We start from the raw sequence: 115,343 nt of genomic DNA, 5'->3' as shown, positions 1-115,343 counted from the left end.
CCGCCCGCGCGCGGCTGCGCGACGCGATCGAATCCCTCTCCGACGGCTTCGCCCTGTTCGATGCCGAGGACCGGCTGGTGATGTGCAACACCGCTTTCCTTGCGATCTGGCCCGAATTCCACGATCTGGTCGAGCAACGCCCGAGCTTCGCCGATCTGGTCGATGTGCTCGCGGGCAACGGCAGCGCGGTCGGATCGCTGGTCGCGCCCGAACGCTGGAAGCAGGAACGCCTCGCCCGGCACCGCAACGCCGGGGCCCATGTCCAGCTCCTGTCGGACGGACGCTGGCTCCAGATCAACGAGCTGCGCACCAGCGAGGGTGGCACGGTCAGCATCTACACCGACATCACCAGCGTGAAGGCGGAGGACGCCCGCCAGCGCGCGCGCGAACTGGCCGAACGCAACCTCGCGCTCCAATCGACGCTCGACACCCTCTCGGAAGGCGCGTGCCTGTTCGGCCCCAACGGGCAGCTACAGGCGTGGAACGACGAGCTCGCCAACATGCTGCACCTCAACCGCGACGTGATGGCGGTGATCGGCACCCACGGGCAGTTCGTGCAGCACTGCATTTCGCGCTGCCGGCTGGACCGGCCGCAGGCAGTGGAATGGCGCGAGGGCCGGGGCCCGCGGATTTCCACCGACTGCATGCTCGGCAGCCGTAATTTCGTGATCCGTTCGGTCACGCTCGCGAGCGGCGGCATGGCCTTCGCCTTCGACGACGTGACCGACCGCATCCGGTTCCAGAAGAGCATGACCGAGGTCGCCGAGACGCTGGAACGGGCCGTCAAGCAGCGCACCGCCGAACTGGTCGAGGTCAACCGTCAGCTCGCCGAGGCCAAGGACGAGGCGGAGCTGGCGAACCTGTCCAAGACCCGCTTCCTCGCGGCGGCCAGCCACGACCTGCTGCAACCGCTCAACGCCGCGCGCCTGTTCGTCTCGGCGCTGCACGAGAAGCGGCTGGCGGCGAGCACGCGCGGGCTGGTCGGGCAGGCCTCGATCGCGCTCGATTCGGTCGAGGACCTGCTCGAGAGCCTGTTCGAGATATCGCGGCTCGATGCAGGCGCGATCCAGCCAGAGATCCGCACCATCTCGCTCGACCGGATGCTGTCGGCGCTGCGGATCGAGTTCGCCCCGCTCGCGCGTTCGCGCGGGCTGGCGTTCAGCGTCGCCGAAACGGGGCTCCATGTCTCGAGCGACGTGCAGATGCTGCGCCGGGTGCTGCAGAACCTCGTATCGAACGCGATCCGCTACACCGCCGCGGGCAGCGTCACCGTGAGCGCGCAGCGCGAGGGCGACCGGGTGACGGTGGCGGTGACCGACACCGGCCCCGGCATCGCTGCCGGCGAACAGCGCGTGGTGTTCGAGGAATTCCGCCGGCTCGAGGCGACGCGCAAGATCCCCGGCCACGGGCTCGGCCTCGCGATCGTGAGGCGCAGCTGCGCCAAGCTGGGCCACGGGGTCGCGCTCGATTCCGCGCCGGGGCGCGGCTCGACCTTCTCGGTGACGCTGCCGGCCGCCGATGCCGATGTGGCCGCAGCGGCCACGGTCGCGGCACGCGGGGCCAAGACGGCCCCGGCGAGCGGCGCGATCCTCGTGATCGACAACGACGAGGCGATCCTTGCCGGGATGCGCGCGCTGCTGGAGAACTGGGGGCACCGGGCGATCACCGCGGTCGGCCCCGACCGGCCCGAGGTGCGCGCCGCGGCCGAAGCCGGGCTGTCGCTGATGCTGGCCGACTATCACCTCGAGGACGGGCTTACCGGCGATATCGCGGTGGCGCGGGTGCGGGCGATGCACAAGGGCGATCTGCCCGCCGCGATCGTCACCGCCGACCGCAGCGAGGAAGTCCGCGCGAGCCTTGCGGCGCAGGGCCTGCCGGTGCTCGGAAAGCCGATCAAGCCCGCCCAGCTGCGCGCCCTGCTGCGCCAGCTCGCGGTCCCGGCCTAGGGCCCTAGCCCTCGAAATTCACCCGGTTGGCGAGGATCACCGCCTGGGTGCGGCTGAAGACGTTGAGCTTGCACAGGATCGCCGAGACGTGCGCCTTGACGGTCGTCATCGAGATGTCGAGTTCGTGGGCGATCTGCTTGTTGAGCCGACCTGCCACGAGCCGCCCGAGCACCACGCGCTGCTGGGGGGTGAGGCTGTCGATCAGCTTGCGGATCTTCTCCTCCTCCTCGTCCGCCAGTGGGTCGCTCTGCAGTTCGCCGGGGGCGTAGATCTCGCCCATCAGCACCTGGCCGATCGCATCGAGGATGGTCGCCCGGTCGAGTGTCTTGGGCAGGAACCCCGCCGCGCCTGCCGCCAGCGCATCGCGCACCGTGACGCGGTCGTAGGAGCCCGACACCATCACCACCGGCAGGCTCGGGAAGTCGGCGCGCAACTGTTCCAGCGCGGAGAAGCGCTGTGCATCGGGAATGTTGAGATCGAGCAGCACCATGTCGGGGTCGGGCATCGCCTCGAGCGCCGCCAGCGCCTCGGCGAAGCTGCCGGCCTCGGCGATGGCGCAGTCGGGGAAACTCGACAGCAGGATGGCGCTGAGGCCGTCGCGGATCAGCCCGTGATCATCGACGATCAGAACGCGTTCGAGGGGCGGCGCTTCGGTCATGGGATATCTCTATCGCCTGAACCCGGCGGGGCAAGAGGATGCAACAGAGGGGGGCGCGAGCCTCGGCCCCCGCCCCCGTCTGCGCTTGCCCTCACTTGGGCAGCTTGAACACCCAGAGCGAACCGCCCTGGCTGATTTCCTTGAAGGTCTTGGCGACCTCGCCGCCCCACAGAGGCACCGCGCCGCCCCAGCCGGACATGACCGCGACATACTGCTCGCCGTCCTGTTCCCAGGTGACGGGCGACCCGACCACGCCCGAACCGGTCTGGAACTTCCACAGCTCCTTGCCGGTCTTGGCGTCGAAGGCCTTGAGGTAGCCCTCAGGCGTTCCGGTAAAGACCAGGTTGCCGCGGGTCGTCAGGACGCCGCCCCACAGCGGAGCCTTGTTCTTGTATTCCCACATGACCTTGCCGGTCTTGGGATCGATGGCGCGCAGCGCGCCGATGTGATCCTCGGCAATCGGCTTGATGGTGAAGCCCGCGCCCAGATAGGCCGCGCCCTTCTTGTAGGCGATCGGCTCGTTCCAGATGTCCATGCCCCAGTCGTTCGAGGGGACGTAGAACATCTCGGTGTCGGGCGAATAGGCCATCGGCATCCAGTTCTTGCCGCCAAGGAACGAGGGCGCGGCGAACACCGACTTGCCCTTTTCCGCCGTGCCCGGCGCGCCGGGGCGGTTGTCGTCGTTGTAGACGGGACGGCCCGTTTTGAGGTCGATCTTGCTCGCCCAGGTCGGCTGCATGACAAAGGGCGTGGCGTTCATCAGCTTCCCGTTGGTGCGGTCGAGCACGTAGAAGAAGCCGTTGCGGTCGGCCTTGGCGCCGAGCTTCATCTTCTTGCCCTTGAACTCGCCGTCGAAGGGGATGAACTCGTTCACGCCGTCGAAGTCCCAGCCGTCGTGCGGAGTGGTCTGGTAGTGCCACTTGATCACCCCGGTATCGGGATCGATTGCGAGGGTCGAGGCGGTGTAGAGGTTGTCGCCCGGGCGCAGGTGGCTGTTCCACGGGGCCGGGTTGCCGGTGCCGAAGAAGACGAGGTTGGTGTCGGGGTCATAGGTCCCGCCAAGCCAGGTCGCCCCGCCGCCGGTCTTCCACAGATCGCCTTCCCAGGTGGCGTTGGTCTTGCCGGTGATGCCGTTGTCCTTGCCGTTGAGCGTGCCCATGTGGCCCTCGATCACGGGCCGGGTCCAGACGATCTCGCCGGTGTCGACATTGCGCGCCTGCACCTCGCCGACCGCGCCGAACTCGCCGCCGGAATTGCCGGTGATGACGAGGTTCTTCACGATGATCGGAGCGGCGGTGGCGGAATAGCCAGCCTTGTAGTCGGCGGTCATCTTGTTCCAGATCACCTTGCCGGTCTTGCGGTTGAGCGCGACGAGCCGCGCATCGAGCGTGGCGAAGATCACCTTGTCGCCGTGGATCGCCGCACCGCGGTTGACGACGTCGCAGCAGGGCATGATGCCGTCAGGCAGGCGATGGTTGTATTCCCACAGCTTCTCGCCGGTGCGCGCATCGAAGGCGAAGAGGCGCGAATAGGAGCCGGTAACGTAGATCACCCCGTCATAGACGATCGGTTGCGATTCCTGCCCGCGCTGCTTTTCCCCGCCGAGCGAGGCGGCGAAGGCCGGGACCATCTTCGCGACGTTTTCGGTGTTGATCTGCTCGAGCGGGCTGAAACGCTGCTGCTGCGGCCCCATGCCGTAGGTCAGAACGTCGCCGGTCGTCGCAGCGTCGTTCATCAGCTGATCCATCGTCGGCCCGTCTTCGGCCAGAGCCGGTGCGGTGATCGCAAGGCCTGCAAGCGCGACGCCCGCGGCCAGGATATTGGTCAAGCCCTTCATCATTCCCTCCTTATCTCTTCTCTTTGTCCCCGACCGGCCGCGAAGGGCCCGAGCGGGTCACACCCCCATCAGGAAATCCAAGCCTAGCCCCCGTGCCAGCGGCAACAATTGAACCTTGGAACTAGGCGGGCGGCCTAGCCGATGGCCTTCGTCGCGGCGGCCGCCTGCCAGGTGACGCCGGCCTTGGCGAAGAGCGCCTTCATCCGGCCATCGGCGGTCATGCGCGCGACGATGTCCTCGACCGCGAAGCCCAGCGTGCGGCTGTCCTCGCGCACCGCCATGCCGATGTCCCACCCGTCCGAGGGCAGCATCGGCAGCGGGGTCTTGCGAAGCTTCGCCCCGCTGCCGGCGCTGTCTGCCATCGCGGCCTCGATCTGGGCGCGGGTGGCGACGGCCATCTCGACCTCGCCTTCATGCACCGCGAGGGCTGCGGCATGGCCGGTGGGATAGTGCTGGACATCGCCGCGCAGGATCCCGCCGAAACCGCCGACGAGGTAGAAATCGGGGATCGAATCCAGCTCCGCACCGACCTTGCTGCCGACGAACCGCTGCGGCGGCTGGTCGCAATCGCGGGTCTGGGCCGAGCACAGTGCACTGAATTCCTCGCGGTAATAGGGCGCGACGAAGACCACCTGGTCCTCCTTCGCCGCCAGCTGCATGTCGAAGGGCACGTGCAGCATGAGGTCGCAGCGGCGGAAGCCGAGCAGCCCGCCGCGCCAGATCACGTTGCGCAGGTCGTCCGAGAGTTCCTCGTCGGCGGTGAACAGCGCGATCTCGGGCTTCACGCCGAGCTGCTCGGCGATCGCGAGCGCGAGATCGACGTCGATCCCGGCCGGCTGCCCGCCACCCCGGTCCCACGACCACGGGCGGTTGTCGGCATAGAGCCCGACACGCAGGATGCCGAGCTCCCGCACCTTGGCGAGGGGCGCCGCCCCGAGCGGTCCCGACAGTGCCATTGCGCAGCCTGCGCCGACCATGCCGGCGAGGAATCCCCTGCGGGTATCGGCCACCTTACTCTTCCGTGTACTTCGTTTCGAGGAAGGCGCGGATCGCCCAGCCCGCCTTCTGGCCGAGCACCTCGCCGAAGGGCGGCATGTAGACCTTGCCGTCATGGCTCGACCCGTTGCGGAAGCGCTCCATATACCACTGGTCGCCGCTCTCGCCGAGTTCGAGATAACGCAGGTCGGGTGCGATCCCGCCCGAGATCGCTTCGAGCCCGTGGCAGCGCGCGCAGTTCTGGTTGTAGGCGGACGTGCCGATCTCGATCGCCCGGGCGTTGCCGCTGTAGGGATTCTTCTCGAGCCAGGCCTCGCCGATGTCGGGCAGGTCGGATGTGTCGACGGCCTGCGGCGTGACATCGCCATGGGCCATGATCTGGGGCCCGGCCGCCATCGCCAGAGAGGCGATCGCCGCACCGAGCAGGATGCGTCCGGCGTAGTTTTTCATCTCACAAACCCCTTTGTGCCTCAGGTGCCGCGCGGTTCGCGCAGCGACATTCTCCCGTGCCATCAGATTACGCCCAAGTGCCCGAATCCCCATTGCACTTTGGTACAATCGCGGGGCGAAAGGGGGTCTGTAGGATGCCTGCCATGATATTCCGTCGCTTGCCCCTTTGTCTGGCTGCCGCCGCTCTGGCCGTACCCGCCGCCGCGCAGACGGCCTATGTCAGCAACGAACGCGGAAGCACCGTCAGTGTTATCGACATCGCCAGCGGAACGGTGAAAGCCACCTTCGACGTCGGCCAGCGCCCGCGCGGGATCCTGCTGAGCCGCGACGGCAAGTACCTCTACATCTGCGCCAGCCTCGACAACGCGGTCGAGATCCGCGACGCCGCAACCGGCGCGCTGGTCGCGGTGATGCCGGCGGGCAACGATCCCGAACAGTTCTTCCTCTCCCCCGACGGCACCACGCTGTTCGTTTCGAACGAGGACGATGCGGCCGCCACCGCCATCGACCTCGCCGCCCGCAAGGTCGCCTGGCAGGTCGAGGTCGGCGAGGAGCCCGAAGGCATCGCGGTCAGCCCCGACGGCAAGTGGCTGCTCGTCGCCTCCGAGGAGGAGAACACCGTCAGCTGGATCGACCTCGCCACCCGCGAGACTGTCGCCGAAATCGAAACCGAAGCCCGTCCGCGCCACATCGAGTTCACGCCCGATGGCCGCCATGTCTGGATCGCCGCCGAGATCGGGCAGACGGTCCATGTGATCGACGTGGCGACGCGCGAGATTGTGGAGACGATCCCCTTCGCGCCGCCCGGGGCCATGCCCTACAAGGTGCTGCCCTGCGGCATCCGCTTCACACCGGACGGCAAGACCGCCGTGATCGCGCTCGGCCGGGCGGACTCCATCGCGCTGGTCGATGTCGAGACCCGCAAGGTGCGCGGCTACGTCAACACCGGCGGACGCCCGTGGCACCTGGCCATCACCGCCGACGGCACACGCGCCGTGGTCGCCAACGGCACCAGCGACGATGTCGCGGTGGTCGAACTCGCCACTGGCCAGTTGGTCTCCCGCATCCCGGCGGGCGAAGGGCCGTGGGGGGTCGTGCTGGCGGAATAGGAAACGAACAGAGGGACAATGGCCGCGACAGACGGCCGGAACGGAGGGGAAGTGCGAAGGGTTGCAGCATTTCTGCTGACGGGGGCGGCGTGCGTCGTTCCTGCGGTGACACAGGCCGAGGACGCGGCGTCGGCAGATGCTCCGGACGCGCCGATCATCGTGACCGCGCCGGGCGGAGACATCGATCTCGACGATGCGCTCGCGCTCGAACGGCGCGACATCGCCATCGCGGGCACCCCGGACCTGCTCGCCGCGCTCCAGCGCAATTTCGCCGGCGTCAGCGCGCAGGACGCGCAGAACAATCCGTGGCAGCCCAACCTCGTCTATCGCGGCTATGTCGCCTCGCCGCTGGTCGGGCAGGCGCAGGGCCTTGCCGCCTATGTCGACGGGGCGCGCTTCAACCAGCCTTTCGGTGATACGGTCAACTTCGAGCTGATCCCCGATGCCGCGATCCGCTCCGTCACCCTGCGCGATGCGAGCCCGGTCTATGGGCTCAACACTCTGGGCGGCGCGCTGGTGATCGAGACTGCAACCGGTCAGAGTGTGCAGGGCGTCGATGCGGCGGCGGCCATCGGCTCATACGGCGAGCGCGATCTCAGCCTCTCGGCCGGCGATGCGATCGGCGGCTTCAGCTGGTTCGGCGCGGTGCAGTACCGCGAGGAAGACGGATGGCGCGATTTCAGCCCCTCAGACCTCGTCAACGGCTTCGTCGACCTGGGCTATGACGGCGCGCGCGCCGGGCTGCACGTCAAGGCCATCGGGGCCGATACCGACCTCACCGGCAACGGCGTCGCGCCGGTCGAGCTGCTTGAGGCCCGCCGCCAGTCAGTCTTCACCTGGCCCGACAACCAGCGCAACTCCTACGGCCGGATCAGCCTCCACCCGTGGCTGGCTATCAGCGATTCCGTCCGCTTCGAGGCGACGCTCTACCGCCAGCGCCGCAAGGCATCGCTCCTGAACGGTGATGCCGCCGACATCGAGGAATGCGAGGACGATCCGGCGCTGGAGGGCCTGCTGTGCCTCGAAAGCGTCGGCGATGACGGCGACGAGGAGCAGGCGCTGCTGACCGACGGCGCGGGCAATGTGATCGGCGACGTCCTCGACGGCGGGGATTACGGCGTCTTCAACCGCGGCACCATCCGCTCGCGCTCGGAAGGCTTCCTCGCGCAGATTATCACCGAGCAGGACATCGGCGCGCGTACCAACCGGCTGGTGCTGGGCGTGAGCTACGATTCGAGCGAGAACGACTTCGCCGCCTCGACCGAACTCGGCGCCCTGACCGAGGATCGCAGCGTCGAGGGACTCGGCGTGTTCATCGACCAGGCCGACAACGCCATCGCCCCGGTAGAGCTGAAAACCCGATCGCGCTTCTGGGGCCTCTTCGCCAGCGACACCCTGCCATTGGGCGAGACGCTGACCGCGGAGATCGGACTGCGCTGGAACCATGCGCGAATCGTGCTCGAGGACCAGATCGGCACGGCGCTGAACGGCGACCATTCCTTCAGCCGCCTCAATCCGGGGATCGAGCTCGACTGGGCGGTGACGCCCGAGGTGAGCCTGCGTGCGGGCTATGCCGAGAGCAACCGCGTGCCGACCGAGGCGGAACTGTCCTGCGCCGACGAGGACGCGCCGTGCAGCCTCACCAATTTCTTCATCGCCGACCCGCCGTTGGAACAGGTGGTCGCCAAGACGTTCGAGCTCGGCGCATCGGGCAGCCACCGGGCGGGCGGATGGGAGATCGACTGGCTCGCCTCGGCCTACCGCGCGACCAACGTCAACGACATCCAGTTCATCGCCTCCAGCACCCGCGGGCGCGGCTTCTTCGAGAATATCGGGCGCACCCGGCGCCAGGGTTTCGAGGCGAGCCTCGGCGTGCGGCGCGGCGGTTTCCGGATCGGGGCGAGCTACGCCTTCATCGACGCGACCTTCCGCCTGCCGGTCACGCTCAGCAGCCCCGCCAACCCCGAGGCGAACGACGAGGGCGAAATCTTCGTCGAAGCGGGCGACCGGTTGACCGGCATCCCCCGCCACAGCGCCACCCTGACCGCCGACTACGAGGGCCGGATCGGCACACGCAGCTTCGCGATCGGCGGCGACATGGTCGCGCGCTCGGGCCTGCTGCTGTTCGGCGACGAGGCGAACCAGAACCCCGAGGTGCCGGGCTACGTCGTCTTCAACCTGCGGGGCCGGATCGAGGTCGTGAAGGGCGCCTCGCTGTTCGGAGAGGTGCGCAACGTCTTCGACCGCGACTTCGCGACCTTCGGCACCTTCAGCGAGGTGGACGAGGTCGATCTCGCCGAAGCACCGGACGCCTCCGACCCGCGCGCCTTCGGCCCGGGCGCACCGCGCCGCTTCACCGTGGGGATCGCCCTCGCCTTCTGACTTCGTCCGAAGGTGCAATGTCGGGAGGGCGGGGAAACTGTCATTGTCACGCCCAACGAACGACATTTTCGAGGGAGGATCAACATGACACTGCGCAAGCTCTCCGCCGGCGGCTCGCTGGCCCTGGCCCTGGCTCTCGCGGCATGTTCCGGCGGCGAGCCCGCCGCCGACGAACCCGCAGCGACCGAAACTCCGGCTGCGGACACTGCCCCCGCAGCCGACGCGCCCGTCGCCGATGCGACCGCCGAGGCCACTCCGGCTCCGGAAGCCAGCCCCGCCGTCGAGCCCGAGAAGGCTGCCGCCGCCGCGCCTGCGGCTCCCGCAAAGCCCGCCGCAGCGCCTGCCGCCGAGGTGGTCAAGGTCGCCGCCACCGTCGCCCCGCCCGCAAGCTTCGGGCGCTGCGCCGTGTGCCACACCGCCGACAAGGGCGGCGAGGACAAGCTCGGCCCCAATCTCTACGGGGTCTTCGGCAAGCCTGCCGCCAAGGGCAGCTTCGCCTTCTCCGACCAGCTCAAGGGCGCGGGCCTCGTGCTCGACGAGCCGACCCTCCACAAGTGGCTGGAGAACCCCAAGGCGCTGGTGCCGGGCAACCGCATGAGCTTCCCCGGGATCAAGGACGCGGCCAAGCGTCAGGAAATCATCAACTACCTCAAGCAGCAGAGCTGAGGATCGCGGTCGGCGCGGGGCAGGACGGGATCGCCTGCACCGGCGCCCCCAGGGATCAAGCCGTGCGGTAGATGCTCGGCTGGATATCGGTGAAGTTGGCGATGTCGGCCATCACCGCCGCCGTCGCGGGCGAGGCGAGCGCGGTATCGATTGCCGCGCTGTCGGCAAACCGCAGCACCACCATCGCAGCCGCCGGCTGCGCCGCGTCCGCGGGCCAGAGAATCTCCGCCCCCGTCAGCCCGAGGCCGCCCCAGCTTTCCTCGACCAGCGGGATATGGGTTTCGCGGTAATAGGCGGCATCGAAGCGCGCCCCTTCGGCTTGCGGGTAGCTCACCACCAGATTGGCCATATTCTCAGTCTCCTCCTGTTGTTGTCGTCATGAAGCGGGGACCGCGACCGGGGTCGCGGCAATGAGCGGGCGGCCCGCGGCGTGCCAGCCGTCGGTGCCCTCGGCGAGCCAATGGACATTGGCAACGCCGCGCAGGGCGAGGCGGCGCGCGGCGTTCCAGCTCATCCAGCAATCGGTGCGGCAGAACAGGATCACCGGCCTGTCCGGCGCGGTCCGCCGCGCTTCGCGCACCGCCGCCTCGAGCGCCTGCCACAGCACCGGATCGACGGGGGTGCGGCCGGTCTCGGGGAACCACAGGGCGCCGGGAATGGTCAGGTGCCCGGTGCTGAGCGTCCAGACCCCGGTGGCCGGATCGCGCACCCCGCCTTCGACCGGCATGACGTCAAGAAACAGCGCGTCCCGCCCGGGTGCGAGCGCCAGCGCCTCGGCAAGACCGATCGCGGCAGCAGGGGCGGGATCGGCCTTGACCGGCGCACGGTAGCGGGCGGCGCGGTAGCCTTGCGCATCGAACAGCGCAGGCTCGGCGCTGCGGGGCTGTGGCTGCGGCTCGCGGGCCTGAACGCCCGCCACCAGCGCCAGCGCCGCCATGCCTGCCACGATCCCTGTCCTGCGCATCCCCGTCCCCTCTTGGTCCAAGGTACAATATGCCCCGTGTGCGCGAGCGGAATACATTGTCCAATGGTATGATGCGCACACTCCTCTCGTTCGCGATGCTGGCGGCTCCAGTCGCCGCGCAGTCCCAGACGCCGCCGGCCGACCCGCTAGGCTCGCCGATGTGGGAATACCATGCGGGCAAGCTGTTCGCCGGTGCACCCGTGGTGTTCGATCCGCGGGTGGAGGTCGCGCTGCCCGTCCTGACCGAGAACCAGCACGTCATGCCCGTCACCGTCGATGCCCGCGCGCTGGGCGAGGTGGTGCGGATCGTGATCTTCGCCGACCTCAACCCGATTCCCGTCGCGGTCGAATACACGCCGCTCGCCGCGCAGGCCTTCATCGCCACCCGCATCAAGCTCGACCAGCGCACCCCTGTGCGCGCCGCGGTGCTGACCGCCGACGGGGTGTGGCACGTGGCCGGAGACTGGGTCGATGCCGCGGGCGGCGGCTGCTCGGCCCCGCCGTTGAGCCGCGTGCGCGGGGGCTGGGCCGATCACCTCGGCGAGCTGCGCGGGGCCGCGTGGAGCGCACCCGGCGCGACCCGCCTGCGCCTCTCGTTCCGGCATCCGATGGACACCGGCCTGGTCGAGAACATCCCGGCCTACAACATCGACCAGCTGACGGTGTCCGACGCCGAAGGCCGTGCCCTCGCCCGGATGACCGTGCACGGATCGGTCAGCGAGGACCCCTCCTTCACCCTGCTGCTCGCCCCCGGGCTGGCGGGCGACCTCGCGGTGGCGGCGCGCGACACGGGCGGCTTCGAGTTTGCCGGCACGCTCGCAGCGGGAAGCGGCGCGAGGGTCGCGGCGGCGGCCACGCGATGATCGAGCGGCGGGGGCTGCTGCTCGGCGCGCTCGCCCTCCCGCTGGCGGCGGCGCCCTTCGCCGCGCGCGCCGAGCTCTTCGCCGGAACCTATGCGCCAGAGGCGACCCCCATCGGCGATGGGATCTGGATGGTGCGCGGCGCAGACGAGGCGCTCGGCTTCGCCAATGGCGGAGCGATCGCCAACAGCGTCATCATGGCGAGCGATGCCGGCGCGATCATCGTCGACAGCGGGCCCTCGCTCGCGTTCGGCGCGGCGCTCGGGGCGCTGGCGCGGCGGCTGACGGGGCAGGAGGCCAGGCGGGTCTACATCACCCACCTCCACCCCGACCACAGCTTCGGCAACGGCGCCTTCCCCGAGGCCGAGATACACGCCCTGCCCGGCACCCGGGCCGAGCTCGAACGCGACGGCAGCGGTTTTTCGGACGCGATGTACCGGATGCTCCACGGCTGGATGGCCGGCACCGAGGTGATTCTGCCCGCCGCCGCGGCTGCCGAGGGCGCGGTGGTCTTCGGCGGCCGCAGCCTGAGGCTGCTCGCCCTCTCGGGGCACAGCGAGGCCGATCTGGCGATCCTCGACGAAACATCGGGAACGCTGATCGCGGGCGACCTCGTGTTCCATGACCGGGCGCCCGCGACCCCCCACGCCGCCTTCGCCCCGTGGCAGGCGGCACTCGCGCGGCTCGCGGCCACCCCGCATCGCCAATGCGTCCCCGGGCACGGCCCGCTGTGCCAAACCGGCGCCGCGATCGCCCAGACCCGCGACTGGCTGGCCTGGCTCGAGACCGCGCTGCGCGAGGCGGTGGCGGGCGGGCTCGACATGGCCGAGGCCGCGAACCAGCCGATCCCGGCGCGTTTCGCTGGGATGGCCGCGGCGCGCTACGAACTGACCCGCTCGGTCTCGCATTTCTACCCGAGGCTCGAGGCCGAACTCTTCCCCCGCATCGACGGCTGATCCTGCCGGCCGGCCGCCGCGGCCCGCCACCCCCGCCATCTCAGACCAAAGTCGGACGACCAAAGTCCAATTTCGGCGCGGACCGCTCCGGCGCAGCATCGCGTGGGCCGCAAGGGACGGCACGAGAACAGAGAACAAGGGGGAAGGACATGAGATCCAGATTTCTGCTGCACGCAGCTGTGGCCGCATTGGCGATGGGGGCCGCTGCGGCGCCCGCCCATGCGCAATCGACCGCCACCCAGCAGCTGCTCCAGCGCCTGCACGAAAAGGGCATCCTCACCGACGAGGAATATGCGGCGCTGATGGCCGAGACCAATGCGGCCCCGGCTGCCGCCCCCGCCACCTCTCCGCAGGTGGCAGCGCAAGACACCGCCGCCGGCGCGCTCGACATGAGCCGCGTGGTGCGCATGACCGACAAGGGCATCGGCCTCGAAGTCGGCCCGGCGACGATCAAGTTCTCGGGCTCGATCAACGCCTATTACGTCAACGACAACCCCGACACCGTAGGGCGGACCACCGCGGTCGCCGGCGGAATCGCCTCGGTCGGGGCGGACAGCTCGAACGCGGTGCGCAACGGCCTGCTTCCCGGCTATCTGCTGATCGACGTGACGACCAAGCAGGCCGGGCTCGACATCGGGGCCCATTTCGGGATGTACCCGGGCATCAATTCGGCCGTCTGGGGCCCGCTCGGCGCCAATAGCGGCGGCCAGCCGACCGCGCTCGCGACCGCCGGGATCGACTTCCGCCAGGTCTATCTCACCATCGGCGGCGGCTTCGGCACGGTGAAGATGGGGCGCGACATCGGGCTGTTCGGCTCCGAGGCGATCCTCAACGACATCACCCTGCTTGCCGCGGGCCCTCCGGGCGGCAATGTCGCGCCGGGCAACACCACCCTGGGGCGCATCGGATCGGGCTACATCTACACCGATTTCCAGCCGCAGATCACCTACACCACGCCCAACCTCGGCGGATTCCAGGCCTCGGTCGGGGTGTTCCAGCCGCTGCAGTCGCTCACCGCCCCGGCGCAGACCAACACCGCGCCCGGCTTCCAGGGCAAGGTCACCTTCGACAAGTCCTTCGACAAGGTCGGACTGCGCCTGTGGGCATCCGGGGTCACGCAAAAGCACCAGACCATCGGCGCGGGCGCGGGCGGGCTGGTGTCTTATACCGGGCGCGGCATGGATCTGGGCGGCAAGGTCTCGGTCGGGCCCTTCGCGGCGGTCGCCAACTGGTACACCGCCAAGGGCCTCGGGACGACGGTGCTCAACCTGCTCGACACCGACGCGCGGGGCAATCCGCGGGGCAGCGACGGGTTCTATGTCCAGGGCCTCGCAACCTTCGGCAAGGTCTCGCTGGGCGCGAGCTACGGCGAGAGCAATCTCGACCGCACCGCCTTCGAGATCGCGGCGGGCAACACGCTGGTGCGCAAGAATTCGAGCTATGTCGGCCAGGTCCGCTACGGCCTGACCGACTGGGTCACGCTGATCGGCGAATACACCCGGACGAACAGCAAGGCGCATGGCGGCAACGAAGCGGAAAGCAGCAGCATTGCTGCGGGCGCGATCCTTTTCTTCTGATCGCGGGCCGGTTATCCGGGGGCATGAGGCCGGTGTCCGGGATGGCGATCACGCCGCCCGGGCGCCGGCCTTGCCCGACTTTGGCCGACCTTGAGGAGAACGCGCCGTGGATGCGATGACCTTTGCCCATTCAGCCGACCGGGCCGATCGCTACAACCGCACGGCGCGTGCGCTGCACTGGATCATCGCGGCGCTGGTGATCGGCAACATCGCGGGCGGGCTGCTGCACGATGCGCTCGAGGACGTCGTCAACCTGATGCCGCTGCACAAGGCGGCCGGGATGACGGTGCTCGCCCTGACGCTGGTGCGGATCGGCTGGCGCCTCACCTGGACGGCAACGCCGCACCCTGCAGCGATGAGCGGACTCGAAGTGCTCGCCGCCAAGTCGACGCATCTCCTGTTCTACGCCCTGATGCTCGCCATGCCGCTGACGGGCTGGATCATGGCCTCGGCGGGCAAGTATCCCCTGACGTGGTTCGGCCTGTTCGACCTGCCCAAGCTCCCCGTGACCCGCGAGGACCCGCTCTACGCCATCGGGCACGAGGGCCACGAACTGCTCGGCTGGCTGTTCCTCGCGCTCGCCGTGCTGCACATCGCTGCGGCGCTGCGTCACCATCTCCTGCTCAAGGATAATGTCCTGCGGCGCATGCTGTGATGATGCGCGCGCCGATCTTCGCGAAACATGAAAGCTGCCTGATGAAAACGATGCTGCGTCTCACCGCCTGCGGGCTCGCCCTCCTTTCGGCCCTGCCCCTGTCCGCGCAGGACGGCGAGGAGCCGCAGGACGAGGCGGGCGAGGAGCGCCGCGAGATCATCGTCACCGGGCGCGGGCTCGACCCGGCGCTCTCGACCGGCATCTACGCCACCACCACCCTCGAGCGCGAGGCGATCGTCGCGGCGCCCTCGGGCCGGATCGAGGATGTCTTGCGCAATGTCGCCGGTTTCCAGCAGTTCCGCCGCTCCGACAGCCGTTCGTCTAACCCCAGCGCGCAAGGGGTGACGCTGCGCGCGCTCGGCGGCAATGCCACCAGCCGCGCGCTGGTGCTGCTCGACGGGGTGCCGCTTGCCGATCCCTTCTTCGGCTACATCCCGCTGTCCGCGATTGCGCCCGAGACGCTCGGCACGATCCGGGTGACGCGCGGCGGCGGATCGGGCCCCTTCGGCGCGGGCGCGCTCGCGGGGACGATCGACATTGAAAGCGCCGAGCCTGGGGCGACGCAGGGGTTCCTCGGCAGCGCGGCGATCAACGACCGGGCGGAAACCGAGGCCACCGGGGTGCTCACCCAGCGCCTCGGCCGCGGCTTCGCCATCGCGAGCGGGCGGTGGGACCGGGGCCAAGGCTTCTTCACCACGCCTGAAGACCAGCGCGTGCCCGCCACCGCGCGCGCCGCCTTCGACAGCTGGAACGCCGCCCTTCGCGCGGTCGCCCCGCTCACCGACACCGTCGAGGTTCAGGCCCGCGTCGCCGCCTTCCGCGACAATCGCACGCTGCGCTTCGAGGGCGCGGATTCCTTCAGCAATGGCGAGGAGGCCTCGATCCGCTTCGTCGGGCGGGGCGACTGGCAGTTCGATGCGCTGGCCTATGTGCAGGCGCGCGACTTCGGCAACGTCGTGATCTCTTCGACCCGGTTCACGCCGACGCTGGACCAGCGCCGCACGCCCTCGACCGGCATCGGCGGCAAGTTCGAGTTGCGCCCGCCGCTGCTTGAGGGGCACGACATCCGCTTCGGGGTCGATTACCGCCGCGCCGACGGGGAACTGCAGGAGGAGGCGCTGAACGCCGTCACCGGGCGCATCACCGAGCGCCGCCGCGCAGGCGGGGCGACCGGGAACCTCGGCATTTTCCTCGAGGACGACTGGCAGATCGGCCCGCTGACCCTCAACGGCGGCCTGCGCGCCGACCGCACCTCCATCACCGGCGGCTTCTACCGCGCGGTCACCCCCACGGGCGCTCTGGTGAGCGAGATCGTCGCCCCCGACCGTTCGGACTGGGCGGTGAACTGGCGCGCGGGCGCGCTGCTCTATCTCACCCGCCGCCTCGACATCCGCGCCGCGGCCTATACGGGGCTGCGGCTGCCGACCCTCAACGAACTCTACCGCCCCTTCGTAGTCTTCCCCGTGACCACCGAGGCCAATGCGAACCTCGTCAACGAGAGGCTGGAAGGCTTCGAGATCGGCTTCGACTGGCAGCCGGTCAACGAAGTGGTGATCGCGGTAACGGCCTTCGACAACGAGGTCGAGAACGCCATCGCCAACGTCACAGTCGGGCCGAACCTGCGCCGCCGGGCGAACCTGCCCGCCATCGAGGCGCGCGGGATCGAGGCGAGCGTGGCGGCGAAGTTCGGGACCGTCAGCCTCGACGGTGCGCTCGCATGGACCGACGCCGAAGTGCGCGGGCGCGGTACTTCCGCCGATCTCGACGGCAACCGCCCGTCGCAGACCCCGGAATTCGCGGCAACCCTGACGCTTGGCTGGGAACCGGCCGCCGGCTGGCGGCTCGCTGGCACGCTGCGGCACGTCTCGACCCAGTTCGAGGACGACCGCGAGACCGATCGCCTCGCACCCGCGACGACGCTCGATGCCTTTCTGGCGGCACCGCTCGGGGGCGGGGTGTCACTCGTCGCGCGCGCGGAGAACCTGACCGACGAGGCGATCATCACCCGCAACCAAGGCGGTTCGATCGATCTGGGCGTGCCGCGCACCTTCTGGCTTGGCGTGCGCTACGGGTTCTGACGCGGGCGCGGAAGGCGCGGGGTCAGGGGACGCCGAGCGCGGCCGCCTGTTCGCGCAGCTGCGCCGCCGCGCCGGGGTTCGCCTTCACCGCCGCATCGAGCGCAGCCTTCGCCTTGGCGGGTTCGCCAAGCGTCATGCGGCTGCGCATCAGCATGACCCAGCCATCGAGATTTTTCGGCTCCTTCTGAAGCCGCGCCTCGAGCTGGGCGACCATGCCCTCGGCCATCTGACGCTGTTCGGAAGGCTTCATGGCGCTCGCCGCCGCGACGTCAGCCGCGCTCGGGCCGCGCAGGCTGGAGGATGCTGCCTCCCCCGCCACGCTGCCCGATCCCGGCGCGACCAGCGCGGGCTTGCGTTCGCCCTGCGCCTTGGCGATGCGCGGGGCGACTTCGATGCCGTTCATCTGCCCGACCTGCTCGATGGTGCGCACTAGATCGGCCTCCCACGGGGCGCCCTGCGGGCTGTCGGCGAGCAGATCGAGCCACGCGGCGATGGCGCCCTCGTGATCCTTGTCGATGTCCTTCTTGGCCGCCATGAAATAGCGCGCGCGCGGGTCCTGCGGGTCGAAGGACAGCGCCTTCTCGAAAGCCGCGAGAGCCTCGGGCGGGAGCGGGTCGCGCTTGCTCGCCATAACCAGCGTCTCGCCGAGTGCCGACCACAGCACCGCCTCCTCCGGCGCGATAGCGAGCGCGCGGCGGTAGGCCACGGCGGCGGCATCGAACTCGCCCTTCTGGAAGTGCGCGAAGGCGAGGTCGCTCCACGGCCCGGCATCGTTCGTCGAAGCCTCGGCGGCGGCCTGCAGCTGTTCGATCGAGGGCTCACCGTCAGCAGCAGCCTCGGGCGCACTGCTGCCGCCCCCGCCCTCGTAGACATTGTAACCAATCGAGCCTGCCGCCAGCAGCATTGCGCCGCCGAGCAGCAGCCAGCCCGCCTTCGATGATCCGCCCCCGGGCGTCTGATCCCCTGATGCCATGCCGCGAGCGCTAGCACCGCAGGCAAACCGGGGCAATTCGCTCTGGCATCGGGTCGCGTTTTGGGTATGGTGATGCCTCAGGGGAGCGATCTATCCGAAGGGGGGAGGATAGGTGAGCGGGATGTTCAAGGTCGCGATCATCGGTTCGGGCCCGGCGGGCCTGAGCGCGGCTGCCCGCGCGGCCGCACTCGGCCTCGATCACGTCCTGCTCGAGAAGACCGACCACCTCTCCGACACGATCTACAAGTACCAGAAGGGCAAGCACGTCATGGCGACGCCCAGCAACCTGGTGCTGCGCTCCGACATCGATTTCGAGGCGGGCAAACGCGAGACGATCCTCGGCGTCTGGGACGAGCAGATCGCCGGTCACAAGGTCAACGTCAAATACCACGCCGAGGCCAAGGCGATCCGGGGCACCGGCGATGCGATCCCGGGCTCCGTGCAGCAGATCGTCACCCGTGCGCGGGACGGGTCGAAGACCGTGCGCGAGCTCCAGCGCCACGCCCCGCCCTATGCCATCGAGCTGACGAGCGGCGAGACGGTGATGGCGGAGAACGTCATCCTCGCCATCGGCACCCAGGGTAATCCGAACCTCATGCGATGCCCCGGCGCGGACCTGCCGCACGTCCAGTACCAGCTCGATGACCCCACCGAATATGTCGACGAGCATATCGTGATCGTCGGCACGGGCGACGCGGGGATCGAGAACGCGCGCGGCCTTGCCGAGGACCCGGCGCAGAGGAACACCGTCTCGATCCTCAACCGCGGCACCGAATTCCCGACCGCCAAGGCGGCCAACGTCAGCGCGCTGATGGCCGATCACGAGGCGGGCAAGCTGACGGTGCGCACCGAGAGCGAGACCAAGGCGATCGAGCCCGGCTGGATCACGCTCGCCACCCGCGACGGCGAGATCCGCATCCCCTGCGACCGGATCATCGCCCGCATCGGCTCCGCTCCACCCCGCGCCTTCGTCGAGGAATGCGGGATCGAGTTCACCAGCGAGGACCGCGGCGCCTTCCCGCGCCTGTCGCCGGTGTTCGAATCGACCGCGCCCGGCATCTTCGTGATCGGCGCGCTGGCGGGCTATCCGCTGATCAAGCACTGCATGAACCAGGGCCACGACGTCATCGAGTTCATCAATGGCAACACCGACCTGAAGCCTGCGGACGAACCGATCATCGCTGCCAAGTTCGCGGGCCTCCCCGGCAACCGCCCCACCGAGGAATGGCTCGAGTTCCTGCGGGCAAACGTCTCGATCCTCAACGGCATGAACCCGCTCCAGATGCGCGAGTTCATGCTCGACAGCGAGGCCAAGTTCTACGGTCCCGGCGAGGTGATCTTCGAGCGCAACGCGCCGGGCTCCTCGCTGTTCGGGATCGCCAGTGGGTCGGTGGCGGTGGAGGTGAACCCCGCCGATCCCTCGATCACCATCCCGATCGAGTCGGGTTCGATCTTCGGCGAGGTCGGCCTCATCTCGGGCCGCCGCCGCGGCGCCACTATCCGGGCGGCCGAGGACACCATCGTCGTCGAGATCTCCCGCCTCGCCGCGCTGAAACTGCAATCGCAGGTGCCCAGCGCCAAGGCGGCGATCCAGCGCATCTCGATCGAACGCCAGCTGCTCCAGATGTTCGGATCGGGCCTGACCCGCGAGGATGTCGCTCCGCTGGTCGAGGCCGCGCGGGTCGAGGAGAAGCGCGCGGGCGAGGTGGTCGTCACCGAGGGCGCGGACGACAAGGACATCTTCATCATCCGACGCGGCTCGATGATCGTCGAGAAGGAAATCGGCGGCAAGCCGGTGTTCCTCTCCTACCTCCCCGCCGGCAGCTATTTCGGGGAGATGGCGGTGATCGACGGCTCGGCGCGCACCGCCACCGTCAAGGCGGCGATCAAGTCCGAGGTGATCCGCCTGCCGGGCGAGGGTTTCCTCGCGTTGATGGACAAGCGGCCAGCACTGCGCGATCGCGCCTTGAAGGACATGGCGGGCCGCCGCGCCACCAATGAATTCATCGAAAGCCGCAAGGACGAGTTCTCCGGCGCGGTCGATCTCTATTCGCAGACCGCGCAGTTCCTCGTCGACAACGGCATCGGCGAGGCGACCGACGTGCTGCTGATCGACGAGAAGCTGTGCATCGGCTGCGACAATTGCGAGAAGGCCTGCGCCGACAGCCATGACGGGCTGTCGCGCCTCGACCGCGAGGCGGGGCGGACCTACGCCCACCTCCACGTGCCGACCTCGTGCCGCCACTGCGAGCACCCGCACTGCATGGCCGATTGTCCGCCCAACGCGATCAAGCGCGGGCCGGACGGCGAGGTCTTCATCGACGAGACCTGCATCGGCTGCGGCAATTGCCAGAGGAACTGCCCCTACGGCGTGATCCGGATGGACGCGAAGCCGCCGAAAAAGCCGAGCCTCCTCGAATGGATGCTGTTCGGCAAGGGCCCGGGCCCCGGCGAAGCCCCCTATTCCTGGCGCAAGAAGGCCGCCGAGAAGGAGGGCACCGCGAAGGCCAAGCTCGCGATCAAGTGCGACATGTGCTCCGGCATCGACGGCGGCCCCGCCTGCGTGCGCGCCTGCCCGACCGGCGCGGCGATCCGCGTTGCCCCCGACAAGTTCCTGACCTTCACCAAGCTCGCCGAGGACGCCGAGTGATGGCGACGCGCGCGAAGACGGCGACCGGCGGCACGGGGCGGTTCTCGCAGGACGAGAAGCGCCGCGATTCCGATCACGTCAGCTTTCTCAGGCACAAGGGCTTCCGCTGGCTGTGGATCGCGCTGGCGCTGAGCGGGGCGAGCATCGCCGGCTACCTGATGATCGACCAGCAGCCGCGCCCCAATGGCGGCTCGTGGTACGGCTACACCCTCGGCACCATCGGGCTGGGGCTGATCCTGTGGCTTTCGCTCCTCGGCGTGAGGAAGCGCCGCATCAACCCGGGCGCCTGGAGCCTCAAGGCATGGACATCCGCCCATGTCTATCTCGGCCTGTCGCTGATCGTCGTCGCCACGCTCCACACCGGATTCCAGATCGGATGGAACGTCCACACCCTCGCCTACGTGCTGATGCTGCTGGTGATCGCGACCGGCATCTACGGCGTGGTGGTCTATGCCACGCTCCCCGCCAGCCTCTCGGCCAACCGCAAGGAGATGACGCGCGCGCAGATGCTCGAGGCGCTGACCGCGATCGACCGCCAACTCGAAAGCGCCGCCCAGCCGCTGGCGAGGGCCGAGGCCGATCTGGTGATCGACGCGCTTGGCCAGGACGTCTTCTACGGAGGTGCGCTGGCGCGGCTCACGGGGAGCTATCCCGGCTGCGCAACGGCCCGCGCCATCAGGGGCATGGGGACCGGATCGGAGGCGGAGGCCCGCGTCGTCGCCCTGCTCGAGAAGCGCCGCGAGCAGCTCGCCCAGATCCGCGGCGCCCTGCGCATCCGCGCTTTGCTCGAGGTCTGGCTCTTCGTCCACATCCCGCTCACCATCGCCCTGATCGCCGCGCTCGCCGCGCATGTGATCAGTGTGTTCTACTACTGGTGAGGGGCGGACGATGGCTTTCCTGATCCGCACCATCGACTTCACCGCCGCCGGCCGCGAGATCGTGCGCGACCGGACGCTCGCGCAGGACAGCCTCACTGTCGGCCGCGCAGCGGAGAACGACATCCACCTGCCCGATCTCGCGGTCGAGCAGCATCACCTGCGGATCGACACCGCGGCGGACGGCACGCTCGCGGTGAGCGCGCTCGGCACGCTCGGCTTCGGGCTCGACGGACGCAGCGTCACCGATGGCACGGTCGATCCGCGCACCGGCGGCGAGATCGCGCTCGGCGCGGCGCGGCTGGCGGTCGCGCGCGAGGGCGACGGCTCGGTCAGCGTCACCATCAGGCAGGTCGCCGCCGAGGAAGGCAGGAGCGACGCCCTGCGCGGTTTCACCCTCGCCAGCGTGCTCCCCGGCAAGCGGGCGATGAGCTGGGTCTTCGCTTCGGCGATCCTCGTCCTGCTGCTGATGGTCCCCGTGGCGAGTCACCTGCTGCGCGCACCCGCCAAGCCCGATCCGACGGGGCGGACGCCGGGCACAGTGCTGCTCGACAGCGCCTGGTCGAGCGGCGAGCTTTCGCTCAAGCACCACACGCTCGCCGACAATTGCGAGAGCTGCCACGTCGCCGCCTTCGAGAGCGTGCAGGACGAAACCTGCGTCTCGTGCCACAAGGATATCGGCGATCACGCGCCGATGCCGCGCCTCGCCAAGGGGATGGCGCCGCTCTCCGATGGCGATGCGCTGCAATGGAAGATTGCGGAGGGCTTCGGCAAGGAAGGCCCGCTCGGCTGCGTGTCCTGCCACTCGGAACACGAGGGCCCGGTGCGCGCGCCCGCCGGCTCCGAGGCCTTCTGCGGCGATTGCCACAAGGATCTGGGCACGCGCCTCACCGACACCGACCTCGCCAACGCCCACGATTTCGGCAAGGACCACCCGCAGCTGCGCCCGGTCTATTTCGCCAGCTTTGGCGCGGCAAAGCCGGTGCGTGCGGCCCCGGGGACGAAGCCGGTCGAACGCTCGGGCCTCGTCTTCCCGCACGATGTCCACATGAACCCGCGCGGCGGCGCGGCGCGCATGGCGGTGAGCCTCGGGCAATACGGCAAGCCGCTCGAGTGCAGCGACTGCCACACGCTCACCGCCGACCGGATGTCGTTCACCGAGGTGAAGATGGAGGACGCCTGCGAGGGGTGCCACAGCCTCGTCTCCGGACGCACCGCGGCGGGCGGCTTCAGCAAGCTGCGCCACGGCGACGTGAAGGATCTGGCCGAGGATCTCGCGCGGATCTCGTCCGGCCCGCGCTCACGGCTTGCGCCGGCCCGCGCGCGTCCGGGGCAGCAGGGCAGCGCCTCGCCCTACCGCGCCGATTTCGGCCGGCCGGTGCGCGCCTATATCGGCCTGTCGAACGCGCTTTCCGTCGGCGGAGTGTGCACCGAGTGCCACCTGCCCACCACCGGCCCGAACGGTCAGGCCGATCTCATGCCGGTCAACCTGCCCGACCGCTTCCTCACCGGCAGCTTCTTCAACCACGAGGCGCACAAGAAGCAGGAATGCACCGATTGCCACGCCGCCGACACCTCGCGGACGGCGAGCGACCTGCTGATGCCCGATCTCAAGAGCTGCCGCGAATGCCACCTCGGCGCCGCTGCAGTGAAGACGAAGAAAATCGTCCCCTCCGACTGCGCGATGTGCCACGCCTATCACCTGCCCGCCGGGCAATGGTCTCCCAAGGGCCCCGCGCCGCATTACAAGCCGATCCCGCCGCCGCCACCCGGCAAGACGAAGGTTGCGGCGCTGGTCGGGGAGGCTAGGAAATAGGGATGGGGGACAAAGCCGCACCACCGCGCGCCGTGCTGATCGCACAGATGACCGACATCCATGTCGGCTTCGCCCCCGACGAAAAGCCCGAGGAGCTGAACCTCACCCGCTTCCGCGCGACCCTCGCGCGGCTAATCGAGGGTCCGAACCGCCCCGACATGCTGGTCCTGTCCGGCGACATCACCGATCACGGCGATGCCGAGAGCTTCGCCAAGACCGCCGAGCTGCTGGAAGCCTGCCCTTTCCCGATCGTGCCGATGGTCGGCAACCACGACAGCCGCGAAGGCCTGCTCGGCGCATTCCCGCAGGTGGTCCCGGCCGAAGGCGGCTTCCTGCATTACGTGGTCGAAGCGCCGCTGGGACTCAGGATCATCTGCCTCGACACGCTCGAGGATGGCCGCCACGGCGGCGCCTTCTGCGAGGGGCGCGCGCAATGGCTGGCGGCGCGGCTTGCCGAGGGGCCCGAGACGCCGACCCTGATCTTCATGCACCACCCGCCGGTGGTCGCCGGGATCGACTGGATGGACCCTGCGCCGGACGAGGGCTGGATCACGCGCCTTCGCGCGGTGCTCGAGGGCCAGTCACAGGTGCTGGCGATCCACTGCGGGCACCTGCACCGCCAGATCACCACGCGCTTTGCCGGCATCCCGCTGGGGGTGACACCCTCGGTCGCGCCGCTGGTGGCGATGGACCTCAACCCCATCGACCAGAATGTGCCCGACAACCGCGAGCTCATCACCACCGAGCCGCCGACCTACGCGCTCCACCGCTGGGACGGGCAGAGCCTCGTTTCGCATTTCGAGCGGGTCGGCGACTGGCAGGTGCTGGCCCGCTTCCATGCCGGCCTGCAACCGATGATCGAGGGCATGTTCGCAGAGCGGGAGTAAGTTCGCCTGCCTCGTCATTGCGAGCGAAGCGAAGCAATCCATGGAATCCCGTTACAACACGGTGCGACGGGGCCGTGGATTGCCGCGTCGCCTTCGGCTCCTCGCAAGGACGAAGCGAGGCCCTACCGTGCGCTCGCCCGTCGCGCTCCCACCGGGGCCACACCGACCCAGCGCTTCATGTCGACCTCGTCGGAAACCTTCCACGGCACGCCGCTGCGGGTCATGAACAGGCGCTCCATCTCGGGCCTCGTGAAGGGCCGCGAGCCGAGGCGGCCGAACACCGCCATCTGCCCGCCGGTCTCGTCCACCGCGCGGTCGCGGTCCAGGCCCTTGCTGAGGGCGATCGCGGGGGTCGGGGTCTTCGCCCATGCGATCAGCTCGGGCACGGGCGCAGGGCTGAAGCCGTAGAAATTGCGCTGGCTGTCGGGGCTGGTGAGTTGCAGCACCTTCATCCCGTTCCGCCCGTCGGCGACATAGGCGAACAGCGAGGCGTTGGTGGTGGCGACGATGACGTCTTCGGCATCGGTGAGAGCCCCGCCCAGCGAGACCTTCTGGTGCACACGGGGGGCCCGCGGGTTCTTGACGTCGAGGATGACGAGCCCCTCGGCCTTGGCGGCGACATAGGCGTAGGTGCGCGCAACATAGAGCCGGCGCGCATCGGCGAGCGGCACCGTGGCCTCGGGCACCGCAACCGGATTGCGCAGGGACGTGACATCGAACAGCTTCACCCCCTCGGCATCGGTGACCCACAGATAGCGGAACTGCACTGCACTCGCCCGAGCATCGCGAAGCTCGCGCACCGCCGCGATTTTGGGCGTATCGGGGTCGGACAGGTCGACAACTACCAACCCCTTGTCGGCGGTGATGTAGGCGACCTCGCCCGCCAGCACGATATGCCGCGCGCCCTTGAGCACCCCGCCCGGGTTCCACGCGGTCGAACCATCGGCGTAGGTCTTGCGACGCAGCTGGTTGTTGCGGAATTCGCCGTCGGCGAGCGTGTTCACGTTGACGAGGATCAGACCCTCCACCGCATCGGTGACAGCGGCGTAGTTGTAGATCGGCAGGAAGGCCTGCTCCTGGTTCATTTCCCGCATCTTTTCGGTGTTGCGGGTCGGCGCGATCGGCTGGTTGGTGGCGAGCGCCATGCAGGTGGCGTTGGTGGTCTTCACGTTCGTGTCATGTCCCAAGGCGGAGAACGGCCCCTTGAGGATGCGTTCCGAGGTGCCCTTGTTGGCGATGCTGGCAACGTCATATGCGGTGAAGCCGCCCTTGCCGGCAGCGACGAACATGTATTCGCCGCGCAGCTGGAGGCAGCCGACCCGGTCGCTGGTGCCTTCGTGGACGTTGACGAATTCCTCGAGCGGGTGGGTCTCGCCCGACAACTTCTTGTCGAAGGTCTTGCCCCGCACCCAGTTCTTCAGCTCGCGCCCGTTCTGCTCGACGTGGAGCCCCCAGTAATCGGGATAGGCATAGCGGTGGAGGTAGGAACCGATCACCGCCTGCGGCTCGTCATATTCGGTCACGCGGGTCGCCTGGAAGCCGCCTTCCAGGCCGGTCCATGCGTTGAGGCCGACGAAGTTGACGTAGTTGGTGCCCAGCAGAAGGAGCTGCGCCATGATGGCGTTGTTGTCGTCCTTGGCGCTGAGGTGGCAGTCGGTACAGGTCTTGGTCTCGGTCAGGCGCACGGTGTGCGGGAAGTGCGGCGCGAAAGCCTGTGACGAGAACCCGATGGCCGAAATCGGGGGCTGCTGCACGTAGATGCGCTCGCGGTTGATGTTGGTCGAGGACAGCACCAGCGCGGAGGACGAGCGCACCGGCGCGACCTGGTTGCCCTTGGTGGTCTGATGCTTGCCGAGCTGGAACATCTCGTCGCGCGCGACCTGTGGGTTGTAGGTGGCGAAGTTCCGCGTCTCGCCGCCCTCGTAGCGGTGGATCTTGGTCTTCCAGTTGGCCTCGATGGGAAGGTGGCAGCCGCCGCAGGAGGTCGTCCACGAGAGGTGGCAGGTGAAGCACGCCATCTCCGGATCGCGGTGCGCGCGGTCGTTTTCGGCAATGCCGATGCCGAATTCGAAGTTGCCCGTTTCGGCCCCGTAGCGGCTGACAAGCTTCGCCCGCGCGGCCTTGGCGTTGAAGGTTGGCGTCGCCGGATCGACCGTGTCCTTGACGAGGCTCATCTCCCATTCGAGGTTCGGGTCGACGATCGAGCGTTGGACCAGCTTGCGGCGGCCGTCCGCGCCCTCCAGCCACTCGAAGCGGCGCTTGCCGTCGGGGTTGCGCAGCAGGGCGAGGTTGTGGCCCTCGGGCGGGGCGGCGGGACCGCTGGTGCGCAGGGTCGGGTAGGCGTCGGGCGTGCCGTGGCAGTCCTTGCAGGTAATCTCGATCGCGTTGGCGACCTCGCCATAGATGAGGCCGTTGCCGTGGCTGTCCTGCTCGAAGTGGCAATCGGCGCACTGCATCCCCTTTTCGGCGTGGATGTCCATCATGTGGACCGCCTTGCCCGGGTTGACCCCAGCGGGGACGAACTTGCCCTCGCCGTTCTTGCGCCACTTCTCCGGATCGTCGGGATCGACGATCTTGCCCTCGGCATCGAGCAGGTTGCCCTCCCGGTCGCGCTTGAAGATCGCGCGGAAGTTCCAGCCGTGGCCGTGGTAGTCGGCGAACTGGGTGTCCCTGAGCTTGGGGTTGAGGTCGTAGACGTTGCGCAGGAAATCCACGTCGGCCCACCTGCCGCGCGGCGCCGCGCCCTCGGGGTTGCGGTCGGTGACGGCACGCACCTCCTCGGCGGTCGGATACTTCTGCTTCTCCGGCCACATGTGGGGCGCGTCGCTTTCGTAGTCCCACATGGTGTAGCCGAGGAAGGAGTTCAGGAAGATGTTCGGCTGGTGCATGTGGCAGTTCATGCACTGGCTGGTCGGGATGGCGCGGGTGAAGACGTGCTGGAGCGGGTGACCGCTCTCCTTCTTCCGCCCGCCCACGGTGAGGCTGTCGTCGGCGCGCTTGCCGGCCTCCTTGCCCGCACCGTGCCCGTGGCCGTCATCGGCCTCGTGATGGCCCGGTTCCTTGACCGCACCGTGCCCGCCCTTCTTCTTTTCGCCATAGCCCGCGGCATGTTCGATCTTGGCGGCGATGGTGGGATCGATCGTTATCGACTGCCCGTCGCGCCCGTATTGCGCATAGGTCAGCGAGTGGCGCGGCTCGCGGTCGTTGGCATAGACCACGTGGCAGGACGCGCAGCCCGAATGGCGGTAGTCGCCCGGCTGGTCGTTGGTGCCCATGAACCAGGTGAAGGGATCGTTGAGGCGGGTCTTGTGGATGTTGAGCGCCGGGATCGCCACACGCAGGCCCGTGCCGGGGCCGCGGTTCGACTGCTTGAGATCGGGCCGCCCGGGCTCCTCGAGGCGCTGGATCGAGCCCGAGGGGTTGGGCAGGCCGATTTCCGGGAACTGCGAGTTGATCGTGCGTCCGCCGCGCTCGAACACGCGGAACACGTCGCCCGGCGGGATCACGTGCCAAGTGGGCAGCGGATACATCTCCGCGAGCACCCCGCGCGCGACCTGATCCTCCGAGAGCTTGCCGCCCGGCCCCGCGCCCGGAGTGACGATCTTCGCAGCGTCGCCCTCGCGCGTGTAGGCTTCGCCGAGGAGGTAGTTCTTGAAGGGCAGGATGCCGTTGTTGTAGCTCGCCCCGCCCCACAGCATCGCGCCCGTCGCCATGATCGAGCGTTCCGCCGCCTCGATCGCCTGGATGTGGCACGCTCCGCAGGCCTCGCGTGCCACGCGGTAGTCGCTGGGATTGATGAACTTCACGAACTCGGGGCTTTCCTGGTTCAGCAGCGCATAGGACCGCTGGGGGTTGGCCGAGGACGGGAAGTGCCAGGACTTGGGATACTTGGGCAGCACGTGCGCCTTGTCGCGCGCGGCGACATAGTCGGGATGATCGTGCGGAAGCTCGGAATTGCCGCGCACCGCCGTGTCGCCGCCGTGGCAATCGGTGCAACCCAGCCGCACCGCCGGGCTCACATGCATCGTCGGCGCGTCGGTCTTGATATGGCAGGTGAGGCAACCTTCCGACTTGGCCTCCATCTCCGCCACCGATTGCCGCTGGGGCGCTGGCGGGGCGATGACGCGGCTGTAGTCGCGCTTGACCGGCTTCTCCTTGTCGGCGGCCATCGGGACACCGGCGAACAGGCCGATGGCAAGCACCAGCGCCGCTGCCAGCAGCGCGACATGGCGGGTGAAGGTTCGGCCGATCGTAAGCATCAGTAGGTCAGCACCACGTTGGCAAGCACCGAGACGAATTCCTGTCCGCCGCCGCGCGCGGTGAACAGGTCCTTGAAGCCGTCGCCCGCCAGCAGCGTGGCGGCGGAAAGGCGGAAGACGATGTTCTGGTTGGCCTTGGGCCGCCAGATCGCCGCAGCCGAAAGGTCGAAGCCGATCTCCTTCGGGATCGAGCCCTCGTTGCGCAGCACCTGCAAGGTCGAGGTGTCCTCGAACCACAGGTGGTTGGCGTTGGCGGAAAGGCGGAACTGCGGCGTCAGGTCGAAATCCGCGCCGACCCCCGCGAGGATCAGGCCGGGATTGTTGAAATTGCTCTGCCCCTGCTCCTTCGAGGAACGCAGCGAATTGAGCAGGCCGTTGCGCCCGTTGACCGAGATCGCGCGCCCGCCGCCCGCGAAGGGGATGGTCTGGCGGATCCAGTAGGATGTGTCGGCCCCTGCGAAGACCGGGTTCTCGAAGATCGCGTCGAACCCGCCCTCGGTGTCGTCATAGGGATCGCTGTCCCCGCTGGCATAGGCGGCCGAGAGGCGGAAGCGCATCCAGTTGCGGTCGTAGCTGGCTTCGAGCGCCGCGAACTGCGCGTTGATGTCGGCCGGACGGTCGGTGAAGAACGAGTTCCGGTCCTCGCCCAGCGCCCAGTAGAAACTGCCCGTGAGGTTCACCCGGCCCACGCGGCCGTCCATGTTGTAGCCGAGGTAGACGACATCGTATTCGCGGCCCCTGAGCGTGCCGAGCAGCGCAGGGCGCACCGGGAAGCCGTTGGTGTCGATCTGGATGTCATCGGCCTCGCGGTTCATGTTGTAGACCACGGTGAACTGGCTGGTCAGCGCCGGGATCAGGAAGTCCTGGCGATAGGCATTGGCAACGAAGACGAAATCGTCGCGCGGGGACCGCAGGATCGCGTTGAGGCCCGAGTTGGTGTCCTTCTCCAGCCGCCAGAAGGCGCCGAGATTGAATTGGAAGCGGTTGTTGTCGCGCGATCCGAACAGGCGCACGCCAAGCTGCTGATCGTTGAACAGGAAGCCGCGGAAATCCGACTGGAAAGGCTGGATCCCGGCGCGGATCGAAATGAAGTCGAAACGGTCGTTGTCGAACTGGCTGAAGTGGTAATCGACGAAGGCTTCCTGCACCCCGAGGAACTGGTCGAGCCGGTGCGAGGGGCGCGAAGGCTCGACGAACAGCACCCGCCGCTCGGGCACGTCGACGTAGTTGACGTTGTAGGCCAGCGTGACGCGGTATTCGATCGTCGGCGGCTTGAAGGTGGTCGAACCTTTCAGCAGCGCGAAACCGGCGATGAAGGTCTGGCTGAAGACCTGGCTGAAATCGTTCCCGAACACGTCGTTGCGGTCCGGATCCTCGGTGGTCTGGACACCCACGGGGATCGGGAAGGTGCGCGGTTCGTAGACAGAATCTGAAATCAGGTTGGCGACGAAGAACCAGTCGTCCCCCTTGATCGGCAGCCACGGCACCTTGGCGCGGTTGATCGGCCGGTCGCCCTTGTAGGTGTTCTGGTTGTAGGGATCGAACAGGTTCTCGCGCACGAGGCCGAGGCTTTCGATCAGCCGCCAGCGGTCGGGAATGGGAAGCTGGTCCTTGGGGAAGGCCTCGGGCGGCGGCGCGCGCACCGCGCCTTCGTTGGTCTGCTCGATCCGCTCGGGCAGGGGCGCGGTGTAGCCGGGGCGCTGGCGGCCCTCGATGATCTGCGGATCGACCGGCGGCGCCTCCTGCTCCCAGTCGCGCGGTGCCTCCTCCCCCGGGGGCGCGGGCGGCGGCTGCATCTCCTCGGGCGGCGGCGCCTGCAGGAGGACCAGCAGGGGCAGCAACGCGCCCACCTAGAGCCCCTCGCACACGTTCTGCGCGGCCGTGTCGAGGAACGGCGCGAAGGGGCAATTGACGTAGCGCAGCCGCACCTGGCGGCTGCCGACCTGCACCACGATCCGGTCGGACCGGATCGCGGGCGGCGCATTGCCGATCCCGCCTCCGACCCGCGCGCCGGCATTGTGGAGGCCGAGGAAGCTGATCATGTCGTCCTGGTCGATCCCGTCGCCCGACACGCCGATCCCGCCGACCAGCACATTGCCGCGATAGACCGGCACGGAGCCGGGGAAGATCTGGATGCCGTTGGCGAGCCGCGTCGTCCCGGCCGTGACCTGCGGCAGCCCGGTGCAGGCGCGCGGGGTGTCCTGCGCGGCCGCGCCCGTCACGAAGGCGAGGTGCTGCGCGAGATTGCCCACCACCAGCGCCGATTGCAGCCCGGTCGAGAAGGGGCTGAACTGCTGGATCGGGCGCGACAGCGGTCCATTGGGCTGGCCGACCTCGCCGTCGGGAAAATAGGGCCGCGACAGGTTGCCGCCCGCACGGTCGGAAAAGGCGAAGGCGCCGGTGAGCGCATTGGCATCGCCGAGGAAGCTGCGCGTGCGGGCGACGAACTGCGGCACCTCTCCGCCCGCCGCGAGCAGCTCTGCGGCGGCGAAGCGGCCGGAGAAGAAATTGGCGGTGCGCGCCTTCTGCAACGACACGTCGATCCCGAAGATCGGCGCATCGGGCGAGCGCACGATGCCGAGCACCGCGCCGCGGGTGTCGACGAGGCTGATCGTCACTTGCGCACGGCTATCGAGCGGCTGGCGGATCTGCGCCCGCGCGCGGCTCATGACGGTGAAGGCTTCCTCGAGGATCGCGCGGGCCTCGGCGGCGGTCAGCGGCGCGGCCAGGTCGCCCGCGTCGGTGCCCCCGCGCAACGGGTAGCGGTTCGCCCCCGCCCCGTTCGACAGGACGAAGGCATCGCGGTTGGCGAACTCGGCAGCCGTCGAGGCGCGCACGCCCGAGGCCTCGGTCCCGTAGGTCGCGCCCGCGAGCAGGCCGGCGCCGCTGTAATAGCCCGCGACCGGCACCAGCACACCCGCCGTCGCGGCGAAGCTTGCGCCCGCGACATTGCCGATCTGGGGATATTCGATGTCGGTGTAGCGCAGGCTCGTACCGTCGGCGGTGATGCGGTCGGCACGGATCCCGACCGGCGCCTCGAAGCCGACCGTGCCGGCGAGCGCGATCGCCTCGTCGAGATCGTTGTCGCGATCGAGCACGTTGGGGTCGAAGCCGTAGGTGCCGTCGGCGATCACCCCGATGCCGCCCACGACCACGCCGTTCTGGTAGAGCGGGAAGCCGCCCGGGTCTGCGGCAAGGCCCAGCGGCGAACGCTTCGGCCCGATCAGCCCATCGGAGGCGCGGGCGGCGAGGTCGGAGCAGGGCAGCTGGCTGAACTGCACCCCGAACAGCGGACCGCTTTCCAGCCCCGCTGTGGTCGGCGCGGGCGGGAAATGCTCCTGCACGATGAAGCTCGCGGTGCGGCTCGAGAAGGCGTTGCCGCCGCTCGAGAGATAGGCGCCGGTGATCGCCTTGGCGATCGCGGCACCCGCGCTGGGGATCGTGAGGCCCTGGGCGTCCTGGTTGCTGCCATCGCGGGCCGAGGGGATGCGCGCGGTCGGCGCGGCGCCCGGCATGGCGAAGACGGCAAGGACGTTGCCCACCCGGTCGGTCACGGCGATGGTCGCCGCAGCGCCGCGCGCGCGGGCTTCTGCGGCGGCCTGGGCGATGATCGTGCCGACTTCCGCGCCCGAGAGGCTCTCGGCGGCGGGGACAGCGAAGACCTGCCCGCTTGGCGGAGGCGTCGGGGTCGGCGTCGGTCCGGGCGCACCGGTCGCGCCGCCGCTGGTCGACGACCCGCCGCCCCCGCAGGAGGCGAGCACCAGCGCCCCGGCGCCCAGCAGCGATATGCCCCCCCGCCAGCGCATCGTCAGGAGAGCCTGCCGATCGCGCCGGCGGCCGCCTTCAGCGCGGCGCGGAAATCGGCCGGGCGATAGGCTTCGGGCGCCTCGACCGCCTTGTAGGCGCGGGCGATGTCGCCGCGGATGCCGGCCGCCGCGCCCTGCGTCACCCGCCCCTCGCGCACGAGGGAATTGAGCAGCGTGTCGACCGCCATCACCGCCTGCACCGAACCGGCATAGTCGGTGAAGCGCGGCGCGGTGGCCTCGCCCGCGATGATCGCGATCACCCGGAAAGCGTCGGCATCGGCATAGGAACGGGCCGACAACGAATCGGCCAAGACCCCCGCACGGACCGACAATGCCTGTGCAGCGGCGCGGGCCTCCGCGGGGCCCTGCCCCATTGCCCGGTGGAAGTTGCGCGCGGCGGCCTCGAACGCCCCCGCCTCGCCCGGCACCAGCGCGCCGGCCACGGCCTGGAGCATGATGATGTTCTCGTCGTTGAACGGCGGGTTGCCGAAGGGGATGGGCCGCGCGGGGTTGGTCTCGAAGGTGAGCTTCCTCTGCGGGCCATCGGTGATGGTGCGGTGGCAGGAGTGGCAGTCGTAGAAATAGAACTGCGGGAAGGCGCCCTCGAAGGCGAATTTCGGCTGGGCGAAGAGCTGGCCCGCGCGCCGCACCGCCTCGGCCTGCCCCACCGCCCAGAAGCGCGGCCCGCTGGGCGCGGACTTGCGGCGGGTGTAGTCGGCATCGACGGTGTGGTGCTGCTGGAGGGCGCTGAACAGGTCGAGCTCGAAGGACACGCGCGGGTGGCCGGCGGCCATCATCGCATGGGTGACGAACTGGCCCGGTTTGCTCGACCCGTAATGGCAATCGAGGCACACGCCCGCCCGTGCCTTGGGGTTATCGAGCGGCGTCAGGCCCGCAGCGATGTTCGAGGCATGGGTCGCCGGCAAGGCATAGTGCTCCGCCAGCCAGGTGCCGCCCGAGGGCCCGTGGCAGCTTTCGCAGCCCACCCCGTCGGTCAGCGTGAACTTCGCCCCGCGCTGGCCCGCGGGCGCATAGGTCGAATGGCAGCCGAGGCAGGCGGGTGCGCTCTGCGCATTGCCGAGGCCGAGGCTCGCGGCGATCTGCTGGCCGCGCCGCCCGCCGAGGACCGCATAGGCGCGGCTGTGCGCGCCGGAGGGCGAGGAAGGCTCCTGCCAGGTCGCGATCTCGTCCTGCCGGACGACCGCGCCATTGCCCTCGGCCCGGCCGTGACAGGTCGAGCCCGCGCAGCTTGCAACGCCTTCAAAGGTGCCGTTCCCGATCGCGCCGGACGCAGGATAGAGCGCCGCGAGCGCCAGCACCGCCGCAGCCCGCAAGGCGGCGCGCCTTGCCGGCACGCCCGCGACACACATCGCCCAAAATCGCCTCATCCCATCCCCCCCGAGATGTCCGCAGACCGAACGGCTTCGACTGTCGGCCAACCTAGCATTGCGCCCCCGCGCCGTGCTTGTAGCCCTGCGTCACGAATAGCCGTCCGTTCGCCGATTCCCCCGTCAGGCCGACCCCTGCCTCTTGTCACAAGCTTGGCGTTGCGATGCAAGGGCAAAGACCAGGCCCGCGCTCACCCGCCGGCGTCCTGCGCCGAAGCCTCGAGGCTCGATGCGAGCGCCTCGAGCTGCACCGTGCACCCCTTGGCGATCAGCGCCTCGGCAAGCGCGTCGGGCGCTTCGTAATCTTCCGCCAGCAGCACGAAGTTGACATGTGCGGTGGTCGAGCCGTCGGGGGCGGTGATCATGTAATGGCCCTGCTCGGTGACCGGCAGGCGCGCCGGATCGAGCGCGGCGACCGTCACGGTGTCGTCGAAGGTGACCTCGGCCTGCGCCGTTCCGGCGTGGTCGGCGATGGCATAGGTGCTCGTCCCTTCCGTCCCGGGACGCCACAGGCGCACGGTCGCAAGGTCGTAGAGGCAGATCGTGCCCGAGCGCGTCACATCGACATACCACAGGCTCGGATTGGTCGGGTTCTCCTCCGCCTCGCCCCGCACCGCCCCGGTCCGCACGCGGGTGGCGGCGCGCTTGCGGGTGAGCGAGGCGAAGCGGTCTGCCGCGACCTTGGGGCGGTCGCCGACGCGGAAGGTGCCCGCCCCCCGGATCACGCGTGTCCCGTCGGCGGTGAGCACGGTCACCACGTCGCCGGCCTTGAGCGTGATCGAGGCATCGTCATCGAGCTTGGTGCCGACCGGATAGCGGGTTGCAGAGGGGCCGGTGGATTTCACCACGACGCCTGCCATCGCCGCCAGCGGCAGGGCCAGCGCCGCACCCGCCAGCGCGAGTGCGCCGATCCGGGCCTTCAGTCTATCCGAGAACATAGGTTCCTCCTTCGTCCAATGCTGCCATGCGCCGGACAAGATTGCCCAGCGCCGTATCGTCGGGGTGGCGCGCCGCCACCGCCTCGGCGAGGCGCAGGGCGGCGGCGGGATCGCTCGCGGCCAGCGCGCTCGCTTCGCTGAGGCGGGCGCGATCCTTGTCCGGAAACTCCGGCGCGGGCTCGAACAGGTCGACCGGGCGTGCCCGGCCGCGCAGGACCACGCGGCCCATCTCCCGCCACCAGCCCAGCCCCGAGGCCTCGGCGAATTCGCGGCTCGCCATGACGGCCGAATCCAGCGCCTTGTTGGCCGCCTCGAGCCGTGCGGCGGTGTTCATCGAGTCGCCGAGCGCAGTATACTGGATGCGGGTCGCCCCGCCGAAATTGCCGATCACCGCCTCGCCGTAGTGAAGGCCCACGCGGGTCTTTCCGATCGGCGGGAGCGCCGGGTCCTGTGCGGCGACCTCGGCGCGGAAGGCCTCGCCCGCCTGCCACATGGCATAGCCCGCGCGCGCCGCCCGCTCGCCATCGTCGGGGCGGCTGATCGGCGCGCCCCAGAAGGCCACCACCGCATCGCCCACGAACTTGTCGATCACGCCCCCGTGGTCGAGCACGACCTGGCTGAGCAGGTCGAGATAGCGGTTGAGCAGCTTCGCCACCATCTCCGGCGCGATCGCATGGCTCATCTTGGTGAAGCCCTCGAGGTCGCTGAACAGCACGAAGATCGCGCGCTTCTCGCCGCCGAGCGAGAGGAGTTCGGGCCTGTCGATGATCGCCTGGGCGATGTCGCGCGGGATGTACTTGCCGAGCGCGCCGGTCGCGAAGTTGCGCTGCACCGCGCCCGATGCGCGCGCGGCGGCGGTAACGGCGGTGAAGGCCATGATCCAGCCCACCAGCCAGCCGAAGGCCGGCAGCCCGTGGGTGTCGACATTGCGGAACTGGAGCGCGATCGGAACCCCGATGAAGACGACCAGCAGCAGCGCCAGCAGCGGGGCGAGCCGCCGCGCGGGCCATTCGAGCAGCGCCGTCAGCGCCGCCGACAGCACCACCAGCACCGCCATCGCCCACAGCACCCAGGGCGGGATCGGCGCGAGCATCCGGTTGTCGAGCATCTGGGCGATGATCTCGGCATGGACCGCGATCCCTGCGGGCACTTCGCCGTTGATCGAGGTGAAGGTCGTCTCGACCCGGTCGTAATCGACGATGTCGCCGCCAATCAGGACGTATTTGCCCCTGATCTGCTCGGCGAGGAAGGGCAGCACTTCCGGGTCGGGATCGGCGAGGAGATCGATCTGGAGCGAGGCGAACAGCGGCTCGTCGACAAACTGCGCCCGGCGGTAGTCGATCGCGCCATGGTAACCCTCGAAGGCCGGCACGGCCTCGCCCGCATCGGCGAGCATCGCCCGGCCCAGCAGCGGCGGCAGCCCGGGCACGATGGTCGGCCACACCCGGGTCGCGCCGAAGGTGTTGTCGAGCCGGATGCTCGCGGGCCGCGCGCGGCTGCCCCCGAGCCGGGCCTGGAAAGCCTCGAGATATTGCTGCTGCTCGTAGACGATATCGTCGCGGTTGGTGACGAGGTTGGCATAGGCCACCGCGACCGGGGTCTGCATCCCGCGCAGTGTGGCGACGAGATCCTCGTCCTCGTCCTGCGGCTGGTCGAACAGGATGTCGATCCCGATCGCCTTGGCGCCCATCGCGTCGAGATTGCGCAGGGTGCGCGCCAGCATCCCGCGATCGAGCGGCGATCGCTTGCGGGCGTTGATCAGGGTCTGATCGGTGTAGACCACCAGCACGATGCGCGGGTCCTGCGGGGCGAGATCGGCAGCGTAGTAGGCACGCAGGTCATAGAAGGCGCGCTCGGCCTCGCTGGTCAGCGGGGTCGGCTCGCCGCCGGGCAGGACCCAGCTGAAGCGGGCGATGAACAGCGCCGCGGCGAGCACCACCAGCGTGGCGAGCAGCTGCACCCCGCCCGCCTCGCGCACGTTGCGCCAGCCGCGCGCGATCCAGCCGAGCCTGACGGCGGACCCGGTGTCCTCGCTCGCCATGCCGCGACCGCCTGCCCGCGCTCAGCGCGCGAGGCGCGCCGCGCCGTCGCCGACGACGGCGAAGGCCGACCAGTAGAAGGGATGGGAGGTCTCGGCATCGTCCATCAGCGACACCTGCGAGGCCTTGAGCGCCTCGGCGGTGGCGCGGCCATCCTCGGCGAACAGCCCGGAGACGAGCCGCCCGGTCGCGTCGAAATCGTCGGGCACCGGCCAGTGGCTCGCCAGCACGGTGCGCCCGCCCGCGCCCACGAAGGCGCGCACCAGCCCGTCGAGCGCGAATTCGCCGCCGCTCGTCACCCCCGCCTCGCGGGTCGCGCCGACGGTGGCGCTGCCGGCGGTGTCGCAGGCCGAGAGGATGACGAGGTCGGCATCGATCCTGAGGCCGAAGATCTCGGCGAAGCTGAGCAGGCCGTCCGATCCCCCCTCCTCGCCGGCATCGGCGCCGAAGCTGGTCAGCAGCGCCGGGCGCGGCGGACATTCAGGCTGCGGCGCGGTGACGAGGCCGTGGGTGGCGAAGTGCAGGATCCGGTATTCGGCGAGGTCGTCGAGGGTGCGGATCGCGCTGTCGGTGAAGGCCGCGCCGGTCAGCACCTGCGCGCCCGCCCCGAAGCGGGAGGCCGCCTCGCGCAATTCGTCGGCCTTGATCGGGTTGGCCCAGATCGCGGGCGACCAGGTGCACTTGTCACCGCCCTCGAGCGCCGCCCGGGTGCGCGCGGCGCCGGGGGTCGCCTCTCCGATGGGCGCGTTCTCGCCGAGCCCGAGATAGGCGCGCTTGCCGTCCGAGGGGCGGCTGCGGCGCACGTCGCGGAAGGCCGCGGCGGCGACCGAGGTGCTCACCTGCGTGCCGCGCCCCAGCCATTTCGTGCCGCGGAAGTCGTATTCGTCGGCGTTCTTCTGCTTCATGCGCGCCTGATAGGCGGCAACGCTGGCATCGTCGGTGACGAGCAGGTTGACCGGCAGCTTCAGCAGCGCCCCGTCGGGCTCGAACACGAGATGGCGGACCTGCGGCAGTTCCTCGGCGACGGGGCCGAACAGGCGGACATAGAGTTCGCGGGCGCGCACGATGTCGAAGGGATAGGTCAGCACCTGCCCGCCCTCGACCACGGCGATGCTCTCGCGGATCCCGGTCACCAGCGCATCGAGCTGCTTAGGGGTCGCATCGACCCGCCACGCCCGCGCGGCATCGCGGGTGGCGTAGAGGACATAGGCATCGGTATCGAGCGTCACGAGCTTGGCATAGGCCTCGCCCTCGCCGAGGATCGCCTGGAGCTCGCCCAGCGTGATCGCGCTGTCGGTGACCGCGCGGTAACGGGGATAGGCGGCGAGGCGGCCGAGCACCTCGGCCTGCTGCTCCTGCAACTGCGCCAGCCGCGCGCGGCGTTCGGCAATCTGGGCGGCAAGGCGGGTGGCGGCATCGGGCTGGTTCTCGGTCTCGATCAGCGACACCCTGAGCTGCTCGATCCCGCGGCCGAGGTTGGTGGCGGTGCGGAACAGCTGCGCCGCTTCGTCCGAGCCTTCCGAAAGCTCGCGCGCGAGGGCGGCCTGGGTCTGGGCAAGACCGGGGCGCTGGAGCAGCTGGCTGGCGGCGAAGAGATCGGCGGCGGCGGCGCTGTCGGCAGCGGCCCCGTCGGTGAGCAGCGCGAAATAGGGCGTCATCACGCCCCTCAGCGAAGGCAGCGCGCGCCCTTCGGCCTCGGCGATGATCGCGCGGTAGATCCCCAGCGCATCATCGCGCCGGCCGCTGCGGGCATAGAGCCCGGCGAGCTGCGCGCGGGCGCTGCCGAGCGCGGGCGAGCCGGGGTAGATGGTCTCGAGCAGGCCGATCGCCGAAAGGTGGAGGCTCTCGGCCTCGGTGGTGTTGCCTGCGGCCTCGGCCACCTCGGCCAGTTCGCCGAGGATCTGCGCCCGCAGCCAGGCGACCGACACCACCCGTCCGCCGCGCACCGCGCCGAGGGTCGCCTCGGCCTCGCGCAGCAGCGCCTCGGCCTCGCCCGCGCGCCCGACCAGGCGCAGCGTGGCGGCCTTGAGATAGGCGTGCTGGCCGTCCAGCAGCCGTGCCCGTTCGAGCGGAGTGAGGGTGGTGCTGAAGGCACCGGTGATGCGCTCGTTCTCGCTGGCGAGCTGGTTGGCGAGCGGACGGCCGAGGCGCAGCTGGCGCAGGTCCTCGGCGTCGGTGAAGCTGGCGGTGACGGGTGCCTCGAGGATCGCGAGCGCGGCCTCGGGCCTGCGCTGGTTGAGCGCATCCATCGCCTCGTAATTGCGCAGCAGGCGGGCGAGCACGGGGCTTGCCGCGCTGTCGGCGCGGACAGCGGCGAACAGGCGGCGCGCCTCGGCGAAGTTGCCGAGATTGGATTGCTGGAGCGCGGAATTGAGCCGCGCCTCGGCCGCATCCGTCCCGGCCAAGGCCGCCGAGGACACCGCGAAGAACTCCGCGGCCTCGGCGAAGTTGCCGGCATTGCTGCGGCGATAGGCCTCGACCAGAGCCTGATCGGCCGCGATCGCCTCGGCCTGCTGGCGGGCGAAGGCGAGATCGTCGGTCGCGCTTGTCAGCGGGATCTCGACCGTGCCGGGCATGACCTTGTCGTTGGCGAGCGAGGCGAGCCCGAGTTCGAGCGCCTTGGCATAGGCGCCGAGCCCGCTTGCGGCATAGGTGCGCCCGCCGCGGGTGCCGATCAAGAGGTCGCTGCGGATGATGCTGCCCTCACGCGCGCAGGCGAGCCGCTGCATCCCCGACAGGCCCGGCACCTCGGCCCCGCCCTCGCCGCCCGGCTTGCAGGTCGCATCGGTGCCGGCAAAGCGCCGGGGGCCGGTCTCGCCGCCATCGCGGGGCTTGACCACCCACAGCGTGCCGACCGGCAGCGCGGCATCGCGGCAGATGATCGAATAGCGCCGGTCGAACAGCCCGGCGCCGGGCTCCGGCGCGAGGATCTGGGCCTCGCACAGCCCGTTGGAGCCGATCGGGAAGGTGTCGCGCAGCGCAAGGCTGGTCTCCTTCTGCGGGCGCGCCGCTCCGGGGACTGCGGCCAGCGCCCCGGCAAGCCCGATCGCGGCCGCGGCGGCCAGTGTCTTGCGGATCATCGTTGGCTTCCCGCTCATGTCACCTCTCCCCGCCGTCCGGGCGCGGCCCGCCGACGCCCACATAGAGCGAGGCATCTCCCCCGCTGGACACCGGATCGTCGAGCAGCGGGTCTTCCGAGATCAGCGGCGCATCGGGCTGTTCGGGGAAGTCCATGCCGAAGCGTTCCTCCTCTTCCGCCTCGCTCGCGGTCACCGGGTCGGAGCCGGCGGCGAGGGAATCGATCACGGTCGGGTTCACGAGTTCCGGCGGGGTCGGGGGCGGGTTGATGGTCAGCTCGCCCGGCGCGAAGGTGATCGCGTAGTTCGCCCCGCCCGTGAGCGTGCCCTGCCGGATCACGTAGCGGCCAAGCAGTTCGCCCGGATCGCGCGCGAGAGCCCCGGTCAGCTGGTCGCCGTTGACGAGGCCGTCCCCGCCGATGGTGAAGGTCAGCGCCGGATCGGGACGGCTGAACAGCTTGGACTGGTTCGCCGCGGTGATCGTCAGCGGACGCGGCGTGATGGTCAGCTGTCCGGCGACGAAGGTCAGGACGTAGTTGGCACTCGCTGCCAGCGTTCCCTGGGTGATCGGGACGATGCCAACGCCCGTGGTCGGTCCGGCCGTCGTCACCAGAGCGCCCACCAGCTGATCGCCGTTGACGAGCCCGGCCCCGCCGACGGTGAAGGTCAGCGCCGGATTGGCGTTGCCGTAGACGCGCGACAGGTTGTTCGCCGTCACGGTGATCGGGCGCGGGGTGATGGTCAGCACCCCGGGTGCGAAGCTGAACTGGTAGCCCTGCTCGCTCAGCAGCGTTCCCAGCGCGGCGGTGATCGCGAAGGTTCCGACATTCGAGCTCGCCGTGGCCGACGTGCCAAGCTGCGGCGCGCCCGAGATGTTCGCGATCCCGTCGCCGGGCATGAACCCGGCGAAGCTCGCCGTGAACGCCGGGTTGGCATTGCCATAGACCCGCGCGGCGTTGTTGGCGGTGACGGTCAGCACCGGCGCGAAGCGGAAGGCGGCGAAGTTGCCCCCCGGGTTGAGCGCATCGTAGGCTGTCGCCGTCGCGACGTTGTAGCGCCGGGCATAATTGGCGAAGCTGCCGATCTGCGATCCGGTCGGCGTAGCCGCGAAGATGCCGTAGTGCCCCCCGCCGGTCAGCACGAGCCCTGCATCGCCGGCGAGATTGACGACCTCGCCGCCGAGCGAGGCGAGGTCGATCGCCCTGCCCGTGCCCGAGGCGGTGAGCACGCCTCCCGCCAGCACGCGGATGTCGCTGCCGGGGCTCGTGCCCTGGTTGCGCACGTCGATCCGGCTGCCGGAAATCCCGGCGAGCTCGATCGCGCCGCTGGTCCGCTGCGGATCGCCCGCCCCGTCGAGCAGGCGCATCGTGACCGTGCCCGTGCCCGCGGCGATGCGGCTGCCCTGGGCCATGGTGATGACCGAGGCGGCGGGCTGGGTCAGCGCCTGTCCGCCGCCGCGGTTGGCGGTGAGCGTGACAGGGCCATCGCGCGTCGTCAGGTTGCCGTTCAGCAGGATCGAGCGTCCTGCCAGCAGGGTGATCGACTGTCCGCCGAGCCCGCCGGCCGTGCTGCCGTCGCTGCGGATCTCGATCGTGCCGCGCGCGTCGAGCTGGATTGCGGGGGCGGACTGCGCCGTGGCGGCGCTGCCGATCACCGCGCCCTGCCCGCTGCGCACCAGCAGGTTGCCGAAGGTGGCGGCGTTGAGAGTGCCGGTGACGTTGAGATTGCCGCCCTGTGCGGCCAGTTCCGATGCCGCCGGGGTGCCGATCAGGGCATCGCCGTCGGCGCTCGCGGTCAGGCTGCCCGCGTTGACGCTCCCGCCGCCGACATCGACGAGGAAGCGGCCCGCGCCGTTGGCAGCGGTGCCGGGGTTGCCGCCGGTGGCATTCGCCAGAAGGCGCAGCTGTACGGCGTTCACGGTCGCGGTGCTGCCGGTGGCCAGCGTGAGCGAGGCCGTCCCGCCGCGCGTCGTGCCGCCCGCCGCGGTCTGGCCGTTGGCGGCGATCTCGATCTGCGGGGCATTGACCGTGCCGCCGCCTGCCAGCGCCAGCAGAGCCTGCCCGCCGGTCGCCGCGCCGCCGGTCTGCCCGGTCGCGCCGCCCGCCGCAGCAGAGGCCGCGACGAGCACCTGCTCCGCCGTGAGCGTGGTCCCGTTGAGGCTGAGGACCGCAAGCCCGCTGGCGGCGTTGCCGACCCGTCCGGCCAGCCCGCCCGTCGCGCGCGACTGGACCCTGAGGATGCCGGGCCGTCCCGCCCCCGCCGCGGCGATCGCCAGCGTCGTGTTGGTCACGATCACGTCTGCGGTGCCGGCGCTCGCCGCACCGCCCTCGCCGGTCGCGCCGCCGGCTCCGCCGGTCGCGTCGGACTGGATCACGCTTTCTCCCGCCAGCGCGAGGTTCGAAGCGGTGATGGAGACGTTCACCAGCCCCGCGCTCGCCGCGCCGCCGATGCCGGTAGCGGCGGTCGCGGCGCCGCCCTGCGCGAGCGGTTCGACGCGGATGGTGCCGCCGTTGATCTGCGTGTTGGCGAGCGTGAGGGTAACGCCCGGCCCCGACGCGCTGCCGCCCGCCACGATGCCCTCGCCGCCCGCGGTGACGCCGCCCATGAAGATCCCGCCCACGCCGTTGGCATTGGGCGTGATGTTGATCGTGGCGCCGGTCGCGATGAAGCGCAGGCCGCCGTTCGGCCCGTTGCCCACGGCATTGCCGCCGCGCTGGCCGGTACCGCCGGTCGACTGGTCGACCACGGCAAGCTCGCCGGTGACGTTGAGCGTGGCGTTGATGACCTCGACCAGCCCCGTGCCGCCGGTCGCATTGCCGCCGTTGCCCGTGCCCGAACCGTTGCCGCCCTGCCCGCCCGAGACTCCGCCGATCAGGTTGAGGTTGGCGACGCCGCCGTTGATGGCGCGCACGAGTCGCTCGCCCCCGAAGCCGGCGCCGCCCGCAATGTTGCGGGCAGGATCGAGCGAGGAGCCGCCCTGACCGAAGGCCGAGAGCACGGTCTCGCCCATGCTCAGCGTACCGCCGTCGACCACCAGCCGCGCATTGCCGCCGGTGCCGGTGCCGCCCGCGCCGCCCTCGACCGAGGACCCGCCGCCATAGCCGCGCGCAAACAGGCGGTTGAAGCCGATGGTACCCGGATCGTTGAAGGGCTGGGCCGGCAGGGCGATCGAGCCGCCGCTCTGGGCGGTGACGAGGATGGTCCCGCCGGTGCCGTTGCCGCCGATGCCGTTGCCGCCGGTGGTGTTGCCGCCGCGCCCCATCGCGCCGAGGATCGCCCCTTCGTTCAGGACCGTGGCCGCACTGCCGGGCGTGTTGCGCAGCACGACGAGCTGGCTGCCCGCGCCGCTGGCGAGCAGGCTGGCCGCGCCGCCGAAGCCGTTGCCGCCCACGTATTCGCCCAAGGTGCCCTGTCCGCCCTGTCCGCCGGCACTGACCTGCAGCGAGCCGAAGCGCGACAGGCCGCCGTTGCGGGCGATTGCCTCGGCCAGGCCGCCGGTGCCGTTGCCTCCGGTGCCTGCCACCCCGTTCAGCACCGCGCCGCCGGTGCCGTTGGCGAACACTCTGGTATTGCCCGTGATGGAACCGCTCCCGGTCGCCGTGCCGAGTGTGCCGATCCGCGCCGTGCCGCCGATCCCGTTGCCCCCGACGCTTGCCGCACTCGTGCCGCTCCGTCCGCCGGTGCCGTTTGCTTCCACCAGCACGTCCTGGCTGAAGGCGGTGTCCAGCGACGAGAAGTTGATGGAGGCCTCGCCGCCGCGACCGATGCCGCCGTTGCCGGTGCCCTCGGACTGCGCGCCGGTGCCGTTCGCAATTACGTCGACCTGCGCCATGGTGAGCCTGCCGCCGAGGCTGCCGAAGATCCCGGCGGAACCGCCGGTGCCGTTTCCACCCGTGATGCCGTTTCCGCCGGAGCCGTTGGCGATGATCTCGGCTCTGCCGCTGGCGCTGACCCGGCCGGCGCGCACGGTCAGAGCCGAGGTGCCCGCCACGGCGTTGCCGCCGATGCCGCGCAGCGCCGGGCTGCCGCCGATCCCGCCATTGCCGCCGAAGGCATCGCTCTGCACCAGCATCCGGTCGAACTGGGCCGAGCCGAGGCCGACCGCGCCGGTCCCGCCGAGCAGCGCAAGGCCCGCCTGGGCGAGACCGCCGAACGCATCGCCGCCGCGCCCGCCGGCCGTGCCCGTCCCGCCGGCGCCGCCGTTCCCGCCTGCCGCCGTGCCGACCGCGACCGCCTGACCGCCGATGATGATCGTGCCGTTGTCGCCGCCTGCGAGGATGAAGGCCCCGCTGCCGAAGGCCGGATCGGCCTGGTTGGGGATATTGCCTTGCCCGCCGCCGAACCCGTCGCCGCCGCGTCCCCCCGCAGTGACCGCATCCCCGGCGCCCCCTCTGCCGCCCACGCCCTGCGCGAAGGCGATGGCATCGCCGGTGACCGAAAGCCGCGCGGTCTGCGTCAGGCTGCCGTCGGCCTGGAAGAAGGAATTGCCGCCCCGGCCGTTTCCGCCCGTGCCGCCGACCCCGTAAGTGGCGTCGCCGCCCACGCCCTCGGTCCCGGCGAAGGCCCGGCCGTTGATCGCGATCTCGCCGATGATCGCGTTCGCTCCGGCGATCCCGCCGAAGGCATTGCCGCCGGTGCGGCCATTGCCGCCCGTCGCGAGCGTTTCGGCACTGAGCCTGCCGAGCCGGATGGTCCCGCCCGCGAAGGTCGTCGTCGAGGCGCGCCCGCCCAGCGCCACCCCGCCGGTGCCGCCCGCATTCTCGCCGCCCTGTGCCTGGGCGCTGAGCGTGAGCAGGCCGGTCACGTCGATCGTGCCCGTGCCCGCGCCCTCGACATTGGCGATCGCCACGCCGGCATCGGCAAGGGAGCCCGCCCCGGCGTTGTTGGAGCTGCCCCCGCGCGCGCTGGCATTGGCCGTGGCATTGCCGTTGATCGTCAGCGATCCGCCGCCCGCCAGCACGAGCATCTGCGCATTGCCGCCAAAGGTATCGGAGACGCTAGAGGCACCGGTCAGCGAACCGCGCGATCCGGTCGCGCTGGCATCGAGGGTGAGATTGCCGTTGAGGGTGACGTTGCCGCCCTGCTGGGCCCTGAGCTGGGCATTACCGCCGCGCGCGGCTGCCCCGGTCACGACGTCGCTGGCGGCGACGCCCACCCCGCGCGCCGTCGCCTGGACGGTGCCGGTGATGGTGAGATTGCCGCCGCTCGCGCCGACCAGCGCCTGGCCGCCCTGCGTCGTGCCGGCGATGCCTCCGGTGGCGTTCGCGCCGGTGATGGCGTCGGCAGAGGCGGTGATCTGGCCGACAGTGAGGGTTGCCGTGCTGCCGGTCAGCGCCTCGATCACGGCCCTCCCGCCGGTCGCGCTGCCGGCCTGCGAGGTCTCGGCGAGGCCGGTGACTTGCAGCTGGCCTGCCGTCACCTGCGTGAGGCCCGCGAGATTGAGCAGCGCCTCGCCCCCCGCTGCGGCCCCGGCGATCTGGTCGGGCGTGGCGGTGGTGGCGAGCGCGCGGGCGTCGATGTCGATCACGTTCGCCGTCAGCGTCGCGCCGTTGAGACCGAGCAGAGCGCGACCCCCGGTGGCGTTGCCGGTCTGCCCGGCGGTGCCGCCATTGGCCTGCGCCCGCACCCGAAGGATGCCGGGATTGCCCTGCTGGTCGGCGACGATGTTGGCGATCGTGCCGACGAGGTTGATGTCGGACGTGCCGCCCGTCGCCCTTCCGCCGGTGCCCGCCGTCCCGCCGACCCCGCCGCGCGCATCGGCCGCGAACACGACCTCGCCCGCAAGGTTGAGGGTCGAATTGGTGAAAGTCGCAGCCAGCGTCGCGCCGGTCGCGTTGCCGCCGGTGCCGGTCGCCGCCACGGCATTGCCGCCGGTCGCGGTCTGGGTGAAGTCGAGCCGGCCCCCGCCGATCTGCGTTCCGGTGATCGTGGCGGTGACTGTCCCGCCCGCCGCATCGCCGCCCGCGACGACACCCTGCCCGCCCTGCATCGCGTTGCTGAGCGTGAGCGCCCCCGGCCCCGAAGCGCCCGGCGCGAGATTGATCTGCGCATTGGTCGCGTTGAGGAAGATCGTCCCGCCGCTCGCGTTCCCGCCGCGCTGGCCATTGCCGCCGGCAGACTGGTTGAACAGGATGAAGTTGCCGGAAAGATTGGCGGTGGCGTTGATCACCTCCATCAGCACCGATCCGGCCAGCGCATCGCCGCCATTGCCGGTGCCCGAGCCGTTGCCGCCCTGCGCACCCGCGCCGCCGCCATTGCCCTCCATCGACAGCGTGCCGGCGTTTATGACGCGGATCCTCCGGGTGCCGCCGGTCGCATTGCCGCCGGTGATGTTGCGTGCGGGATCGGCCGAGGCGCCGCCCTGCGCGAAAGCCGAGAGGGTCGCGCTTCCGGCCACCATCGTTCCGCCGTCGACCGTCATCGCGGCCGTGCCGCCGAACGCCGCCCCGCCCGTGCCTCCCTGCGCCGACGAATTGCCGCCGAAGCCGCGCGCGAAATAGGATGTAGGGGTGCCGACCGGCAGGGTCAGGGTGCCGCCCTGTGCGGCGATCAGGTCGAGCGTTCCGCCGCGTCCGAGGCCCCCGATCCCGTCGCCGCCGACAGTCACCGCCCCGAGGCCGTTGGCGCTGGCGACCGTGAGCCCGCCGAGGGCATTGCCGAAGCCGCCCGGGACGTTGTTCTGGATCGTCAACCGGCTGCCGGTGCCGCCGGCATTGAGCCGGACCGTGCCGCCGATGCCGTCGCCGCCCTTGTGGATCTGCGACACGCCGCCGCGTCCGACCGCATGGACCTGCGCCGAGCCGAGCGTGATGGTGCCGCCGCCCAGCGCATCGAGATAGGCAAGGCCGCCGGTGCCCGTGCCGCCCGCGAAGGCGCCGCCATTGGCCGCGCCCCCGTCGCCGTTGGCGAAGACCTGGGCATGGCCGGTGATCGTCACCGCGCCGCCGTTGGCGGGGGTGACGGTGGCGACAAGAGCCTGCCCGCCGGTGCCGTTGCCGCCTGCGCCAAGTTCGGCCGCGCCGCCGGTCGCGGTGGCATCGATCAGCGCATTGCCGTTGATGGTGACGGTGATCCCGTCGCCCTCGATCGCCGCACGTCCGCCGATGCCGTTGCCGCCTGCGCCACCGAGAACTGCCGCCCCGCCGACACCTCCGGCAAGCACGTTCAGCCCGGTGGCGGTCAAGGTTCCGCCGAGCGAGCCGAGCACCGATGCCGTGCCCCCGGTGCCCGATCCGGCCCCCACGCCGTCCCCGCCCGTGCCAACGGCGCGCAACTCGACCTGGTTTGCGGTGATGTCGCCCGCGCGCACCGTCATCAGGGCGCTGCCGCCCGTGCCGTTGCCCCCCGGGCCTTCCGGAAAGTCGTTGAGCGCAAACCCGCCCGAACCGCCGATCCCGTCGGCCTCCGCGCGCAGGTTGGCAAAGCGCGCGATGCCCTGGCCGAGCGAGCCGTTCTGGCCCAGCAGGGCAAGCCCGACCTGCGCCAGCCCGCCGAAACCATTGCCGCCGAGGCCACCTGCGATCACGCTGGTGCCGGCCCCGCCGCGTCCGCCGATACCGGTCGCCGTGGCGACCGCATCGCCGCCGACCTCGATCGTCCCGTTGTCGCCGCCCGCGAGGATGAAGGCGCCGCTGTTGCGGGTCGGATCGGCCTGGTTGGGCACGGTGAACTGCCCGCCGATCCCGTCCCCGCCGCGTCCGGCCGGGGTGCCGAGCGCGGCATTGACGGCGCCGCCCGCGCCCCCGGTCCCGTTGGCGATGGCCGTTGCCGCGCCCGTGATGGTGACCCGCGCAGCCTCGGCCAGCGTGCCGTCGGCCTGGAAGAAGGCGTTGCCGCCGCGCCCCAGCCCGCCATTGCCGCCGAAGCCGAAATTCGCCGCCCCGCCGAGCGCCTCGGCATTGGCGAGGGCCGTGCCGTTTATCGCGATCGTGCCGACCACGGCATTCGCGCCCGCAATGCCGCCGAAGCCGTCGCCGCCGCTCGTCCCGTTCCCGGCCTCCGCCCGCGCGGTCGCGGCGAAATTGCCGTTGACGGTGACCGAGGCGCCGGTGCCGTTGACCAGCAGGCGCGAGGCCCCTCCGAGCGCCTGCCCGCCCTGCCCGTTGCCGTTGTTGCCCCCGAAGGCATTAGCCGACAGTTCCAGGCTGCTGGCGAACACCACCGTGCCCGCCCCATCGACCGACACGCCCGCCTCGCCCGCATCGGCCAGCGCGCCGCCGCCGGTCGCGTTGGCAGCGCCGGCGAAGGCATTCGCGTCGAGCTGCGCAGTGCCGCCGACATTGATCGTGCCGCCGCCGCCGAACACCCGGATCGCAGCGTTGCCGCCGAAGCTGTTAGAAACGGTCGACGGGTTGGCGAGATCGCTCTGCGCCGCAAGTGCGGCGGCTGTAATCAGCAGGTTCTGGCCGACCGTCATCTGTCCGCCCTGCGAAGCGAACAGCTGCGCCACCCCGCCGCGCGCCTCGGCGCCGGTCAGGATGCCGCCGACATTGGTGCCGAAGGCCCGCGCGCTGATGGTCGTCTCGCCGGCGATATTGATCGTGCCGCCGGTCGCCCCGACCAGCGCCTGCCCCGCCTGCGCCCGGCCCGCGATCAGCTGGACGGCATTGGCCCCGGCCTGCGCATCGGCGGTGACGAAGACCCGGTTGTTGAGCGTGAGGGTGCCGCCCCCCAGCGCCTCGATCCGCGCGATGCCGGCCACGGCATCGATCGCGTTGGGCAGCAGGACCGAACCGACCTGGCCATAGGCGCGGGCATCGACCAGCACCTCGCCCGCAACGGTGAGGCCGAACCCGTTTTCGGCGGTCAGCAGCGCCTGCTCGCGGCCGACGAGCTGGAGATTGCCCGCCACCGAACTCGCCGCCCCGATCGCGGCGGCACGCACCGAATGGGTGCCGATCGCCAGCAGCCGGCTCGAGGCGGTGAAATCCTCGATATTGATGTCGGCGCGCACATTGGTCAGCGCCGCGTTGCCGGCGAAGCGCGCGTTGGCCCCGTCGGCGATGGTGCCGCCGTTCACGGTCCGGCCGGACACGTTGTAGTTGGCCGAGAGGATGATCTCGCCATTGACCACGCCCGCCGCCTGCGCCGGATCGAAGCCGAGATTGCCGCGGAACAGCATGCTGATCGGGTCCGCCGCGGCGCGCGCCACGGCGTAGATCATGTGGTTGTCGTTGAGGTTGCCGGTGCTCGAGGGCCCGCCCACCGTGCCGTCGAGCGTCACCGCCTCGCCCGCCGCCGCCGTCCCGACCGGCACCGAGATGTCGAACAGGCCGTTCGAGAAGCTGAGATTGACCACCTCGCCCGCGACATAGGCGTGGCTGCCGTTGATCCGCGCGATCCCCCGCATCTCGACGTCGGCGGCGACCACCGCGAAGAAGGCGTTCTCAGGCGTCGCCGTGATCTGCGCGCCCGGGGCGATCGAGATGCGCGCGGTCGATCCTTGCGCGCCGGTGAGGGTGAGGTTGGCGCCCTGCTCGGCGAAGTTCTGGAAGCCGGTGTTGGTGGCATCGAGCGTGGTCAGCATCAGGCTGCCGACATCGAAGGTGGCGGTGCCGCCGATCAGCAGGCCGGTGGGCGAATAGAAGGCAATGGTGCCGCCCGGGGTCAGCCCGGCGGCGGTGGTGATCCGGCCGATCACCGCGCCGTCGATCACCGCGATGTTGCCGTTGGTGCTGGGCAGGATACGGTTGAGGACCGCCATCTGGGGCCCTTGCGGGTTGATGAAGGTCGCCGTCGCCCCGGCCCGAATGAAATCCAGCGCGTTGCCGAACTGGTCTTCGTTGGGCGTCCAGTCGATCACGACCGTCGGGGTCCGGACCTCGATGACGGTATCGGTCGGACTGGTGTTCTCGATCGCGGCATTGCCGAGCACCACGGCCGGTTCCGCCTGGATGCCTTGCGCCGCGGCAGGTGCAGGCCCGAGCAGCAGACCGAGCGCGAGCGCCGCGCTCCCGCAGCCGACCAGCAGGCGCGAACGCTTGAGTGCAGCGTGGCTCATCTCAGAATCTCCAGGGCAGCAGGCGGGCGGTCAGAGAGAACAGGAAGCGCACATCGCCCTTGGTGGGCGCCAGATCGGGGCGTTCGAGCGGGACGGCGACCACGAAGTCGCCCTGCAGCCCCGGCCCCCACGCCACCCTGAGCCCGCCACCGGCGGACCACAGCCTGTCGGGGTTGGTCGGCTTGCGGCTGGGATCCTCGTTCCACACGAAGGCGACATCGCTGAAGACGTAGGGCTGGAAGGCCCAGCCGTTCATGTCGGCAGGCGCGAGCGAGCCGTAGCGGATTTCGAAGGAGGACAGGACGCCCGAATCCCCCAGCACCGCGCCCGGATCATAGCCGCGCCCGATCGAGAAATTGCCGGCGGCGATTTCCTCGAAGGCGGGCAGCGGGTCGCCGGTGATCTGCGCCTGCGTCTCGAGCGCGAAGGTCAGCAGCGGGTCGGGCCGGTATTCGATGCCCGTGGTGAGCCGCAGCAGCAGGGGCGTGGGATCGGCCTCGATCCGGCTCGGCGGGGTGGCTCCGCCGAACAGGCAACCGAGCAGGTTGGGGCGGCAATCGGGGCTTGCCTCGATCACGTCGAGACCCTGTCGCACCTCGATCCCGTAATCGAGCCGGAACTTGGGCTCGTAGGGCGAATAGCCCCCGGCCCGCAGCACCGATCCGCGGTCGGTGACATCGCCCGAGAGGCGCGCATAGGCCATCCGCACCCTGTCGCGCGTGAGGCCGAAGCCGTTGAGCGACACGTCCTGGTCGATGTAGTCGAACCCGGCTGCGGCCTGCAGGCTGGTCCGGCGCGTGCGCACCAGCGGATAGCTGGCGTTGATGCTGGCGAACCAGGTCTCGGAATCCACCGAGATGCCGGCAAGCCCGACCGAGGGATTGACCGTGCTCCAGGTCACCTGCCCGCCCAGCCGCAGCCCCTCGCTGCCGATGCGGAAATCATGCGCCAGCTGCACCGTCTGCTGCTCGGCGAAGTCGAGCGTGCTGAACAGTGCGACCGATGTGCGGTCGCCGAGGCCGGTGAGATCGTAGAGCTCGCCGCGCAGCACCCCGCCGAACCGGCCGATCGCCCGCGAGCCGAGATTCTGGAGGTTGAGATCGAGCATCCCGCGCCGCCGGACAACCGCGATTTCGCCCACCAGATCGCCCGGCGCGCCGCCCGCTGCCGGACGAAGCGAGAGGCGCACGTCCATGCCCGGCAGGTCGTCTGCGAGCAGGAGGTAGCGTTCGGCCTCCTCGATGTTGAAAACCTCGGCGGCGGTGAGCTTCTCGAGGTAGCCCGCCACCACGCGCTCCGAGGGGCCGGCATCGCCGCGCACCCGGACCGAGGTCAGGCGCCCGAACACCACGTTGAAATCGGGGATTCCGTCGGCAAGGCTCTGCTCCGGAATCTCGACCGTCGCGAGATAGCCCTTGCCGCGCAGCAGGGCATTGGCCTCGGCGCGGATGTCGCACAGCACCGAAACCGGCAGCTCGCGACCGACATAGCCGGCATAGGCTTCATCGAGCGAGAGCCCGGGGACCCGGTCGAGCCCGGCGAAGGCGGCGCCCTGCACGGTGAAGCGGATATCCGCGAAGTCGGGCCGGTCGAGGGCGCAGGGCGCGCGTTCGAAATCGCCGTCGATCGTGAGCGTCACGGCGCGCTCGGGCGCGCGCTGGTCGGGCGGGACGAGGTCGCTGCGGTTGGGCGGGGTAATCGGCAGCGCCTGCGCGAGGACCGGGGTGGGCGCTAGGGCGATGGCGGCGCTCGCGGCGAGGATGGTCCGCCGCAAGCCGCGCCTGCACCGGGTCTCGCGCGAACGGAGCTGCACTTCAGGCAGGCTGATGAGTGCGTCCGGCAAATGTCCCCCCCAAAAACGGCCGATTCGCCGCGCGGCGGCTCATCGGCCGTTGGCGTGGCGTGGCGTGACTTTGCATTTGCAGCTGCCCCGGCAACGCGCTCCCACCACGCACCTGGACAACCGACGACCCCTCGTATCTGCAAGACTACTCGGGCTTGCAGCAAACACAAGCGCACAGCGCACGGCGCCGGGGGCTGTCGTGCAGTTTGTCGCGTTTGGACAAAATGAAACCGTTTGCAGCGCGCCCGCTGGCCCGCTGCCCGGCGGTCAGTTCGCCGCGGCGAGCATCACCTTGGCCGAGGCGCCGGAAAGGGCACCCGGCTCGGCCGGGAGCTTCGCGGGACGCGCGGCGCCGGGATAGGCCTGCTTCAGAAGCGCGAGGGCCTCGGTGATGCGGGCATGGGCGGCAGGATTCCCGGCCTTGATCGCGGCGCTGTCGGCGGCAAAAGCGCTCGCGGCGACCGTGGCGAAGCCGTAGCCGTCGAGATAGGGCTCGTAGGCATCGTTCTTGGGCAGCTGGCGATACATCGCGCTCGCCCGCTCGATCATGTCGGCGACGACCGCGGTCGAGACCTTGGCGGCGCTGGCATCGGACTTCGGCGCCTTGGCCTCGGCCGCCCTGAGCGCGGCGATGATCGCGTCATAGGCCTTGTTCACCTCGGCGACGGGCTTCCCTGCCAGCGCGGCATCGGACGCCGCGGTGAACAGCGGCTTCACGTCGGCAACGCCGAGCGCGGTGAAGGCCGGGTCCATGTCGAGCAGCACCTCGCTCACCGGGTGGGCGAACATCTCGGCGGCCGCGTCCTTCTTGCCCGCGGCATAGGCATCGCGCGCGGCGACCACGTGGGCCTCGGCCACGGCGAGCGCGATGCCGTAGGCGACCGGGTCCTTGGCGGCATCGGCGGTGGCAACGCCGCCCTCGCCCTCGCCGCCCGCGCCGACCGCGCCCTCACCCTCGCCGCCAGCGCCGCCTTCGCCTTCACCGGCGACCGCCGCGCTCTCGCCCCCGGCCTCGCCAGTGGCACCCGCCTCGCCCCCGGCCTCGCCGCCGCAGGCCGCGAGCAGGCCGCCCGCGAGCGCCGTGCCGAGGCCGAGCTGGGTCCAGAGTTTGAGCGTGGTGTTCATGGCGGGAGGTGTCCTTGGTTGGCGGAAAGTCTGTCGGCCAGCCTCATGGCCGAGATGATAATCACTCGCAAGAGGCTTTTGCCGGGCGGGGCTTGCCTCCGGTCAATCCAGCGGATAGTTGAATGTTACAACGTATCACCAATTTCAGCCCCGGGGTCGCAACCGCAAATGGCCACACTGCTCGATCAACCCGCGCGCTCTGCCGACAACCCCGCCATCCTCGCCGCGATCCGCGATCCCGATTGCAATCTCGCGATCTGGCAGCGGCGCGCCTTTGCCGATTTCACCCCGCTGACCGGCGGCACCCCCAACGACCTGCGCTTCACGAGCGATCCCGATGGCCTGCCCGCCATCCTTGCCGAGGCACTTGCGGCCAATGGTTTTGCCGGCGATGCGGCGCTGCATGGCGCGCTGGCAGAGGATGCCGCTCAGCTGGCGCACCTGTTCTGCGATGGCATGGACCTTGCCACCTTCGAGCTGCGGCTCGAGGTCGTGCGCACCGATTCCTGCCGCAAGTTCCACGCCGACTACGTCACCGCCCGCCTGATCACCACCTATGTCGGCGAGGGCACGCAATGGCTCGACGACGCCGATGCCGACCGTGTCGCCGCCGGGGGCGAGCCGCAGCGCATCAATCGGCTCGCGCCCTTCGACGTCGGCCTGTTCAAGGGCAAGCTCTCCGCCGAGCGTCCCGCGATCCACCGCTCTCCGCCGATCATCGGGACCGACGGCGGCGCGCGGCTGCTGCTGGTGCTCAATCCGGCCAGCCGGTCGTTCGTCGAAAGCCGGCAATCGCCCCTTCCGCCGCCCGTCCATCTGCCCTAACAGGCGGGCCATTCGCCCCGCAAAAGGGGCGGCAATCCATGCGAGAGAGGTAAGTCCACCGATGAAGAAGTTCCTGCTGGCCGGGGCCTCCGCCCTGATGCTGTCCGCGCCCGCCGCCCTGCACGCCGACGAGGGCATGTGGCTGCCGAGCCAGACCGGCGCGATCGCCGAGGACATGAAGGCCGCCGGCCTCGAACTCGACGCGCAGACCCTCGGCGATCTCCAGCGTCCGCCGCTGACCGCGATCGCCTCGCTCGGGGGCTGTTCGGCCGCGTTCCTCTCGCCGCAAGGTCTCGTGGCGACCAACCACCACTGCGTCGCCGGATCGCTCCAGTACAATTCCTCGCCCGAGAACGACTACCTCACCAACGGCTTCCTCGCGAAGACGCTGGGCGACGAACTGCCCGCCGCGCCCGGCAGCCGGGTCTACGTGATCGAGGACCTGCGCAACGTCACCGCCGACGTGCTCAAGGGCGCCGAGAAGCTCGAAGGCCGTGCGCGCTATGACCGCCTCCAGGCCAACCGCACCGCGCTGATCGAGGCGTGCGAGAAGCAGGCCAACCGCCGCTGCGACGTGCGCGCCTATTTCGGCGGGGCGCAGTACTGGCTCCAGCAGCAGCTCGAGATCCAGGACGTCCGCCTCGTCTATGCCCCGGCGGGCGGGGTCGGCAATTTCGGCGGCGAGAAGGACAACTGGATGTGGCCGCGCCACACCGGCGACTTCTCCTTCTACCGCGCCTATGTCGCCCCCGACGGCTCGTCGGCGGCGTTCAGCAAGGACAACGTGCCTTTCAAGCCCAAGGCCTGGCTGCCGATCGCCAAGGAAGGCGTAAAGGAAGGCGACTTCGTGATGGTCGCCGGCTTCCCCGGCACCACCGAACGCCTGCGCAGCGCCGAGGAAGCGCGCTTCTACTACGAGGAACTCTACCCCTACCAGCAGCGGATGCTGGCCGAATATGGCGACCGCATTGACGAGCTGACCGCGGGCAATCAGGCCGCGACCATCGCCTATGCCGCGACGCTTCAGGGCGTGGAGAACTACGAGAAGAAGATCGCCGGGCAGATGGCGGGCGCCGAGGCGATCTCGCTGGTGGCCAAGAAGCAGGCCGAGGAGGACGCCTTCCGCGCCTGGATCAAGGCCGATCCCAAGCGCGAGGCGCAGTATGGCACGGCGCTGGCCGAACTCGACAAGCTGATCGCCGAGGGCAACGCCGCCGCTCTCGCCGATGCCAAGCGCGGGATGCTTGGTCGCGGCCAGCTCTACGGCGCGGCGCGCCAGCTCTACCGCTGGGCCAACGAGCAGGCCAAGCCCGACAAGGACCGCGAACCCGGCTATCAGGCCCGCGACAAGGCCTTCATGACGCAGGCCATGCAGCGCATCGAGCGCCGCTACGTGCAGGCCATCGACCAGCAGCTGTGGGCCGACGGCATCGCCGAATACCGCACCCTGCCGGCCGAAGACCGCAACAAGAGCTTCGATGCCTTCATGGAAGGGCGCGACCTCGCCTCGCTCTATGCCACGACCGAGCTCGGCAACACCGCCAAGCGGCTCGAATGGATGAACAAGACCCCGGCCGACTTCAAGGCGTCCAGCGATCCCTTCATCCAGCTCGCGGTGGCCACCTATGACGAGGCGATGCAGGGCGAAGCCGAGGACAAGGCGCGTTCGGGCCATGTCCAGAAGGCCCGCTCCAAGGTGATGGAAGCGCGCCTCGCCTATGCGGCATCGCAGGGCAAGACCATGTATCCCGACGCCAACGGCTCGCTGCGCTTCACCTATGGCAAGGTCACGGGCAAGGCGGTCGACGGGCAGATCTGGACGCCCTTCACCACCGCCGAGGGCATCGTCGCCAAGCACACGGGTCGCGGCGAATTCGATGCGCCGGACAAGATGATCGAGCTGATCAAGGCGAAGGACTACGGCCAGTATGTCGCGCCTGCGCTGGGCACGCTGCCGGTCGATTATCTCTCGACCGTCGACATCACCAACGGCAACTCGGGCTCCTCGACGCTCAACGCCAAGGGCGAGTTCGTGGGTCTCGCCTTCGACGGGACGATCGAGGGCGTGGTGTCGGACTGGATGTACGATCCGAAGATCAACCGCACGATCCACGTCGACAGCCGCTTCATGCTGTGGACCATGGACAAGGTCGACGGTGCCGATCACCTGCTGAAGGAAATGGGCGTCAAGTAAGACGGCCGATTTGAATAAGTATGCGGCGCGTGGGATTCCCGCGCGCCGCCTGCTACACCCGCGCCGCTCATGAACGGCAAGGGGAGATGATGATGCGCGATCTGGTGGTGGTCGATATCGGCGGAACCCACGCGCGCTTCGCGATCGCCAGCATAGGCGGTGACGGCGCGATCAGCCTCGACGAGCCGGAAACGCTCCACACCGCCGATCACGCCAGCTTCCAGACCGCGTGGGAAGCCTTCCGCGCGCGCAAGGGCGGCAGCCTGCCGGATGCGGTGAGCATGGCGATCGCCGGACCGGTGGGGACCCCCGGCAACCCCAATCCGGTGATCCGCTTCACCAACAACCCATGGATCATCCGCCCGGCGCTGATCCCGGAGAAACTGGGCGCCCCGCACTATACCATCGTCAACGATTTCGCCGCGGTCGCCCATGCCGTCGCTCGGGCCGAGGACAGCCAGTTCCTGCACCTTGCGGGACCGGATGCGCCGCTGGGGCGCGAGGGCACGATCAGCGTGATCGGCCCGGGCACCGGCCTGGGCGTCGCGCATCTCTACCGCTCGGGCACGCACTACCGCGTCCAGGCGACCGAGGGCGGGCATATCGACTTCGCCCCGCTCGATTCGATCGAGGACGCGATCCTCGCCCGCCTGCGCCGCCGCCACAACCGCGTTTCGGTGGAGCGCGTGGTGGCAGGCCCCGGCATCGTCGACATCTACCAGGCGCTCGCCGCGCTTGAGCACCGCACCGAGCCCGAGCGCGACGCGATCGATATCTGGAACCTCGGCACCAGCGGCGAGGACAGCCTCGCGGCGGCGGCGGTAGACCGCTTCTGCCTGTCGCTGGGTTCGGTCGCGGGGGATCTGGCGCTGGCGCAGGGCGGCTTTGCGGGCGTGGTGATCGCCGGCGGGCTCGGCTACCGCATCCGCGATACCCTGCTCAATTCGGGCTTCGCCGCGCGCTTCAAGGCCAAGGGCCGGTTCGAAAGCCTGATGGCGAACATTCCCGTCAAGCTGATCGTCCACCCGCAACCCGGCCTGTTCGGCGCGGCCGCCGCCTTCGCCTCCGAACACGGGGCGGGCGCGTGAAGTCGGTCGCGGCGCTCGAGGCGCGGCTCGGCGAGCTGCACCAGCGCACGCGGGAAACGCCGCTGTTCAACCCGGTGTTCCAGCTCTCGCTCGATCTGTCGCGGGCGCTGGAGGCGGGCGAGACCAGTCTCGACGATGTCGCCGCGCTGGTCGCCGAACTCGAATGCGACGGGCTGAAGGCGCGGGCGCGCCGGCTGCGCGCCCTGCTTGCCCCGCCCGCCACGCCGGTGCCCACGGCAGGAGACGACGAGGACTTCGCCGCCTTTGCCGCGCGCTGGGAACGCCCGCAGCTGCACGCCGTCTTCACCGCCCATCCGACCTTCCTGCTCACCCCCGCGCAGAGCGAGGCGGTGGCGCGGGCCGCCTCCGCGCCGGGCGAGGTCGACGAGGCCGCCTGCGCCGTGCCTGCCGCGCGGGAGCCGGTGACGCTGGTCCACGAGCACCGCGCGGCCATGGCCGCAATGGCCCGGGCGCAGGACGCGCGCGACGTGATCGTCACCCGGCTGCTCGAGGAAGCGCGCACCCGCTGGCCGGGGGACTGGCGCGGGCTTCGCCCCCTGCCCTTCCGCTTCGCCAGCTGGGTCGGCTACGACATGGACGGGCGCACCGACATCGGCTGGCACACTTCAATCGCCTTCCGCCTTCAGGAAAAGGCCGAGCGGCTGGCGCGCTACACCGCCAGCCTTGAGTCGCTCGACCCGGCCCACGCGCTGCTCGCGACCCTGCGCCCCGCCGCCGCCTTTGCCGCCGCGCGGGCCGGGGATTTCGCGGGCGATCTCTCCGGGGCCGAGGCGCTCGCCGCCGCCGCCAACCGCCTGACCACGCCGAACGCGGACAACCTCCTCACCCTCGCGCCGCTGATCGCCGCACTGGAGGACGAGGCGCAAACCGCCCAACCTGAACGCGCCATCCGCCTGCTCACCCTCGCCGCCGCGATGCGTGCCGACGGGCTGGGCATGGGCTGGATCCACTTCCGCGTGAACGCCAAGCAGCTCCACAACGCCATCCGCCGCCGGCTGGGCGAGGACGACGAGGGCATCGATCTCGCCAGCAAGGGCGCGCTGATGACCCTGCGACGACTGGTCGATGAAGCGACAACGCTGCGCACCAATTTCGCCGCGCTCGCCACCGAAAGCTCGACCGCGATCCGCCAGTTCCTGGCGATGGCGCAGATCCTCAAGCACATCGACGCCGACGCGCCGATCCGGATGCTGGTGGCCGAGTGCGAACAGCCCGCGACCGTGCTCGCCGCGCTCTATTTTGCCAAGCTGTTCGGAGTGGCGGACAAGGTCGACGTATCGCCCCTGTTCGAGACCGAGCGCGCGCTGGAGCACGGCGGGCGGTTCCTCGACGCGCTGCTCGCCGAGCCGGCCTACCGCGACTATGCGCGCAGACGCGGGCGGGTGGCGGTGCAGACGGGCTTTTCCGACGCGGGCCGCTTCGTCGGGCAGATCCCGGCGAGCCTCGCGATCGAGCGCCTCCAGGGCCGCCTTGCCGAGGCGATGGCGGCGAACGGCCTCGGCGATATCGCCGCGCTGGTGTTCAACACCCACGGCGAGAGCATGGGCCGCGGTGCCCATCCCGCCAGCTTTGCCGACCGGCTCGAATGGCCGCTGTCGCCCTGGGCGCGGCGACGCTTTGCCCGGGCGGGCATCCGGCTGGAACCCGAAGTCAGCTTCCAGGGCGGCGACGGCTACCTGTTCTTCGCCACACCCGAACTCGCGCTCGCCACCCTCACCCGCATCGCCGAACTGCGCCCGGCGGAAGCCGATCTCGCCGCGCCCGCCGACCCCTTCTACCACCGCACCGACCTCAGCCTCGATTTCTACCGCGCGATCAAGGAGCATCAGGGCGATCACCTCGCCAGCCGCACCTATGCCCGCGCGGTGACAGCCTTCGGGTTGGGCCTCTTGAACCCCACCGGCAGCCGCGTCTCTCGCCGCCAGAGCGACATCAACGCCGACCGCGAGATGAGCTTGCGCCAGATCCGCGCCATCCCGCACAACGCGATCCTCCAGCAGCTCGGCTACCCCGTCAACGTCATCGCCGGGATCGGCAGCGCAGCAGAGGGAACCCGCGAGGAAATCGCCGCCCTGCTGACGGAATCCGCGCGCGGGCGGCAGATCATGCGGCTGGTGCGCGCGGCCAATGCGCTCGCCAGCATCAAGACCGTGGCGGCCTATGGCGAGCTGTTCAATTCGGCCTACTGGGCGAGCCGCACCTATCGCGGGACCGAGGATCACATCGCCGGCCCCTGCGCCGCGCTGGCGGAATATCTGGTGGGGGACGATCGCACGGGCGTGTTCCGCCGCCTCGCCTCGCGCCTCAGGATCGACGCGATCAAGCTTCACCGGCTGACCGATCTCCTGCCGGACGAGGTGCCCGACGGGGCGCGCGAGCAGGTGCGCCGCCGGATCGGCGTGCTCCAGGCACTGCGGCTGGCGCTGCTCCAGCACATGTTCCTCAAGGCCGTCGCGGTCCCCGCCTTCAGCCGCGCCAACGACATCAGCCGCCGCGACGTGATCGAGATGGTGATGACCTTGCGGGTCGACGAGGCCCTCGCCCAGCTGCGCCGCGCCTTCCCGGTGCGCATTCCGGGGCCGCGCGACTTCCCGCTCGATGAACCCTCCGACTACCCGGACGGCGGCGAGGAAGGCTACGGCGCGATCGAGCGCGACTTCATGACGCCGATTTCGCGGGCGCAGGAACTATCGCTGCGGATCAGCACCGCCATCGCCAACGAATTTGGCGCGCACGGTTGATTTGCGGGGCCCCTGACGGGGCCCGCAGACCACCCGCCCCGCCTCCCCACCCGGCCACCAATGATACCATCAGGCTATGGTGGCCGGGTGGGGAGGCGGGGCGGGGGGTCTGCGTCGCGCGCAAGCGCGACCGCACATCAAGAACGCGCCGTGCTCCCGCGCACGATCAGCTTCACCGGCACCCGGCGGCGCGCTGCCGCGCCTTCGTCCAGCACCGCCTCGACCAGCGCCGCGCCCGCCTCGGCCGGATCGGGGGCGATGGTGGTGAGCGGCGGGCGGCTGAAGCGGCCCGCGACCAGATCGTCGAAGCCCATCACCCCGACCTCGCCCGGCACCGCGATGTCGGCGGCGGCGAAGGCCTCGAGCGCGCCCAGCGCCATCGCATCGCAGGCGGCGAAGACCGCATCGACGCCCTCTCCGCGCTCGATCAGACGCCGCGCCGCGCGGCGGCCTTCCTCCTCGCGGGTGGCGGCGTTGACGGTCGGCGCAAGGCACGGCTCCAGTCCCGCCGCGCGCATGGCCTCGGCATAGCCTTCATAGCGTTCGGTGAACTGCACCTGCGGGGTGTTGAGTGCGCCGAGGAAGCACGGGCGCCTGTATCCGGCGGCCAGCAGATGTTCCACCGCGAGCCGCCCGGCGGCGCGGTTGTCGGAGCGCACCCAGTCGAGCTCGTCGAAGGGCGAGCCCCAATAGGCGACACGGCGGCCATCGCTCTCGATCCCGCGGAAATGCTCCCACGCCGCCTGGTTGGTGGTGGTGCCGATCACCACCAGCCCGTCCGCGCGGCCCTGTTCTTGGTAATGCCCGAAGAAATCGTCGGCCCGCGCCTGGAAGCTCACCAGCGTTTCGAACCCGCGTTCCGACGCCGCGACGCACACGCTCCCGAGCAGCGCATAGGCGAAGGGGTTGATGGAGGAGGCGCTGTCGCCCTCGCGGCAGATCACCACCACCGCGAGCGTGCCGGTGGAGCCGCGCCGCAGCCGCGCAGCGCGCTCATCGACGAAATAGCCCAGCGCCTCGGCCGCCTCGATCACCTTGCGCCGCGTCGCCTCGGCGATGGCGGGGGAGCCGGACAGGGCACGGCTGACGGTCGGCTGGCTGACACCCGCCCGCTCCGCCACATCGAAGGATGTCGGCCGTCTCTTCGGTCCCCCGCTCATGGGATTTTTCTCTAGGGCCTGATGTTATCCCCGCGCAAGGCTGCGCTGCATTCCTATTCGCACTGGAATTGCGCCCCAAGCTCTTGCAAGTTGACACGGGCGCGCGGATTGTGAACGTTCGCAACCAGACAGCGCCTTGGGAGAGAGCAGCGATGGCATTAGGTGGGGGCCTTGGGGCACCGAGCGGGAGCGCGGCGGGCGGATTCGGCGAGAGCGCAGGCGATGCGCCGCAGGTCGACGCGCCGGGATTGAACTACTTCGTTTTCGCGCTGTTCTTCATCTTCGGCGGGATCACCTCGCTGAACGACGTCATCATCCCCAAATTGAAGGAGCTGTTCACGCTCAACTTCTTCGAGGCGAGCCTGGTGCAGTTCTGGTTCTTCATCGCCTATGCGCTGGTCGGCATCCCGGGCGCGCGGCTGGTCAAGCGGCTGGGCTACATGCGCGGCGCGGTGGCGGGGCTGGTGACGATGATGGCGGGGTGCCTGCTGTTCATCCCGGCAAGCCAGACCGCGCTTTTCCCGATGTTCCTGTTCGCCTATTTCATCCTCGCGACCGGCGTGGTGCTGGTGCAGATCGTCGCCAACCCGCTGATCAGCCTGCTGGGGCCGGAGCGCACGACGCACAGCCGCCTGACCTTCGCGCAGGCGTTCAACTCGCTGGGGACGACGATCTTCCCCTATGTCGGCGCGATCCTGATCCTCGGCAGCCTCGCCACGGTCACCGCCGCCGAGCTTTCGGGCGAGGCGCTCGCCGCCTATCGCACGGCCGAGAGCCAGGCGATCGTCAACGGCTATCTCGGCCTCGCCGCCGCGCTGGCGGTGGTGGCGGGCGTGGTCTGGCTGTTCCGCGACCGGCTGAAGGGCGAGAAGCACGAGCAGACCAGCCTTGCCGACGGCCTCGCGCTGCTGAAGCGCCCGCGCTTCGGCTACGGGGCGGCCTGCATCTTCCTCTACGTCGGCGCGGAAGTCGCGATCGGCAGCTTCATCGTCAACTACCTGATGCAGGCGGAGGTTCTGAACCTGCCCGAACAGGACGCGGGCAAGCTGATCTCGCTCTACTGGGGCGGCGCGCTGGTCGGGCGCTTCATCGGCTCGGGACTGCTGCGCATGGTCAGCCCGGGCCTGCTGCTGGCGACGGTGGCGGCCGGCGCGATCACGCTGATCGCGATCTCGGCGAACTCGACCGGCGTCGTCGCGGGCTACAGCCTGCTTGCCGTGGGCCTGATGAACGCGATCATGTTCCCGACGATCTTCAGCCTCGCCTGCGAGAAGCTGGGGCCGCGCGCGGCGGACGGATCGGGGATCATCAACGTCGCGATCTGCGGCGGCGCGATCATCCCGCCGATGTTCGGCGCGCTCGCCGATGCGACCAGCCTCGCCTTCGCGCTGGTGCTGCCGGCAGCGTGCTATGCGATCATCGCCGGCTTCGGGATCTTCGCGCGTCGCCCCGCCTGAGCCCCGCGGCGACTTGAATAAGTATGCGCGAAGCTGGCAGTTAGCCCCACGCGCGCCTAGGTAGAGCGCGCAAGAGAAGGGGCCTTTGCGCATGAGCTTCACCGCTGACCGCCTGCTGCTGTTCGGAGCCACCGGCGACCTTGCCCAGCGCATGCTGCTGCCGAGCCTCTTCGCGCTCGATGCCGACGGGCTGCTCGCGCCCGACCTGAAGATCATCGGCACCGCGCGCAGCGAGATGACCGACGGCGAATACCGCAACTTCGCACGCGCGGCGCTGGAGAAGTATCTCCCCGCCGACCGGCGCGGGCGGATGGCGGAGTTCATGAACCGCCTTGCCTACCAGACCCTCGATGCGACGACGCTGGAGGGCTATGCCGATCTCGCCGCCAAGGTCGGCACGCCGCAGCGGGGCCTTGCGATCTTCCTCTCGACCGCGCCGAGCCTGTTCGGCCCGACGATCAAGGGCCTGCAATCGGCCGGACTGACGGGCGAGAACGTGCGCATGTGCCTCGAGAAGCCGCTCGGCACCGACCTCGCCTCGAGCCGCGAGATCAACGATGCGGTCGCGGGCGCCTTCCCCGAGAGCCGGATTTTCCGCATCGACCACTATCTCGGCAAGGAGACGGTGCAGAACCTGCTGGCGCTGCGCTTCGCCAACATCATGTTCGAACCGCTGTGGAACGCGGCGCACATCGACCATGTGCAGATCACCGTGGCCGAGACCGTCGGCCTCGAAGGGCGTGTCGCCTTCTACGATGATGCCGGCGCGATCCGCGACATGGTGCAGAACCACATGCTCCAGCTGCTCGCGCTGGTCGCGATGGAGCCGCCCGCGCACTTCGACGCCACCGCGGTGCGCGACGAGAAGGTCAAGGTCCTGCGCGCGCTGCGCAAGGTCGCCTCGAACGAGACCGTCACCGGGCAGTACCGCGCGGGCGCGATCGGCGGGCAGGCGGTGCCGGGCTATGACGAGGAGCTGGGCAAGCCGTCGGACACCGAGACCTTCGTCGCGATCAAGGCCCATGTCGACAATTGGCGGTGGAAGGGCGTGCCCTTCTACCTCAGGACCGGCAAGCGCATGCCCAAGCGCGTGACCGAGATCGTCATCCAGTTCCGCTGCGTGCCACACTCGATCTTCGCCGGGCGCGGCGCGACGATGCAGCCAAACCGCCTCGTCATCGGCATCCAGCCGGAGGAGAACATCACCCTCTCGCTGATGGCCAAGGTGCCCGGGCTCGACCGCGAGGGGCTGCGCCTGCGCGCGGTGCCGCTCAACATCGCCATGCCGGACGCCTTCTCGGGCGCGGTGCGGCGCATCGCCTATGAACGCCTGCTGCTTGATCTGGTTGAGGGCGACCAGACCCTGTTCGTCCGGCGCGACGAGGTCGAGGCGCAGTGGGAATGGGTCGACGCGATCCGCGGCCAGTGGGCGGCGGACGGCCTCACCCCCCGAACCTACACCGCCGGCAGCTGGGGCCCCTCTGCGGCCATCGCGCTGGCCGAACGCGACGGAGTGACGTGGCATGAGTAAGCCCCTCGACGACACCCTGCACCGGGTCACGCAGCGCGTGATCGAAAACTCGAAGGCGACCCGGAGCGCCTATCTCGACCTGATCCGCCGCGAAGGCGACAACATGGGCGAACGCAGCGCCGTGTCGTGCTCGAACCTCGCCCATGCCTATGCCGGGATGGAGGACGACAAGCCGGCGATGGTGGCGGGGCGCGGGCCGAATATCGGGATCGTCACCGCCTACAACGACATGCTGTCGGCCCATGCGCCCTATTACCGCTATCCCGAGCGCCTGAAGATCCATGCGCGCGAGGTGGGCGCGACGGCGCAGGTCGCGGGCGGCGTTCCGGCGATGTGCGACGGGGTGACGCAGGGCGAGACCGGCATGGAGCTTTCGCTCTTCAGCCGCGACGTGATCGCGCTTGGCACCGCGGTTGCCCTCTCCCATGCGATGTTCGACGGCGCGCTCCTGCTCGGCATCTGCGACAAGATCGTGCCCGGCCTGCTGATGGGCGCGCTGCGCTTCGGCCACCTGCCGATGATCTTCGTCCCCGGCGGGCCGATGCCTTCCGGCATCCCGAACAAGGAAAAGCAGCGCGTCCGCCAGCTCTATGCCGAAGGCAAGGCGACCCGCGCCGAGCTGCTGGCGAGCGAGATGGGGAGCTACCACTCGCAGGGCACCTGCACCTTCTTCGGCACGGCGAACTCCAACCAGATGATGATGGAGATGATGGGGCTGCACGTCCCCAATTCCGCCTTCATCAACCCCGGCACGAAGCTGCGCCAGGCATTGGACCGCGAGGCGGTGCACCGTGTCGCGCAGATCACCCGCAAGGGCGACGACTATCGCCCGCTCGGCCTCGTCGTCGACGAGAAGGCGGTGGTGAACGCCGCCGTGGGCCTCCTCGCCACGGGGGGATCGACCAACCACGCGATCCACCTGCCCGCCATGGCGCGCGCGGCGGGCGTGATCTTCGACTGGAACGACCTCGCCGAACTCTCGAGCGCCGTGCCCCTCATTGCGCAGGTCTATCCCAACGGCGCGGGCGACGTGAACCACTTCCACAATGCGGGCGGCATGGGCTTCGTGATCGGCGAGCTGCTCGAGGCCGGGCTGGCGCACGGCGACATCCTGACAGTCGGGCGTGGGGGCTTTGCCGATTATGCGAAGGAACCGGGGCTCGACGGCGAAGAACTGGTGTGGCGCGAGGTCGGCCCGAGCGGCGACGAGACCATGCTGCGCCCCGTCAGCAACCCCTTCAAGCCCGACGGCGGGATGCGCCTGCTCGAGGGCAATCTCGGGCGCGCCTGTTTCAAGACCTCGGCGGTGGACGAGAGCCGCTGGACGGTGGAAGCCCCCTGCCGCGTCTTCGAGGACCAGCCGAGCGTCGCCGCCGCCTTCAAGGCGGGCGAGCTTGACCGCGATGTGGTGGTCGTCGTGCGCTTCCAGGGCCCTCGCGCCAACGGGATGCCCGAACTTCACAAGCTCACCCCGCCGCTGGGCGTGCTTCAGGATCGCGGCCACAAGGTCGCGCTCGTCACCGATGGGCGCATGTCGGGCGCGAGCGGCAAGGTGCCCGCGGCGATCCACTGCACGCCGGAAGCCCTCGGCGGCGGCCCGCTGGCGCGGCTGCGGGATGGCGATGTGGTGAAGGTCTGCGCCCGCACCGGCGAACTCTCAACCACCGCCGATCTTGCCGCCCGCGAACCTGCCGCCGATCCGCAGGCGGAGCTCGGCACGGGCCGCGAGCTGTTCGGCATGATGCGCCGCTTCGCCGACGGGGCCGAACAGGGCGCATCGGCGATGCTCGCCACCGGAGGAATGTGATGAATATCGACGCCATCATGCGCACGGCGCCGGTGATCCCGGTGATCGTGATCGAGGACGAGGCCCACGCCGTCCCGCTAGCCGAGGCGCTGGTGGCCGGCGGCCTGCGCGTCCTCGAAGTCACCCTGCGCACCCCCGCCGCACTCGGCGCGATCCGGGCGATGAAGGAGGTTGCGGGCGCGATCGTCGGGGCGGGCACCGTCACCAATCCGCGCGAGCTGGATGCGGCGCTGGAGGCGGGGAGCGAGTTCATCGTCTCCCCCGGCCTCACCGAGCCGCTGGGCAAGGCGGCCATCGCGGCGGGCGTGCCTTTCCTCCCAGGCATCGCCAACGCGGGCGACATCATGCGCGGGCTCGATCTGGGCCTCGACCGCTTCAAGTTCTTCCCCGCTATGGCGGCGGGGGGTCTTCCCGCCTTGAAGGCCCTCGCCGCGCCCTTCGGGCAATGCCGCTTCTGCCCGACCGGCGGGATCAGCCTTGAGAACGCGCCCGAATGGCTGGCCTTCGATCCGGTGCTGTGCGTGGGCGGAAGCTGGGTCTCACCCAAGGGCGCACCCGACAAGGCGGTGGTGGAGAAGCTGGCGAAAGAGGCCTTCGGGTTGCGCGTCTGATCAACCTCCGTTCGCCCTGAGCCGGTGTTGCTGTGCAACAGCTTCGCTTCCGAAGGGCTGCACTTTCTTCGCACCCAAGCACTCAGGCCAAGGTGAAGGACGGCTGTTGACCCTGCGGGTCAGCTTCGCTTCCGACAAGCTCAGGGCGAACGGGTCTGGGTGCTTTCACTTCGCCAGCAGCCACCCGAAGATCTCCGGCAGGCGCGCCGCCCAGGCGTTCTCCTCGTGCTCCGCGCCTTCGTAGACCTTGCTCTCCCAGTCGCGGCCCTTCTGCCAGCCGGCCGCCACGAAGCGCGCGTCCACCACCTGCTGGTAGGGCGCGTAGAAGGCATCGAGCGTCGCCGTGCCGTGGTCCAGCCACACCCGCCGCCCGTCAGGCTGGCCGAGCCGCGCCGCGAACCAGCCGTCCCACAGCGCCTTGAGCCGATCGGCGTCGACAGCGCGCGGATCGACCGCGGGCCAGTGCGAGGAAACGCAGCCAGCCCGGCCGAACACCTGCGGCTTCTCGAGGAAGGCATAGCAGCTCATCAGCCCGCCCATGCTCGATCCGACGATGGCGGTGTCGTCGCGACCCGTGCGGGTGCGGAAGCTTGCGTCGACCCATGATTTGAGCGGACCGGCGATCCACGCCAGATAGGCCTGCGAGATCACGCCGCCCTTGGTCATGCCGTCCATCTGCGTGCGCAGGTCGCCCGAGGTCAGGTCGTAGAGGCTGCGTGGCAGATACTGGCGGTGGCGGTCGGGTCCGGGCGCCCAGATGCCGACGATGATGTGCGGCTCGACCTTGCCGCTCGCCACTGCCGCCAGCATCGCCTTGTCGGCGGCCCAGATCTTCTTGAAGTTCGATTTCTCGATGTCGAACAGGTTGTGCCCGTCGTGCATGTAAAGCACGGGATAGCGTCGCTCGCCCGCGTCGTAGCCGGGGGGCAACCAGATCGTCAGGCGCTGGTCGGGCAGGTCGGCCGCGGGCACGCGCTCGTATTCGATCAGGCGCCCCGCATCCTGCGCCGCGAGCGGCGCGGCAAGGCCCAGCAGCGCGAGGAGCGCGGCAAGCAGTCGGAACATCGGCAACCCTCCCTGTGTCTCCCGCCGACTATCGCGGGGACGGGGCGATTGCTCAAGCCCCTGCGGCAGCCCGGGCGAGCATCATGGCGCCGACGATCCCCGAATTCGTGCCGAGCCGGGGGCGGATGACGGCGTGGCGCTCGCCCCCCGGCAGGTAGCCCGCATCGAGCGCCCGGGCGCGCTCCGCCACCCGTTCGACCAGACCGGGAGTCTGCGCCACCCCGCCGCCGATCACCACTTCCTCCACCGCGACGCTGGCAAAGAGGGTGTGGCAGGCCTGCGCGATGTAATCGGCGATGATGGCATGGCCCGGGTGGTCGGCGGGCAGCTTGGAGAGCGAGGCGCCCCAGCGCGCGATGATCGCCGGGCCGCTGGCGAGACCCTCGAGGCAGTCGCCGTGATGCGGGCAGATGCCGGCGAAGTCCGTGTCTTCCGGATGACGGCGCGGGTAGATGTGGCCGATCTCGGGATGGGCGATGCCGTGCACCGGCCGCCCGTCCAGCACCAGTCCGCCGCCGATGCCGGTGCCGATGGTGAGATAGGCGAGGCTCCCGCCCCCATCCCGCCCGCTCGCGGCGTGTTCGGCGATGGCGGCCGCATTGACGTCGGTATCGAAGCCGACCGGAACGCCGCCGAGCGCCCGGGCGAGATGGCCCGCAAAGTCGGTATCCGCCCAGCCGGGCTTGGGGGTGGTGGTGATGAAGCCCCACTTGGGCGAGGCGCGGTCCAGTTCCACCGGCCCGAAACTGCCGATCCCGAGCGCGCTCTCCCCTCCCTGCGCGGCGAACCACGCTGCCGCCTCGGCAAGGGTCGTCGCCGGGTCGCGGGTGGGGATGGTGTGACGGGCGAGGATCCGGTCGGGCGAAGGGCCGACCGCCAGCACGAACTTGGTGCCGCCCGCCTCGATCGCGCCCAGCATCGCTCCGGGCATCAGACGGCGCTCTCCAGCGCGAGGGCAGCGCGCTCGCCGTCGAGCGCGAGGCGGAGCAGGGGCGCAGGCACGCCGCCGAAGCCGCCGCCCGGCAATACGTCGACGAAGCTGCACACCGTCAGCGATGCATCGACATACCAGCTGTAGGTCTGCTGCGCGCGGCCGGGCGGGTTGGCGAGCACCAGTCCGCTGCCGTTCAAGGGCCGCCACGGCCCCGCCATGCTGTCCGCCACCATCCCGTAAAGCCCTCCCGGCGCATGGCGCAGACCTTCGGCGAAGGTCGCGGTCTGCGTCGACCAGAAGGCGTAGTAGTTCCCCTGGTGAAACACCAGATGGGCGCGCTCGAGCTCGTTGTTGACGCTCTCGGCATGGAGGCACGGGGGGATCAGCTCCCACCCCGTGGCTTCCTTGCGGGCGAGGCCGAAGGCGCCGTTGTAGGCGCTGTGGGATCCCGCGAGCGAGGCGGTGAAGGCGATGTACTCGCGGCCGTCGGCAGGGTCGCGGAAATAGGCGGGATCGCGGAAGGCCTTGATCCGCCCGGGTTCGCCCTCGTGCGCGTCGGCGGCCATGTATTGCGGGCCGTAGCCCCTCACCAGCGGCGCGGGGGCCGACCAGTCCTGCGGCCGGCCCTCGGGCCCGAGGCGCGCGGAGACGGCCCACAGTTCCTGCCGATAGCCGCCGGGGCGCGCGGCGCTTCCGGCGGCAGTGAAGAACAGGGTCAGCACGCCGTCATCGAGCAGCGCGGAGCCCGCCCATTCGCGCTCGTAGGGCACATCGCCCATGTCGGGGAGCACAGGGCCGCGGTCGTGCCACGCACCCTGCGCACGCTCGATCCAGTGGATCTTCGCCTCGAAATGGCGGAGCGCCGGATCGCCGCGGTCGGGCGCGGTCAGCGCCATCCACAGCTCGCGGCCACCGATCAGCGCGCGTGCGCCGGCAGCATCCTGCACCGGCCACATGTCCCAGTAGAGCCGCCCCGCATCCAGCGCCGAGCGGCCCGCCGCGCCCACCGCCGGGATCAGCGCCGCCGCCGGTGCGGCCGGTCCGATCCGTTCAACGTGCTCGGCTGTCCAGGCACTCGTCATTGCGGCAAGAATCCCATCACGTCAGATCACGAAAAGAAAGACAGCTGGCCGCCGGGGGAGGAGGTGGCGGCCAGCCGTCATGCGCCCCGTCCGGCTGTCAGAAGTCGAACCGGACCGAGGCGAGCACCGTGCGCCCGGCGATTGAGCGCGCGCGCACGAGGCCGTTTGCCGGGATCGAGCCCTCTTCCGCCTCGGTGAAGCCGGTGGCGTTGAAGAGGTTGGTGGCGTTGAGCCCGATCTCGATACGGTCGATCGGCCGCACCGCAACGAAGGCGTTGACCTGCGCGAAGGCGGGCAGGATCAGATCGTTGTTGTCCTGCGTGAAGCTCTCGGTGGTGCCGACGATGTTGGCGCCCACGGTGAACAGGTCGGCATCGTATTGCGCGGTCGCCTGATAGACGAGGTCGGCCTGCCGGCGCGGGGTGTTGCCGATGGTCGCCGCGTTGAGCGCGTCCTTGATCTCCGCATCGGTCCAGGTCGCACCCGCCGTCAGGCTGAAGGGCCCGCTGCGGTAGGAGCCTTCGAGCTCGATCCCGTAGGCCTCGAAGGTGGTGTCGAACAGCACCAGCGGGGCGATGTCGACATTGGTTTCCGAGGTCTCGGCATAGAAGCCGGTGGCATAGAGCGCGAGCCCGCCCGACTGGTACTTGAGCCCGGCCTCGAGCTGGTCGACCCGCGCGATCACCCCCGCATCGCCGCCCGGCAGGCCGCCGTCGACGGCGCTGACGGCGGGCGAGAACAGCGAACGGTCGGCGGTGTGGCGGCCGCCCCGGCTGTAGCGCGCGAAGACGCCCAGGTCGTCGGTGACGAGGTAGTTCGCCCCCAGCGAGAAGCTGAGGTAGTCGAATTCGTAATTCACGGGCCGCGCATTGCCGAGCGGCAGCACGCTGGTCTGCGCCTCGGCCGGGCTGATCGTGCCGTTGCGGTCGAAGTCGAAACTGCCGACGCCGACACCGAAGCCGCTGTCGGCGCCGGTGATGGTGCCGCTGGCGTCGCCGAAATCGTAGCGGATCGAGGCGTCGATCGTCAGGCGGTCCAGCTCCAGCGAGAGCGAGGCGAAGGGCGCGTAGGTCGAATAGTCGACATCGTAGGAACGGCGGCAGCAATTGCCGAAGAAGCTCGCGCCGAAGCCGACAGTGCCGTTCTGAGTGACGAGCTGGCCGCCCGCATTGCGCACGTTGACCAGCACCGCCTGCCCGTCGCCCTGCACCGTCTGGAGGTGGCTGGTCCACAGCCAGTCGGTGTCGATGGTCTGGCGCGAGAGGTAGAAGCCGGTGGTGAAGTTCGCCGTGCCGCCGCCGATGTCGAACGCCTTGTTGACGCGGAAATCATTGGTGACGTTGTCGAGGCTGAGCCGGACGTTGAAGTTGACGACATTGGCGAGCAGGCCATTGCCGCCGATGGTGGCGGCATTGGCGAGCTGCCCCGCATTCGGCCCGCTGGCGAAGATGATGCTCGACCCTGCGCCGCCGACCGAGTTGGCCACGGCCTGCGCCGCGCCCGCCCCTGCCGGGAAGGGCGAGAGGAAGCCGCCCGAATTGTCGGCGAAGCGGAAGCGGTTGGTCAGCGTCCAGCCGCTGCCCACGTCGATCTCGCTCTCGATCCCGAAGGCGAGGCTCTTGACCGACAGGCCGTCGCGGAAGTCGTAGCTCGCCGGGTTGTTGTTGCCGTCGAGCGTCACCGCCTGGCCGAGGAAGGGGCTGTAGAGGCTGTCGCGGCGCGGATCGAAGCCGGGGATCGCCTGATAGTCGGGGTTGCCGCCCGTGCCCGTCACCCGCACCGGCTGGGGCAGGATCGTCGGGGTGCGGTCGTCGAGATACTTGGCGTGGAAGCGGATGTAGCCGCCGTCGAATTCCTTGGTGATGTTGGCCTTGATCTGGCCGCCGTCATAGCCGTTGTAGCCGATGTCGCGCGGCCCCTCGCCAGTGCGGTAGAAGCCGCCGACGTGGAAGTAGAGGTCTTCCGCGAGCGGGGCGCCGTAGTCGAAATCGAGGCGGTAGCTTTCGAAATCGAGGCCGACGCTGGCCTGGATCGCGCCGCCTTCCTGCTGGCCGGTCTTGGAGATGAAGTTGATCACCGCGCCCGGCGCGTTCGAGGCAAAGGTCGAGGCCGAACCGCCGCGCACCGCCTCGACGCGGGCAACCGAGCGATCGGCGCGCAGGAAGTTGTCGGCATTGCCGAAGATGATGTCGCCGAATTCGAGGATCGGCAGGCCGTCTTCCTGCAGCTGGATATAGCGCGCGCCGCCGGTCGAGACGGGGATGCCGCGAACCGCGATGTTGGCGTTGCCCTCGCCGCCCGAGGCTTCCGAGCGGATGCCCGGGATCTGGCGGATGAGGTCGGCCGAGGAGGGCGCGGCGAGATTGGCGATGGTCTGCGCGCCGATGGTGCTGACCGAGACCGAGCTTTCGATGCGGTTCTGGCCGCGGGCGACGGCGGTGACGATGATCTCCTCGCCCTCGGCGACGGGCGCATCGGCCGCGTCCTGCGCGAAGGCGGGGCTGGCAAGGAGGGCCGACGCAGCGGCACCGGCGCAGAGCGCGTAACGCAATTTCATGGTGTCTCTCCTCTCGGGTTTGCGCCTCTGGGAGCGCTTGACGAGCCTTGCCTAATCATCCTGCAAACGATTGCAATAGAAATCTTGCAATCGTTTGCAATTCGCGCGGATTCATGTCACCTCCAAGCCACAGCGCAGGCTATAATGCGCGTGACATACAGCTGGGATGAGGCGCCAAATGTCGGAAAAGCCGCGGCTTTCGCTGCTCAGAATCATCGAGATGAACATCGGCTTCTTCGGCCTCCAGTTCTCTTTCGGACTGCAACAGGCCAACATGGGGCCGATCTACGGCTTCCTCGGCGCGGACGAGGCTTCGATGCCGCTGCTGTGGCTGGCGGGGCCGATGACGGGCCTGATCGTCCAGCCGATCGTCGGCGCCATGAGCGACCGCACCAGCACCCGCCTCGGCCGGCGCACCCCCTATTTCCTCGTCGGCGCGATCATCTGCACCCTCTCGCTTTCCGCCATGCCCTATTCGAGCACCCTGTGGATGGCGGCAAGCCTGCTGTGGATCCTCGATGCCGGCAACAACATCACGATGGAACCCTACCGCGCCTATGTCGCCGACCGGCTCGCGCCGGGCCAGCGGTCGGTCGGCTTCCTGACCCAGAGCGCCTTCACCGGCCTTGCCCAGACCCTGTCCTACCTCGCGCCCTCGCTGCTCACGGCCTTCGTCGCGCGCGACATGCTCGACGCCAACGGCATTCCGGTGATCGTGCGCATCGCCTTCATCATCGGCGCGATCCTCTCGATCTCCACGATCGTCTGGTCGGTGTGGCGCGTGCCCGAACTGCCGCTCGACGCCGCAGAGCAGGCGGAACTCGACGAGCGGCCGCTGACCGCGCGTGCCACCTTCGTCGAGATCGGCGCGGCGATCCGCGACATGCCGCGCCCGATGAAGCAACTGGCGGGCGCGATGCTGTGCCAGTGGTATGCGATGTTCGCCTATTGGCAGTACATCACCTTTGCCGTGGGCCGCTCGATCTATGGCACCAGCGATCCGGCAAGCAGCGCCTTCCGCGAGGCGACCCTCACCGCCCAGCAGGCCGGCGCGCTCTACAATTTCATCGCCTTCCTCGGCGCGCTCGCGCTGATCCCGATCGTCAGGCGCTTCGGCGCGCGCGCCACCCATGCCGCCTGCCTTGCCGCCTCGGGCACGGCGATGCTGCTGATCCCGGGCGTATCGACGCCGGCGGGCCTGTTCGTGCTGATGCTCGGCATCGGGATCGGCTGGGCGGGGATGATGGGCAACACCTATGTCATGCTCGCCGACTGCATCCCGCCTGCCCGCAACGGCATCTACATGGGCATCTTCAACCTGTTCATCGTCATTCCCATGCTGATCCAGACCCTTACGATGCCGCTGATCTACCGGCCCCTCCTAGGCGGCGATCCGCGCCATGTGCTCATATTGGGCGGCGGCTTGATGCTCGCGGGCGCGCTCGCTACGTTGCTGGTCGATGCCGGCCATCGCAGACCCCGCGAACAGGGGCTCGCCGCCGGCTAGGGAGGGCTATGGGCGACAGCGACCACAAGGGCGCGCGCACTACGGTGCGCACCATCACCGATCTTGCGCGCCTCGCCGGAGTCTCGCCCGGGACCGTCAGCCGGGCGCTTGCCGGCAAGAGCCTCGTCAACGCCCAGACCCGCGAGAAGATCGTCGCCCTCGCCCGCGAACACGGCTTCCGCCCGAACCAGATGGCGAGCGGGCTCCGGCGCCAGAAGACGGGTGTGATCGGCGTCGTCATTCCGCTCGGCCACGATATCCGCCAGCAGATCTCCGACAGCTTCTTCATGACCCTGCTCGGCTTTCTTGCCGACGAGCTCACCCACGAGGGCTACGACCTGATGCTGCGCCGGGTGGTGCCCGACAGCGACGAGGACTGGCTCGACCGCTTCATCGGATCGGGGATGATCGACGGCGTGATCGTGATCGGCCAGTCCGACCAGTTCGAGCGGATCGAGGAGGTCGCCGAAAGCTACACGCCGATGGTCGTCTGGGGGAACCACCAGGAGGGCCAGCGGCACTGCGTGGTGGGCACCGACAACAGGCTCGGCGGGCGGCTCGCGGTGGAGCAGCTGATCGCGGGCGGGGCGAAGCGCATCGCCTTTCTCGGCGACACCGGCCCGATGGAATTCGCGGCACGCTTTGCCGGGGCGCAGGACGTGGCCGCGCGCCTCGGCGTTGCCCCGGTGATGCCGCTCGCCACCCACCTTTCGCCGGATCGTGCGGGCGAGGAGATCGCGGGCCACCTCGCCGCGCATTTAAGAGCGCAGGGGGGCCGAGACATCGACGGGATTTTCGCCGCCACCGACACCCTCGCCGCGCTGTGCCTCACCGAATTGCGCGCACAGGGCCTGAGCGTTCCAGGCGATGTGAGGCTGGTCGGCTTCGACGACCTGCCGATCGCCCGCCAAACCGTGCCCCCGCTCACCACCGTGCGGCAGGACATCGCGGCGGGGGCCCGGGGTCTTGTCGACCTGCTGCTGCGCCGGCTGGCGGGCGAGACCACCGAAAGCCTCGTCCTTCCACCCGAACTGGTCCTGCGCGAAACGGCCTAGCTGCCGCCCCCCATCGCCTTGACCAGCGCCGCCGCCGAGGCCCCTTCGAGCGACAACCCGTAGCCGACCTCGCGCACCAGCCGTTCCTTGAGCGGCTGGATGAAGTGGATGCGGGTGTTGCGGCGGGTGAGCGCGGGCTGATCGAGCCAGCGCGTCGCCAGCTCCCGCGCGCGGGCGAGCGCCGTGCCATCGGGCACCACCTCGGCCACCACGCCCCAGCCCTGGGCCGTGGCGGCACTGACCGGCTGCGGATCGAGCAGCCACGCCTCGGCCCGCCCGGGCCCTGCGCGGTAGCTCCAGGTGGTGAAGATCCCGTCGCCCGGCACGATCCCCCCGGCGAAGTGCGGCAGATCGCGGAAGGTCGCGCTTGTCCCGGCGACGATCACGTTCGCCATCAGCGCATATTCGGAATGGACGTGCGCCGCGCCCTCGACCGCGGCGATCACCGGCACGCGGATGTTGGCGAGGTTCTCGAGGATCTGCACCCCCTCGTCGTGGACCTGCGACCAGACGTCGGGATCGGCGACATTGCCGAAGCTCGCGAAGTCGACACCGGCGATGAAATGTCCGCCCGCGCCGGTGAGGATGACGATGCGGTTATCGCGGTCCTGCGCGATCCGGTAGAAGGCCTCGGTGAAGTACGTGTGGTCGCGCGCGGTGAAGGTGAGCGGGCCGCCGTCCGAATGGAATGTGGCGACCAGCACACCATCGGCGCCGCGTTCGAGCGCAAGCCCGGGGAAAGCGTCGAAATAGGCGGGGCGCGGCATGGCGGGGTCTCCGGCTGTCAGGGTGGCGGCAGGCTAGGCCGTGGCGATGCGGCAGGTATTTCCAAATTCCGCCTATCTCGCAAAAGCCGCAGAAATCGGCTTGCGTTATTGATAATCATTCTTAGAGGAGACTCGCGAATGATTATCAGAAACGGACCACCGATGCGCCTTGCCCTCCTCCTCTCCGCCGCCCTGCTCCCCCTCGCAACCTCCGCCCGGGCGGCCGAGGAGAGTGCCGAGACCCTCGCCGCCGAGAGCGAGAGCGCCGAGCCGATCGTCGTCAGCGCCGCGCGCACCGCCCTGCCCGTCACGGCCCTGCCGCTCACCGCCGAGGTGATCGACCGCGAAACGCTCGAACGCCAGCTCCAGATTTCCGGTTCGGTCGTCGATGCCGTCGCCGCGCTCACCCCCTCCTTCTCCCCCGCCCGCCAGAAGCTCACCGGACAGGGCGAGACCCTGCGCGGCCGCTCGCCGCTGTTCGCGATCGACGGCATCCCCCAGACCGCCCCCCTGCGTGACGGATCGCGCGACGGCTTCACCATCGATCCCTTCTTCATCGACCGGGTCGAGCTGATCCTCGGCTCCAACGCCCTCCAGGGCATCGGCGGCACCGGGGGCGTGATCAACCAGGTCACCGTCTCCGCACCTGCCGAGGACGGCTGGAGCGCGCGCACCATCCTGCAAGGCACCGCCGAGAGCGGTTTCCGCAGCGACGGCTTCGGCGGCAAGGCTGGCGCGCTCGTCGCCAACCGCTCGGGCGCCTTCGATGTCGTCGCCGGTGTCGCCTACGAACGGCGCGGCGTGTTCCGCGATGCCCGTGAGCGCCGCATCGCGCCCGACGGCACGCAGGGCGACCTGATGGATTCGGACAGCCTCTCCTTCTTCGCCAAGGCGGGCGTCGAACTGGGCGAGACCGTGCGGCTCGAGGCGATGGGCCAGCGTTTCCGCCTGCAGGGCGACGGCGATCTGATCGCGGTTCCCGGAAGCCGCGCGACCGGCCTCCCCTCGACCGGCGCGCCCGGCACCGTCCCCGGCGAGGCGCCCGAGAACCTTGCCGAGAGCCTCGCCCTCACCCTCACCGCCGACGACCTCGCCGGCGGCGCCCTGCGCGTGCGCGGCTTCTGGAACCGCACCGCCGACATCTACGGCGGCGGCGTCTTCGCCGATTTCCAGGACCCGGCGATCGCACCCGTCGGCACGCTGTTCGACCAGTCGCAGAACATCAGCCGCAAGTGGGGCGTCAACGCCAGCTGGGAACGCGGCCTCGGACCGCTCAACCTCGTGCTCGGCCTCGACCTGCTGAACGACCACACGGTGCAGAAGCTCGCGGCGACCGACCGCGCATGGGTGCCGCCGACCGATTACCGCTCGATCGCGCCCTTCGCGCAGGGCAACCTCGCCCTGTGGGACGGCAAGGTCCGCCTCGCAGGCGGGGTGCGCTGGGAGAATGTCGACATCTCCATCGACGATTACCGCACGCTGTGGTTCTACGGGCCGCAGCAGGTCGGCGGCGGCTCGCCCAGCTTCGACCGCGTGCTGCCCAACGGCGGGATCGTGATCGAGCCGACCCCCGGCATCCGCGCCTATGCCAGCTACGCGCAGGGCTACACCGTCCCCGACGTGGGCCGTATCACCCGCGCGATCCGCACGCCCAATGTCGATCTCGACCGCTTCCTCGACATCGCCCCCGTCGTGGCGGACAACCGCGAGATCGGGGTCGAGGTCAATCGCGGCCCCATCGCGGCGAGCGCCACCTATTACTGGTCGGACAGCGACGAGGGCCAGCTGCTGGTACTGGTCGGCGACGTGTTCGAGGTGCAGCGCCAGCGGATCGAGATCGAGGGGCTGGAGCTGAACCTCTCCACCGCCACCCCCGTTCCCGGCCTGCGCCTCGGGCTGGGCTATGCGCACCTCAACGGGCGCGTGGACACCAACGGCGACGGGATCGTCAACGCCGATCTCGACGGCGCCAATATCGGCCCCGACCGCCTCAACCTGTCGGCCGACTACACCAACGGGCCGGTCAGCCTGCGCCTGCAATCGCGCACGCACTTCTCGCGCCGGTTCGACGGCGGCGATCCGCGCAACGATTTCGGCGGCTTCACCCTGCTCGACGGGTCGGTGACCGTGGCGACCGGCTTCGGCAACGTCACGCTCGCCGCGCAGAACCTGCTCGACAAGCAGTACATCGACTACAATTCCGACACCCAGCGGCCCACCGACAACCTGCGCTTCTTCGCCGGGCGCGGGCGGTCGATCACGCTCGGCTGGCTCGGCGCCTTCTGATGCGGGCCGCGCTCCTGCTGGTCCACCGCTGGCTGGGGGGCCTTGTCGGCCTCGGGCTGGCGGTGCTCGGGCTGACCGGCGCGGCGCTGCTGTGGAAGCCGTGGTGGGCGGGCGTAGCACAGGAAGCGCGGGCGCCGGGCGAGGCCGAGACGCTGGCGATCATCGCTGCGGCCGATCGGCTCGGGGCGGGCTACGTGACCCTGCCCTCGGCCGAGTTCGGCGCCGCGCAGGCGGGATTGCCGGACGGCGGCGGAGCCTATCTCGCGCATGACGGCACGCTGCTCGCCCGCTGGCAGAGCGTGTGGGAGCGGCCCGAGACGCTGCTGTTCGATCTCCACCACCACCTGCTGATGGGCGAGACGGGCGAACTGATCTCCGGCTGGCTCGGCATCGCGGCGGCGCTGTTCTGCGTGACGGGGCTGATCCTGTGGTGGCCGACGCGGCGGACCTTCCGGCTGCGGGCCCTGCCGCCGCGCCTGACCCGCCCGGCAATCATCCTCCACCACCGCGACATTGGCGCGGTGCTGGCGCTGCCGATCCTGCTCGCGGGGCTGACCGGCGCGCTGATGGTGCTGAAGCCGCTCGGCGATGCGCTGCTCGCCCCGCTCTCGCCCGCGCAGGAGGTTGCCGCGTGGCAGGCGAAGCCGCCCGCGGCGCGCTCGGCGGCGGAACCCGATTGGCCCGCGATCCTCGCCGCCGCGCGCACCCGCTTCCCGGACGCGGCCCCGCGCATGATCGTCTGGCCGAAGGCGCCGGGCGAGGCGGTGACGGTCCGGATGCGCCGCCCGTCCGAATGGCACCCCAACGGGCGCACCACGCTGACGCTTGCGGGCGAGGGAACAGTGCTGATGGCGCGCGATGCGCCCGCGGCGCCGCTCGCGGTGCGCGCGCAGCACGCGCTCTACCCGCTGCACTCCGCGCGCATGGCGGGGAGCGCGCTCGCGCTGCCGCTCAGGATCATGATGACGCTCGCGGGGCTGGGGCTGGCGCTGCTCGGGAGCCTCGCGGTGGTGAGCTTCTGGCGCAGCCGCAAGGGCCCGCGACCGGCGGCACCCGCGATGCCGCGTGGGCGGCTCACCGGCTGATCACCAGCGGATCAGGCGCGGGACGATCACGCGGCCCAGCAGGCCCGTCGCCACCACCACCGCGCTGTGCCACAGCCCGATGTGGACGATATCGTTGTCAGGGCAGTGGAGCGAGGCGGCGAAGATCCCGAAGGCGCCCGCGGCCACCCCTGCCACCAGCCCTGCGCGTTCGGGCGAGGTCGGTGCGCCGCGGCGCAGCCACAGCACCAGCAGCGCGAACACCAGCAGCGAGGAGACGGTGCCGCCCGCAAGGCACTCCGCCCCGTGGCGCATGAGCTCGGGCGACATCGTCCCGGCACCCCGCACCACCGCCACGATCGCGCCCGCAAGCGGGAGCAACCCGGCCATCGCCGCCGTCCAGCGCCAGCCGCCGTGATCGCTGCCGACCTGCGGGCGGCTCATGACCACCACCGCCACGGTCGCGGCGAGGGCAAGGCCGAGGAACAGCCCGGTCGCGACCAGCTGCATCGGATCGAGATGCCCCGCCAGCCACTCGGCGCGCAGCCCGAACAGCCCGACCACGGCCACCACCGTCACCCCCGCCGCGGCGAGCGCCAGCGCCAGCCCCTCGCCGACGCGCAGGGGCCGCACCGGTTCGAGCTCGCTCACCAGCTCGGCGATCAGGGCATCGGAACTCTTCTGCATCGTCATTCTTTCTCGATCATGGCGGCGAGCTTCTTGAGCCCGCGGTGGATGTTGACCTTGACCAGGCTCTCGCTCTGGCCCGTCATTGCCGAGGCCTCGGCAATGCTCAGCCCCTCGATCTTGACGAGGGCGATGGCGCGCTCCTGCGCCGGGGGAAGCAGGCCGAGCAGGCGGTCGAGGCTGATGCGCGCGGCGATGGCGGGCTCCTCGTCGGTGCCGATCAGCTCCTCGTGAAGCTCGTGCTCGTCGGCGCGGTAGAGGCGGCGCAGGTGGTCGACCCAGCGATAGCGCGCGATCGCGGCGAGCCACGGCAGGAAGGGCCGCGTCGCGTCCCACGAGGCGCGCTTGGTGTGGAGCGCGATCAGCGTCTCCTGCACCAGATCGTCGAGCTGCGCGGGCGCGATGCGGCGGCTGTAATAGCCGCGCAACCAGCGCTGGCAGGCCTCGAGCAGCGCCGCATAGGCCTGCTTGTCGCCCGCCTGCGACATGCGCATCAGCCGGGCGAGGGTGGCCTCGTCCGCTCTCATCCGCGTGCGCCGTCACTGATCATGCCGCGCCCCCTTTCGCCGGTCCGCAAGCTCGCGGACCTCTTCGCGCGAAATCGCCGGGAGGTTACATGGCCGGAAACGCCGCCCCGCGTCTTTCGCGAAAGACCGCGCGCCGGAACGAAGAGGCCCCGCGCTCGCGGCGTGCGAGCGCGGGGCCTCGTTCCTCACCTGCGGCGCGGCTCAGGAGAGCGCGACGTGGCGCTTCAGGTGGTGATCGACATTGCCGAACTCGCTGTCGAAGATCGTCAGGCGCTTGAAGTAGTGGCCGATGGCATATTCGTCGGTCACGCCGTTGCCGCCGTGGATCTGGACCGCTTCCTGCCCGATCAGCCGCGCCGACTGGCCGACGCCGACCTTCGCGGCCGAGACAGCCAGCTTGCGGGTCCGCTCGTCCGAGCCGAGGCGCAGGGTGGCGAGATAGGTCAGCGAGACGGCTTGCTCGTAGGCGGTGTACATGTCGACCATGCGGTGCTGGAGCACCTGGAAGCTGCCGATCGGCACGCCGAACTGCTTGCGCTGGCGGCTGTATTCCACGGTCATCGCGTGGGCGACCTTCATCGCCCCGCAGGCCTCGGCGCACAGCGCGGCGATGGCTTCGTCGGTGACCAGCTCGATGAGGGCGAGGCCTTCGCCCTCGGCCCCGATCAGCGCCTCGGCGCCGACCGCGACGTTCTCGAAATAGACTTCCGAAGCGCGGCGGCCATCGACCGTCACATAGTCACGCGTGGTGACGCCGGGGGTGTCCTTGGCCAGCACGAAGACCGAGACGCCGCTCCGGTCGCGCCGCTCGCCGCCGGTGCGGGCGGTGACGACAAGATGGCTCGCCCAGGGCGCGCCGATCACGACCGCCTTGTGGCCGTTCAGCACATAGCCCGAACCGTCCTTCTTCGCGGTGGTTTCGAGGTCGGCATAGTCATAGCGGCCCTTGGGCTCGGCATAGGCGAAGGCGAACACCGCGCCGCCGGAGACGATCGCGCCGATATGCTCTTCCTTCTGCGCCGCCGTGCCGCCGTGCTTCAGGAACCCGCCCGCGCAGACCACGGTCGGCAGGAAGGGCTCGACCACGAGGCCCTTGCCGAATTCCTCCATGATCACCATCGCATCGACCGCGCCGCCGCCGAAGCCGCCGTCGGCCTCGGAGAAGGGCATCCCGAGAATGCCGAGTTCGGCCAGCTGCGCCCAGATCTCGGGCCGCCAGCCTTCGCTCGATGCGATCGCCTTGCGGCGCTCCTCGAAGCCGTATTGCTCACGCACCAGCCGCGAGAGGCCGTCGCGCACCATGCCCTGTTCTTCGGTGAAGTTGAAATCCACGAATTCTCTCCCGTCCTCGAGGTGCTTACAGACCGAGGATCATCTTGGTGATGATGTTGCGCTGGATCTCGTTGGACCCGCCGTAGATCGAGGTCTTGCGCATGTTGAAATAGGTCGCCGCCGCGTGCTGGGCATAGTCCGGGCCGACCGGGTGCTCGTTCGATCCGTTGTCGTTCGACACTCCGCCCATGTAGGGCGCGCTGTAGGTGCCGACCGCTTCCAGCGTGAGTTCGGTCAGGCGCTGCTGGATCTCGGTGCCCTTGATCTTGAGGATCGAGCTTTCCGGCCCCGGCCCCTTGCCCGCCTGCTCGCCCGCGAGCGTGCGCAGCTCGGTGATCTCGAGGGCCGCCAAGTCGATTTCGAGCTGGCTCACCTTCTTGGCGAAGTCGAAGTCCTTGATCAGCGGCTGGCCATCGAGCGTTTCGTGGGTCGCGATCTCGCGCAGCTTCTCGATCCCGCGCTTGGAGCGCGCCACGCCCGCGATGCCCGAGCGTTCATGCGCGAGCAGGAACTTGGCATAGGTCCAGCCCTTGTTCTCCTGCCCGACGAGGTTCTCGACCGGCACGCGCACGTCGGTCAGCCAGGTCTCGTTGACCTCGTAGCCGCCGTCGAGAAGCTTGATCGGCTTCACTTCCACGCCCGGAGTCTTCATGTCGACGAGGATGAAGCTGATCCCTTCCTGCTGCTTGGCGGTGGGATCGGTGCGGCACAGGAAGAAGCCCCAGTCGGCATATTGCGCGAGCGTGGTCCAGGTCTTCTGACCGTTGATCACGTAGTGGTCGCCGTCGCGCACCGCGGTGGTCTTGAGGCTGGCGAGGTCGGAGCCCGCGCCCGGTTCCGAATAGCCCTGGCACCACCACACCTCGCCGCTGCGGATGCCGGGCAGGTGTTTGGCCTTCTGCTCCTCGCTGCCGAAGGTGTAGATCACGGGGCCAACCATCGACACGCCGAAGGGCAGCGGCATCACCGCGTTGATGCGGGCGTTCTCTTCCGACCAGATGTAACGCTGGGTCGGGGTCCAGCCGGTGCCGCCGTATTCGACCGGCCATGCCGGGACCGACCAGCCCTTCTTGCCCAGCACCTTGTGCCAGGCGAGGAAGTCCTCGCGCGCCATGTCCTCGCGCATGCCGAAATCGGCGAGGTGCTTGGGATAGTTCTCGGCGATGAAGGCGCGCACTTCCTCGCGGAAGGCCTGCTCTTCGGGGGTGAATTCGAGGTTCATGGGGTCTCTCTCCGAGTTGCGTTTTGCCGCTTTGAAATACGCTTTGTCATGCCATGCGGACGCGGAAAAGAGGCTTTTGCGAGATGCCGCGCCGCCGTAGCGGCAAGGTGGCGGCGCTCCGGCCCCGAGGGGGGCGAATCGGGGCGCGGCCGCGGCGATTTTCCTACTGGCGGCGGGCGCACTATGGGGCAGGACGGCTCCTTCGCATCGTCCGCCCCCCTTTGCGATCACCCGCCCTCGGCGGCGAAAACGCAAAACACAGTGTCAACTTCGGTTTTTCGGGTCATCTACCTGAAATGACTAGCGAAATCCTGTAGGAATGCGAAGTTTACAGTGTCAACTTTGTAAACTTCGCACCCCGCTCCTCACATCTCGAGCGGTCCGTGCTGGATGTGCGGCAGGACATGGCGGGCGAAGAGGTCGGCCTCCTGCATGTGCGGATAGCCCGAGAGGATGAAGGCCTCGATCCCTTCGGCCTGATAGGCGCGCAGCTTGGCGAGCACCTGGTCGGGCGTGCCGACGATCGCCGCCCCGCAGCCCGAGCGCGCCCGGCCGATGCCGGTCCAGAGGTTCTCCTCGACGAAACCGTCGCCATCGGCGGCCCCGCGCAGTTCCTGCTGGCGCTGGACGCCGTAGTTCTTGGCATCGAGGCTCTTCTCGCGGATCGCGCGGCCCGCCTCATCGTCCAGCTTCGACAGAAGCCGGTCGGCGTAGTGGCGCGCTTCCTCCTCGGTTTCGCGCACGATGACATGGACGCGGTAGCCGAACTTGAGGGTGCGGCCATACTTCGCCGCGCGTTCCTTGAGGTCGGCGATGTTGGCGCGGACATTGTCCATCGTATCGGGCCACATCAGGTAGACGTCCGCCGCCTCGGCCGCGCATTCGCGCGCCTCGTGGGAAAGGCCGCCGAAATAGAACGGCGGGCACTTGCCCGAGAGCGTGGAGATCCGCGGCGGATCGAGCTTGAGCTTGTAGAACTCGCCGTCGAAGTCGAGATGCTCGCCGTTGAGCAGGGTGCGGACGATCTTCATGATCTCGGTGCCGCGGCGGTAGCGCGGGCCGCTCTCGATCTTTTCGCCCGGCATATCGGAGGAGATGATGTTGACGTTGAGGCGCCCGCCGGTGCCGGCGGCGTTCGGGCCGAGGATACGGTCGAGCGTGGCGATGCGGCGCGCGAGCTGCGGCGGCCAGTCCTCGCCCATGCGGGTCGCCCACAGCAGCTTGATGCGCTTGACCTGCGTGGCGACGGCGGCGGCGAAGATCGTGGTGTCGACGCCCAGCTGGTAGCCCGAGGGCAGCAGGATGTTGTCGAACCCGCCCTCCTCGGCACGCAGCACGATGTTGCGGCAATGCTCCCAGCTCGACTGGAGGTATTTGTCGGGCACGCCGAGGAACTCGTAGTCGTCGTCACACAGCGCGGAAAACCACGCGATTTCGCATTGTTGAGTCATTCTATCCGTTCCTCGTCCAAACTTTCGATCCGTGCCCCCGAAGCTTTTGACTCAAGGCAGCGGCACGCCCCGCGCCGCGACCAGCACCGCGTACCACTCGGCGCGCGTCCAGCGCACCCGCAGCGCCTCGGCACCCTCGGCAATCCGCTCGGCATTCTGCGAGCCGATGATGGGCACGATGCCCGCCGGGTGCGCCATCAGCCAGCTGTAGGCGGCGACCGTACGCGAGACCCCCTGGGCCTCGGCCACGATGTCGAGCGCGGCGGCCACGGCCTTGTCGCGTTCGCTTTCCGGCGCGGCGAGCCTGCCGCCGCCGAGCGGCGACCATGCCAGCGGGGTCAGGCCCAGCAGCATCGCCTGATCCAGTTCGCCATTCTCGAAGCAGGTGATGCGCAGCGGGCTGATCTCGGGCTGGGTCGAGACCAGCTTTTGCCCCAGGAAGTGCTGGAGCGCCGCGATCTGGCTCATGGTGAAGTTGGATACGCCGAGCGTCCTGACCTTGCCCGATGCCACCGCATCGTCGAGCACGCGGGCGACCTCCTGCGGGTGGGCGAGGATGTCCGGGCGGTGGATCTGCCACAGGTCGACGCTGTCCACCTGAAGGCGGCGCAGGGAATCGTCGATCGCTTTCCTCAGATAGTCCGGGCTCTGGTCGTAGGGCAGCGGCGGGAGGATGCCGCCCTTGGTGGCGAGCACCATGCGGTCCCTCAGGGAAGGATCGGCCGCCAGCACCTCGCCGAGCAGCGCCTCGGCATCGCCGAAGCCGCCCTGCCCGTCGAAGCCGTAGATGTCGGCGGTGTCGAGGAAGGTGATCCCGGCGTCGAGCGCCGCGTGCACCAGCCTGGCGGCATCGGCAGCGGTGCGGCCGTTCTCCGCGAGGCGCCACATTCCCCAGGCGATGGGCGAAACCTCGATATCGCTCGGGCCGAGGCGGCGGGTCGCGGGCGGCAGGGGCAGTTCACTCATGGTTAGTTCCTCTTTGGGGGCGCGACCGAGGCGCGCTCGACGAGTTCGTGGGGCAGGCGCTTGTGGGTGAGGTCCCCGCCCGCGATCAGGATCTGCGTTGCCGTGCGGGCAAGGTCCGCCATCGGCTGGCGAATGGTGGTGAGCGGCGGCCAGACGGTGCGCGCCAGCGTGGTATCGTCGAAGCCCGCGACCGACAGCTCGTCCGGAACCTTGATGCCCCGGTCATGCGCCACGGCGAGCACGCCCGCCGCCATGTCGTCGTTCGAGGCGAAGATCGCGGTGGGGCGGCCGGGCTGGTCGAGCAGGGCCCGCGCGCCGGCCACGCCGCTGTCGAAGTCGAACTCCCCGTCGACCACGAGGCTCGGCTCGAAGGGAATGCCGACGCGGTCGAGGGCGCGGCGGTAGCCGAACAGCCGATCGTCGGAGGCCATGTGGTTGGCGTGGCCCTTGATGAAGCCGATGCGGCGGTGCCCGGCGTTGATTAGGTGGGTGGTCATGTCGTCGGCGGCCTGCGCGTCGTCCATGAACACGCTGGACGTCAGCGCGTGGTTGGTCCCCGGCGAGATGCGCACAAAGGGCACGTCCATCGTCTCGAGCGCGCGCAGTACCGGATCGCAGTCAGTGACGGGCGAGGAGAGGATGATGCCGTCGACATGGGTCTCGCTCACCAGCCCGCGCACCTGATCGCCGACGCGCGGATCGGCGACGTCGACCGGTTGGGCGAGGAGGCGGATGCCGCCCTCGTGGCACACATCCCAGCAGCCCTTCTGGATCTGGAACATGTAGTAGGGGCTGTGGTTGTCGTAGATCAGCGCGACCTGCCCCGACTTCGCGCCCGAGAGGATGCGCGCCGCGACCGAGGGGCGGTAGTCGAGTTCGGCCATCGCCTGCTCGACCCGCGCCTTGAGTTCGGCGCTGACATAGGGATGGCCGTTGAGCACGCGGCTCACCGTCTTGACCGCCACGCCCGCGCGGGCGGCGACATCCTTGATGTTGGCGCGGCTCATGCGGCGAGCTCCTCAAACAGCGGCGCGAAGGCGCTGCCTGCGCGGTAGAAGACCGGCGGCTGTCCGATCGGCGCGGCCACCTCGTGCCAGCCGGGAGCGAAGCCCTCGCCGCTCCACAGGTGCCGCCAATCGCCCTCCGGCAGATAGACCTTGCGCATCGCCGCCCCCGCTTCGATCACCGGTGCCACCATAATGTCCGCACCATAGAGATACTGGTCCTGGATCGTGAAGGTCTCGCGATCATCGGGGTAGTGCAGGAACAGCGCGCGCTGGGCGGGAAGGCCCGTCACCTGCGCCTCGGAGACGAGGTGGCGGACGTAGGGGGCCAGCGCCTCATGTACCCGGCTCCAGCGGACGAAGCCCTCGACCAGTGCGGGGGTGGAGTCGATCTGGAGATTGTCGTCCGGACGGTTGCCCTCGTGGGTGCGGAAAACAGGGCTGAAGGCGCCCAGCTCGTACCAGCGCAGGATCAGATCCTCGGTCCGCACATTGCCGAACAGGCTGGTGTAGCCGCCGACGTCGGAGTGGCTGAAGGCATTGCCGACGAGGCCGGACGAGAGCGCGGCGGTGACGACTGTGCCGATGCCGTCATGGCGGCTGAAGTCGACCGACTGGTCGCCCGCCCACAGCAGCGGGCAATGCGCCTGCACCCCGGTGTGGCCGGCGCGCATGAACCAAAGCACGTCCCCGGTCCGCCCACGAGAGGCGACGGCGCGGGCATTGACCTCGGCCCAGCGCACCGGCCAGCGGTTGTGCTCCTGCATCGGGTCGCCGGCGTGGAGCCTGAGGTCGGTGGGAAGATACTCGCCGAAATCCGCCATCCACCCGTCGAGCCCGAAATCGAGCATCCGTTTACCGATCACCTCCTCGGCGAACCAGTCGGCGGCGGCGGGGTTGGTGAAATCGACCACGCCCGCGTCAAACTCGCCGAAGTCGACGAGGTAGGGTTCGTCCCGGCCGAGGTGCAGCGCGAGGAGGCCCCTCGCTGCCGCTTCGGGGTAGAGGGGGCCGTCGACCGCCAGATAGGGGTTCACATAGCCGAGGAAGCGGATGCCGCGTGCCTTCAGGGCGGCGATGCGGGCGGGGAGGTCAGGGTAGCGTGCGGGGTTCCACTGCCAGTCCCAGAACAGGCGGCGGCCGAAGCTGGTCTCGCGGATGCCGACCCAGTCCTCGCACCACAGGCCCGATACCGCCGCGCCCGCATCGATCAGGGCCTCGAGCCGCTCGAAGGAGGCCTCGCCCTGCTTGAGGCCGACCACCGCGCCGCCCAGCACCCAGTCGGGCAAGGCGTGGCGCGGGCCGAACCTTTCACCCAGTTGCCGGACGAGATCGGCGGGCGCGCCCTCGAACAGGTCTATGGCGACCTCGCCCGACCATACATGGACCCTGAGCTTACCGGGCTCGCGCGCATCAAGTTCGACATATTCCGCGTTGGCGAGGCTCAGCGCCCAGCCGCCCGAACACAGCACCGTTGGTTCGGGGTAGTTGGTGGTCCAGTAATCTCCGCCCGCGAAACTCCCGTCGGCGCTCGCCTGGTCGGTAAGCGGTGTGCCGGGTTCGCGGCCCACGCCGGGCTCGCTGGTCCAGATCGGGAAGTTGCGGCCATTGAGGACGAGGTGGCTCATCTGCTCGCCCCCGCCCCACAGCACATCGCCCTCGGCAAGCGCGAAATCGAGCGTCATGCGGTCATGGCCCGACAACGCCTTCAGGTGAAGCCGCGCGCGATCCAGCCGCACCGCCACCCGCGCGGCGGAATCGGCGCTTTCGAGCAGCCAGCCGTCCGCATCCGCGCGATTGCTGCGAATGAGTGGCGATGCTGCCACACTGGCGTCCGACAGGCGGAAATTACCGCGCACCATCGTCACGGTCGGATTGCCAGAAGCCACGGAAATGGCAAGACAATCCGGCGCATGGCGCAGGACCGTGCGGCCCGCGAGCCGCAAGCCCAATCCGCCGTCCGAAGGCACCAACTGCACCATTCCCACCCTGCATACGTATGCCGGCCTGTCCCTCGGCCGGTTCTGACACCGCTTGACAGATCAGGACAGAAAGCGCAACCCGACCGCCGAAAGATCGACCGCACGGGCAAGGGTCTTTGCATCGCCGCCCGAAAGAATCGATCAGTTTGCAGGGGAGAAAACCGAATGCCCGCCACCACCCGTATCGCGCTCAAGACGCTTGCCCTCTCGGCCAGCACGCTCGCACTCGTCACCACCGCCCCGGCCTTCGCGCAGGTCGAGGAAATCGTCGTAACCGCGCAGAAGGTCGAGGAAAACGTCCAGGACGTGCCGATCGCGATCACCGCGGTTTCGGGCGACCGGCTGGATCAGGCGGTCGTCTTCAGCCTCGAGAACATCTCGACCGTCGTGCCCTCGGTGACCTTCCGCAAGGGCACCACCAGCGCCAACAGCGCGATCGTGATGCGCGGCGTGGGCACCATCAGCTTCTCGGTCGCCGCCGAGCCCAGCGTGTCCACCGTTGTCGACGGCGTGGTGCTGAGCCGTTCGGGCCAGGCCTTCATGGACCTCGTCGACATCCAGCGGCTCGAAGTGCTGCGCGGGCCGCAGGGCACCCTGTTCGGCCGCAACGCCTCGGCGGGCCTTGTCAACATCGTCTCGGAAGGCGGCACCGACGACTTCCAGGCCGAGGTCAATGCCGACTGGTTCGAGGGCGAGGAATACCGCCTTCGCGCTGCCCTGTCGGGCCCGATCGCCGAGAACCTGACCGCCCGCCTCACCGGCTTCTACGGCAGCTTCGACGGCAACATCACCAACATCAACGGCGGCACCAACCGCAAGGTCAACGGCTACGAGCGCTACGGCGTGCGCGGCATCATGGACTATGACGACGGCGGCAACCGCGTCCGCCTGATCGCCGACTACTACAAGGCCGACGACGATTGCTGCGCCGACGTGACCGGCGCCAGCCGCGGCGCACAGCAGGATGCCGAACTGAACCTGCCCGGCGGCGTCGCCATCGGCGAGAAGCAGCGCTTCATCAACCACAACCTCGTCACCTCGACCGAGGACGAGCAGTGGAGCCTCACCGGCTCGGGCGATTTCGAGATCAGCGACACCCACACGCTGAGCGTGGTGCTGGGCTATCGCAACTGGTTCAACCGCGAGCTGCGCGAGGGCGACTTCCTGCCGCGTCCGCTGGTGGGCGTGGGCGAGCTGCACGACGACGGCGTGGTCAAGACCGAGCAGGTCTCGGCCGAAATCCGCATCGCCTCCGACCAGACCAAGCCGTTCTTCTACCAGGCCGGCGTCTTTGCCTGGCAGTCGGACAACTCGCAGGACTTCACCCGCCGCAACGTCACCTGCGCCAGCTCGACCCTGCCGGTCGATCCGCGCACCGGGGCGCGGCCCTGCAACCTCAACGACCGGGTGAACACGCTCTTCCCCTTCGCCACCTCGCGCAGCGACGTGCGTTCGGTGAACTACGCGATCTTCAGCCAGGCGACCTACCGCTTCACCGAGCAGCTCTCGCTGACCGGCGGCCTGCGCTACACCTGGGATGACCTCGAGTTCACCCACACCCGCGCGCCGGGCGCCAATGCCACGACCGGCCTGCCGGCGACCGGCCCGGGCGTGGTGGCGAACCCCGCCGGCGGCCTCGTCGCCAGCGGCGGCAACGGCACCAACACCAGCCGCGGCTCGACCACCAACGGCAACCTGTCGGGTCGTGCGGTGATCCAGTTCGAACCGACCGAGGACATCATGCTCTACGGTTCGTACACCCGCGGCTACAAGGGCCCGGCCTTCAACGTCTTCTTCAACCACACCGCGCCCAACAACGCGCGGCCGATCGACGAGGAGCTGTCCGACAGCTTCGAAATCGGGGCGAAGACGCAGTTCCTCGACAACCGCGTGCAGCTCAATGTGGCGGCCTTCACCGTCACCTATGACGGGTTCCAGGCCAACAACTTCATCGTCGTCAACGGTGCCACGGTCTCGAACCTGACCAACGCGGGCACGGTGAAGTCGGAAGGCTTCGAGGCCGACCTGCTCGTCGCGCCGATCGACGGGCTGAACCTGCGGGCGAGCGCGGCCTATGCCGATGCCCGCGTGAAGGAGTTCAACCCCAACCCGCTGACCAACGCGCCCGACGCGCGCAACGGCACCCGCCTGCCGCTCGCGCCGGAGTTCGTCTGGACCCTCGGCGGCGACTACACCACCGACCTCGGCGATGCGGCGCGGCTCTACCTCAACACCGATTTCCGCCACACCAGCAGCCAGTTCTCGGACCTCGGCAATGCCGGCCCGATCGACTCCTACGGCATCTGGAACGCCTCGGTCGGCGTGTCGGACCCCGAGGACAAGTATCGCCTGACCTTCCACGCCCGCAACATCGCCGATGTCGGCTATGTGCTGCTCAACGTGGAGAACGGGCGGCGCCTGCAGATCCCGCGCGACGCGGACCGCTATGTCGGCGTGAGCCTGCGCATCCGGACGCGCTGAGCCGCAACGGAAACGTGATGCAACAGGGGGCCGTCGGAGCGATCCGGCGGCCCGCTTTGTCTGGGGCGCCGCCCTTGCCCTGTCCTGCCGAGGAAGCCTAGGAACCCGTGATGGCCGCCGACCACGCCCACCCCCCTATCGCCCCCCGCTTGCGCTGGTCGCTGTTCACGGTGCTGTGCATCGCGGGGGTGTTCAACGCGATGGACCGCCCGATCATCGCCATCCTCAAGCCCGACATGATGGCCGATTTCGGCTGGACCGACAGTGACTTCGGCGATCTCGCCGCGGTGACGCAGTTCTCCGCCGCCTTCGCCTTTCTGTTCACGGGGTGGCTGGTCGACCGGCTGGGGGTCAACCGCTCGATGCAGGTCGGCGCGTCGGCATGGAGCCTTGCGGCGATGGCCCACGGCTGGGCGATGACGACCTGGCAGGTGGTCGCGGCGAGGGTCGGCCTCGGGGTGACCGAGGCGGTGCAGACCCCGCTGACGATCAAGACCGTCGCCGCGCTGTTCCCGCCCGACACGCGCAGCTTCGCCTTCGGCTTTGCCACCATGCTGGCGGGCGCGGGGACGATCGCCATGCCGTTCCTGATCCCGCTGCTGGCGACCGAGGTCGGCTGGCGCGGGGCGCTGGTGGCGGGCGGGATCGGCGGATTTCTGTCGCTCCTGGCGTGGATATGGCTCGCCCACGGCGTACAACAACTTCGCAACGACCCCGCGACGGCAGAGCAACGCCCCGCCGACGCCCCGGCAACGGACCGCTACGGCGCGATCCTCGCGAACCGCCAGACCTGGGGGATCGTCGTCGCCAAGGCCATTTCGGACATGACCTGGTGGTTCATCAATTTCTGGCTCGCCGATTACTACCGGAAGGAATTCGGCCTCTCGACGCTCGAACTGGCGGTGCCGCTCGCGATTGCCTTCGCGGGTTCCGGGCTCGGCGCCTTGCTGGCGGGCTGGGCTTCGACGAGGCTGCTGGAGCGCGGGGTCAGCCCCGACCGGGTGCGCAAGGGCGTGATGCTGGTGTCGGCCCTGATCGTCGCCCCGCTGCCGCTGGCCCTGCAGCTCGACAGCTTCTGGCCGGTGGCGGTGATGATCGGCCTGGTGATGGCCGGGCACCAGGGCTTCTCCCTGTCGATCTTCTCGACCATCACCGACGTGGTGCCGCAGGCCAAAGTCGGACGGGTGACGGCCTTCGGCGCCTTCATGGGCAACATGGGCGGGGTGGCGATCTCCCTGGTGACGGGCCGGGTGCTCGATGCCGGCCTCGGCTATGTCCCGCTGTTCGTCTTCGCCGCCGCCTCCTACCTGATCGCGCTGGCGTGGTTCCGGCTGCTGATCCCCGTGATCCGCCGTCCGGAGGAAGAGGAAGCCCGCGCCGATTTCGCCTGAGGCGGCCGCGGGCGCGGTTGCAATGGCGGACCATGCGGGCTACGATATGACACCGCAAGACAGAAGCGCCAACCCGAGGGATTTCACAAAGGCGATGGGCAGGACCGGACCGGCATGACGCGAGGGCCACGCCCCGACATCGAGACCTTCGCCGGCGACCTGTTCGGCGAGATGGTGCTCGCCGACAGCGCCGCCGCAGCCGCTGCCCGGGCCGAGCGCAAGCCGCTGTCGCGCTTCGTCCCCGGTCTCGCGATCTGCGCCATCGCCGGTGCCGCGGCAGCGTGGCTCAGCCAGAACTACGGCGTGCCGGTGATCCTTGCCGGCCTGCTCGTCGGCCTCGCCATGGGCTTCGCCGCCGGAGACCCGCGCACCCACGAGGGTCTCGATGCCGTCTCGCGCCATGGCCTCAGGGCCGGGATCGTGCTGCTCGGCTTCCAGGTCACGGCGATGCAGGTGATGGCGATGGGCCTCGTCCCCTTCGCCGGCCTTGCGCTGGTGATGCTGGCCGCGCTCCTCGCCGCGCTCGCCGCCGCGCGGGCGACGGGGCAGAGCCCGGCGATCGGCCTGCTCGGCGGGGGCGCGACCGCGATCTGCGGGGCCTCGGCCGCGCTGGCGCTCTATGGCGTGATCGGGCGCGAGCGGGTCGATCAGGCGCAGTTCACGCTGACGCTGGTGATCCTTGCCGCCGCATCGGCCATTGCGCTCGTCACCTATCCGCCGCTCGCCCGGATGCTCGCCTTCAGCGATGCGCAGGCCGGGTTCCTGACGGGCGCGGCGATCCATGACGTGGCGCAGGCGATCGGCGCGGGCTTTGCCGTCTCGGACTCGGCGGGCGCGCAGGCGACCGTGGTGAAGCTCACCCGCGTCGCCCTGCTCGCCCCGCTGGTGACCCTCGCCGCCCTGTGGATCGCCCGCGTCCAGCCCTTGCCCGCAGGCGTGGGCAAGGCCCGCGTGCCGATGCTGCCGGGCTTCATCCTCGCCTTCCTCGCGATGGTCGCGGTCAATTCGCTGGTCGCCCTGCCCGCCGATGTCGCCGGATGGGCGCTCACCGCCTCCAAGACGCTGCTGCTGCTCGCGGTCACCGCCACCGCCATGCGCACGCGGACCGAACTGCTGCTCGGCCTCGGCTGGCGAGCGGTGATGCCGGTGCTGGCGGCGACCGTCGCCAGCCTCGCGGCGGCGCTCGCCTTTGCGCGGTGGGCGATCTGATGGAACAGGTGTTCGACCTTGCCGTGATCGGCGGCGGCGTCAACGGCGCCGGGATCGCGCGCGATGCCGCCGGGCGCGGGGCGAAGGTGCTGCTGCTGGAGCGCGGGGACCTCGCCGAGGGCACCTCGTCCAACTCCACCAAGCTGATCCACGGCGGCCTGCGCTATCTCGAGCATTACGAATTCGCCCTGGTGCGCGAGGCCCTGAGCGAGCGCGAGGTGCTGTGGGGCATCGCCCCGCACATCATCTGGCCGCTGCGCTTCATCCTCCCCCACCGCCCCGGCCTGCGCCCGCGCTGGCTGGTGCGGATGGGGCTGTTCCTCTACGACCATCTGGGCGGCAGGAAGCTGCTTCCCGCGACCCAGAACGTCAATCTCGCCCGCCACCCCGCCGGCGCGCCGCTCAAGGGCGAATACACCCGCGCCTTCGCCTATTCCGACGGCTGGGTGGACGATGCCCGCCTCGTCATCCTCAACGCCCGCGACGCGGCCGACCGCGGCGCGACGGTGCGGACCCGCTGCGAGGTCACCGAGCTCGCCCGCGAGGGTGAGGCATGGCGGATCGAGGCCGGGGGCGAGGTCTTCCATGCCCGCGCCGTCGTCAATGCGGCAGGCCCGCGCGTGCTCGACCTGCTGGGCCGCGCTGGCGAGCCGACCACCCAGAAGATGCGCCTCGTGCGCGGCTCGCACATCGTGGTGCGGAAGCTGTTCGACCACGATTACGCCTATTTCTTCCAGCTGCCCGACGGGCGGATCTTCTTCGCCATCCCCTACGAGAGCGACTTCACCCTGATCGGCACCACCGATGTCGATCACAAGGCGGGGCTCGACGAGGTGAAGGCCAGCCCCGAGGAGATCGCCTATCTGTGCGAGGGCGCCTCGGAGTATTTCCGCACCCCCGTCACCCCCGATGACGTCGTGTGGACCTACTCGGGCGTGCGCCCGCTGGTCGATGACGGATCGGGCAAGCCCGAGGCGGCGACGCGCGGCTACCGCTTCGAAGTCGATGGCGGGGACGATGGCACTCCCGCCCTGCTCTCGGTGTTCGGCGGCAAGATCACCACCTATCGCCACCTCGCCGCCGAGGCGGTGGAGCGGCTCGCGCCCTTCCTGCCCGCGCTCAAGGGCGGCGACTGGACCGGCAGCGCCCCGCTCCCCGGCGGCGACTTCGGCATGACCGAGGCCGGCGCGAAGATGGCCGACCTGCGCCGGCGCTACCCCTTCCTCTCGCAAGCCGAGGCGCAGCGCCTGATCCGCCTCTACGGCACCCGCGCCGCCGCCTTCCTCGGCGATGCCGCCACCCGCGCCGATTGCGGCGAGGATTTCGGCCACGGCCTCACCGCTGCCGAGGTCGATCACCTGATGGCGCACGAATGGGCGCGCACCTGCGAAGACGTGCTCTGGCGCCGGACCAAGCTCGGCCTGCGCTTCACCCCCGAACAGACCGCGCGCCTCGCCGCCTACATCACCGAAAGGACACGCCAAGCATGACCCGAATTGTAGCCCTCGGCGGCACGGTCAATCCCGGCTCCTCGACCGAGCAGGCGCTGCGCCTCGCAGCGGCCATCGCCGCGGGCGAGGGAGCCGAGGTGACGGTTTTCGGCGGCGAGTATTGCGCCGGCCTGCCGCATTATCGTGGCCCCGGCCACACGGCGGAGATGGGCGCGGAACTCGTCGAGGCGGTGCGGCAGGCCGACGGGCTTCTCGTCGCCGCGCCCGGCTATCACGGCACGATCTCGGGCGTGGTCAAGAACGCGCTCGATTACCTCGAGGATCTCGCCCGCGACGAGCGGCCCTATCTCGATGGCCGTGCGGTGGGCCTCATCGCCACCGCCTTCGGGGATCAGGCGTCGATGTCGACCCTGCTCACCATGCGCGCGATCACCCATGCCCTGCGCGGCTGGCCCACGCCGATGGGGGCGACGATCCGCACCTATCAGGGCCTGTTCTCGCCCGACGGCGAATGCCTCGACGAGCGCGCGCGCGGCCAGCTCGAACTGGTCGGCCGGCAGGTGGTGCTCGGCGCCAGGAGCTTCGCGGCCGGAAGGGACCTTGCGTGATGAGCGCGGCGCTCGACACGGCGCTGGCGGCGGTTGCGGCGGGGCGCATGGTCGTCATCGCCGGTGACCGGCTGCGCGGCGGGGACATCGACCTGATGATCGCCGCAAGGCACGTCACCCCGCATGCGATCAACTTCATGGCGACGCATGGCCGGGGCCTGATCTGCCTCGCGGTGACCCCGCAGCGTGCCGAACAGCTCGGCCTCAGCCTCGTGAACCCCGGCACCGCGCGCCAGACCGGGCGGCCCTTCGCCCGCTCGATCGAGGCCGCGCATGGCGTTTCCACCGGCATTTCCGCCGCCGACCGCGCGCACACGGTGCAGGTCGCGATCGCCGAGGGGGCGAGCAGCGCGGACATCCATTCGCCCGGGCACGTCTTCCCGCTGATCGCGCAGGCCGGCGGCGTGCTGGCGCGGCCTGCGGCGTGCGAGGCCTCGATCGACCTCGCCCGTCTGGCGGGCGCAGGGGATGCGGCGGTGATCTGCTCGATCATGCGCGACGACGGCGAGATGGCGCGGATCGACGACATCGGCGATCTGATTGCAGGCCATGACCTAGCGGTGGCGGAGATCGGCGATCTGATCGCAAGGCTGGAGCGGGCCGAGGCATGAGCGGGGAGCGGCTCACCCGCCGCGCGCTGATCGCGGGGGCAGGCACCACGGCGCTCGCGGCACCGCTGCTGGCGCAGAAGGTGATCGACCTCGGCCTTCCCGGCGGCCCGGGCCTGCGCCCGCTCGACCCGCAGTTTCCCGGCAAGGGCGAGATGATCGTCCAGCGCATCCGCCCGCCCCTGCTCGAGGCGCCGATGGCAGTGTTCCGCGAGGGCGTCATCACCCCCAACGACCGCCATTTCGTGCGCTGGAACTGGGACATGCCCGCCAGCGTGAAGGCCGCCGATCACCGCGTCGCGGTGGGCGGCGCGGTGAAAACGCCGGTGTCGCTCACGCTCGACGAGATCGCGGCGGCGGGCGAGCATGTCTCCGTCGTGGCGGTCAACCAGTGCGCGGGCAACGGCCGGGGCCTCTCCGAGCCGCGCGTCACCGGCACCCAATGGGGCAACGGCGCGATGGCCTGCGCGAAGTGGACCGGCGTGCGCCTCAAGGACGTGCTTGCCAGGGCGAGCGTGGCGGAGGGCGCAAAGCGGGTGCGCTTCGCCGGGCTCGACGTGCCGCTGACCGAAGGCGCGCCGCAGTTCATCAAGTCCCTGCCGCTCGCCATCGCCATGCGCGACGACGTGCTGGTCGCCTGGGCGATGAACGACGAACCCCTGCCGATCCTCCACGGCTTTCCCCTGCGCATCGTGGTGCCGGGGTGGTTCTCGACCTACTGGGTCAAGATGCTCGCCACCATCGAGGTGCTGACCGGCGAGGACGAGAGCTACTATGTCGCCGAATCCTATCGCCTCCCCGCGCAGCCGGTGACCCCTGCGGACAAGGACTTCGCCACCATCCCCGTCACCACCATGCCGCCGCGCGCCTTCATCACCAGCCATGCCGACGGCGACACCATCGCCAAGGGCGAGCCGCTGGTGCTGGAAGGGATCGCCTTCGGCGGCAATGCCGCGCTGGCCCGGGTCGATCTGGTCGGCAAGGGCTGGGAAGTGCCCTGCACGCTGGGGCCGGACGAGGGGCGCTATGCCTTCCGCCGGTGGAGCGTGACCTTGCCCAATGCGTCAGGTGACCTGACCGGAATCGGCGCGAGGGCCGCCGACACGGAAGGCGCGGTGCAGCCCGATACGCTTGCCTGGAACCCCTCGGGCTATGCCCGCAACGTGATCGAACGCATCAGTCTGAGGGCACAATGAGAGCCGCCGCCGCCGCCCTTGCGCTCCTCGCCCTCGCCGCCTGCGACAGCGCGCCGAAGGTCGCCTTCGCCGATGCGAGCATCACCCTGCCCGACGATCCGCTCGACCTGCCCGAAGGCCCGGGGCGCGATGCGGTGCTGGAGAACTGCACTGCGTGCCACTCGCCCTCGACCATGCTCCAGCAGCCGAAGGTGAGCCGGGAGAAGTGGGAGTCGATCGTCGGCAAGATGCGCACCCTCTACAAGGCCCCGGTCGACGAGGCGGCGGTGCCCGCGATCGTCGATTACATGGTCCACGTCCAGGAAGCGCGGCCCGCGTCCTAGAGCGCGAAGGCGGCGCGATAGCGGCTCGGCGACATGCCCCGCGCCCGCGCGAAGGCGGCGCTGAAATTGGCGTGGCGCGGAAAGCCGCAGGCAAGCGCGACGTCTTGCACCGCCATGTCATGCGCCATCAGCAACCGCTGCGCGCGCAGCAGGCGCCGTTCGCTGACATAGCGGTAGGGGCTGTAGCCCGTCGCCTTGTGGAACACCCGCGCGAAGTGGAACACCGAAAGCCCCGCGACATGGGCCAGCAGTTCGAGGGTCAGCGGCTCGGCAAGGTTCGCCTCGATGAAGTCGATCACCCGCTTCAGCCGCACCGGCGGGATGGTGATCCGCTCGCTCTCGGCAAGGAAACCGTTGGGGTCCAGACCCGACAGGATCAGCGCCATGCTCCGCATCGCCTGTTCCGCGACGAGATCGGCGACGAGGCCGGGCCGGAAGAGTTCGAGCTCGATTAGGCTGATCAGGCCGATCAGCGCGGAGTTGTCGCTGAACAGCAGCGGATCGATGTGGCTGCGCGCCCGATCCTCGACCAGCCCGCCGAGGAAGCCTCTGGGAAAGACGAGGTTGATGCTCTTCGCCGAAGAGCCGAACTCGATGTGCGAATCTGCCCCGTTGGGCACGAAACTGGCGCGCAGGTCGCGGTTGGGGGCGACGGTGTAGCGGTGCCCGGCCATGTTGCCATAGGCCGGCACGCCAGATCCGCGGGTCAGCAGCAGCAGGTCGTGATCGTCGGCCGGCCGATCGGCGCTGGTGGTACGCGTGGGGCCGTAGTCGACGATGCGGTAGAGCACGATGTCGCGCGGGGCCGTCACCAGCGACAGGGCAGCGGGCACGTGGGCATAGGCGACGCAATCGATCGCCTGGTAGCCCGTGTGCGTGTGCTGCACCTGACCGATCCCGGCCATCCAGCCCTCCCTCAAAGCTCGTGTCGCCCCCGATATTCTGGCCCAGTCCCCCGCGCGCGGCTTTCCAAATTCCCGCTTCTTGTAGCGTATGCTACATATTCTTCACCTCGTCAAAAGCGCTTGGAGAGGCCGATGAAGCTGGTGAGCCGGTCGGCCGCGCGCGTTGCGCCGACATTGATCCCGGCATCGAACTGCCAGTCCCTGCCGAGCGCGAGGGTAATCCCGGTGTTGAGCGTGACCACATCGCCCGGCGCGCCTGCCTCGCCGAAGGCCCACACCACCTCGGCATAGCTGCCGAGCCGGTCCGTCCAGGCCCGCGCCAGCGAGGCCGAGACGAGGCCCGCCGCATCCAGCCCCCTGCCCTCCGCCCCGCCGGTGAAATCCGCCGCGCCGTTGAGCCCGAGGCCGAACCCGCCGCCGAGGTCGATCGCAAGCGGCACGATCACCCCGAACCCGGTCTCGGCCGCGCCGATGCCGTTGGCGCCGTCCGTCGGCAGCGTGACATAGGGCAGCAGCGCCAGCGCGGTGGTGCCGCCGTCATTGCCCCACAGGTTGAGCTTGGCCCTGAGATCGACGCTCCCGACCCCGCGCGTGGCGGCGCCGCCCCCGCGCGGATCGAGGATGCCGTACGGCTGCCAGACGATGCCGATCTCGAAATTGTCGGCAAGGCCGATGCGCAGATTGCTCGTGCCGAACTCGTAGATGTCGGCAGCCGGCTCCCCGCCGGCGGCGCGGGTGCGGGTATGGCCGAAGAGCGTGGTTTCGAGCTGGAAGTGCCCGGCATCGACGGTGAACGGGCTTTCGGTGACGTCGGGGCGGTCGGTGGTGAGATCGCGCAGCCCTTCGTCCTCCACCGCGCTCCCGCTGCGGTCTTCCTGCACGCTGACCGGTGCATCCGCCGGTTCGGCAGCGGCAAGGTCAGGTGTGGCAAGCAGCATGGCGGCAAGCCCGGCCAGCGCCGGGAACGGGGGAGTTTGCGCACGCATCGCGCGGTCCTTTCCGGTGATCGCGCACCTCCCCCGCGGGCGGAAAAGGGGCGCGCCGGGAAGGGGGCAAGTCCTTCCCGGCGCGAGGCTCGGGTCATGCCGGAGGGGGGATGATGCATGACCCGTGGGGACGACAAGGCCGTGTCCCGCCTCAGTTGATCCGGTAGACAACCGGACAATTGACGATGAAGCCGACCGCGCGGAAATCCCCGCCGTCGAGGCTCTTGAGATAGCCGCGATGGCTCATCTCGGCGGCCTGCAGCGCGCTGGTCATGCGGTAGCGGTAGCCCTTCTGGATCGCCTCGTCGGTCCACACCGCCGGGAACAGCCGCCAAATCGGCGAATAGTCGAGGTTGATGGTCGGAATGCCGCCGAGGATGTTGAGCGGCCCGCCCTCGCCCGACAGCGCGCTGACGAGGCCCTGGCGGTGCGGATTGTCCTTGCCGGTCGGCCCGTTGACCACCACCACGATCCGCTCCGCGCTCTCGCCGGGCGAGGCGTCCTCCAGAGCGAAGGGCAGGTCCTTCATCGCCGGGGTGAAGGTCGCGTTCTCGAGGCTCGCCACAAGCGGGTCGTTGGCCTCGGTCGAAAGGTAGAAGATCGGCTTGTCGAAGGTGAAGCCCAGGGTCAGCTTGATCGTGACCGTCCCGTCACGCGGACAGATGCTCGCGACCTTGTCGTGGACCTTGCTGTAATCGACCTTGCCGCCGCACATCTGGTTGAGCTCCGCCTCGCTCGCCTGGCTGACGACGGGGGCGTTGTAGATGATCGACTTGGCCGAGTTCTCGACATAGACCAGCGGGGTGTAGTCGGCATCGCCCACCGATCCGGGCTGGAAGGCCTTGGGCGGGAAGGGTGCATTCGCCGGTCCGGGCGTGATGCTCAGCACCGGCTTGAAGTCGACGCTGCCGCTGGCGAAGCTGAAGGTCCCGTCCTGCTCGATCCGCGCGCGGCGCGTGGCCTTGCCGGTCAGCGCGAAGGCGAGCTTGGGCGAGTAGGCGAGGCCCTGCAGTTCGGCGATGTTGTCGTCGGTCGCATCGGTGAGGATGAACCAAACCGGCGTCCCGTTCGGCAGCTTGCCGCGCCTGAGCGGCAGGGTGGCGGTGCCCTTCTCGAGGTCGATGTGCGCCGACTTCATCAGCAGCACCGGCCCGAGCAGCTTCTCGTCCACTTCGGAAGGAGAGGGCTGGGCGACGATCGTCTTGAGGTCGCCCGCGATCGAGGCGGGCGCCTCGCGGATTTCGTCCAGCGGCTTTCCTTCCTTGCCGCGCACGACGACATCGGCATGGCCGACCGACGGCAGGGCAAGGGCCAGCACTGCCCCCGCCGCCACCAAAGCGTTTCTGAACTTGCGCATCACTTGCTCCTTGTGGTCTGGCAGGAAGGGGCGCCTGCCGATCGCCGCAAGGCCTTGATGCGCCCCGCGCCATCGCCCTTCTTTCGCAACCCCACGCGTTTTTCGGTTTCTCGCTGTCACGGGCGATTGACATCCCCCGGCGTCCGCCGCACGGATCGCTCCTGCGCAAGATTTCGAAAGCCGCCCGACCGGCGCAGGGGTAGGAACACCGCCGAAAGGTATCCCCGGACATGCCCTGGCTGAGGTGGATCGAGTGGTTTTCGGGTCGTCCCAAGGGGCTGCTCGCGCCGAACATGGCGATCACGCTCGTCACCCTGCGGATCGCTCCTGCCGCCGTCAGCGACGAGGTCAGCTTCTACCGCAGCGCAGAATACCAGGCGCTGCTCGACTGGGCGCGGATCGGCCGCTTCATCCTCGCCCTTGCCAGCACCGACCGGGACGAGCTCACCCTGCTCTGCGTGCAGAGCCCCGAGGAAATGCGCGCTGCCATTGCCGAGCTGCCGCTGGTCGCCGCCGGTCTCGCCACGGTCGACATCCGTCCGGCCATGTCGCTGAGGATGGACGAGGACGATTACGACGTCCTGCAATAAAGGCCGCCATTTCAGCCTCTGCAGCTAACCTTCTTACGCCTTCGGGATGGTTTCGATATCTTGCGCATTTGTCGTCACAAGCCCCCGCTCGCCTGTTCAACTGTCATCTGCGCACGTAATATTCGGGCGTCAATCGGTCCGTACACTTCGCGGAAATGACCGGGAAGGGGCCGATGCTGGGAGGCACGACGATGGCACTGCCCGAAGACCCGCGCTTTCATGTCGCCGCACCGGATCATAGTCCGGCTTTCCTGCGCAGCATCCACTGGTCGGCCGCGCCCGATGTCACGCTGTTCGATACCGGGGCGCTGCCGATGGTGGCCATGCGTCACTACCGCACCCTCACCAGCGGCACGGTCGAGCTGATCGCCGATTGCCCGGCCGAGGACGACTGGGACGCGCTGATCGTCAATCGCGGCGGATCGGGCCGGTTCGGCATCGACTTCTGCGGCACGCACCGGGAAATGGCATTGCACCGGGATCTGTGCTGCTTCCTGCCCGCAGGAGCCGACAGCCGGCTGCTGTTCGACCACGAGGCTGGCTCTTTCGTGCTGTACCTGCGGCCCGGTGTGATCGCCGCCTTGCTGGAAAGCGAGGGCAAGGGCACCGATTCCCTCGCGCCGATCGTGGGCCGGCACCTGCCGCGGGTGGCGCATCTGATGGGCCTGATCGAGGGCGAGCTGCGCCGCCCGAGCCTCGGCTCGCGGCTGATGATCGACGGGCTGCTGCGCGCCATCGCCGGTCTGCTGGTGACGAGCGACGGGCGCCCCGCGACTGCCCCGAACGAGCGCATCTACCTCTCCCCGCCCAAGCTCAAGCGGGTGATCGACTTCATCGAGGCGAACCTGCACGAGAGCATCGGGCTCGACGACCTGGCGCGCGCGGCAGGGCTTTCGGCGAACCATTTCCTGAGGGTGTTCAAGCTGGCGACCGGCGAGACGCCCTACCACTTCCTGCGCGCACGGCGGCTGGAGCGGGCGCGGCAGCTGCTTGCGGACAATGCCATGCCGCTGGCCGAACTGGCGCTGGAATGCGGCTTTGCCAACCAGGCCCATTTCACCGCCGCCTTCAGCCGCGAGGTCGGCATTCCGCCCGGCCGCTACCGCCGCACGGTGCGCGCCTGAGGGCCCGCCACAAGCCCCGCGCACGATGCCGCGCATTCTGCAAAAAAGCCTCGGCTTCCTGACAAGAAGCACCCCTTCGCAAGGCGCATGGAGAGCTCCCGTCCCCTGACGAAGGAGCCACGATCATGTCCCCCACTTCCCTCCGCCTCGCTCTCCTGATCACAGCCGGCCTCGCGGCAGCGCCGGTGTCTGCCGCAGAGGACGAGACCGCCGATCCCGGCACGCAAACGCCCGCCGAGGCCATCGTGCTGACCACCGCAAGCGCTGCCGCCGCCGCGCAGGATGCGCCCGGCGACGGGGGCTGGACCCCGCTCGGCACCGAGCCTTTCGGCACCGAGCTGTTCTCCGGCTGGGTTCCCGTTCCCAACGGGGAAAGCGGAGCGCCCCGGCAGGGCTGGCTCGGCACCGCCGACGGTTTCTTCACCCGCGAGGTGCACCTCGCCTACACCTATGTCGACGCGCCGGGCGACGATCTGCACCAGGGCCTCGCCCGCTTCCACCTGCCCCTCTCGCGCCGGCTGTGGGCAGGGCTCGAGGTGCCCTTCTATCAGGACCGGGGCGGCGCGTCGGACTTCGGGGATGTCACCCTCAACACCCAGCTGATGCTGGTCGAGACCCGCAATGTCTCGCTCAACGCGGGCGTCGGCTGGCGCCTGCCGACCGGCTCGGCCAGCTTCGGCAACGAGGTCTTCGCCGCGCAGCCGCAACTGAATTTGTTCACCGACGTGGGCGGCGGGTTCTCCTTCCGCGGGCGTGTCGCCTACGACTTCCCCGACAGCGGCGCACCGGAGAGCTTCATCCTCAATGCCGCGATCGGCCAGACCGTCACCGATCACGACCGCGCCCCGCTCGGCGACCTGACATGGTATGTCGCGAGCACCTGGCGCGAGTTTCAGGGCGGGCCGAGCTTCGTGTCGGTGACCCCCGGGGTCCGCACCCATCTGGGCGGCAACCTGTTCCTGCTGGCGGGGATCGAGATCCCGCTCGCCAACACTTCGTCCTTCTTCCGCGAAGGCTTCACGGTGCAACTGGTGAAGGGCTTCTAGGCCCGGCCGGGATCCCTCAGCGCATGATCTTGCGATAGGCGCTGGGGGAAATCCCCGTCAGTTGGCGGAACCGGCTGGCGAATTGCGGGTGCGAGGCGAAGCCTGCCGCGTCCCCGACGGCGTGGACTGGCAGGCGCGCCTCGTCGAGCAGCCGGCAGGCGAGCGCGATCCGCGCGCGCAGGATGTAGGCATAGGGCGGAAGGCCCGTCGCCGCGCGGAAACCGCGGGCGAAGTGGAAGCGGCTGTATCCGGCCAGCCCCGCAAGGTCGTCGAGCGCGATCGGGGCGCTGAGATTGGCGGCGATATAGTCCCTCACCCGCGCGACGCTGGTGGGCGAGATGATGATCCGGTTGTCCTTCGCGCCGGCCACGGCCTGCCGCTCGAACAGGCGGTGAAGCGCCGCCTCGAGCTGCCATTCCTGTTCCATCAGGGCGAGATCGTCGCTCTCCGAGGCGCGCACCAGCGCGGTCAGGAGGCGGCTGAGCAGCGGGTCGAATTCGCCGAAGGCCTCGTGCAGCGCGACTTTCGCGGGATCGATGTCGAACTGTTCGCCGATCACGCGCGCGAAATAGCCCGGTTCGAGATAGATGTGCCCGAAGGCCACCGGCCCTTCGGTCAGCCAGTTGTAGGACGAGCCCGCCTCGATCGTCGAAAGCGCCCGGTCCTCGACCTCGCGTACCACGGTCTCGGTGCGGCGGCGGCGGGTGATGCGCTTGGCGCCGCCCATGTGGAGGACGATGTAGTGATGGTCGAGCGGCGGCTGCACCATGCGCCGGGCGCTCCTTTCCCAGCGCTGCACGATCGCCCCGCCGATCTGGCGCGGCGCGCTCGAGATGCTGCGGCCCGACCGTTCCCAATCGCGCCAGGCGAGAGGGTGCAGCGTGCCGGCGGCAGTCGCGGCGTGGGGGTCGGAGGGGGCCATGTCCTGCGTCTTAGACAACAAGCCGCCCCGCTTGTCCATGACCGGACAGGTTGTTCCACGTAAATCGTTGCAAAGAGGGCACTTGTCCCGGTCGAGAGGGTATCGGGCAGGGTCTAGACCCGGTCCGCATCGCCCCTTCCCGCGATCGGGAGTTCAAGCACGAAGCGCGCGCCTGTCTCCCCCGCCCCGCCCGCCTCGTCGAGCCGCAACGCGCCGCCTGCCGCCGCGACCAGCGACAGGACGATCGGCAGGCCCAGCCCGCTCCCCCCGCTCGCGCGGCGGGTGGTGAAGAACGGCTCGAAGATCCGAGCCCGGTCGGCCGCGGCGATGCCCGGGCCGTTGTCCTCGGCGGCGATCCGCAGCAGCCCTGCCCTCGCCTCGGCCCGCGCCGTAAAGGTGATCCGCCCCGCCCCTGCGGCCCGCGCATTGTCTATCAGCGCCCCGGCGATGGCGTCGAGCGAGGCCTCGGGCAGCGCCAGCGGCGGGCAGTCCTCGGGCAGATCGGCCACCACGGAAAAGTCCGGCGCGCAGGCATCGGCGCGGCGGCGCAGCACCGCGGCGAGATCGGCCCGCGCCGCCGGGTCCGCCCCGGCAAGATCGGCGCGCGCCAGTTCCAGCAGCCGCGCCGTCAGCATCGACAGGCGCGCCGCATCGGCATCGGCATTGGCGAGGAAGCGCCGGCGCTCCTCGGGCGCCATGCTCGCCCCGTGATCGCCGAGGATCTCCAGCGTGCCCCTGATGCCCGACAGCGGGGTCTTGAACTCGTGGCTCACCGCATGGGCGAAATCTCTGAGATAGCGCGAGCGCCGCTCGATCGCCTCGGCCATGCGCGCGAAATCGGCATAGAGATCCTGGATCTCGGCGGCAGCGGTCGGCGGCGGGTCGGGAATGTCCTCCTGACGGCCCGATGCCAGCGCACGGCTCGCCCGGGCGAGCGCCTCGACCGGCCGGACGATCCCGCGCGACAGCACGCCCGAAAGCACCACCAGCATCCCGAAGATCACCGCCACCCCGAAGGCGATCTTGCCGCGGTCGGCATAGAGCCCCTTCACCAGCGCGCGGGCGGGACGTGCGAGCAGCAGCACGCCGACCACCCTGCCCTCGACGACGATCGGCCGGGCGTGATGCACCCTGAGACCCGCGGCGCGGCTCAGCCATTCGAGATCGAACCCCGCACGATAGGCGGCGTTGCGGCGCAGCACGGTGCGCGGGGTGCCCGACAGCGCGGCGCGCACCTCGGGCAGCATGGCAAGGCTCCTGCCCTGCCCCGCAACCCGGCTCTCGACAGCGATCAGCCCCTGCCGGTCGAGCATCACGATCGAGGACAGTGTCACCTGCTGCGTGCGCGCGGCCACCGGCGCCAGCGCGCGCGCGGCGACCACGGCGGCGGGATCGGGCGGCATGGAAATCGGCCAGGGGCGGCGGCGCTCCTCGAAGATCGGGGTGCTGCTGAGGTCGATGGTCGGCAGTTCGGGGTGCACATCGCGCGGGTCGGGCAGGGACCCGGCCTCCGCCCCCGGCCAGCCCGCCGCCGCGGCCGCCGCCAGCGCCGCGCCTTGCGCGACCAGTTCGGCCTCGGTCTGGCGCACAAGCGTGTTCTCGTAGACCCGCAGGAACATCGCCGCGAAGCCCGGCAGGGCGGCGACGGTGAAGAGCGTCGCGAACAGGATGGTGCGCAGCGGCAGGCGCGGCCAGCGCGCCTTGATCCAGTCCTTCGCAACCCTGATCATGCCGTGCAGGGGCCGAGCGCGTAGCCGATGCCGGCGCGGGTCTCGATCAGGGTCTCGGCCCCGACCGCGGCGAACTTGGCGCGCAGGTTGCGGATGTGGCTGTCGATGGTGCGGTCGGTGACGGCAAAGCCCGGGCCGTGCAGCCGGTCGATGATCTCGTCGCGGGTGAATACCTTGCCCGGTCGTGCGGCGAGAGCGCGCAGCATCGAGAACTCGGTCACGGTCAGCGGCACCTCGGTGCCCTGCCAGTGCGCGCGCCAGCTTTCGGAATCGAGGCTGAGGCAGCCGTGCGTTACAACCCCGCTTTCGGGCGCGGGAGCGGGCGTGGGGCCGCCTGCGCCACCGCCAACACGGCGCAGGATCGCCTGTGTGCGGGCCACCACCTCGCGCGGGGAGAAGGGCTTCACGACATAGTCGTCGCCCCCCAGCTCGATCCCCAGCACCCGGTCGATCTCGTCGTCGCGCGAGGACAGGAACAGGATCGGCACGCTGCTGGTCGCCCGCACCCGGCGGCACACCTCGAGCCCGTCCATGCGTGGCATGTTGATGTCGAGGATGACGAGATCGGGCGCCTCGGCGGCGATCCGCGCGACCGCCTCCTCGCCGTCGCCGGCCTCGATTCCCCTCAGCCCCGCCTTGCCGAGCGCGAAGACCAGCAGCTGGCGGATGTGGGGATCGTCGTCGACGACAAGGATGGTGCGCTCCATGCTGTCCAAGATCACGGGTTTTCCTGCGGCGTCAATGCGGGAGATGCGGTGAAGGGCCGGGGCAGGATCTCGCCGCCGCAGGCGCGCGAATGGGGCGCCGGGGCGGGGACGCGGGTGTCGCCCGCGAGCAGCGCCTCGGCCCGGGCGAGCCGCCCTGCCCCGCGCAGCGTCCACTCCTGCCAGTCGGCCTGACGCTGCTCGAGGTTCGCGCGGGCCTGATGCGCGAGATACAGCGCCCTGTCCTGCATGGCCGGGGGAACCGGCGCCCGGCTGAGCTCGATCAGCGGGATGAGCGCGGCCCCGTCGAGTTGGTCGAGATAGCACATGTCGAGCTTGGCCGGATCGCGGAGGTTGTCCACGTTCCAGCGCGCCGCCACCGCGCCCAGATCGACGGCGGCAGCGAGCGTCAGCGCGATTCCGGCGGCGATCGCATTGGCGTTGATCAGCCAGGCGAGGCTCTTGCCCGTCAGGAAGCGCCAGCACACCAGCATCAGCCCGCTCGCCACCAGCACCATCCAGCCGAGCGCCGCGATGCGCCACTCGGTCAGCGAATAGGCGGCGATGTAGTCGGCAAGGCGCAGCATGCTCGAGGCGACCAGCAGCACGTTCTGCGCCACCCATGCGAGCACCAGCCGGCGCACCCCCGCGTGGCGCGCCAGCACTCCGCCCGGGCGCAGCGCGACCAGCACGAACAGGCCGGCCAGGAGCGCGGTGGCGATCAGGGTGTAGGCGCCCTGATGGGCATATTCCGCCAGCGTCACGCCCTCGGGCAGCGGCGCGCCGCTCCACAGGAAGGCGATGTCGAGCGCGTTCTGGAGCGCGAAGACCGCGTTGAAGACGCCGAGCGTGATCGACGCCATCATGACCGGCGGATCGGGCAGGCGGCGCGCCAGCGCCCACTCGCCCCCCGCCAGCCGCAGCGCGCGCGGGCGCAGGGTCGGCCAGGTGAAGCCGAGGATCACGACCATCAGGATGGCGTGCAGGATCAGCGTCGACATGTCGGGCAGGCGGAAGGCGCCGAGCGCCTGCCCCAGCACCGGGTTGGCGCTGGCGAAGAGAGAAAGGAACAGCGCCCCGCCCGCCAGCGGCAGGACGAGGTTCATCAGCACCAGCGCCGCCGCCGACGTGCCGCTGCGTCCGGGCAGGCTGGCGAGCCGCCAGAGGTCGCCCGCGACCCCGAGGGGCGCGCGCAGGCCGAGGAAGCCGAGGCGCACCGTCCACAGCAGCGCATTGTCGAAGACATGGCGCACCAGCAGCGCCGCGCTGCCGATCGCGGCAAGGAACAGCATCATCGGCAGCGGCCAGGGCTCGATCACGCAAATCGCCGCGAACAGCGCCGCGCAACCGATCGCGATCCACCCGCCCCTCGCGCGGCGCACCGCCGGGCGGGCGAGCACCATGACGGCGAGCCACAGCAAGCCGAAAGCGCCGATGATCGACCCGCCCTCGAAGCCATAGAGCATCGCGTCGCCCGCAGCGACGAGAACGGCGGCGGCGGCGAGCTTGGCGAGGAAGCTGAAGCGCGGCGAGGCAGGCTGTGTGACGGACGGCATGGGCTCTCCTGTGCAGGGTTGTCGCCGCCGCTCTGGCAGGCCCGTATGCGCGCCCGATGGCGGCCGCGGTGGAGATGCCGCGCGTTTCGTGTGCAGAACCCGTGCAGACGCGGCGCCACTCCCGGCGATTTCGCGAAAGCGGTTGCCTTAGCGGCGCGTGTAACCCAAGGCGCGCCGCCCGCGAATGGCGGACTGAGGGGCGCACCGGGAACGGGCCAGGGGGTTGAGAATGAAGGCCGGACAGTTTCGCGCGGGCCTTGGGGGCACCGCTCTGGCGGCTGCCAGCGTGATCGGTGCGCCCGCCGCCATGGCGCAGCAGGCGGGGATCGAGGTGACGGTGGTCGATGCCGCGGGCGCGCCCGTCGCCGGGGCCGAGGTGGTGATCGCCAACGCCGCGATCGGCTTCACCCGCACGCTCGCCACCGATGCGCGGGGCGCAGTTCGGCTCGACGGGGTGACGACCGCAGGCGAATACCGGGTTTCGGTCGCAGAGGCCGCAGGCTACGAGCCGCTCGCCGCGCAGGCCATCGACCTGCGCGCCAACTTCACTCGCAGCGTGATCCTCCAGCTGAAGCCCGTGGGCGATGCCGGCATCGTGGTCACCGCCGCGCGCGCGATCACCGGGCTCAACACCGCCAATGCCGAGATTTCCGCATCGCTCGGCCGCGAGCAGCTGGTCGCCCTGCCGATCGAAGGCCGCGACGTGCTGGGCGCGCTGATCCGCCTGCCCAATGTCGTCCCCTCCACCGGGTTCTTCCCCGAGGCGCCCTCGATCTCCATCAACGGCTCGAACGGGCTCGACACCAACTACCTGATCGACGGGCTCGACAACAACGAGAACTTCCTCGGCGGGATCAAGTTTCCCGTGCCGCTGGGCTTCACCCGCGAGGTGACGGTGCTGGCGAACAGCTACTCGGCCGCCTACGGACGGACCGCCAATGGTATAGTCAATTTTACCACCCCCTCGGGCAGCAACGACTTTACGGGTGAGGCCTATACGCTGGTAAGGCCCGGCAGGCCGCTCGATTCCCCCTCTCCCTTCCCGCGCCGCGACCTGTCGGGCAACCCCGTCGGCGAGAGCTTCGAACGCTACCAGGCGGGCTTCGCCGCAGGCGGGGCGCTGAAGCGCGACCGGACCTTCTTTTACGCCAATTACGAGTTCACCGCCGATCGCAACACGCAGATCGTCGATGCGCCGCAGCTCGGGATCGTGGACACGGTCACGGGGGAGAACCGCTTCCACCTGGGATCGCTGCGGCTCGACCACCGGCTGACCGAGGACTGGACACTCGGGCTCAGGGGCAATCTCGGCCGCGTCACCATCCACCGGCCCGGTGGCGCGCTGGGCGGCGGCAATGCGACCTTCCCCTCGGCCGGATCACGACAGGACCGCTTCTCCACGCTGGTGGCCGCGACCGCCAGCCATGCGGGGAGCGAATGGTCTTATGACGGTGCCCTCCAGTACAGTCGCTTCCGCTGGGACTATGGCGAGGCGACGGGCGCGCCCGGTCCGCAGGTGACGCTGCGCGGGCCGTCGGGCCTCGTCGCGGCGGTGGTCGGCCATCCGGGCTATGTCTTCGACAGCCTCGAGGAGACCTGGCAGACCACCCACCGCCTCGCCCGCGACATGGGCGCGCACCGGCTGAGCGCGGGGGTGGACGTGATCGCCTCGGACTTCGCCTTGCTCGGCGGGGGCAATCCCGATGGCAACTTCACCGTCGACCTGACGAGCGCACAGCTCGCCGGCCTTGCGGGCCGCGGCCTCGCGCTCTCCGCGCAGGACGTGCTGGCGCTCAATCCGGCGGTGGCGAACTACGCGGTCGAGCTGCGCCCGCAGAGCTTCGGCACCTCGCAGACGCTGGTCGCGCTTTATCTCGAGGATGCCTGGGAACTCTCCCCCACCCTCACCGCCACGCTGGGTCTGCGCTGGGACTACGACACCCTGACCGAGCGCGGTGCAGGCAGCGGCGATACCGACAACATCGCGCCGCGCCTCGCGCTCAACTGGCAGCCCGATGCGCGCTCATCGGTGCGCTTCGGGGCGGGCATCTTCACCGGCAAGCTGTCCTACGCCGTGATCTCCGACGCGCTCCAGCGCAACACCACCTCGCCGGGCTTCCTGAGCCAGCTTGCGCAGTTGCAGGCGCGGGGCGCGATCCCGGCCGGCGTCGACCTTGCCGAGATCACCTTCGACGGCAACCTGACCGTCGCGCCGCCCTGCGCCACCGTCAGCGCCTGCCCGACGCCGGCCGAGGTGCAGGCGCTGAGGAACACCGCGACGCTCGGCGAGGGACGCATCCTCAGCCCCACCGGCTACGACAACCCGTGGAGCGTGCAGGTGAGCGGCGGCTACCAGTTCGCCGCATCGAGCACGCTCACCTTGTCGCTCGACGCGCTCTACAGCCGCTCGCACAACCTCGTCCGCCTGCGCGATCTCAACGCGCCCGCGCCCTTCACGCCCAACCTTGCGAACCTCACCGAGGCGAACATCGCGGCGCTGCGCGCCCTGCCCGACAATGCCGCAAGGTTCGCCCTGGCGCAGAGCCTCGGGCTGGTGCGCTCTCAAGGAGCGGCGGACGCCTCGCGCCCGATCCCGCTGGTGGCAGGCGGGGCGCGGCAGATCACCGTCTCCGAGACCGACGGCGAGGCCGAATACCTCGCGCTGATCCTTCAGGCCATCAAGCTGCGGAGGCAGGACGATTACGCCTTCCGTGTCAGCTACACCCTCTCGCGCCTCAGGAACGACACCGACGACATCAACTTTCGCGCCGCAAACAGCAACGACTTCGCCGCCGAATGGGGCCCCTCGGCGAACGACCGGCGGCACGTCATCTCGGCGGTGGGCTATCTCTATCCGACGGACGGGCTGACCCTGACTGCGGTTGGGTTGTTCCAGTCGGGCCAGCCGGTCAATCTGGTGCCCGACGCGCGGATTTTCGGGACGCAGGACCTCAACGGCGACGGCGCGAGCTTCGGCGAGAACTACCTCGGCAATTCCGACCGCTACCCGGGCGAACGGCGCAATTCCGCCCGCCTGCCGTGGTCGGCGACGGTGGACCTCGGGGTCCGCTATGCCCTGCCGGTCGCGGGCGGCAGGCTCGAGGCAAGCGCGGACGTGTTCAACCTGTTCAATGCCAACAACGAGAGCGGCTTTGCAAACGCCGCGACCACCTCGAACCAGATCCAGTTCGGCGGGGGCGCGGATTTCGTGCAGCGCAATGCCGCCCCGCCGCGCCAGTTCCAGTTCGGGCTCGCCTACCGCTTCTGAGATCGGCAGCGGCAGGCGCCATCACCCTGCAGCGGTGACGCGGACCACCGGCGGCACGCCCGCGAGCGCGCGGCGCTCGGCGGCGAACCACGCGAAGGTCTGGCGCAGCCCCGCCGAAAGCGGCGTCGCCGGCTCCCAGCCCAGCAACGCACGCGCCCGCGCGATGTCGGGGCGGCGGCGTTCGGGATCGTCGACCGGCAGGTCGCGGTGGGTGACGCGCACCGACCGGGCGGCGATCGCGCCCAGCGTCTCGACCAGTTCGGCGATGGTGATCTCGTGCGGGTTGCCGATGTTGACCGGCACCAGCTCGCGCATCTCGGCGCGCATCAGCCGGATCAGCGCGTCGACCGTGTCCTCGACATAGCAGAAGCTGCGGGTCTGGCTGCCCGCGCCGTAGATCGTCAGCGGCTCGCCCGCGAGGATCTGGCAGATGAAATTCGACACCACCCGCCCGTCGTCCATGCGCATATGGGGGCCATAGGTGTTGAAGATCCGCGCCACCCGCACATCCGCCCGCCGCCCCCGGGCGAAATCGAAGGCGAGCGTCTCGGCGGCGCGCTTGCCCTCGTCGTAGCAGGCGCGCGGGCCGGTGCAGCTGACATTGCCGCGATAGGCCTCGGGCTGGGGGTGGACGTCGGGATCACCATAGACCTCGCTGGTCGAGGCCTGCAGGAAGCGCGCCCCCGCCTGCTCGGCAAGGCGCAGCAGCCGGTCGGTGCCGACCACGTTGGTGAGCATCGTGTGCTCGGGATCGGCCTGGTAGAGCACCGGGGAGGCGGCGCAGGCGAGATTGTAGATGCGCGCGATTGCGCCGGTCTCGCGGGTGATCGCGACCGGCAGGGCCTGCGAGATGTCGCCGCGCACGAAGCGGAACCCCGGGTATTCCGACAGGGCATCGAGATTGGAAAGGCGCGCGGTCTGGAGATTGTCGAGGCACAGCACGCGCTCGCCGGCCTCCAGCAGCGTGCGGCACAGGTGCGAGCCGATGAAGCCCGCGCCGCCGGCCACCAGGGTCCAGCCATCCTCTTGTCGTGTCATGCCACTTCTCTCCTGTCGGCAGGGTCTGCCTTGTCATTCTGGCGCCCGGCGATGGCGCGGGCGAGATCGGCCTCGAACCCGGCGGCGCGGGCCTCGGCGCTGTGCTGCGCGAGCACCGCGGCGCGGGCGGCCGTGCCGATGGCGCGGGCATCGCGGTCCAGCGCGGCGAGCACGTCGGCGCTGTCTTCGGCCAGGATGATCTCCCGCCCCGGGGCGAGCAGGCTGTCGATCCCGTCCCAGCGGTCGGAGATGATCGGCGTCCCGCAGGCCCCCGCCTCGAACAGGCGGACCGAGGGCGACCAGCCGGCGGCGATCATGTCGGCGCGGGTGACGTTGAGCGCGAAGCGCGAGGCAGAATAGAAGGCGGGGTGGTCGGCGGGCGGCAGGTGCGCGATCCGCTCGACATTGGCGGGCCAGTCGATGTCCTCGGGATATTGCGGCCCGGCGACGGCGAAACGCAGGTCGGGCCGCGCCCGGGCCGGTTCGATCAGCAGCCGTTCGAGCGTCGGCTGGCGGTCGGGACTGTAGGTGCCGAGATAGGTGAGGTCCCAGCGCACCGGCACATCCAGCGGGCGGTAGCGCGCGGTGTCGACCGAGCAGTAGAGCGCCCGTGCGGCGCGGGCGCCGTATTCGCGCTCCAGCCGCTCCAGCGTCGGCCCGCCGGTGAAGGAGAAATAGACATCGTATCCCGCCAGCACCTCGCGCGAGAGGTAGTCGCACGCCCCCCGGTCGAGCGCGGCGAGGGTCACGGGGGTGTCGATGTCGTAGAAGCACGTCAGCCCGCGTGCATGGGCCTGCACGAAGGCGCCGACCGCGATGCCGTCGGGCACGTAGGAGCCGACCATCACCGCGTCGGCCTCAGCGATCGTCTCGCGCCAGTCCGCAAGTGCGGCGAGGCTGTCGTAGTATGCGAGTTCGCAGAAGTCGGGATCGGCGAGGTCGCGGTGCTCTGCATACCACGGCACGTCGCGTTCGAGGAACAGCACCTCGTGTCCCCGCGCGGCGAAGGCGGCGAGCAGCGCGCGGAAGGTGGTGGCGTGGCCGTTGCCCCACGATGAGGACAGCGCGAGCCCGAGAACGACGAGCCTCATGCCGCCACCTCGCGCCGCGCTTCGGCGAGGCGGTGGAGCACCCGATCGACGATCACGGCGCGCAGTTCGTAGGTGTGCTCGTGGCGCACCCGCTCGAGCGCCGCCGCGCCGATCGCGCGGGCGCGTTCGGGCGTGAGGGCGGCGAGGTGGTCGGCAACGTCCTGCCCGTCGCGGGCGACGAGGATCTCGCGGTCGGGCTCGAGGAACATCGGGATGCCCACCCAGGCGTCGGTGATGAGGCAGGCCGCCGCGCCCGCCGCCTCGAAGACGCGGGTGGCAGGCGAGAAGCCGACCTCGGCCATCGAATCCCGCGCGACGTTCAGCACGGCGAGCGGCGTGGCGTTGAAGGCGTTGTGCTCGGCGGTGCCGACATGGCCGATGGCCCGCACGTTGCCCGGCATCGGCTTGTCGGCCCAGCCGTTGCCGCCGATGAGGAAGCGCCTTTCGGGCAGCAGCGCGGCGGGTTTGAGGAAGAACTCCTCCACCCGCGCCTCGCGGTCGGGCAGGCGGTTGGCGAGGAAGGCGAGATCGCAGGCGAAGCGCGGATCGGGCGGGACGGGCACGTGGGTGGTGAGGTCGAGCGCGTTGTAGACCGGCACGCATTCCTTCGCGCCGAAGCCCTCGTAGGCCGCGACCACCGGCGGGCCGCCGCCATAGGTGAAGACCATGTCCAGCCGGGGCAGCGCGGCGCGCACCGGATGGGCGGGATCGCGGCGCATCTCGTCGAGCGTGGCGGCGGCATCGACGTCCCAGAAGATCCTGAGCGCATGGGGTGCGGCGCGGGCGAGCACGCCCTCCAGCAGTTCGCGGTCATAGACCCCGACGCCGTTGGCCTTGATCACCACATCCGCCGCGCCCGCCTCGGCGAGAACGCCGGCGAGGCCCTCGGGGGTCGCGGGCCAGACCACCACCTCGGCCCATTCGGGCGGGTCGATGTCGCGATGCTGCTGGCGGTCGAAGGCGTCGGGTTCGTAGAAGGTGATCCGGTGCCCCCGCTCCGCCAGCGCGCGCAGGATGCCGCGGTAATAGGTCGCCGCCCCGTTCCAGTACGAGGACAGCAGGCTCGATCCGTAGAAGGCGATGTTCATGCGGTCTCCCTTTCGGTCTGGCCGACCAGCGCGAGCAGCTCGTCCACCCGGTGCGCGCAGGTGTGGCGTGCGCGGATCGTCGCGAGGCCGTCGGTGGCTAGTTGCGCACGCATCGCGGGGTCGTTGGCGAGCGCGGCGAGGTGCGCTGTCATCTCCGCCCCGTCCCGCGCGACAAGGTAATCGGTGCCGGGGCGGAACAGGTTTTCGGCATCGTCCCAGGGCGCGCAGACCAGCGGAATGCCGCAGGCGAGCGCCTCGAAAACGCGGATGGTGGGGATGCCGGGGAGCGCCTCGACGTAGAAACGGCGCGGCACGTGGACGGTGGCGAGATGGCGCGCGAAGATTTCCGGCGCACGCGGGTTCGCCGCCCATCCGCGATAGCGCGCGCCGTATTGCGCCAGCGTGGCCAGCGCCGTCTGCGGGTAGCGCACGCCGTAGATGTCGAGCGGCAGGTCCGCCGCGTCGGCGGGGGCGAGGAGGAATTCCTCGATCTCGGCCGAACGCTCCCCGTCGCCCCAGTTGCCGATCCACACCAGCCCTTCGCGCGGTTCCTCGACGGCGGGCGGATGGAAGCGGCGGGTGTCGGCGGCCTCGTGCCACACGTGCACCCGGTCCCCCCAGCCCCAGCCGCGATAGACCTCGGCCAGCGTCTCCCCGAAGGCGAGCACGCCGTCATAGCCGCTGAGGTCATAGGCGCGCATCGCCGCGGGCTCGCTAACGGCGCGGTGGTGGGTGTCGTGGAACAGCAAGCGGAACCTTGCGCCCTGTTTCCTCAGAGCGCCGAAGCGCGAGACCAGCGCGGGATCGTTCCATTCGTGGACGATCACCAGGTCCGCACCCTCGACCAGCGCGCCGATATCGGCCTCGAACGGGTAGATGACCGACGCAAGGCGCGGATAGGCGCGGGTGAAAGCCGCGATGCCGGCTGCCCCGTGATCGGCGAGCAGGTTGGTGCGGCT

79 protein-coding genes (2 of these 79 cut by a window edge) are annotated in these 115,343 nt (G+C 69.8%); 37 read left to right on the top strand and 42 right to left on the bottom strand.

Translation table 11 applies throughout. The features are described 5' to 3' along the window. On the top strand, positions 1-1,946 hold the 3' portion of the coding sequence (locus CBR61_RS06055; protein WP_088913552.1) for an ATP-binding protein. Its footprint begins 253 nt before the window's first position; the window shows 1,946 of its 2,199 coding nt (coding positions 254-2,199); the start codon falls outside the window, past its left edge; its stop codon occupies positions 1,944-1,946. A gap of 4 nt (positions 1,947-1,950) precedes the next feature. On the opposite strand, the gene CBR61_RS06050 is transcribed toward CBR61_RS06055, so the two are convergent. From CBR61_RS06050 to pedF, 4 genes are all read right to left on the bottom strand, one after another. Beyond that, the gene (locus CBR61_RS06050; protein ID WP_088913551.1) at positions 1,951-2,604 is read right to left on the bottom strand and encodes a response regulator; all 654 of its coding nucleotides are present in this window, start codon (positions 2,602-2,604) and stop codon (positions 1,951-1,953) included. A 91-nt stretch (positions 2,605-2,695) separates the two neighbouring features. Continuing rightward, positions 2,696-4,441: a methanol/ethanol family PQQ-dependent dehydrogenase gene (locus CBR61_RS06045; RefSeq protein ID WP_088915487.1), complete on the bottom strand. Its 1,746-nt coding sequence runs from the start codon at positions 4,439-4,441 to the stop codon at positions 2,696-2,698. A gap of 134 nt (positions 4,442-4,575) precedes the next feature. After that, complete coding sequence (locus CBR61_RS06040; RefSeq protein WP_088915486.1) at positions 4,576-5,418, bottom strand: substrate-binding periplasmic protein; 843 nt, start codon at positions 5,416-5,418, stop codon at positions 4,576-4,578. Positions 5,419-5,452: 34 nt separating this feature from the next. Then, positions 5,453-5,887, bottom strand: coding sequence for a cytochrome c-550 PedF (gene pedF / locus CBR61_RS06035; protein ID WP_088913550.1), 435 nt, complete (start codon positions 5,885-5,887; stop codon positions 5,453-5,455). Positions 5,888-6,030: 143 nt separating this feature from the next. Between pedF and CBR61_RS06030 the strand changes: the two genes are divergently transcribed. The 3 genes from CBR61_RS06030 (at position 6,031) to CBR61_RS17050 (ending at position 10,044) form a co-directional block, all read left to right on the top strand. Beyond that, positions 6,031-6,996 (top strand): PQQ-dependent catabolism-associated beta-propeller protein, encoded by a 966-nt coding sequence (locus CBR61_RS06030; protein WP_088915485.1) that lies wholly within the window; start codon positions 6,031-6,033, stop codon positions 6,994-6,996. Between the two features lie 18 nt (positions 6,997-7,014). Next, positions 7,015-9,378: a TonB-dependent receptor gene (locus CBR61_RS06025; RefSeq protein WP_088913549.1), complete on the top strand. Its 2,364-nt coding sequence runs from the start codon at positions 7,015-7,017 to the stop codon at positions 9,376-9,378. A gap of 84 nt (positions 9,379-9,462) precedes the next feature. Then, complete coding sequence (locus tag CBR61_RS17050; RefSeq protein WP_088913548.1) at positions 9,463-10,044, top strand: c-type cytochrome; 582 nt, start codon at positions 9,463-9,465, stop codon at positions 10,042-10,044. A 55-nt stretch (positions 10,045-10,099) separates the two neighbouring features. On the opposite strand, the gene CBR61_RS06015 is transcribed toward CBR61_RS17050, so the two are convergent. Both CBR61_RS06015 and CBR61_RS06010 read right to left on the bottom strand, forming a co-directional pair. Beyond that, the gene (locus CBR61_RS06015; protein ID WP_088913547.1) at positions 10,100-10,393 is read right to left on the bottom strand and encodes an EthD family reductase; all 294 of its coding nucleotides are present in this window, start codon (positions 10,391-10,393) and stop codon (positions 10,100-10,102) included. Between the two features lie 27 nt (positions 10,394-10,420). Next, the gene (locus CBR61_RS06010) at positions 10,421-11,008 is read right to left on the bottom strand and encodes a rhodanese-like domain-containing protein (RefSeq protein WP_088913546.1); all 588 of its coding nucleotides are present in this window, start codon (positions 11,006-11,008) and stop codon (positions 10,421-10,423) included. Between the two features lie 71 nt (positions 11,009-11,079). Between CBR61_RS06010 and CBR61_RS06005 the strand changes: the two genes are divergently transcribed. From CBR61_RS06005 to CBR61_RS05985, 5 genes are all read left to right on the top strand, one after another. Then, complete coding sequence (locus CBR61_RS06005) at positions 11,080-11,871, top strand: quinoprotein dehydrogenase-associated SoxYZ-like carrier (RefSeq protein ID WP_233996939.1); 792 nt, start codon at positions 11,080-11,082, stop codon at positions 11,869-11,871. Next, on the top strand, positions 11,868-12,824 hold the full coding sequence (locus tag CBR61_RS06000; RefSeq protein ID WP_088913545.1) for a quinoprotein relay system zinc metallohydrolase 1: 957 nt from the start codon (positions 11,868-11,870) through the stop codon (positions 12,822-12,824). The genes CBR61_RS06005 and CBR61_RS06000 overlap by 4 nt, the downstream gene beginning before the upstream one ends. 149 nt (positions 12,825-12,973) lie before the next feature. Further along, positions 12,974-14,401: a porin gene (locus CBR61_RS05995; RefSeq protein ID WP_088913544.1), complete on the top strand. Its 1,428-nt coding sequence runs from the start codon at positions 12,974-12,976 to the stop codon at positions 14,399-14,401. A gap of 115 nt (positions 14,402-14,516) precedes the next feature. Then, positions 14,517-15,056 carry a cytochrome b gene (locus tag CBR61_RS05990; RefSeq protein WP_088915483.1) on the top strand — a complete coding sequence of 180 codons (540 nt, stop codon included), beginning with the start codon at positions 14,517-14,519 and terminating at the stop codon, positions 15,054-15,056. Positions 15,057-15,097: 41 nt separating this feature from the next. Then, on the top strand, positions 15,098-17,134 hold the full coding sequence (locus CBR61_RS05985) for a TonB-dependent receptor (protein ID WP_088915482.1): 2,037 nt from the start codon (positions 15,098-15,100) through the stop codon (positions 17,132-17,134). Positions 17,135-17,156: 22 nt separating this feature from the next. On the opposite strand, the gene CBR61_RS05980 is transcribed toward CBR61_RS05985, so the two are convergent. Then, positions 17,157-18,107, bottom strand: coding sequence for a tetratricopeptide repeat protein (locus tag CBR61_RS05980; protein WP_088913543.1), 951 nt, complete (start codon positions 18,105-18,107; stop codon positions 17,157-17,159). Positions 18,108-18,228: 121 nt separating this feature from the next. Between CBR61_RS05980 and CBR61_RS05975 the strand changes: the two genes are divergently transcribed. From CBR61_RS05975 to CBR61_RS05960, 4 genes are read left to right on the top strand one after another with little or no spacing between them, the layout of a single operon-like run. After that, positions 18,229-20,757, top strand: a complete 2,529-nt coding sequence (locus tag CBR61_RS05975) for a cyclic nucleotide-binding domain-containing protein (RefSeq protein WP_088913542.1) — start codon at positions 18,229-18,231, stop codon at positions 20,755-20,757. Beyond that, a complete protein-coding gene (locus CBR61_RS05970) occupies positions 20,757-21,635 on the top strand; it encodes a hypothetical protein (protein WP_088913541.1) in 879 nt (292 codons plus the stop codon). Before CBR61_RS05975 ends, CBR61_RS05970 begins: the two co-directional genes overlap by 1 nt. A gap of 10 nt (positions 21,636-21,645) precedes the next feature. Then, the gene (locus tag CBR61_RS05965; RefSeq protein ID WP_088913540.1) at positions 21,646-23,448 is read left to right on the top strand and encodes a cytochrome c3 family protein; all 1,803 of its coding nucleotides are present in this window, start codon (positions 21,646-21,648) and stop codon (positions 23,446-23,448) included. Positions 23,449-23,450: 2 nt separating this feature from the next. Then, positions 23,451-24,335: a phosphodiesterase gene (locus tag CBR61_RS05960; protein WP_233996882.1), complete on the top strand. Its 885-nt coding sequence runs from the start codon at positions 23,451-23,453 to the stop codon at positions 24,333-24,335. Positions 24,336-24,457: 122 nt separating this feature from the next. On the opposite strand, the gene CBR61_RS05955 is transcribed toward CBR61_RS05960, so the two are convergent. From CBR61_RS05955 to CBR61_RS05910, 10 genes are all read right to left on the bottom strand, one after another. Next, the gene (locus tag CBR61_RS05955; protein WP_088913539.1) at positions 24,458-28,594 is read right to left on the bottom strand and encodes an LVIVD repeat-containing protein; all 4,137 of its coding nucleotides are present in this window, start codon (positions 28,592-28,594) and stop codon (positions 24,458-24,460) included. Continuing rightward, a complete protein-coding gene (locus CBR61_RS05950) occupies positions 28,594-30,390 on the bottom strand; it encodes a hypothetical protein (protein WP_088915480.1) in 1,797 nt (598 codons plus the stop codon). Before CBR61_RS05950 ends, CBR61_RS05955 begins: the two co-directional genes overlap by 1 nt. A gap of 54 nt (positions 30,391-30,444) precedes the next feature. Continuing rightward, the gene (locus CBR61_RS05945) at positions 30,445-32,400 is read right to left on the bottom strand and encodes a heme-binding protein (RefSeq protein ID WP_088913538.1); all 1,956 of its coding nucleotides are present in this window, start codon (positions 32,398-32,400) and stop codon (positions 30,445-30,447) included. A gap of 2 nt (positions 32,401-32,402) precedes the next feature. Then, positions 32,403-33,788 carry a cytochrome c family protein gene (locus CBR61_RS05940; RefSeq protein ID WP_233996880.1) on the bottom strand — a complete coding sequence of 462 codons (1,386 nt, stop codon included), beginning with the start codon at positions 33,786-33,788 and terminating at the stop codon, positions 32,403-32,405. A gap of 191 nt (positions 33,789-33,979) precedes the next feature. Beyond that, the gene (locus CBR61_RS05935) at positions 33,980-34,726 is read right to left on the bottom strand and encodes a hypothetical protein (protein ID WP_088913536.1); all 747 of its coding nucleotides are present in this window, start codon (positions 34,724-34,726) and stop codon (positions 33,980-33,982) included. Beyond that, on the bottom strand, positions 34,713-36,767 hold the full coding sequence (locus tag CBR61_RS05930) for an adenylate/guanylate cyclase domain-containing protein (RefSeq protein WP_088913535.1): 2,055 nt from the start codon (positions 36,765-36,767) through the stop codon (positions 34,713-34,715). The genes CBR61_RS05935 and CBR61_RS05930 overlap by 14 nt, the downstream gene beginning before the upstream one ends. A gap of 21 nt (positions 36,768-36,788) precedes the next feature. Then, complete coding sequence (locus tag CBR61_RS05925; protein ID WP_088913534.1) at positions 36,789-39,863, bottom strand: CHAT domain-containing protein; 3,075 nt, start codon at positions 39,861-39,863, stop codon at positions 36,789-36,791. 1 nt (position 39,864) lies between these two features. Further along, a complete protein-coding gene (locus CBR61_RS05920) occupies positions 39,865-49,842 on the bottom strand; it encodes an MBG domain-containing protein (RefSeq protein ID WP_088913533.1) in 9,978 nt (3,325 codons plus the stop codon). 1 nt (position 49,843) lies between these two features. Further along, positions 49,844-51,616 (bottom strand): ShlB/FhaC/HecB family hemolysin secretion/activation protein, encoded by a 1,773-nt coding sequence (locus CBR61_RS05915; protein WP_233996879.1) that lies wholly within the window; start codon positions 51,614-51,616, stop codon positions 49,844-49,846. A gap of 336 nt (positions 51,617-51,952) precedes the next feature. Continuing rightward, complete coding sequence (locus tag CBR61_RS05910) at positions 51,953-52,810, bottom strand: hypothetical protein (protein ID WP_088913532.1); 858 nt, start codon at positions 52,808-52,810, stop codon at positions 51,953-51,955. A gap of 168 nt (positions 52,811-52,978) precedes the next feature. On the opposite strand from CBR61_RS05910, the gene CBR61_RS05905 reads away from it, so the two are divergent. The 4 genes from CBR61_RS05905 (at position 52,979) to CBR61_RS05890 (ending at position 59,679) form a co-directional block, all read left to right on the top strand. Beyond that, a complete protein-coding gene (locus CBR61_RS05905; RefSeq protein ID WP_157696513.1) occupies positions 52,979-53,635 on the top strand; it encodes a DUF1826 domain-containing protein in 657 nt (218 codons plus the stop codon). Between the two features lie 61 nt (positions 53,636-53,696). Continuing rightward, entirely contained in the window at positions 53,697-55,829 is a 2,133-nt protein-coding gene (locus CBR61_RS05900) for a S46 family peptidase (RefSeq protein WP_088913530.1), read from the top strand. Positions 55,830-55,921: 92 nt separating this feature from the next. After that, positions 55,922-56,917 (top strand): glucokinase, encoded by a 996-nt coding sequence (locus CBR61_RS05895; RefSeq protein ID WP_172836004.1) that lies wholly within the window; start codon positions 55,922-55,924, stop codon positions 56,915-56,917. Next, the gene (locus CBR61_RS05890) at positions 56,914-59,679 is read left to right on the top strand and encodes a phosphoenolpyruvate carboxylase (RefSeq protein ID WP_088913529.1); all 2,766 of its coding nucleotides are present in this window, start codon (positions 56,914-56,916) and stop codon (positions 59,677-59,679) included. Before CBR61_RS05895 ends, CBR61_RS05890 begins: the two co-directional genes overlap by 4 nt. Positions 59,680-59,816: 137 nt before the next feature. Here the strand turns inward: CBR61_RS05890 and CBR61_RS05885 are convergent, their stop codons facing one another. Beyond that, positions 59,817-60,839, bottom strand: a complete 1,023-nt coding sequence (locus CBR61_RS05885) for a LacI family DNA-binding transcriptional regulator (RefSeq protein WP_088913528.1) — start codon at positions 60,837-60,839, stop codon at positions 59,817-59,819. 152 nt (positions 60,840-60,991) lie between these two features. On the opposite strand from CBR61_RS05885, the gene CBR61_RS05880 reads away from it, so the two are divergent. The 4 genes from CBR61_RS05880 (at position 60,992) to eda (ending at position 66,245) form a co-directional block, all read left to right on the top strand. Further along, on the top strand, positions 60,992-62,296 hold the full coding sequence (locus tag CBR61_RS05880; protein WP_088913527.1) for a sugar MFS transporter: 1,305 nt from the start codon (positions 60,992-60,994) through the stop codon (positions 62,294-62,296). Positions 62,297-62,387: 91 nt separating this feature from the next. Beyond that, positions 62,388-63,827, top strand: a complete 1,440-nt coding sequence (gene zwf / locus CBR61_RS05875) for a glucose-6-phosphate dehydrogenase (RefSeq protein WP_088913526.1) — start codon at positions 62,388-62,390, stop codon at positions 63,825-63,827. Beyond that, a complete protein-coding gene (gene edd, locus CBR61_RS05870; RefSeq protein WP_088913525.1) occupies positions 63,820-65,634 on the top strand; it encodes a phosphogluconate dehydratase in 1,815 nt (604 codons plus the stop codon). Before zwf ends, edd begins: the two co-directional genes overlap by 8 nt. Then, positions 65,634-66,245 carry a bifunctional 4-hydroxy-2-oxoglutarate aldolase/2-dehydro-3-deoxy-phosphogluconate aldolase gene (eda, locus tag CBR61_RS05865; RefSeq protein ID WP_172835924.1) on the top strand — a complete coding sequence of 204 codons (612 nt, stop codon included), beginning with the start codon at positions 65,634-65,636 and terminating at the stop codon, positions 66,243-66,245. The genes edd and eda overlap by 1 nt, the downstream gene beginning before the upstream one ends. 165 nt (positions 66,246-66,410) lie before the next feature. On the opposite strand, the gene CBR61_RS05860 is transcribed toward eda, so the two are convergent. From CBR61_RS05860 to CBR61_RS05845, 4 genes are all read right to left on the bottom strand, one after another. Beyond that, positions 66,411-67,310 (bottom strand): alpha/beta hydrolase, encoded by a 900-nt coding sequence (locus CBR61_RS05860; protein WP_088913523.1) that lies wholly within the window; start codon positions 67,308-67,310, stop codon positions 66,411-66,413. 52 nt (positions 67,311-67,362) lie between these two features. After that, complete coding sequence (locus CBR61_RS05855; RefSeq protein ID WP_233996878.1) at positions 67,363-68,241, bottom strand: ROK family protein; 879 nt, start codon at positions 68,239-68,241, stop codon at positions 67,363-67,365. Further along, a complete protein-coding gene (locus CBR61_RS05850) occupies positions 68,241-69,326 on the bottom strand; it encodes a glycoside hydrolase family 68 protein (RefSeq protein ID WP_088913522.1) in 1,086 nt (361 codons plus the stop codon). Before CBR61_RS05850 ends, CBR61_RS05855 begins: the two co-directional genes overlap by 1 nt. Before the next feature lie 97 nt (positions 69,327-69,423). Next, positions 69,424-71,883: a TonB-dependent receptor domain-containing protein gene (locus tag CBR61_RS05845; protein WP_088913521.1), complete on the bottom strand. Its 2,460-nt coding sequence runs from the start codon at positions 71,881-71,883 to the stop codon at positions 69,424-69,426. A gap of 178 nt (positions 71,884-72,061) precedes the next feature. On the opposite strand from CBR61_RS05845, the gene CBR61_RS05840 reads away from it, so the two are divergent. Together CBR61_RS05840 and CBR61_RS05835 are read left to right on the top strand one after the other, a co-directional pair. After that, positions 72,062-73,390 (top strand): MFS transporter, encoded by a 1,329-nt coding sequence (locus tag CBR61_RS05840; protein WP_088913520.1) that lies wholly within the window; start codon positions 72,062-72,064, stop codon positions 73,388-73,390. 8 nt (positions 73,391-73,398) lie between these two features. Next, positions 73,399-74,445 carry a LacI family DNA-binding transcriptional regulator gene (locus tag CBR61_RS05835; RefSeq protein WP_088913519.1) on the top strand — a complete coding sequence of 349 codons (1,047 nt, stop codon included), beginning with the start codon at positions 73,399-73,401 and terminating at the stop codon, positions 74,443-74,445. Here the strand turns inward: CBR61_RS05835 and CBR61_RS05830 are convergent. Then, positions 74,442-75,212: an enoyl-CoA hydratase/isomerase family protein gene (locus CBR61_RS05830; protein WP_088913518.1), complete on the bottom strand. Its 771-nt coding sequence runs from the start codon at positions 75,210-75,212 to the stop codon at positions 74,442-74,444. The genes CBR61_RS05835 and CBR61_RS05830 overlap by 4 nt on opposite strands. A 162-nt stretch (positions 75,213-75,374) precedes the next feature. Between CBR61_RS05830 and CBR61_RS05825 the strand changes: the two genes are divergently transcribed. Next, the gene (locus tag CBR61_RS05825; RefSeq protein WP_088913517.1) at positions 75,375-77,498 is read left to right on the top strand and encodes a TonB-dependent receptor; all 2,124 of its coding nucleotides are present in this window, start codon (positions 75,375-75,377) and stop codon (positions 77,496-77,498) included. Next, positions 77,498-78,583, top strand: a complete 1,086-nt coding sequence (locus tag CBR61_RS05820) for a PepSY-associated TM helix domain-containing protein (RefSeq protein WP_088913516.1) — start codon at positions 77,498-77,500, stop codon at positions 78,581-78,583. Before CBR61_RS05825 ends, CBR61_RS05820 begins: the two co-directional genes overlap by 1 nt. Here the strand turns inward: CBR61_RS05820 and CBR61_RS05815 are convergent, their stop codons facing one another. The 8 genes from CBR61_RS05815 to CBR61_RS05780 form a co-directional block, all read right to left on the bottom strand. Beyond that, on the bottom strand, positions 78,584-79,228 hold the full coding sequence (locus tag CBR61_RS05815) for an NrsF family protein (protein WP_088913515.1): 645 nt from the start codon (positions 79,226-79,228) through the stop codon (positions 78,584-78,586). It lies immediately after the preceding gene. Positions 79,229-79,230: 2 nt separating this feature from the next. Next, the gene (locus CBR61_RS05810; RefSeq protein ID WP_088913514.1) at positions 79,231-79,755 is read right to left on the bottom strand and encodes a sigma-70 family RNA polymerase sigma factor; all 525 of its coding nucleotides are present in this window, start codon (positions 79,753-79,755) and stop codon (positions 79,231-79,233) included. 201 nt (positions 79,756-79,956) lie between these two features. Continuing rightward, the gene (locus tag CBR61_RS05805; RefSeq protein WP_088913513.1) at positions 79,957-81,087 is read right to left on the bottom strand and encodes an acyl-CoA dehydrogenase family protein; all 1,131 of its coding nucleotides are present in this window, start codon (positions 81,085-81,087) and stop codon (positions 79,957-79,959) included. A gap of 25 nt (positions 81,088-81,112) precedes the next feature. Further along, positions 81,113-82,309: an acyl-CoA dehydrogenase family protein gene (locus tag CBR61_RS05800; RefSeq protein WP_088913512.1), complete on the bottom strand. Its 1,197-nt coding sequence runs from the start codon at positions 82,307-82,309 to the stop codon at positions 81,113-81,115. 365 nt (positions 82,310-82,674) lie between these two features. Then, a complete protein-coding gene (locus CBR61_RS05795; RefSeq protein WP_088913511.1) occupies positions 82,675-83,760 on the bottom strand; it encodes an LLM class flavin-dependent oxidoreductase in 1,086 nt (361 codons plus the stop codon). Positions 83,761-83,811: 51 nt separating this feature from the next. Continuing rightward, positions 83,812-84,726, bottom strand: coding sequence for an aldo/keto reductase (locus tag CBR61_RS05790; protein WP_088913510.1), 915 nt, complete (start codon positions 84,724-84,726; stop codon positions 83,812-83,814). A gap of 2 nt (positions 84,727-84,728) precedes the next feature. Then, positions 84,729-85,733: a LacI family DNA-binding transcriptional regulator gene (locus tag CBR61_RS05785; protein ID WP_088913509.1), complete on the bottom strand. Its 1,005-nt coding sequence runs from the start codon at positions 85,731-85,733 to the stop codon at positions 84,729-84,731. Then, positions 85,730-87,712 (bottom strand): alpha-glucosidase, encoded by a 1,983-nt coding sequence (locus CBR61_RS05780; RefSeq protein ID WP_088913508.1) that lies wholly within the window; start codon positions 87,710-87,712, stop codon positions 85,730-85,732. The genes CBR61_RS05785 and CBR61_RS05780 overlap by 4 nt, the downstream gene beginning before the upstream one ends. Positions 87,713-87,877: 165 nt before the next feature. Here CBR61_RS05780 and CBR61_RS05775 point away from each other — a divergent pair, with 165 nt between their 5' ends. From CBR61_RS05775 to CBR61_RS05740, 8 genes are all read left to right on the top strand, one after another. After that, positions 87,878-90,193: a TonB-dependent receptor gene (locus tag CBR61_RS05775; protein ID WP_088913507.1), complete on the top strand. Its 2,316-nt coding sequence runs from the start codon at positions 87,878-87,880 to the stop codon at positions 90,191-90,193. A gap of 110 nt (positions 90,194-90,303) precedes the next feature. Beyond that, the gene (locus CBR61_RS05770) at positions 90,304-91,584 is read left to right on the top strand and encodes an MFS transporter (protein WP_088913506.1); all 1,281 of its coding nucleotides are present in this window, start codon (positions 90,304-90,306) and stop codon (positions 91,582-91,584) included. A 114-nt stretch (positions 91,585-91,698) separates the two neighbouring features. Further along, positions 91,699-92,793 (top strand): YeiH family protein, encoded by a 1,095-nt coding sequence (locus tag CBR61_RS05765; RefSeq protein WP_088913505.1) that lies wholly within the window; start codon positions 91,699-91,701, stop codon positions 92,791-92,793. Next, positions 92,793-94,283, top strand: a complete 1,491-nt coding sequence (locus CBR61_RS05760) for a glycerol-3-phosphate dehydrogenase (protein WP_172835923.1) — start codon at positions 92,793-92,795, stop codon at positions 94,281-94,283. The genes CBR61_RS05765 and CBR61_RS05760 overlap by 1 nt, the downstream gene beginning before the upstream one ends. Beyond that, positions 94,280-94,852, top strand: coding sequence for an NADPH-dependent FMN reductase (locus CBR61_RS05755; RefSeq protein ID WP_088913504.1), 573 nt, complete (start codon positions 94,280-94,282; stop codon positions 94,850-94,852). The genes CBR61_RS05760 and CBR61_RS05755 overlap by 4 nt, the downstream gene beginning before the upstream one ends. Beyond that, on the top strand, positions 94,852-95,463 hold the full coding sequence (gene ribB, locus CBR61_RS05750) for a 3,4-dihydroxy-2-butanone-4-phosphate synthase (RefSeq protein ID WP_088913503.1): 612 nt from the start codon (positions 94,852-94,854) through the stop codon (positions 95,461-95,463). The genes CBR61_RS05755 and ribB overlap by 1 nt, the downstream gene beginning before the upstream one ends. Continuing rightward, a complete protein-coding gene (locus CBR61_RS05745) occupies positions 95,460-96,656 on the top strand; it encodes a molybdopterin-dependent oxidoreductase (protein WP_088913502.1) in 1,197 nt (398 codons plus the stop codon). Before ribB ends, CBR61_RS05745 begins: the two co-directional genes overlap by 4 nt. After that, on the top strand, positions 96,653-96,979 hold the full coding sequence (locus CBR61_RS05740) for a sulfite:cytochrome C oxidoreductase subunit b precursor (RefSeq protein WP_088913501.1): 327 nt from the start codon (positions 96,653-96,655) through the stop codon (positions 96,977-96,979). Before CBR61_RS05745 ends, CBR61_RS05740 begins: the two co-directional genes overlap by 4 nt. Here CBR61_RS05740 and CBR61_RS05735 read toward each other — a convergent pair. The 3 genes from CBR61_RS05735 to CBR61_RS05725 form a co-directional block, all read right to left on the bottom strand. Further along, positions 96,976-97,884 carry an AraC family transcriptional regulator gene (locus CBR61_RS05735; RefSeq protein ID WP_088913500.1) on the bottom strand — a complete coding sequence of 303 codons (909 nt, stop codon included), beginning with the start codon at positions 97,882-97,884 and terminating at the stop codon, positions 96,976-96,978. The two genes, CBR61_RS05740 and CBR61_RS05735, sit on opposite strands and share 4 nt — an antisense overlap. Positions 97,885-97,994: 110 nt before the next feature. Then, on the bottom strand, positions 97,995-98,870 hold the full coding sequence (locus CBR61_RS05730) for a transporter (RefSeq protein WP_088913499.1): 876 nt from the start codon (positions 98,868-98,870) through the stop codon (positions 97,995-97,997). A 151-nt stretch (positions 98,871-99,021) separates the two neighbouring features. Beyond that, positions 99,022-100,227, bottom strand: coding sequence for a hypothetical protein (locus CBR61_RS05725; RefSeq protein WP_088913498.1), 1,206 nt, complete (start codon positions 100,225-100,227; stop codon positions 99,022-99,024). Between the two features lie 230 nt (positions 100,228-100,457). On the opposite strand from CBR61_RS05725, the gene CBR61_RS05720 reads away from it, so the two are divergent. The 3 genes from CBR61_RS05720 (at position 100,458) to CBR61_RS05710 (ending at position 102,987) form a co-directional block, all read left to right on the top strand. After that, complete coding sequence (locus CBR61_RS05720; protein ID WP_088913497.1) at positions 100,458-100,817, top strand: hypothetical protein; 360 nt, start codon at positions 100,458-100,460, stop codon at positions 100,815-100,817. Between the two features lie 191 nt (positions 100,818-101,008). Then, on the top strand, positions 101,009-101,941 hold the full coding sequence (locus CBR61_RS05715) for a helix-turn-helix domain-containing protein (RefSeq protein WP_157696512.1): 933 nt from the start codon (positions 101,009-101,011) through the stop codon (positions 101,939-101,941). A 125-nt stretch (positions 101,942-102,066) separates the two neighbouring features. After that, positions 102,067-102,987: a transporter gene (locus CBR61_RS05710; protein ID WP_088913495.1), complete on the top strand. Its 921-nt coding sequence runs from the start codon at positions 102,067-102,069 to the stop codon at positions 102,985-102,987. A 16-nt stretch (positions 102,988-103,003) separates the two neighbouring features. On the opposite strand, the gene CBR61_RS05705 is transcribed toward CBR61_RS05710, so the two are convergent. The 4 genes from CBR61_RS05705 to CBR61_RS05690 all read right to left on the bottom strand — a co-directional run bounded on the left by CBR61_RS05705 (position 103,004) and on the right by CBR61_RS05690 (position 107,899). Then, a complete protein-coding gene (locus CBR61_RS05705; protein WP_157696511.1) occupies positions 103,004-103,909 on the bottom strand; it encodes a helix-turn-helix transcriptional regulator in 906 nt (301 codons plus the stop codon). Positions 103,910-104,022: 113 nt separating this feature from the next. Further along, positions 104,023-105,639 carry a sensor histidine kinase gene (locus CBR61_RS05700; protein ID WP_088913493.1) on the bottom strand — a complete coding sequence of 539 codons (1,617 nt, stop codon included), beginning with the start codon at positions 105,637-105,639 and terminating at the stop codon, positions 104,023-104,025. Beyond that, positions 105,636-106,361, bottom strand: a complete 726-nt coding sequence (locus CBR61_RS05695) for a response regulator transcription factor (protein ID WP_233996877.1) — start codon at positions 106,359-106,361, stop codon at positions 105,636-105,638. Before CBR61_RS05695 ends, CBR61_RS05700 begins: the two co-directional genes overlap by 4 nt. Continuing rightward, a complete protein-coding gene (locus CBR61_RS05690) occupies positions 106,358-107,899 on the bottom strand; it encodes a DUF4173 domain-containing protein (protein WP_088913491.1) in 1,542 nt (513 codons plus the stop codon). Before CBR61_RS05690 ends, CBR61_RS05695 begins: the two co-directional genes overlap by 4 nt. Positions 107,900-108,128: 229 nt before the next feature. Between CBR61_RS05690 and CBR61_RS05685 the strand changes: the two genes are divergently transcribed. Then, complete coding sequence (locus CBR61_RS05685) at positions 108,129-111,167, top strand: TonB-dependent receptor (protein WP_088913490.1); 3,039 nt, start codon at positions 108,129-108,131, stop codon at positions 111,165-111,167. A 21-nt stretch (positions 111,168-111,188) separates the two neighbouring features. On the opposite strand, the gene CBR61_RS05680 is transcribed toward CBR61_RS05685, so the two are convergent. The 4 genes in view from CBR61_RS05680 to CBR61_RS05665 are tightly spaced (each overlapping or abutting the next) and all read right to left on the bottom strand, a layout consistent with a single transcriptional unit that may run on beyond the window. Further along, entirely contained in the window at positions 111,189-112,205 is a 1,017-nt protein-coding gene (locus CBR61_RS05680) for an NAD-dependent epimerase/dehydratase family protein (RefSeq protein WP_088913489.1), read from the bottom strand. Next, positions 112,202-113,296, bottom strand: coding sequence for a CgeB family protein (locus tag CBR61_RS05675; RefSeq protein WP_088913488.1), 1,095 nt, complete (start codon positions 113,294-113,296; stop codon positions 112,202-112,204). The genes CBR61_RS05680 and CBR61_RS05675 overlap by 4 nt, the downstream gene beginning before the upstream one ends. Then, a complete protein-coding gene (locus CBR61_RS05670) occupies positions 113,293-114,384 on the bottom strand; it encodes a CgeB family protein (protein ID WP_088913487.1) in 1,092 nt (363 codons plus the stop codon). Before CBR61_RS05670 ends, CBR61_RS05675 begins: the two co-directional genes overlap by 4 nt. Beyond that, positions 114,381-115,343: the 3' portion of a CgeB family protein gene (locus CBR61_RS05665; RefSeq protein ID WP_088913486.1), read on the bottom strand. It continues 135 nt past the right edge of the window; 963 of the gene's 1,098 nt are visible here — the last part of the coding sequence; its start codon lies off the right edge, out of view; it ends in the stop codon at positions 114,381-114,383. The genes CBR61_RS05670 and CBR61_RS05665 overlap by 4 nt, the downstream gene beginning before the upstream one ends.

The sequence above is a fragment of the Porphyrobacter sp. CACIAM 03H1 genome (assembly GCF_002215495.1).
GTDB lineage: Bacteria > Pseudomonadota > Alphaproteobacteria > Sphingomonadales > Sphingomonadaceae > Erythrobacter.
This window is presented reverse-complemented; position numbering and strand designations above follow the sequence as displayed.

What these genes read in the sequence shown, in the direction of transcription:
- CBR61_RS05960 (WP_233996882.1), top strand. Translation starts at nt 23,451, where the DNA reads ATGGGGGACAAAGCCGCACCACCGCGCGCCGTGCTGATCGCACAGATG.
- CBR61_RS06050 (WP_088913551.1), bottom strand. Translation starts at nt 2,604, where the DNA reads ATGACCGAAGCGCCGCCCCTCGAACGCGTTCTGATCGTCGATGATCAC.
- CBR61_RS06025 (WP_088913549.1), top strand. Translation starts at nt 7,015, where the DNA reads ATGGCCGCGACAGACGGCCGGAACGGAGGGGAAGTGCGAAGGGTTGCA.
- CBR61_RS05855 (WP_233996878.1), bottom strand. Translation starts at nt 68,241, where the DNA reads ATGCCCGGAGCGATGCTGGGCGCGATCGAGGCGGGCGGCACCAAGTTC.
- CBR61_RS05670 (WP_088913487.1), bottom strand. Translation starts at nt 114,384, where the DNA reads ATGAACATCGCCTTCTACGGATCGAGCCTGCTGTCCTCGTACTGGAAC.
- CBR61_RS05965 (WP_088913540.1), top strand. Translation starts at nt 21,646, where the DNA reads ATGGCTTTCCTGATCCGCACCATCGACTTCACCGCCGCCGGCCGCGAG.
- CBR61_RS05770 (WP_088913506.1), top strand. Translation starts at nt 90,304, where the DNA reads ATGGCCGCCGACCACGCCCACCCCCCTATCGCCCCCCGCTTGCGCTGG.
- CBR61_RS05945 (WP_088913538.1), bottom strand. Translation starts at nt 32,400, where the DNA reads ATGCGCTGGCGGGGGGGCATATCGCTGCTGGGCGCCGGGGCGCTGGTG.
- CBR61_RS05685 (WP_088913490.1), top strand. Translation starts at nt 108,129, where the DNA reads ATGAAGGCCGGACAGTTTCGCGCGGGCCTTGGGGGCACCGCTCTGGCG.
- CBR61_RS05820 (WP_088913516.1), top strand. Translation starts at nt 77,498, where the DNA reads ATGCGGGCCGCGCTCCTGCTGGTCCACCGCTGGCTGGGGGGCCTTGTC.
- CBR61_RS05725 (WP_088913498.1), bottom strand. Translation starts at nt 100,227, where the DNA reads ATGCGCAAGTTCAGAAACGCTTTGGTGGCGGCGGGGGCAGTGCTGGCC.
- CBR61_RS05830 (WP_088913518.1), bottom strand. Translation starts at nt 75,212, where the DNA reads ATGCCGCGCCCCGCCTATTTCGACGCTTTCCCCGGGCTTGCGCTCGAA.
- CBR61_RS06045 (WP_088915487.1), bottom strand. Translation starts at nt 4,441, where the DNA reads ATGAAGGGCTTGACCAATATCCTGGCCGCGGGCGTCGCGCTTGCAGGC.
- CBR61_RS05900 (WP_088913530.1), top strand. Translation starts at nt 53,697, where the DNA reads ATGAAGAAGTTCCTGCTGGCCGGGGCCTCCGCCCTGATGCTGTCCGCG.
- CBR61_RS05885 (WP_088913528.1), bottom strand. Translation starts at nt 60,839, where the DNA reads ATGAGCGGGGGACCGAAGAGACGGCCGACATCCTTCGATGTGGCGGAG.
- CBR61_RS17050 (WP_088913548.1), top strand. Translation starts at nt 9,463, where the DNA reads ATGACACTGCGCAAGCTCTCCGCCGGCGGCTCGCTGGCCCTGGCCCTG.
- CBR61_RS06040 (WP_088915486.1), bottom strand. Translation starts at nt 5,418, where the DNA reads ATGGTCGGCGCAGGCTGCGCAATGGCACTGTCGGGACCGCTCGGGGCG.
- CBR61_RS05800 (WP_088913512.1), bottom strand. Translation starts at nt 82,309, where the DNA reads ATGAACCTCGAATTCACCCCCGAAGAGCAGGCCTTCCGCGAGGAAGTG.
- CBR61_RS05840 (WP_088913520.1), top strand. Translation starts at nt 72,062, where the DNA reads ATGTCGGAAAAGCCGCGGCTTTCGCTGCTCAGAATCATCGAGATGAAC.
- CBR61_RS05950 (WP_088915480.1), bottom strand. Translation starts at nt 30,390, where the DNA reads ATGCAGCCGCCGCCCGCGCCCCCGGGGGAGGAGGCACCGCGCGACTGG.
- CBR61_RS06000 (WP_088913545.1), top strand. Translation starts at nt 11,868, where the DNA reads ATGATCGAGCGGCGGGGGCTGCTGCTCGGCGCGCTCGCCCTCCCGCTG.
- CBR61_RS05880 (WP_088913527.1), top strand. Translation starts at nt 60,992, where the DNA reads ATGGCATTAGGTGGGGGCCTTGGGGCACCGAGCGGGAGCGCGGCGGGC.
- CBR61_RS05940 (WP_233996880.1), bottom strand. Translation starts at nt 33,788, where the DNA reads ATGAGGCGATTTTGGGCGATGTGTGTCGCGGGCGTGCCGGCAAGGCGC.
- CBR61_RS05680 (WP_088913489.1), bottom strand. Translation starts at nt 112,205, where the DNA reads ATGACACGACAAGAGGATGGCTGGACCCTGGTGGCCGGCGGCGCGGGC.
- CBR61_RS05990 (WP_088915483.1), top strand. Translation starts at nt 14,517, where the DNA reads ATGACCTTTGCCCATTCAGCCGACCGGGCCGATCGCTACAACCGCACG.
- CBR61_RS05795 (WP_088913511.1), bottom strand. Translation starts at nt 83,760, where the DNA reads ATGACTCAACAATGCGAAATCGCGTGGTTTTCCGCGCTGTGTGACGAC.
- CBR61_RS05845 (WP_088913521.1), bottom strand. Translation starts at nt 71,883, where the DNA reads ATGAAATTGCGTTACGCGCTCTGCGCCGGTGCCGCTGCGTCGGCCCTC.
- CBR61_RS05930 (WP_088913535.1), bottom strand. Translation starts at nt 36,767, where the DNA reads ATGGCGAGCGAGGACACCGGGTCCGCCGTCAGGCTCGGCTGGATCGCG.
- CBR61_RS05690 (WP_088913491.1), bottom strand. Translation starts at nt 107,899, where the DNA reads ATGCCGTCCGTCACACAGCCTGCCTCGCCGCGCTTCAGCTTCCTCGCC.
- CBR61_RS05730 (WP_088913499.1), bottom strand. Translation starts at nt 98,870, where the DNA reads ATGCGTGCGCAAACTCCCCCGTTCCCGGCGCTGGCCGGGCTTGCCGCC.
- CBR61_RS06005 (WP_233996939.1), top strand. Translation starts at nt 11,080, where the DNA reads ATGCGCACACTCCTCTCGTTCGCGATGCTGGCGGCTCCAGTCGCCGCG.
- CBR61_RS05825 (WP_088913517.1), top strand. Translation starts at nt 75,375, where the DNA reads ATGCGCCTTGCCCTCCTCCTCTCCGCCGCCCTGCTCCCCCTCGCAACC.
- CBR61_RS05995 (WP_088913544.1), top strand. Translation starts at nt 12,974, where the DNA reads ATGAGATCCAGATTTCTGCTGCACGCAGCTGTGGCCGCATTGGCGATG.
- CBR61_RS05970 (WP_088913541.1), top strand. Translation starts at nt 20,757, where the DNA reads ATGGCGACGCGCGCGAAGACGGCGACCGGCGGCACGGGGCGGTTCTCG.
- CBR61_RS06030 (WP_088915485.1), top strand. Translation starts at nt 6,031, where the DNA reads ATGATATTCCGTCGCTTGCCCCTTTGTCTGGCTGCCGCCGCTCTGGCC.
- CBR61_RS05905 (WP_157696513.1), top strand. Translation starts at nt 52,979, where the DNA reads ATGGCCACACTGCTCGATCAACCCGCGCGCTCTGCCGACAACCCCGCC.
- CBR61_RS05910 (WP_088913532.1), bottom strand. Translation starts at nt 52,810, where the DNA reads ATGAACACCACGCTCAAACTCTGGACCCAGCTCGGCCTCGGCACGGCG.
- CBR61_RS05735 (WP_088913500.1), bottom strand. Translation starts at nt 97,884, where the DNA reads ATGGCCGGGATCGGTCAGGTGCAGCACACGCACACGGGCTACCAGGCG.
- CBR61_RS05985 (WP_088915482.1), top strand. Translation starts at nt 15,098, where the DNA reads ATGAAAACGATGCTGCGTCTCACCGCCTGCGGGCTCGCCCTCCTTTCG.
- CBR61_RS05705 (WP_157696511.1), bottom strand. Translation starts at nt 103,909, where the DNA reads ATGGCCCCCTCCGACCCCCACGCCGCGACTGCCGCCGGCACGCTGCAC.
- CBR61_RS05790 (WP_088913510.1), bottom strand. Translation starts at nt 84,726, where the DNA reads ATGAGTGAACTGCCCCTGCCGCCCGCGACCCGCCGCCTCGGCCCGAGC.
- CBR61_RS05835 (WP_088913519.1), top strand. Translation starts at nt 73,399, where the DNA reads ATGGGCGACAGCGACCACAAGGGCGCGCGCACTACGGTGCGCACCATC.
- CBR61_RS05935 (WP_088913536.1), bottom strand. Translation starts at nt 34,726, where the DNA reads ATGTTCTCGGATAGACTGAAGGCCCGGATCGGCGCACTCGCGCTGGCG.
- CBR61_RS05850 (WP_088913522.1), bottom strand. Translation starts at nt 69,326, where the DNA reads ATGACGAGTGCCTGGACAGCCGAGCACGTTGAACGGATCGGACCGGCC.
- CBR61_RS06010 (WP_088913546.1), bottom strand. Translation starts at nt 11,008, where the DNA reads ATGCGCAGGACAGGGATCGTGGCAGGCATGGCGGCGCTGGCGCTGGTG.
- eda (WP_172835924.1), top strand. Translation starts at nt 65,634, where the DNA reads ATGAATATCGACGCCATCATGCGCACGGCGCCGGTGATCCCGGTGATC.
- CBR61_RS05785 (WP_088913509.1), bottom strand. Translation starts at nt 85,733, where the DNA reads ATGAGCCGCGCCAACATCAAGGATGTCGCCGCCCGCGCGGGCGTGGCG.
- CBR61_RS05675 (WP_088913488.1), bottom strand. Translation starts at nt 113,296, where the DNA reads ATGAGGCTCGTCGTTCTCGGGCTCGCGCTGTCCTCATCGTGGGGCAAC.
- ribB (WP_088913503.1), top strand. Translation starts at nt 94,852, where the DNA reads ATGAGCGCGGCGCTCGACACGGCGCTGGCGGCGGTTGCGGCGGGGCGC.
- CBR61_RS05895 (WP_172836004.1), top strand. Translation starts at nt 55,922, where the DNA reads ATGCGCGATCTGGTGGTGGTCGATATCGGCGGAACCCACGCGCGCTTC.
- CBR61_RS05720 (WP_088913497.1), top strand. Translation starts at nt 100,458, where the DNA reads ATGCCCTGGCTGAGGTGGATCGAGTGGTTTTCGGGTCGTCCCAAGGGG.
- CBR61_RS05975 (WP_088913542.1), top strand. Translation starts at nt 18,229, where the DNA reads ATGTTCAAGGTCGCGATCATCGGTTCGGGCCCGGCGGGCCTGAGCGCG.
- CBR61_RS05815 (WP_088913515.1), bottom strand. Translation starts at nt 79,228, where the DNA reads ATGCAGAAGAGTTCCGATGCCCTGATCGCCGAGCTGGTGAGCGAGCTC.
- CBR61_RS05710 (WP_088913495.1), top strand. Translation starts at nt 102,067, where the DNA reads ATGTCCCCCACTTCCCTCCGCCTCGCTCTCCTGATCACAGCCGGCCTC.
- CBR61_RS05765 (WP_088913505.1), top strand. Translation starts at nt 91,699, where the DNA reads ATGACGCGAGGGCCACGCCCCGACATCGAGACCTTCGCCGGCGACCTG.
- CBR61_RS05955 (WP_088913539.1), bottom strand. Translation starts at nt 28,594, where the DNA reads ATGCTTACGATCGGCCGAACCTTCACCCGCCATGTCGCGCTGCTGGCA.
- edd (WP_088913525.1), top strand. Translation starts at nt 63,820, where the DNA reads ATGAGTAAGCCCCTCGACGACACCCTGCACCGGGTCACGCAGCGCGTG.
- CBR61_RS05760 (WP_172835923.1), top strand. Translation starts at nt 92,793, where the DNA reads ATGGAACAGGTGTTCGACCTTGCCGTGATCGGCGGCGGCGTCAACGGC.
- CBR61_RS05860 (WP_088913523.1), bottom strand. Translation starts at nt 67,310, where the DNA reads ATGTTCCGACTGCTTGCCGCGCTCCTCGCGCTGCTGGGCCTTGCCGCG.
- CBR61_RS05780 (WP_088913508.1), bottom strand. Translation starts at nt 87,712, where the DNA reads ATGGTGCAGTTGGTGCCTTCGGACGGCGGATTGGGCTTGCGGCTCGCG.
- CBR61_RS05920 (WP_088913533.1), bottom strand. Translation starts at nt 49,842, where the DNA reads ATGAGCCACGCTGCACTCAAGCGTTCGCGCCTGCTGGTCGGCTGCGGG.
- CBR61_RS05810 (WP_088913514.1), bottom strand. Translation starts at nt 79,755, where the DNA reads ATGAGAGCGGACGAGGCCACCCTCGCCCGGCTGATGCGCATGTCGCAG.
- zwf (WP_088913526.1), top strand. Translation starts at nt 62,388, where the DNA reads ATGAGCTTCACCGCTGACCGCCTGCTGCTGTTCGGAGCCACCGGCGAC.
- CBR61_RS05715 (WP_157696512.1), top strand. Translation starts at nt 101,009, where the DNA reads ATGGCACTGCCCGAAGACCCGCGCTTTCATGTCGCCGCACCGGATCAT.
- CBR61_RS05755 (WP_088913504.1), top strand. Translation starts at nt 94,280, where the DNA reads ATGACCCGAATTGTAGCCCTCGGCGGCACGGTCAATCCCGGCTCCTCG.
- CBR61_RS05745 (WP_088913502.1), top strand. Translation starts at nt 95,460, where the DNA reads ATGAGCGGGGAGCGGCTCACCCGCCGCGCGCTGATCGCGGGGGCAGGC.
- CBR61_RS05700 (WP_088913493.1), bottom strand. Translation starts at nt 105,639, where the DNA reads ATGATCAGGGTTGCGAAGGACTGGATCAAGGCGCGCTGGCCGCGCCTG.
- CBR61_RS05775 (WP_088913507.1), top strand. Translation starts at nt 87,878, where the DNA reads ATGCCCGCCACCACCCGTATCGCGCTCAAGACGCTTGCCCTCTCGGCC.
- CBR61_RS05740 (WP_088913501.1), top strand. Translation starts at nt 96,653, where the DNA reads ATGAGAGCCGCCGCCGCCGCCCTTGCGCTCCTCGCCCTCGCCGCCTGC.
- CBR61_RS05925 (WP_088913534.1), bottom strand. Translation starts at nt 39,863, where the DNA reads ATGAGCGGGAAGCCAACGATGATCCGCAAGACACTGGCCGCCGCGGCC.
- CBR61_RS05980 (WP_088913543.1), bottom strand. Translation starts at nt 18,107, where the DNA reads ATGGCATCAGGGGATCAGACGCCCGGGGGCGGATCATCGAAGGCGGGC.
- CBR61_RS06015 (WP_088913547.1), bottom strand. Translation starts at nt 10,393, where the DNA reads ATGGCCAATCTGGTGGTGAGCTACCCGCAAGCCGAAGGGGCGCGCTTC.
- pedF (WP_088913550.1), bottom strand. Translation starts at nt 5,887, where the DNA reads ATGAAAAACTACGCCGGACGCATCCTGCTCGGTGCGGCGATCGCCTCT.